At 61.5% G+C, this 115,343-nt stretch carries 94 protein-coding genes and 1 pseudogene (2 of these 95 running past the window's edge); 69 read left to right on the top strand and 26 right to left on the bottom strand.

Annotation, left to right across the window (positions count from 1 at the left end; all coding sequences use genetic code 11):
- The 9 genes from YUO_RS40590 to YUO_RS44730 all read left to right on the top strand — a co-directional run.
- Nucleotides 1-2,783, top strand: partial view of an efflux RND transporter permease subunit gene (locus YUO_RS40590; protein WP_035726618.1) — the 3' portion only. The gene continues 343 nt to the left of window position 1, outside the view; the window shows 2,783 of its 3,126 coding nt (coding positions 344-3,126); its start codon lies beyond the left edge, outside the window; the stop codon is at nucleotides 2,781-2,783.
- Nucleotides 2,780-3,265: a hypothetical protein gene (locus YUO_RS40585; RefSeq protein WP_051379400.1), complete on the top strand. Its 486-nt coding sequence runs from the start codon at nucleotides 2,780-2,782 to the stop codon at nucleotides 3,263-3,265. Before YUO_RS40590 ends, YUO_RS40585 begins: the two co-directional genes overlap by 4 nt.
- A gap of 57 nt (nucleotides 3,266-3,322) precedes the next feature.
- Nucleotides 3,323-6,472, top strand: coding sequence for an efflux RND transporter permease subunit (locus tag YUO_RS0112570; RefSeq protein WP_028347577.1), 3,150 nt, complete (start codon nucleotides 3,323-3,325; stop codon nucleotides 6,470-6,472).
- Nucleotide 6,473: 1 nt separating this feature from the next.
- A complete protein-coding gene (locus YUO_RS0112565) occupies nucleotides 6,474-7,172 on the top strand; it encodes a hypothetical protein (RefSeq protein WP_028347576.1) in 699 nt (232 codons plus the stop codon).
- Nucleotides 7,173-7,288: 116 nt separating this feature from the next.
- Entirely contained in the window at nucleotides 7,289-8,371 is a 1,083-nt protein-coding gene (locus YUO_RS40580) for a PepSY domain-containing protein (protein ID WP_083754575.1), read from the top strand.
- 87 nt (nucleotides 8,372-8,458) lie between these two features.
- Nucleotides 8,459-9,601: a PepSY domain-containing protein gene (locus YUO_RS0112555; protein ID WP_235782696.1), complete on the top strand. Its 1,143-nt coding sequence runs from the start codon at nucleotides 8,459-8,461 to the stop codon at nucleotides 9,599-9,601.
- Between the two features lie 79 nt (nucleotides 9,602-9,680).
- On the top strand, nucleotides 9,681-10,556 hold the full coding sequence (locus tag YUO_RS0112550) for a hypothetical protein (protein WP_028347574.1): 876 nt from the start codon (nucleotides 9,681-9,683) through the stop codon (nucleotides 10,554-10,556).
- Nucleotides 10,557-10,704: 148 nt separating this feature from the next.
- Entirely contained in the window at nucleotides 10,705-12,438 is a 1,734-nt protein-coding gene (locus tag YUO_RS0112545) for a peptidoglycan-binding protein (RefSeq protein WP_235782695.1), read from the top strand.
- Nucleotides 12,435-14,411: an ABC transporter ATP-binding protein/permease gene (locus YUO_RS44730; RefSeq protein WP_083754565.1), complete on the top strand. Its 1,977-nt coding sequence runs from the start codon at nucleotides 12,435-12,437 to the stop codon at nucleotides 14,409-14,411. Before YUO_RS0112545 ends, YUO_RS44730 begins: the two co-directional genes overlap by 4 nt.
- An 883-nt stretch (nucleotides 14,412-15,294) precedes the next feature.
- Here the strand turns inward: YUO_RS44730 and YUO_RS0112535 are convergent.
- Nucleotides 15,295-15,510 (bottom strand): helix-turn-helix transcriptional regulator, encoded by a 216-nt coding sequence (locus YUO_RS0112535; protein ID WP_028347571.1) that lies wholly within the window; start codon nucleotides 15,508-15,510, stop codon nucleotides 15,295-15,297.
- 128 nt (nucleotides 15,511-15,638) lie between these two features.
- Complete coding sequence (gene traA, locus YUO_RS0112530) at nucleotides 15,639-18,590, bottom strand: Ti-type conjugative transfer relaxase TraA (RefSeq protein WP_028347570.1); 2,952 nt, start codon at nucleotides 18,588-18,590, stop codon at nucleotides 15,639-15,641.
- Between the two features lie 170 nt (nucleotides 18,591-18,760).
- On the opposite strand from traA, the gene YUO_RS0112525 reads away from it, so the two are divergent.
- Both YUO_RS0112525 and YUO_RS0112520 read left to right on the top strand, forming a co-directional pair.
- Nucleotides 18,761-19,087, top strand: a complete 327-nt coding sequence (locus tag YUO_RS0112525; protein ID WP_028347569.1) for a conjugal transfer protein TraD — start codon at nucleotides 18,761-18,763, stop codon at nucleotides 19,085-19,087.
- A gap of 1 nt (nucleotide 19,088) precedes the next feature.
- On the top strand, nucleotides 19,089-19,358 hold the full coding sequence (locus tag YUO_RS0112520) for a conjugal transfer protein TraD (protein WP_028347568.1): 270 nt from the start codon (nucleotides 19,089-19,091) through the stop codon (nucleotides 19,356-19,358).
- 110 nt (nucleotides 19,359-19,468) lie between these two features.
- On the opposite strand, the pseudogene YUO_RS44725 reads toward YUO_RS0112520, so the two are convergent.
- Nucleotides 19,469-19,743, bottom strand: a pseudogene (locus YUO_RS44725) (phage integrase N-terminal SAM-like domain-containing protein); the annotation flags it as partial.
- Nucleotides 19,744-20,582: 839 nt separating this feature from the next.
- On the opposite strand from YUO_RS44725, the gene YUO_RS40575 reads away from it, so the two are divergent.
- Together YUO_RS40575 and cax are read left to right on the top strand one after the other, a co-directional pair.
- Nucleotides 20,583-21,047, top strand: a complete 465-nt coding sequence (locus tag YUO_RS40575; RefSeq protein ID WP_035726676.1) for a DUF1269 domain-containing protein — start codon at nucleotides 20,583-20,585, stop codon at nucleotides 21,045-21,047.
- 381 nt (nucleotides 21,048-21,428) lie between these two features.
- Nucleotides 21,429-22,535 (top strand): calcium/proton exchanger, encoded by a 1,107-nt coding sequence (gene cax, locus YUO_RS0112510; protein ID WP_028347567.1) that lies wholly within the window; start codon nucleotides 21,429-21,431, stop codon nucleotides 22,533-22,535.
- A gap of 75 nt (nucleotides 22,536-22,610) precedes the next feature.
- Here the strand turns inward: cax and YUO_RS44720 are convergent, their stop codons facing one another.
- Together YUO_RS44720 and YUO_RS0112505 are read right to left on the bottom strand one after the other, a co-directional pair.
- On the bottom strand, nucleotides 22,611-22,793 hold the full coding sequence (locus YUO_RS44720; RefSeq protein WP_083754563.1) for a hypothetical protein: 183 nt from the start codon (nucleotides 22,791-22,793) through the stop codon (nucleotides 22,611-22,613).
- Nucleotides 22,794-22,894: 101 nt separating this feature from the next.
- A complete protein-coding gene (locus YUO_RS0112505; protein WP_028347566.1) occupies nucleotides 22,895-23,413 on the bottom strand; it encodes a GNAT family N-acetyltransferase in 519 nt (172 codons plus the stop codon).
- 115 nt (nucleotides 23,414-23,528) lie between these two features.
- On the opposite strand from YUO_RS0112505, the gene YUO_RS0112500 reads away from it, so the two are divergent.
- The 4 genes from YUO_RS0112500 to fabI are packed head-to-tail and all read left to right on the top strand — an operon-like array spanning nucleotide 23,529 to nucleotide 28,733.
- Entirely contained in the window at nucleotides 23,529-25,733 is a 2,205-nt protein-coding gene (locus tag YUO_RS0112500; protein WP_028347565.1) for a DUF3141 domain-containing protein, read from the top strand.
- A 17-nt stretch (nucleotides 25,734-25,750) separates the two neighbouring features.
- Nucleotides 25,751-26,725: a phosphate acetyltransferase gene (locus YUO_RS0112495; protein WP_028347564.1), complete on the top strand. Its 975-nt coding sequence runs from the start codon at nucleotides 25,751-25,753 to the stop codon at nucleotides 26,723-26,725.
- A 5-nt stretch (nucleotides 26,726-26,730) separates the two neighbouring features.
- Nucleotides 26,731-27,945: an acetate/propionate family kinase gene (locus tag YUO_RS0112490; RefSeq protein WP_028347563.1), complete on the top strand. Its 1,215-nt coding sequence runs from the start codon at nucleotides 26,731-26,733 to the stop codon at nucleotides 27,943-27,945.
- Entirely contained in the window at nucleotides 27,942-28,733 is a 792-nt protein-coding gene (fabI, locus tag YUO_RS0112485; protein ID WP_028347562.1) for an enoyl-ACP reductase FabI, read from the top strand. The genes YUO_RS0112490 and fabI overlap by 4 nt, the downstream gene beginning before the upstream one ends.
- 9 nt (nucleotides 28,734-28,742) lie before the next feature.
- On the opposite strand, the gene YUO_RS0112480 is transcribed toward fabI, so the two are convergent.
- Genes YUO_RS0112480 through YUO_RS0112470 form a run of 3 tightly spaced genes read right to left on the bottom strand, consistent with a single transcriptional unit; the run spans nucleotide 28,743 to nucleotide 30,525 of the window.
- The gene (locus tag YUO_RS0112480; protein WP_028347561.1) at nucleotides 28,743-29,201 is read right to left on the bottom strand and encodes a MaoC family dehydratase; all 459 of its coding nucleotides are present in this window, start codon (nucleotides 29,199-29,201) and stop codon (nucleotides 28,743-28,745) included.
- Nucleotides 29,202-29,223: 22 nt separating this feature from the next.
- Complete coding sequence (locus YUO_RS0112475) at nucleotides 29,224-29,874, bottom strand: 3-oxoacid CoA-transferase subunit B (RefSeq protein WP_028347560.1); 651 nt, start codon at nucleotides 29,872-29,874, stop codon at nucleotides 29,224-29,226.
- A 3-nt stretch (nucleotides 29,875-29,877) separates the two neighbouring features.
- Entirely contained in the window at nucleotides 29,878-30,525 is a 648-nt protein-coding gene (locus tag YUO_RS0112470; RefSeq protein ID WP_028347559.1) for a CoA transferase subunit A, read from the bottom strand.
- A gap of 366 nt (nucleotides 30,526-30,891) precedes the next feature.
- Here YUO_RS0112470 and YUO_RS40570 point away from each other — a divergent pair, with 366 nt between their 5' ends.
- Nucleotides 30,892-32,016, top strand: coding sequence for an AI-2E family transporter (locus tag YUO_RS40570; RefSeq protein ID WP_156908602.1), 1,125 nt, complete (start codon nucleotides 30,892-30,894; stop codon nucleotides 32,014-32,016).
- Complete coding sequence (locus YUO_RS40565; protein WP_051379398.1) at nucleotides 32,016-32,480, top strand: potassium channel family protein; 465 nt, start codon at nucleotides 32,016-32,018, stop codon at nucleotides 32,478-32,480. Before YUO_RS40570 ends, YUO_RS40565 begins: the two co-directional genes overlap by 1 nt.
- On the opposite strand, the gene YUO_RS0112450 is transcribed toward YUO_RS40565, so the two are convergent.
- On the bottom strand, nucleotides 32,458-33,141 hold the full coding sequence (locus YUO_RS0112450; protein WP_028347558.1) for a helix-turn-helix domain-containing protein: 684 nt from the start codon (nucleotides 33,139-33,141) through the stop codon (nucleotides 32,458-32,460). The two genes, YUO_RS40565 and YUO_RS0112450, sit on opposite strands and share 23 nt — an antisense overlap.
- Nucleotides 33,142-33,421: 280 nt before the next feature.
- On the opposite strand from YUO_RS0112450, the gene YUO_RS0112445 reads away from it, so the two are divergent.
- From YUO_RS0112445 to YUO_RS0112435, 3 genes are all read left to right on the top strand, one after another.
- Nucleotides 33,422-35,260: a sensor histidine kinase gene (locus YUO_RS0112445; protein ID WP_028347557.1), complete on the top strand. Its 1,839-nt coding sequence runs from the start codon at nucleotides 33,422-33,424 to the stop codon at nucleotides 35,258-35,260.
- Between the two features lie 9 nt (nucleotides 35,261-35,269).
- Nucleotides 35,270-35,881 (top strand): response regulator transcription factor, encoded by a 612-nt coding sequence (locus tag YUO_RS47145; RefSeq protein WP_028347556.1) that lies wholly within the window; start codon nucleotides 35,270-35,272, stop codon nucleotides 35,879-35,881.
- A 223-nt stretch (nucleotides 35,882-36,104) separates the two neighbouring features.
- Entirely contained in the window at nucleotides 36,105-36,479 is a 375-nt protein-coding gene (locus YUO_RS0112435; protein WP_028347555.1) for a response regulator transcription factor, read from the top strand.
- Nucleotides 36,480-36,499: 20 nt separating this feature from the next.
- On the opposite strand, the gene YUO_RS0112430 is transcribed toward YUO_RS0112435, so the two are convergent.
- Nucleotides 36,500-37,078 (bottom strand): invasion associated locus B family protein, encoded by a 579-nt coding sequence (locus YUO_RS0112430; protein WP_028347554.1) that lies wholly within the window; start codon nucleotides 37,076-37,078, stop codon nucleotides 36,500-36,502.
- Between the two features lie 8 nt (nucleotides 37,079-37,086).
- Nucleotides 37,087-37,962 (bottom strand): alpha/beta hydrolase family protein, encoded by an 876-nt coding sequence (locus YUO_RS0112425; protein WP_035726614.1) that lies wholly within the window; start codon nucleotides 37,960-37,962, stop codon nucleotides 37,087-37,089.
- Nucleotides 37,963-38,137: 175 nt separating this feature from the next.
- On the opposite strand from YUO_RS0112425, the gene YUO_RS0112420 reads away from it, so the two are divergent.
- Nucleotides 38,138-39,811, top strand: a complete 1,674-nt coding sequence (locus YUO_RS0112420) for a SulP family inorganic anion transporter (RefSeq protein ID WP_028347552.1) — start codon at nucleotides 38,138-38,140, stop codon at nucleotides 39,809-39,811.
- A 227-nt stretch (nucleotides 39,812-40,038) separates the two neighbouring features.
- The gene (locus tag YUO_RS0112415; RefSeq protein WP_028347551.1) at nucleotides 40,039-40,476 is read left to right on the top strand and encodes a hypothetical protein; all 438 of its coding nucleotides are present in this window, start codon (nucleotides 40,039-40,041) and stop codon (nucleotides 40,474-40,476) included.
- A gap of 43 nt (nucleotides 40,477-40,519) precedes the next feature.
- Here YUO_RS0112415 and ppk2 read toward each other — a convergent pair whose 3' ends face one another.
- Nucleotides 40,520-41,320: a polyphosphate kinase 2 gene (gene ppk2 / locus YUO_RS0112410; protein WP_028347550.1), complete on the bottom strand. Its 801-nt coding sequence runs from the start codon at nucleotides 41,318-41,320 to the stop codon at nucleotides 40,520-40,522.
- Between the two features lie 40 nt (nucleotides 41,321-41,360).
- The gene (locus YUO_RS0112405; RefSeq protein ID WP_028347549.1) at nucleotides 41,361-41,813 is read right to left on the bottom strand and encodes a hypothetical protein; all 453 of its coding nucleotides are present in this window, start codon (nucleotides 41,811-41,813) and stop codon (nucleotides 41,361-41,363) included.
- Nucleotides 41,814-41,976: 163 nt separating this feature from the next.
- On the opposite strand from YUO_RS0112405, the gene YUO_RS40560 reads away from it, so the two are divergent.
- The 9 genes from YUO_RS40560 to YUO_RS0112360 all read left to right on the top strand — a co-directional run bounded on the left by YUO_RS40560 (nucleotide 41,977) and on the right by YUO_RS0112360 (nucleotide 50,449).
- Nucleotides 41,977-42,426, top strand: a complete 450-nt coding sequence (locus YUO_RS40560; RefSeq protein ID WP_028347548.1) for a hypothetical protein — start codon at nucleotides 41,977-41,979, stop codon at nucleotides 42,424-42,426.
- Nucleotides 42,419-43,651, top strand: a complete 1,233-nt coding sequence (locus tag YUO_RS0112395) for an HlyD family secretion protein (protein ID WP_028347547.1) — start codon at nucleotides 42,419-42,421, stop codon at nucleotides 43,649-43,651. The genes YUO_RS40560 and YUO_RS0112395 overlap by 8 nt, the downstream gene beginning before the upstream one ends.
- A 10-nt stretch (nucleotides 43,652-43,661) precedes the next feature.
- Complete coding sequence (locus YUO_RS0112390; RefSeq protein WP_028347546.1) at nucleotides 43,662-44,078, top strand: hypothetical protein; 417 nt, start codon at nucleotides 43,662-43,664, stop codon at nucleotides 44,076-44,078.
- Between the two features lie 81 nt (nucleotides 44,079-44,159).
- Nucleotides 44,160-44,957, top strand: a complete 798-nt coding sequence (locus YUO_RS0112385) for a DUF2092 domain-containing protein (RefSeq protein ID WP_083754572.1) — start codon at nucleotides 44,160-44,162, stop codon at nucleotides 44,955-44,957.
- Nucleotides 44,954-45,238 (top strand): hypothetical protein, encoded by a 285-nt coding sequence (locus YUO_RS0112380; RefSeq protein WP_035726612.1) that lies wholly within the window; start codon nucleotides 44,954-44,956, stop codon nucleotides 45,236-45,238. Before YUO_RS0112385 ends, YUO_RS0112380 begins: the two co-directional genes overlap by 4 nt.
- Before the next feature lie 101 nt (nucleotides 45,239-45,339).
- Nucleotides 45,340-47,241, top strand: coding sequence for a sensor histidine kinase (locus tag YUO_RS0112375; protein ID WP_028347543.1), 1,902 nt, complete (start codon nucleotides 45,340-45,342; stop codon nucleotides 47,239-47,241).
- Between the two features lie 170 nt (nucleotides 47,242-47,411).
- Nucleotides 47,412-49,064 (top strand): DUF3300 domain-containing protein, encoded by a 1,653-nt coding sequence (locus tag YUO_RS0112370; protein ID WP_028347542.1) that lies wholly within the window; start codon nucleotides 47,412-47,414, stop codon nucleotides 49,062-49,064.
- Entirely contained in the window at nucleotides 49,061-49,996 is a 936-nt protein-coding gene (locus YUO_RS0112365) for a DUF2950 domain-containing protein (RefSeq protein WP_035726610.1), read from the top strand. Before YUO_RS0112370 ends, YUO_RS0112365 begins: the two co-directional genes overlap by 4 nt.
- 15 nt (nucleotides 49,997-50,011) lie before the next feature.
- Nucleotides 50,012-50,449, top strand: a complete 438-nt coding sequence (locus YUO_RS0112360) for a hypothetical protein (protein WP_028347540.1) — start codon at nucleotides 50,012-50,014, stop codon at nucleotides 50,447-50,449.
- A 2,081-nt stretch (nucleotides 50,450-52,530) separates the two neighbouring features.
- Here the strand turns inward: YUO_RS0112360 and YUO_RS0112355 are convergent.
- From YUO_RS0112355 to aztC, 3 genes are all read right to left on the bottom strand, one after another.
- Nucleotides 52,531-53,481 (bottom strand): hypothetical protein, encoded by a 951-nt coding sequence (locus tag YUO_RS0112355; RefSeq protein ID WP_156908609.1) that lies wholly within the window; start codon nucleotides 53,479-53,481, stop codon nucleotides 52,531-52,533.
- A gap of 130 nt (nucleotides 53,482-53,611) precedes the next feature.
- Nucleotides 53,612-54,817, bottom strand: a complete 1,206-nt coding sequence (locus YUO_RS0112350) for a metallochaperone AztD (RefSeq protein WP_028347538.1) — start codon at nucleotides 54,815-54,817, stop codon at nucleotides 53,612-53,614.
- Nucleotides 54,818-54,869: 52 nt separating this feature from the next.
- Nucleotides 54,870-55,808, bottom strand: coding sequence for a zinc ABC transporter substrate-binding protein AztC (gene aztC, locus YUO_RS0112345; protein ID WP_028347537.1), 939 nt, complete (start codon nucleotides 55,806-55,808; stop codon nucleotides 54,870-54,872).
- Between the two features lie 562 nt (nucleotides 55,809-56,370).
- Here aztC and YUO_RS0112335 point away from each other — a divergent pair.
- Nucleotides 56,371-56,949 carry a Fur family transcriptional regulator gene (locus YUO_RS0112335; RefSeq protein ID WP_235782694.1) on the top strand — a complete coding sequence of 193 codons (579 nt, stop codon included), beginning with the start codon at nucleotides 56,371-56,373 and terminating at the stop codon, nucleotides 56,947-56,949.
- Between the two features lie 146 nt (nucleotides 56,950-57,095).
- On the opposite strand, the gene YUO_RS0112330 is transcribed toward YUO_RS0112335, so the two are convergent.
- From YUO_RS0112330 to YUO_RS0112320, 3 genes are read right to left on the bottom strand one after another with little or no spacing between them, the layout of a single operon-like run.
- A complete protein-coding gene (locus YUO_RS0112330) occupies nucleotides 57,096-58,571 on the bottom strand; it encodes a DUF3526 domain-containing protein (protein ID WP_051379396.1) in 1,476 nt (491 codons plus the stop codon).
- A gap of 8 nt (nucleotides 58,572-58,579) precedes the next feature.
- On the bottom strand, nucleotides 58,580-59,977 hold the full coding sequence (locus YUO_RS0112325; RefSeq protein WP_028347533.1) for an ABC transporter permease subunit: 1,398 nt from the start codon (nucleotides 59,975-59,977) through the stop codon (nucleotides 58,580-58,582).
- A 1-nt stretch (nucleotide 59,978) separates the two neighbouring features.
- The gene (locus YUO_RS0112320) at nucleotides 59,979-60,683 is read right to left on the bottom strand and encodes an ABC transporter ATP-binding protein (RefSeq protein ID WP_028347532.1); all 705 of its coding nucleotides are present in this window, start codon (nucleotides 60,681-60,683) and stop codon (nucleotides 59,979-59,981) included.
- A gap of 215 nt (nucleotides 60,684-60,898) precedes the next feature.
- Between YUO_RS0112320 and YUO_RS0112315 the strand changes: the two genes are divergently transcribed.
- From YUO_RS0112315 to YUO_RS0112300, 4 genes are all read left to right on the top strand, one after another.
- A complete protein-coding gene (locus tag YUO_RS0112315; protein ID WP_235782693.1) occupies nucleotides 60,899-63,289 on the top strand; it encodes a TonB-dependent receptor domain-containing protein in 2,391 nt (796 codons plus the stop codon).
- 186 nt (nucleotides 63,290-63,475) lie between these two features.
- Nucleotides 63,476-64,699 carry a CobW family GTP-binding protein gene (locus tag YUO_RS40555; RefSeq protein WP_051379395.1) on the top strand — a complete coding sequence of 408 codons (1,224 nt, stop codon included), beginning with the start codon at nucleotides 63,476-63,478 and terminating at the stop codon, nucleotides 64,697-64,699.
- A gap of 11 nt (nucleotides 64,700-64,710) precedes the next feature.
- Nucleotides 64,711-65,691 carry a CobW family GTP-binding protein gene (locus YUO_RS0112305; protein ID WP_028347530.1) on the top strand — a complete coding sequence of 327 codons (981 nt, stop codon included), beginning with the start codon at nucleotides 64,711-64,713 and terminating at the stop codon, nucleotides 65,689-65,691.
- Nucleotides 65,692-65,795: 104 nt separating this feature from the next.
- Nucleotides 65,796-66,083, top strand: a complete 288-nt coding sequence (locus YUO_RS0112300; RefSeq protein WP_156908600.1) for a nitrate reductase — start codon at nucleotides 65,796-65,798, stop codon at nucleotides 66,081-66,083.
- Between the two features lie 395 nt (nucleotides 66,084-66,478).
- Here YUO_RS0112300 and YUO_RS40550 read toward each other — a convergent pair whose 3' ends face one another.
- From YUO_RS40550 to YUO_RS0112285, 3 genes are all read right to left on the bottom strand, one after another.
- A complete protein-coding gene (locus YUO_RS40550) occupies nucleotides 66,479-67,459 on the bottom strand; it encodes a Bug family tripartite tricarboxylate transporter substrate binding protein (RefSeq protein WP_035726608.1) in 981 nt (326 codons plus the stop codon).
- A gap of 205 nt (nucleotides 67,460-67,664) precedes the next feature.
- Complete coding sequence (locus tag YUO_RS40545; RefSeq protein ID WP_051379393.1) at nucleotides 67,665-68,939, bottom strand: alpha-hydroxy acid oxidase; 1,275 nt, start codon at nucleotides 68,937-68,939, stop codon at nucleotides 67,665-67,667.
- Between the two features lie 99 nt (nucleotides 68,940-69,038).
- Complete coding sequence (locus YUO_RS0112285; RefSeq protein WP_028347528.1) at nucleotides 69,039-70,022, bottom strand: LysR family transcriptional regulator; 984 nt, start codon at nucleotides 70,020-70,022, stop codon at nucleotides 69,039-69,041.
- Between the two features lie 251 nt (nucleotides 70,023-70,273).
- On the opposite strand from YUO_RS0112285, the gene YUO_RS0112280 reads away from it, so the two are divergent.
- From YUO_RS0112280 to YUO_RS0112185, 20 genes are all read left to right on the top strand, one after another.
- The gene (locus YUO_RS0112280; protein ID WP_028347527.1) at nucleotides 70,274-70,888 is read left to right on the top strand and encodes a UbiX family flavin prenyltransferase; all 615 of its coding nucleotides are present in this window, start codon (nucleotides 70,274-70,276) and stop codon (nucleotides 70,886-70,888) included.
- A 33-nt stretch (nucleotides 70,889-70,921) separates the two neighbouring features.
- A complete protein-coding gene (locus YUO_RS0112275; RefSeq protein ID WP_028347526.1) occupies nucleotides 70,922-72,343 on the top strand; it encodes a UbiD family decarboxylase in 1,422 nt (473 codons plus the stop codon).
- A gap of 61 nt (nucleotides 72,344-72,404) precedes the next feature.
- Nucleotides 72,405-74,132, top strand: a complete 1,728-nt coding sequence (locus YUO_RS0112270; RefSeq protein ID WP_028347525.1) for a thiamine pyrophosphate-binding protein — start codon at nucleotides 72,405-72,407, stop codon at nucleotides 74,130-74,132.
- A 50-nt stretch (nucleotides 74,133-74,182) separates the two neighbouring features.
- Nucleotides 74,183-75,025, top strand: coding sequence for an AraC family transcriptional regulator (locus tag YUO_RS0112265; RefSeq protein WP_028347524.1), 843 nt, complete (start codon nucleotides 74,183-74,185; stop codon nucleotides 75,023-75,025).
- Nucleotides 75,026-75,154: 129 nt separating this feature from the next.
- Nucleotides 75,155-78,154, top strand: a complete 3,000-nt coding sequence (locus YUO_RS0112260) for a xanthine dehydrogenase family protein molybdopterin-binding subunit (RefSeq protein ID WP_028347523.1) — start codon at nucleotides 75,155-75,157, stop codon at nucleotides 78,152-78,154.
- Nucleotides 78,151-78,966 carry an FAD binding domain-containing protein gene (locus tag YUO_RS0112255; RefSeq protein ID WP_028347522.1) on the top strand — a complete coding sequence of 272 codons (816 nt, stop codon included), beginning with the start codon at nucleotides 78,151-78,153 and terminating at the stop codon, nucleotides 78,964-78,966. The genes YUO_RS0112260 and YUO_RS0112255 overlap by 4 nt, the downstream gene beginning before the upstream one ends.
- Nucleotides 78,963-79,481, top strand: a complete 519-nt coding sequence (locus tag YUO_RS0112250; protein WP_028347521.1) for a (2Fe-2S)-binding protein — start codon at nucleotides 78,963-78,965, stop codon at nucleotides 79,479-79,481. The genes YUO_RS0112255 and YUO_RS0112250 overlap by 4 nt, the downstream gene beginning before the upstream one ends.
- Nucleotides 79,474-81,018: an AMP-binding protein gene (locus YUO_RS0112245; RefSeq protein ID WP_028347520.1), complete on the top strand. Its 1,545-nt coding sequence runs from the start codon at nucleotides 79,474-79,476 to the stop codon at nucleotides 81,016-81,018. The genes YUO_RS0112250 and YUO_RS0112245 overlap by 8 nt, the downstream gene beginning before the upstream one ends.
- A gap of 29 nt (nucleotides 81,019-81,047) precedes the next feature.
- The gene (locus YUO_RS0112240) at nucleotides 81,048-81,854 is read left to right on the top strand and encodes an enoyl-CoA hydratase/isomerase family protein (protein ID WP_028347519.1); all 807 of its coding nucleotides are present in this window, start codon (nucleotides 81,048-81,050) and stop codon (nucleotides 81,852-81,854) included.
- Between the two features lie 453 nt (nucleotides 81,855-82,307).
- A complete protein-coding gene (locus YUO_RS0112235; RefSeq protein WP_028347518.1) occupies nucleotides 82,308-83,351 on the top strand; it encodes a LacI family DNA-binding transcriptional regulator in 1,044 nt (347 codons plus the stop codon).
- Between the two features lie 82 nt (nucleotides 83,352-83,433).
- Nucleotides 83,434-84,891 carry a xylulokinase gene (gene xylB, locus YUO_RS0112230; protein ID WP_028347517.1) on the top strand — a complete coding sequence of 486 codons (1,458 nt, stop codon included), beginning with the start codon at nucleotides 83,434-83,436 and terminating at the stop codon, nucleotides 84,889-84,891.
- Nucleotides 84,888-86,210, top strand: a complete 1,323-nt coding sequence (gene xylA / locus YUO_RS0112225) for a xylose isomerase (protein WP_028347516.1) — start codon at nucleotides 84,888-84,890, stop codon at nucleotides 86,208-86,210. The genes xylB and xylA overlap by 4 nt, the downstream gene beginning before the upstream one ends.
- Before the next feature lie 13 nt (nucleotides 86,211-86,223).
- Complete coding sequence (locus YUO_RS0112220; protein ID WP_035726606.1) at nucleotides 86,224-86,988, top strand: ATP-binding cassette domain-containing protein; 765 nt, start codon at nucleotides 86,224-86,226, stop codon at nucleotides 86,986-86,988.
- Nucleotides 86,988-88,070, top strand: a complete 1,083-nt coding sequence (locus YUO_RS0112215) for an ABC transporter permease (RefSeq protein WP_028347514.1) — start codon at nucleotides 86,988-86,990, stop codon at nucleotides 88,068-88,070. The genes YUO_RS0112220 and YUO_RS0112215 overlap by 1 nt, the downstream gene beginning before the upstream one ends.
- 91 nt (nucleotides 88,071-88,161) lie before the next feature.
- The gene (locus tag YUO_RS0112210; protein ID WP_028347513.1) at nucleotides 88,162-89,094 is read left to right on the top strand and encodes a sugar-binding protein; all 933 of its coding nucleotides are present in this window, start codon (nucleotides 88,162-88,164) and stop codon (nucleotides 89,092-89,094) included.
- An 85-nt stretch (nucleotides 89,095-89,179) separates the two neighbouring features.
- Nucleotides 89,180-90,157 carry an aldo/keto reductase gene (locus YUO_RS0112205; RefSeq protein ID WP_028347512.1) on the top strand — a complete coding sequence of 326 codons (978 nt, stop codon included), beginning with the start codon at nucleotides 89,180-89,182 and terminating at the stop codon, nucleotides 90,155-90,157.
- 3 nt (nucleotides 90,158-90,160) lie between these two features.
- Nucleotides 90,161-91,030, top strand: coding sequence for an amidohydrolase family protein (locus YUO_RS0112200; protein ID WP_028347511.1), 870 nt, complete (start codon nucleotides 90,161-90,163; stop codon nucleotides 91,028-91,030).
- Between the two features lie 225 nt (nucleotides 91,031-91,255).
- A complete protein-coding gene (dinB, locus tag YUO_RS0112195) occupies nucleotides 91,256-92,503 on the top strand; it encodes a DNA polymerase IV (RefSeq protein ID WP_028347510.1) in 1,248 nt (415 codons plus the stop codon).
- Nucleotides 92,504-93,086: 583 nt separating this feature from the next.
- Entirely contained in the window at nucleotides 93,087-94,286 is a 1,200-nt protein-coding gene (locus tag YUO_RS0112190; protein WP_028347509.1) for an ABC transporter substrate-binding protein, read from the top strand.
- A 191-nt stretch (nucleotides 94,287-94,477) separates the two neighbouring features.
- A complete protein-coding gene (locus YUO_RS0112185) occupies nucleotides 94,478-96,280 on the top strand; it encodes an AMP-binding protein (protein WP_028347508.1) in 1,803 nt (600 codons plus the stop codon).
- Nucleotides 96,281-96,300: 20 nt separating this feature from the next.
- Here the strand turns inward: YUO_RS0112185 and YUO_RS0112180 are convergent, their stop codons facing one another.
- Nucleotides 96,301-96,831, bottom strand: coding sequence for a winged helix-turn-helix transcriptional regulator (locus YUO_RS0112180; protein WP_028347507.1), 531 nt, complete (start codon nucleotides 96,829-96,831; stop codon nucleotides 96,301-96,303).
- 238 nt (nucleotides 96,832-97,069) lie between these two features.
- Here YUO_RS0112180 and YUO_RS0112175 point away from each other — a divergent pair, with 238 nt between their 5' ends.
- Together YUO_RS0112175 and YUO_RS0112170 are read left to right on the top strand one after the other, a co-directional pair.
- A complete protein-coding gene (locus YUO_RS0112175; RefSeq protein ID WP_028347506.1) occupies nucleotides 97,070-97,702 on the top strand; it encodes a 2-hydroxychromene-2-carboxylate isomerase in 633 nt (210 codons plus the stop codon).
- A gap of 78 nt (nucleotides 97,703-97,780) precedes the next feature.
- The gene (locus YUO_RS0112170; RefSeq protein ID WP_028347505.1) at nucleotides 97,781-98,980 is read left to right on the top strand and encodes a CaiB/BaiF CoA transferase family protein; all 1,200 of its coding nucleotides are present in this window, start codon (nucleotides 97,781-97,783) and stop codon (nucleotides 98,978-98,980) included.
- Between the two features lie 30 nt (nucleotides 98,981-99,010).
- On the opposite strand, the gene YUO_RS0112165 is transcribed toward YUO_RS0112170, so the two are convergent.
- Both YUO_RS0112165 and YUO_RS0112160 read right to left on the bottom strand, forming a co-directional pair.
- Complete coding sequence (locus YUO_RS0112165; protein WP_028347504.1) at nucleotides 99,011-99,688, bottom strand: glutathione S-transferase family protein; 678 nt, start codon at nucleotides 99,686-99,688, stop codon at nucleotides 99,011-99,013.
- Nucleotides 99,688-100,431: an SDR family NAD(P)-dependent oxidoreductase gene (locus YUO_RS0112160; RefSeq protein ID WP_028347503.1), complete on the bottom strand. Its 744-nt coding sequence runs from the start codon at nucleotides 100,429-100,431 to the stop codon at nucleotides 99,688-99,690. The genes YUO_RS0112165 and YUO_RS0112160 overlap by 1 nt, the downstream gene beginning before the upstream one ends.
- A 222-nt stretch (nucleotides 100,432-100,653) precedes the next feature.
- Between YUO_RS0112160 and YUO_RS0112155 the strand changes: the two genes are divergently transcribed.
- The 9 genes from YUO_RS0112155 to YUO_RS0112115 all read left to right on the top strand — a co-directional run bounded on the left by YUO_RS0112155 (nucleotide 100,654) and on the right by YUO_RS0112115 (nucleotide 112,524).
- Nucleotides 100,654-102,243 carry a class I adenylate-forming enzyme family protein gene (locus tag YUO_RS0112155; protein ID WP_051379392.1) on the top strand — a complete coding sequence of 530 codons (1,590 nt, stop codon included), beginning with the start codon at nucleotides 100,654-100,656 and terminating at the stop codon, nucleotides 102,241-102,243.
- Nucleotides 102,244-102,257: 14 nt separating this feature from the next.
- Nucleotides 102,258-102,995, top strand: a complete 738-nt coding sequence (locus YUO_RS0112150; protein ID WP_028347501.1) for an SDR family oxidoreductase — start codon at nucleotides 102,258-102,260, stop codon at nucleotides 102,993-102,995.
- A 14-nt stretch (nucleotides 102,996-103,009) separates the two neighbouring features.
- Nucleotides 103,010-104,191, top strand: coding sequence for an acyl-CoA dehydrogenase family protein (locus YUO_RS0112145; protein ID WP_028347500.1), 1,182 nt, complete (start codon nucleotides 103,010-103,012; stop codon nucleotides 104,189-104,191).
- A gap of 21 nt (nucleotides 104,192-104,212) precedes the next feature.
- A complete protein-coding gene (locus YUO_RS0112140) occupies nucleotides 104,213-105,343 on the top strand; it encodes an acyl-CoA dehydrogenase family protein (RefSeq protein ID WP_028347499.1) in 1,131 nt (376 codons plus the stop codon).
- 53 nt (nucleotides 105,344-105,396) lie between these two features.
- Complete coding sequence (locus YUO_RS0112135) at nucleotides 105,397-106,584, top strand: acetyl-CoA C-acyltransferase (protein ID WP_028347498.1); 1,188 nt, start codon at nucleotides 105,397-105,399, stop codon at nucleotides 106,582-106,584.
- A 49-nt stretch (nucleotides 106,585-106,633) separates the two neighbouring features.
- Entirely contained in the window at nucleotides 106,634-107,638 is a 1,005-nt protein-coding gene (locus tag YUO_RS0112130) for an NAD(P)H-dependent flavin oxidoreductase (RefSeq protein WP_028347497.1), read from the top strand.
- A gap of 22 nt (nucleotides 107,639-107,660) precedes the next feature.
- Nucleotides 107,661-108,488: an enoyl-CoA hydratase-related protein gene (locus YUO_RS0112125; protein ID WP_028347496.1), complete on the top strand. Its 828-nt coding sequence runs from the start codon at nucleotides 107,661-107,663 to the stop codon at nucleotides 108,486-108,488.
- Nucleotides 108,489-108,660: 172 nt separating this feature from the next.
- Nucleotides 108,661-109,860: an adenylate/guanylate cyclase domain-containing protein gene (locus YUO_RS0112120; RefSeq protein WP_028347495.1), complete on the top strand. Its 1,200-nt coding sequence runs from the start codon at nucleotides 108,661-108,663 to the stop codon at nucleotides 109,858-109,860.
- 363 nt (nucleotides 109,861-110,223) lie between these two features.
- The gene (locus tag YUO_RS0112115; RefSeq protein WP_028347494.1) at nucleotides 110,224-112,524 is read left to right on the top strand and encodes an MHYT domain-containing protein; all 2,301 of its coding nucleotides are present in this window, start codon (nucleotides 110,224-110,226) and stop codon (nucleotides 112,522-112,524) included.
- A 47-nt stretch (nucleotides 112,525-112,571) separates the two neighbouring features.
- Here the strand turns inward: YUO_RS0112115 and YUO_RS0112110 are convergent, their stop codons facing one another.
- On the bottom strand, nucleotides 112,572-115,343 hold the 3' portion of the coding sequence (locus tag YUO_RS0112110) for an efflux RND transporter permease subunit (protein ID WP_028347493.1). It continues 339 nt past the right edge of the window; only the last 2,772 of its 3,111 coding nucleotides appear in the window; its start codon lies beyond the right edge, outside the window — the gene reads right to left on this strand; the stop codon is at nucleotides 112,572-112,574.

Here is a 115,343-nt window from a genome sequence, read left to right as displayed (position 1 = left end):
TGACGCAGTCGCACGCGCTGCCGAACGTCTCAAGCCCTCCGACCATGCTTCAGCCCGTCTCCTCGGCCAGTCGAGTGATGAACATCGGCCTGAGTTCGAAATCCGTTTCGCTGATCGACATGTCCGTTCAGGCGCGCTGGAACATCGCGCCGCGCCTCGCCGGAGTTCCGGGTGTGGCGAATGTGTCGATATGGGGTCAGCGCGAGCGGCAGGTGCAGGTGCTCATCGATGCCAGGAACCTGAATAAGAAGGGCGTCAAGCTTGAGCAGGTGATCAAAACGACTGGCGAGGCGGTGTGGTCTTCGCCGCTCACCTATCTGAACTCGTCCACGCCAGGCACCGGCGGCTTCATCGAAACGCCAAATCAGCGGCTGAATATCCGTCATCAGTTGCCAATCGCTACCGTAGGCACCTTCGCCAAGGTGCCGCTAGCCGGCACGACCGTTAGTGTCGGCGATGTCGCATATCTGGTGGATGGCCATCAGGCACTGATCGGAGACGCCATCATCGGCGAAGGGTCCGGCTTGATGGTCGCGATCGAGAAGTTCCCCGGCTTCAACACAGTGGACGTGACGCGCGGCGTTGAGCGTGTGCTCAACGAACTGAAACCCGGGCTGCCCGGCATCGAGATCAATACGACCATCTACCGTCCCGCGAGTTTCATTGAACGCGCGACCAGCAATCTAGGCAAGGCCATGCTCATTTCGATCATCCTGGCCGCCGTCGTGCTTGGCGTTCTCATGAGTAGCTGGAGGACCGCGGTTATCGCCCTGGCCGCGATCTCATTGTCGTTCGTCTGCGCTGAACTGCTGTTAACGGCCGCCGGAATCCCGCTCAGCATGATAGTCGTCGGCGGCCTGCTGATGGCGTCCGGCGTTATCGTGCATGACAGTGTTATCGACGTCGAAAATGTGCTGCACCGCTTGCGTGCGCCGCAACGCGACGGTCGGTCAGGCTTCATGGTCGTCGTCCGTGCGATGCTGGAAACGCGTCAGCCGATGCTGTACGCGTCGCTGATCGTCGTACTCGCGGTACTGCCAGTTCTGTTCATGCAGAGCCGGTCCGCCGCGTTCTTCGCGCCGATGGCCTGGGCCTATATCGCCGCCGTGTCCATCTCGATGCTGGTGGCGTTGATCGTGACCCCCGCGCTGGCCGCGGTGCTGCTCGCCAACGCGCCACTGACCCCGACGGGCGGATGGGTCATCAATAGGTTGGTCAGGCCGTTCGATCGGGTCGTCGGCCGTGTTATCCACGCGCCGCTCGCCTGCATCGCCACCGGCGTCGTGGCGGCAATCGCGTGCTTCGCGCTCTGGAGCCCGCTCGAACGCGATTTGGTGCCCAGCTTCAGGGAGACCGATCTGGTCATCGAATGGCAGGGGCCGCCGGGCACCTCGCTGCAGGCAATGACCCGATCGACTGAGAACTTGATCCGAGACCTGCGGGAAATTCCCGGAGTGCAGAACGCCTTCGCCAATCTCGGACGGGCGGTGCTTTGTAACTGCGAACGCGCAACGGACGTGAACGCGGGGCACGTTTGGGTCAACATCGATCCGAAGGCCGACTACGAAACAACGGTCGATGCCGTGGAAGCTGCCATTACTGCCTATCCAGGAATGCAGGGCAAGGTTGGGACATACCTGTCCACGAAGTTGCGCGAGGCGCTCACCGGTGATCCGGATTCCCTCACCGTGCGTGTCTATGGCAACAGCCTCGACGTCATTCGCGCCAAGGCAGAGGAGATCCGCGCTTCGATGGCGAAGATCTCTGGCATCGAAAATCCTCAGATTGAGTTACAGGTCGAAGAGCCTGCGATCGAGGTCAAGGTGGATGTCGATCGCGCGGCTGACTACGGCCTGAAGCCGGGCGACGTCCGCAGGGCTACCTCTGCGATCGTCGGCGGCATCACCGTCGGTGCACTTTTCGAGGACCAGAAGGTTTTCGACGTGGTGGTCTGGGGGCGGCCGGAGTTGCGCGACAACATCGACGACGTGCGCAATCTGATGATCAATAGCGAGAGCGGGACTCAGGCTCGCCTCGATCAGGTTGCAGACGTCCGCATCGCGCCGGCCACCAGTATCATCCGGCGCCAGGGATCATCGCGCCGTATCGATGTTTCGGCGAAAGTGGACGAGCGGGCGCTTGGCCACGTGGCGGATGATGTTGCCAGGAGCGTCGGGCGGATAGCATTTCCGTTCGAGCACCATGCTGAGGTACTCGGCGAATACAAGGAGCAGCGTGCTGCCCTGCGGTCAATCTACAGCTACATGGCGGCGGCGGCAGTGCTGATGTTCCTGCTGACACAGGCGGTGCTCCGAAGTTGGAAACTCACCGCTCTGTCGCTGCTCGGTGTCCTGATTGCTATGCTGGGCGGTCTGGCAGCGATCGCGATCACCGACGGTACTTTTTCGCTCGGTTCTCTGTTGGGTCTGGCAGCGGTGCTCGCACTGATGGTGCGGCAGGGTATCGGTCTGGTCGCCCATTTCCAGCATCTGCAATTGAACGAGGGTGAGCTGTTCGGCGAAGAACTGGTGCGTCGCGGCGTGCTGGAACAGTTCCCGAGCATCATCGCGTCATCTGTCACGACGCTCGCTCTGGCACTTCCGTTCGCGGTGATGGGCGACGTCGCCGGGCTTGAAATTGCACACCCCTTTGCGGTCGCGGTCCTGGGCGGCGTCGTTACCATGACGCTCGGAACGTTATTCGTGCTTCCGGCGCTTTACGCGAGGTTCGGCGCTGGCTGGACGGCTGACCGGCTCGATCTAGAAATGGAGGCCGCGTCATGACCGCCGCTTGTGCTGCTTCGAAGGCCGTCAAAAGGGAGGAACGTCTCATGGCCTGCTTCAACGCATTGATGGCCGCGGCGTCTGCCGCGTGCCTCGCAGCGTCCTGTTCCTCAGCACTGGCCGCGGAGTCGACGGTCAAAAAGAGTGCGCCCGCGCGGGTCGAAGCCACGAATGACGCAAAGATCAAAAAGATCACGCTTACGCCAAAAGCGGCTGAACGGCTCGGCATCGTGATCGACGAGGTGCGCGCCGATCCGTCGGGCCGACGGATCGTGCCATACGCATCTGTTCTCTACGACCTGTCCGGAAAAACCTGGGTTTATATCAGCGCCGATCCGTTGACGTTCTTCCGCGGAGCGGTGGAGATCGACACCATCAAGGGCGACAATGTTTACCTGAGTGACGGGCCGCCTGCCGGCACGAAGGTGCTTGCGGTCGGAGTGCCGCAGGTCTTCGGGACAGAGGTGAAGGTAGGTCACTAACTGCGCGTCGAAGTTGTTTTTCCACAGCGGCGTCGGCCTGAGTGGGGGATGCTTCCGATGATGAGGCTGATTATAGGTTCTAGTCTGCGCTTTCGTTATCTCGTCCTCGCCCTTGGGGTGGTGCTGACGTGGTTTGGCCTCGCACGTCTGCGCGACGTCCCGGTGGACGTATTCCCGGAATTCGCGCCGCCACGGGTCGAGATCCAGACAATCTGTCTTGGGCTCTCATCCGCCGAAGTTGAACAACTCGTGACCGTGCCGTTGGAAAACGCGCTCAACGGCGTACCTGGCGTCGACGTGATGCGGTCGAAGTCGGTGCCGCAACTGTCGTCGATCCTGCTGATCTTCAAGCCGGGTGCCGACGAAATCCGCGCGCGGCAGCTGGTCAGCGAGCGGATGGCGCTCGCGACCAAGACCCTACCGACATGGGCCGCGCCGCCGTTCATGATGCCGCCGTTGTCCTCGACCAGCCGGATCATGAAGGTCGGCATTACCTCAAAGGACAAGTCCGTGATGGACCTGTCAATGCTGGCGTATTGGACCATCCGGCAGCGGCTGCTTGGCGTTCCCGGCGTCGCGAACATCGCGATCTGGGGCGAGCAGCTCAAAATGGTTCAGGTCATGGTTGATCCGAAGCGGTTGGCCGCCGAGAACATTACGCTCGATCAGGTGCAGGAGGCGGTTTCCGATGCCCTCGATGTTGGCCTCCTGCGCTATGCCCGCGGCGCGCATATCGGTACCGGCGGCTTCGTCGAAACACCCAATCAGCGCTTTCAACTCCGCTTCGTCGGCGCCGGTGTTACACCCGAAACGCTTGCCAGGGTGCCAGTGACCAAACCGGCCGGCAAGCCGCCGCTATTGCTGAGCGATGTGGCCAATCTTGTCTATGCGCCGCAGGGCATGATCGGCGATGCCGTTATCAACGACGGCCCAGGCCTCATGCTCATCGTCGAAAAATTCCCCTGGGGCAACACGCTCGCCGTCACCCGCGGGGTGGAGGAGGCGCTGGAGAGGATGAAGCCCGGCCTTCCAGGGGTGGAGATCGATACGACAATCTTCCGGCCAGCGACTTTCGTCGAGGACTCGATCGACAATCTATCGTGGGCGTTACTGCTGGGCTGCCTGCTGGTCGTGGGAATCATATTCATCTTCCTTTACGAATTGCGCACCGCGATCGTTTGCATCGTCGCTATTCCGCTTTCGCTGCTCGCGGCGGGCCTCGTCCTGTTCCAGGCCGGCGCCACCGTCAACACAATGATCCTGGCGGGCTTCGTGATCGCGTTGGGGATCGTCGTCGACGACGCGATCATCGACGTCGAGAACATCATGCGACGCCTGCGCCTTGCACGGCGTGCGGGGGATACGCGCAGCACGGCGCGCATCATTCTGGACGCGTCGCTCGAGGTGCGGGCGCCGATTGTCTACGCTACCCTTATCGTGGTCGTCGCTGTGGTCCCCGTGCTGTTCATGGAAGGCCTGACCGGATCCTTCTTCAAGCCGCTGATTGCGGCCTACGTGCTCGCGATCGCGGCTTCGCTCGTCGTGGCGATGACGGTGACGCCGGCGCTCTGTCTGATCCTGCTGCGTGGCGCGCGACTCGAAGGGCGTGAATCACCTGTCATCGTCTGGCTGCAGCGCCATTACGCGCCCTTGCTGGAACGGGTCACCCGGACACCACGCATGGCCTATATCGCTGTCGCAGTCGTGATGGTCTCGGGGATCGGTGTCTGGCCGCTGCTTGGCCACTCGCTGCTGCCGTCGTTCAAGGAGCGCGATTTCCTGATGCACTGGGTCACTACTCCAGACGCGTCCCTGCCCGAGATGCTGCGCATCACGACCCGCGCGAGCAAGGAGCTGCGCGCAATTCCGGGCGTACGCAATTTCGGTGCGCATATTGGCCAGGCCTTCGCCGCGGATGAGGTCGTCGGCGTCAATTTCGGAGAGAACTGGATCAGTATCAGCCGTGACGCCGACTACGACAAGACGCATGCCAAGATCGAGGAAATGGTGGAGGGCTATCCCGGCCTCTACCGCGATGTGCAGACCTATCTGAAGGAGCGCATTCGCGAAGTCCTGACTGGCGCCGGCGAGGCGATCGTCGTCCGCATCTTCGGCCCCGATCTCGACGTTCTCAGGGACAAGGCGGAGGAGGTCCGCGCGGCACTCGCGGACGTTCCGAATCTCGTCAACCTGCACAAGGAGCTGATGGTCGAAGTACCGCATATTCAGGTGACGGTGAAGCTTGAGGAAGCACAACGCTACGGTCTGAAGCCGGGCGATGTCCGGCGTGCCTCCGCGACCTTGATGGCCGGAGAAGAGGTCGGCGATATTTTCATCGACGGCCGCACGTACGATGTGCAGGTGTGGACCGATCCGGCGTCCCGCCACAGCGTGGACTCGGTTCGCGAGATGCTGATCAACACGTCGACCGGGCAGCGCGTTCGGCTCGCTGAAGTAGCCGATGTCAGCATTGGGCCGACGCCAAATGTCGTCAAGCGTGAGGCGAGTTCCCGTCGGATCGACGTGCAGGCGAATGTCAAGGGTCGTGATCTCGGCGCGGTCGCCAGCGACGTGCAGGCGCGTCTGGACAAGTTGGCATTTCCTCTTGGCTACTACGCGGTGCTGCAGGGCGAATATCAGGAACTGAGCGCCGCCCGCAGGCGGCTCGAACTCTACTCCCTCCTGGCGCTCGCCGGCGTGTTCGTACTTCTGCAACAGTCCTTCAACAGCTGGCGTCTGGCAGTGCTCAGTTTCGTGACCCTTCCTTCGGCACTGGTGGGCGGCGTGCTGGCGGCGTGGCTCGCGGGCGGCGTGATTTCCCTTGGCTCGCTGGTTGGTTTCCTGACGGTGCTCGGCATCGCCGCCCGCAACGGGATCATCATGATCAACCACTTCCAGTATCTGGAACGGCATGAGGGAGAGGTGTTCGGCATGAAGCTCGTGCTTCGCGGCGCGAGCGAGCGGTTGCGTCCGATCCTGATGACGACCGGCGCCGCCGGGCTCGCGATCCTGCCGTTGATCATCTTCGGCGACCTGCCGGGCCACGAGATCGAGTATCCGATGGCGGTCGTCATTCTGGGCGGACTCGTGACGTCGACGCTGCTCAACCTGTTTATTTTGCCTGCATTTTATCTCCGCTTCGGCCACGGTGCTGGCCAGTCGACGGATCGCCTGACCGTTCCAGCACCGGTAGCTGGGAGCGCGTGATATGAAAACGGCGCGTCGTCACACCGGTTGGATTGGCGCCGCCGCTGCAACACTCTCCGCTTTTGCATATCCGGTGACGGGAGCGGCGGAGGATGGCCGCTTTCAAAAGCTCTCCGTCTATCTCGAACGCAATATGCAGGATCACGATGCCGAGATCCGGTTCGAGGCAACCGGCGCGGAGGATGGGCTGGCAGCGTTGAAGGTGTTGGCGCCGGGCGCGCGCACGGTGGTCGACCTTAGATCGCCGGACTCGAAGTTGGGAGTTCGCAGTCTCACGCTCGAATCGCCCGAGCCCGACGACGACAAGATCGTCCGCGCCGATTTCCCGGCGGGCGCCTATCGTTTTGAAGGAACGACGACCAAGGGGGAGCACCTGCGCGGCGAGGCGCAGTTGAGCCACGTATTCCCCGAACCGGCCGCGTTCGAATATCCGCGGCCGGACCAGAAGGACGTACCCGCCACCGCGCTGACGCTACGATGGTCCGTGCCGAAGGGGATAGAGGCCTGCGCCCTCGTAGTCGAGCAAAATGGCTCGGCCTTCGAAATCCGGGCACTGCTGCCAGGCTCGGCAAAATCCTTCACGGTGCCCAAGGGATTCTTGCGGGCCGGCCAGGCTTACACGCTTGCGATCGGCACGGTCGCGAAGGACGGCAACCGGTCCTTCATAGAAACCAGCTTCACGACTGTGAGGGAGCGATGAGCGAATTGAATCCGCCGTCGTCAGATCGGCCCCAGACGGACCGGCGCTGTCTTAAGGGTAGTTTCCGCAATCCCGGGCGGCAGCCGGACCTGTCACACGGGATGGAGGACGTCGCGATGTTGAACAGGCAGACGAAGTCGGCGAGCTGGCAGCTTGGCCCGCTCGTCTGCTTGCGTGTCGCCCGCGCTGCAGCGATCGTGCTGTTGGCGACCGGGTTCGCGCTCTGCGGCGGCACGGCGTTCGCAGCCGAGATCAAAGATCCGCCGCGCTGGACGAAGGGCAGCGACTTTTCCTCGATGAGGGACTGGGATCTGAAAGGCGAGCAGATCATCCCGCACGGGGTCAATTCACTCTATTACCCGATCACGCCAGGCCACAAGCACGCGCTGGAGCGGCGCGATCACCCGGACGGCAGGTATCGCAAGGAGACCGTGGTCCTCGATACCACGGAGGATTTCGACATTCGTGGCATCGGCAAATTCAAAACGTCGGTGGTGCAGGAAGAGGAGTATCTCGACGGCGTCTTGACGCAGCGCACACTCAACTGGCTCGCCCTCGATAGGGCCACCAACAATGTATATTCGTTCGGCGAGGTGAGTTGGAATATCGAGAACGGCAAGCCGAGCTTCACGGGCACGTGGCGGGCTGGCGATCCCGACGGCGACGGCGTCGCTGAACCGGGCTTGTTGATGCCGGGCACCTTCAAGGTCGGCGAGCGCTACATCTACGCCGGCGGCCGGAGCACGGCTTATGGTGGCGCCGAGAACATGGAAGACGACGTTCAGGCAACGGTCCCTGCAGGGACGTTTAAGGGCTGCGTCCGGGTTCGCGAGCAGGATTTGATCGACCTGAAGGACATCAGCGACAAGATCTGGTGTCCGGAGGTTGGCCTCGTGAGCGACACGTCCGACGGAAAACTCGTCGTTTCCAACGCGCTCCCAACCAGCAATCCGGCCTCCAACGTTTCAAGCATCGGGAAACTGCGCGACAAACCCGCGAAGCAAAAGTCAGCGGCGGCGAAGGTTTCAATTGCGGACGCCAAGAGGATTGCGCTTCAGCGAATGCCCGGAAAAGTCACTGACGTAACAATCGAGAAGAAGCGGGGCAAGAATGTCTACGTGGTCGAGATCCAGACGGGTAGCGGCGAGGTCGACGTCTTCGTCGACACCCAGACGGGAGAGGTCGTTGGGACGGACTAACAACGTCCAGCCACGTGAAGCTGAAGAGTTCCGCAACCTTGGGCGACGTTCCGGCCGGGGCGTCTCCAGCATCCGGAGGGCATGGAGATGATTGAGATGTTCGATAAGCAGAATTCGGAGCAACAGATGAAGCCGACGAACTGGCGATCTGGCCCGCTCGCCCGCTGGCGTGCCGCCTTCATGACGGCCACGGTTCTGACCGCGGCCGGGTTCACACTCGCCGGCGGCACTTGGCTCGGTTTGCATGGCGACAGCGTTATGGCGCGGGAATACAAGGATCAGCCAGGGCGCACCCAGAGCGGCGCCCGAGTCAATTTTTCTTCACTCAAAGACTGGAACCTGAAGGCGGAAAACCTGGTCCCAAGTGGACACAACCCGCTCTATTTTCCACTCAAGCCAGGCTTTCGATACATCATGGAGCATCCAAACCATCCACATGGACTCTTGCGAGTAGAAGCCCAGGTTCTCGACAAGACCGAGCCATTTGATGTTCCGGGTATTGGCAAGTTCGAATGTGGCGTCGTCCAGGAAGAGGAATTCTACGACGGCGTATTGGACCAGCGGGCGGAAAACTGGTTCTGCATGGATAAGGCGACAAACGCTATGTACACGTTCGGCGAAGTGAGCTGGGAGATAGACCAAGTAGGACGCAAGGTCTTTGCCGGGACCTGGCGTGTCGGTGACCCCGATGGCAACGGTATCGCCGAGCCCGGCTTGTTGATGCCTGGGACTTTTACTGTCGGCGACAAATACATCTTCGACGGGCACGAGGCCGAGGCGTATGGCTATACAGAAAATATGGAAAGCGGGATCACAATAACCGTTCCAGCCGGGACCTTTAAGGATTGTGTGAGAACACGCGAGTATAGCCTCACCAATCCATCCGATATTACGGACAAGTGGTGGTGTCCGGAAGTGGGACTCGTCAAGGACACCTCGGATGGCGAACTGGTTGCGTCCGACGCTTTGCCCGGCACAGACATTGCGAGCTTTGGAAAACATCATCGTGAGCCTCGGAAGCAGACTGTGCCACCGGTTGCAAAAGTAAGCTCGTCGGAGGCGACGGAAACCGCACTCAAGGAAGTCCCAGGCAAGGTCACGTCGATGAAGATCGAGAGATACGGCAAATACAATGTCTACGCCGTGGAGATCATTGCCGCAAAGGACGGAGTGGAAACCGATGTCTTCGTTGACATCGAATCGGGGAAGGTGGTGGGCACGGATAAGTAACCGTTGTTCGCGATTGAGCGGAAATGCCGTCCCTGGAGGAGGCTGTAGTTGGAAAGGATAGTGATGAAAGGATAGCGTCATGAAGAAGGCGGTTTGCGCGGGCCTGTTCGCCGTCCTGCTCGCGCCAGCGACAGCGGCGGCGCAGGCACAGGCACCGAAGGGACTTGGCACCGAGGAATTTGGCATGTCGCCACGCGAGCTGGTTCAGGCGATTGAGAAGACCGAGGAACTGATCGCGCGCTGCATGCGCGAACAAGGCTTCCAGTACATCGCGGCCGACCACAATACGGTGCGGGCGGGCATGTCGGCGGACAAACAGCTTCCAGGCCTCAGCGAGGAGGAGTTCGTCAGTCGTCATGGCTTTGGCGTATCTACCTTCTACACCGGTTTGCCGCCTCAACTCGCCACTGGCTACAGCCCCGCGCGCGTCGGTCTCGGGGAACGCAATGTGCAAATATTCCGCAAACTATCTCCCGCAGATCAAGTCGCTTACAATCGCGCCTTGCTCGGAGATGACATGAGCAGCACCCTCGCGGTCGCTCTGGAGATCGAGGATCTATCGCGGACCGGCGGTTGCACGCGCAAGGCCCTCGCTGAGACGTTCAAACCCGATCAGATGAAAGCCACCCACTACAATCCTCAGGATGCGCTGATCAACAAGGACCCACGCATGAAGGCCGCGCTTGGGTATTGGCAGCGGGAGATGAAGAAGGCCGGCTTCGAATACGGACACCCGGACGAAATCGAGCCCGACCTGCGGAACCGGCTCAGCACGCTGACGGAGGGCGGCAAGCTGTTGGTTTCCAAGATGTCGCAGGACCAGAAGGCCGCGCTGCGGAAACTGCAGGATTACGAGCGCCTGGTCGCGGCCAAGGGCCATAAACTGCAGGAGGAGGTGTTGGCCCCGGTCGAGGAGCGCATTCAGGAGGAACTATTTTCCCGGAAAGTGAAATGAGACCGATCATGACGTTCACTCCGTACTTCCCGGAATCGGTGACGATGGATAATCTCTCACCTCGGTCGGGCATCGCATGGCGCAGACCGACGCAACGCTTCTCACAAACACGGCACTCGCGCCGTCGATGATTGGGAAGGATTACGCTTTGGCGAAGCGCGTAAATGTTCTTTGGGTCATTCTGGGCGTGGTCGGCGGCATGGCGGCTGGCGCCTGGTACATGGGCTCCAGGATCCAGTCGCCGGCAGAGGTGGCGGCGCGCACCGCGGCGCCCGAGCCATCCGCGATCCTCGTACCTGTGGAGTCACGTGTGTTGAGCTCCGATATCGTCACCCGCGGCACGGTCCGCTTCGGGCTGCCGCAGCAGGTTTCGATCGCCCCTTCCACGGTCAAGGGCGGTGCCGGGCTGATCTCTTCGCTGCCGCGGCCAAATGCGAATTTTGTGGAGGGCGAAGTGATTCTGTCCGCGTCCGGCCGGCCGGTCTTTGTCCTCCAGGGCGCGGCACCTGCCTTTCGCGACATGGCGCCGGGAACGAGCGGCGGCGACGTCCGCCAGCTTGAAGAAGCTCTGGCTCGTCTTGGCTTCGATCCGGGAACGGTCGATGACAACTACGATCAAAAGACATCCGCTGCGATCGAGCGTATGTATAAAAAGGCCGGGTGGGATCCGTTCGCACCGACGCGCGAACAACGTGCTGCCGTTGCCGCGCTCGAGCGAGAGTGGTCGGATGCCGCGCGGGCCCAACTTGCGGCCGAGGCCATGCGCGAAACCGCGGTGAAAGCGGTCGCCGCCGCGCGGGCCATTGCGGAGCAGAACACGCGACAGGCCGCCCTCGACAGTTCCGCGCGTGTTGGCGATAGCCGCCAGCTGGCAGACGCGCGTGCCGGCAAATCGCTCGCGCTTGAAGCCGAACGCGCACGGGCCGAGCATTCCGCGACCGCGGCCAGCGCCGATGTCGCCACGCAAGTCGCCGATCGGGCCCTGATCGTGCTCGATCCGCGCCAGACCGAAACGGCGCGCGCCGCGGCCGAGGCCAAGCTCAAAGTGGCGCGTGCCGCGCAGCGCAAGGCGAAGCTGGAAGCCGATCTGGCGATTCAGACCGCGGCGCGCGAAGCCGCGCTGGCCGAGGAACGGATCAAGGTCGCCGAGGGAGCGGTGAAGGCGGCTCGCCTGGAAGGTGACCGCAGCATACGCGCGGCGCAGGAACAGCAGTCGCTCGCCGAATTTGACGTCAAGGTCGCAACCGAGCGTGCAGAGCGGCTCGCCAGCGAACTTGCGGCGGCACGCGCCAAGCTCGGCGTGCAGGTGCCGGCGGACGAGGTCGTGTTCATCCCGTCGCTACCAATCCGCGTCCACGAGGTCACGGCTGCGGTCGCCGCCAATGCTTCCGGGCCAGTCATGAGCGTGACCGATAACCAGCTCAGCATCGACTCGCAACTGCCACTTGAAGCCGCGCCGTTGGTGAAGCCCGGGATGAAAGTTGCGATCGACGAGCAGGCGCTTGGGATCAAGGCAACCGGGATCGTTGAGACGGTGGCGAACACGCCGGGTACGCGCGGCGTGGACGGCTATCATTTCTATCTCGGGGCCAAGGTGGAGACCACGCCGGTGCCGTTGGCAGGGTTTTCCGTCCGTCTGACTATTCCGATCGAGACGTCGAAGGGGGCGGTCACCGCGGTGCCGACCAGCGCCGTCTCGCTTGCCGCCGACGGAACATCGCGCGTACTGGTCGATCGCGGCGGCAAGCAGGAATACGTCACCGTGCAGCCGGGGCTTTCGACGGGTGGATATGTCGAGGTTAACACGTCCGATGGGCGGCTCGCCCCCGGGCAACTAGTGGTGGTGGGCTACAAAACAGCCGAGCCATCGGCTGTGAAATGAGGCTCGCCGAACATATACGGCCGGCATTGCCGCTCAAGACGGCTGCTACCGCTGCCGACCATGTGCTCGATCTGCGCAAGGTGTGCAAGCAATTCGGGACCGATCCTGCAGTCGACGCATTGGTCGATGTCGACCTCGGGTTGCGGCGCGGCGAATGGCTGTCGATAACTGGTCCATCCGGCTCGGGGAAATCGACGCTGCTAAACATCCTGGGTTGCCTCGACCGGCCAACCAGCGGAAAGTATTTCTTTGATGGGATTGAAACGACGACGCTAGGCGAGAATGAGCGGGCGGGATTGCGCAGCCGGCGCATTGGATTCATCTTTCAGTCTTTTCACCTCCTGCCGTATCGCACCGTCCTTGAGAACGTCATGCTGGCGGAAGTTTACCGTCGGCACACCGGACGCGGGCGGCGCGAACGGGCGATGGAGGAAATTCGCCGCGTCGGCCTCGAGCATCGCGCGAATTTCCTGCCTTCCAAATTGTCCGGCGGCGAACGTCAGCGGGTGGCGATCGCCCGCGCCCTGATGGGATCACCGAGTCTGCTCCTGTGTGACGAGCCGACCGGCAATCTTGATTCCAAGAACACCGAGTCGATCCTGGACTTCTTTGCCGAGCTCAACAAGGAGGGCATGACGATCGTCGTCGTCACACACGACGAAAACGTGGCGCGCCGGGCCTCGCGCCGGGTCAACATGAAGGATGGCCGGCTCTTTGGTGGGAGCGAAACCGTATTGCCGCCTCAAGCGAGGGTGCGCATTGCGCCTTCGGGGATCACGGCGCGCGACCTTCTCGCTGAGGCGATCGCCGGGGCGATCGCGCGGCCGGCCCGCATGGCGCTAACGGTGCTTGGCATCGTGATTGGCATGTCGGCGCTGGTGGCTACCATTGGTCTGACGCGAACTGCCGGCAACCGCATCATCAGTCAGTTCGATCAACTAGCCGCCACGGAATTGTTCATCACGGCGCGGCCGGGAATGACGACCGGCACGGTTGATCCGCGCGCTATTCCATGGGACGCGCCGGAACGTCTCGTTCGCTTGAACGGCGTAGTCGCCGCAGGCCTGCTCAGCGATGTCAATGTCAACGACACGCTCGTCAGCGCCTCACCCGTGGTGGATCCCGCCAATCAAACGGCATTCAAGTTGGCGGTGCGCGCCGCCTCCCCGGAATTGTTCCGCGCGGTGCGCGCTGACCTTGCCTCGGGACGGTTTATCGACGGCGGGCATTCTGCCCGCGCCGAGCGAGTTGCGATCCTCGGCCCAGATGCCGCGCGGCGCCTGGGCATCACTGGAGTCGAGCGGCTGCCCGCGATCTATGTCGGCGACGAGCTTTATCTCGTGATCGGTATCCTCCGCGATGTGGTGCGAAAGCCGGAACTGCTTGGTTCGGTCATTATTCCCGAAGGCACGGCGCGACGACATTTCAGGCTGTTCGGGCCTGGCATGGTGGTCGTGGAGACGAAGATCGGCGCCGCTTCCCTGATCGCGCTTCAGGCGCGGGCGGCGCTGCGGCCGGATGATCCCCGCGCGCTTCGCGTGCAACTGCCGCAAGAGCCGCGGCGCGTACGCGATGATGTGCAAACCGACCTCAACATGATGTTCCTGCTGCTTGGCGGCCTGTCGCTTGTGGTCGGCGCGCTTGGGATCGCAAATATCACCTTGGTGGGCGTTATGGAGCGGACGGCTGAGATCGGACTGCGCCGTGCCATTGGCGGGACGCGCCGCCACATTGCAGCGCAGTTTCTTATTGAGAGTGCGTCCATGGGCGTCGTGGGGGGACTGCTTGGATCCAGCATCGGTGTGCTGATCGTGGTGGGTGTCTCGGCGTATCAGGTCTGGACTCCGGTGCTCGACCCGCTCGCTCCCTTGCTTGCGCCAGCTGTTGGCGGCGTCATTGGCCTGCTGTCCGGACTCTACCCCGCCTCGCGCGCCGCCGCGCTCGAACCGGCCGAAGCGTTCCGACACGAATGACCTGATCGTATTCTGCATCGTGTTTGATCGCATGCGGAGCATTCAGAGCCGCAGTCTTTCAGCCGCCCACGGCCGTCGTGACTGCTTTTTCCCGCGGGTCGGACACTCAAGAAACAGGTGGAGAGTTAATTGGCCGTTCGACGGCAGAAGCCCAAAGCGCGGTTTGGCCTGTTCGCGCGAAAACGCCGCCGAATCTACGATTGTGAAGAAGAGATCATAGCGGGATTGGATGTGGAACAGTAGTTTGAGAACCGTTGAAGTGGAGCAATGAGCTACAATACGCGGCGTTTCTGGTGCGGTGCCTCGACGGCACGCGAAACGAACACCTGATAAGTGTTTGATTTACTGGTGGGCCCGGCAGGACTCGAACCTACAACCAGACCGTTATGAGCGGCGGAACATCGATCGGCTCTGTTGATTTTTGCTGTGGTTTCGTCTGCGTTCGATCGCGTTCGTTGCCCTTTGATGGGATCCTTTCTGGTGCGAAACTGGTTGCTGCCATGTTCGCGTTCCGAAGATGAGCCCATCGCTTCGGGCCCTTCAACACGAATCTGAGGGTCGGACTTCGAATCGTTCCGAGAGCGCCATCCATCTTCTTCACAATTCATCGATTTTCAGAATGGCCTAAGATGTCCCAGACTGAAATTTTGCGTTTAGTCTGCGTTTTAATCAGGGGAAGTTCTTCGCCGCACGCTCCGCTGCCACTGTTCCGGATTGGAAGCGCGACCGCTCCCAATCTACCTTTGCCCCAAACGGGGAGCCCAAACCGGGGCGGCGTGAGGCCGTCAAGGTCGAAGCCGCGAAGCGGGGGCGCGACAGCGCCAGCCTTTACGGCCTGACGCCGGTCCGGTTCACTGCCGTCAGCAGCAAGCGACCACCTGCCTTATCGAACCGCATCGAACTCGCGCTTCGGGCGCCATGCGACGGGATCGGCAATCCAGCGGTTGATGTCGGACTCATGCCAGCCGCTGCCGTTGATGCTGATCCTGATCTGCGGCGGGAACGTGCCCTCGGCGATTTTGCGGTAGATGGTGGACCGGGACAGCCCGGTCCGGGAAAGGACGGTTTTGAGACGGATGATACGGTCTGGTTCGCGCATGGCCGCGCTGCCTCCTGCTGGCTGTTTCTGACGGCTTCTGCGCCCAGACAGGACAAGCAGGTGCAGGCGGGCAAGAGGGTTGTTCGACCCGTCGTAGCGTGGCGTAGAGACGGCAGCAGATGGATGGATCAAATTCCGAGGCCCCGGCCTCTGCCGATGTCGAGGCCGTGGGTGAAGGCCAATTCCTGGCCGAGCCGGCGGCCTGATTCGAACGCGATACCGAGATCTTTCTTGCGGTTGGCGAGGATGGATTCCAGTTGCGGATCGCGTTCCAGGCTTTTCGCCATGTCGCCCATCGCCGAGCGCGTCGCCTTGTAGCCGGGCATGTCGCCAGCCTGATACTGGCGTTGGCTGGTGTGGTCGAGCGTCTGCCAGCGTTCCACGAAGCGGCCGGCGCGGCGGCTCGGATCGGTACGCAGTTCGGTTTCGAGCTGGAGAGCACGGACGGCGCGGGCGGAGTTGCCCGAAGCGGCTTCAAGGGCGAGTTCCGGGTTCTTCTTGTAGGCAGCTTCGGCGTCGTGCGAGCCATGGGGCCGCACCTCCACGAAGACCTTGCGGGCCTGCTGCAATTCCTTCACCTGATCCGGGCTGGTCTTGCCACCCCGCTCCTGCGTATCGAAGATCGCATTTACGGCTCGGGCATGACGGATCAGAGCCTTCGTGCGGGCCTTACGCAGCGCCGCTTCCGGGTCTTCCGACGCCTTCCTTTCCGGCGCTTCCCGTTGCGGCCTCCGCGCGCTTTCCGTGCCAGGCACAGCTTCGGCAGACGGGCGCAGGCCATCGAACATGTTGCGTACCTCCTCGGGTACGACCTTGCGCACGATCTCGGCGACGCGCTCGCGGAAGGTGATGCCACGCCGCTCGGCGTAGCTCTGTACCGGATCGGCGCGTTCGTAATCCGAGGCCATGTCCTTGGCACGGTCGCGCGACAGGGCGCGGACCAGCCGGTCCTGACTGGCAAAATCGTCTCGGCCATAATGCAGGTCCACGCCGTCGCGGTGCCGCGACAGGGCGACATAGCTGCCATGGGCGTCCATGCCCGGTGTCGCCAGCACATGGGTGCGGTCTACCGTCATGCCCTGCGCCTTGTGGATGGTCGCGGCGTAGCCATGGTCGATCCGGTTATAATCCTTGAGGTCGAAGCGAACGGAGCGACCATCGTCGGTCTGCACGGTCATGGATTGCGCGCTGACCTGTTCGATGGCTCCCAGGGTGCCGTTCTTCACGCCAAGGCCGCGTTCGTTTTGCAGGAACATGACGCGGTCCCCTCTGGCGAAGTGGCGCGCGCCGCGTTCGACCGTCAGGCGCACGTCATCCCCCAGATCACCCGCAGCCCGCATCCGCTCCCGCGCAGCCTCGTTGAGTGCGCGGACTTCGTCGTTGGTGTGGGTGAGGATGATCCGGCTCTTGTCGGGTGACGCCTGCCGGTCGCGGTCCCAGCGCTCGATCAGATCGCCGCGCGCCTGCTCGCGGGTCTGGGCCTCATGCACCATGCCGTGGGAACGGTAAGCTCCAAGCGCACTGCCAGCTTTGCTATTGGCGAGATCGCGCGTGGCGTCGCGCTGCCAGTCCTCCCGCTGACGGCGCACTTCGCCGATTTCCGCCCGGCCGTGACGCTCGAGAATCGAGCGGAAGGCCGCGCCCGCCTCGATGGATTGCAGCTGCTTGATATCGCCGACCAGCACCACCTTGGCGCTGGCCTCTGCCGCATGGGACAGCACCCGCTCCAACTGGCGCGTGCCGACCATGCCCGCCTCGTCGATGACAAGAACATCGCGGGTCGTGAGCAGGTCGCGGCCCTGTTGCCAGCCATGCTCCATGCTGGCAATGGTGCGCGACGCAATGCCCGATCCGCTTTCGAGGTTTTCCGCCGCGATGCCGGAAAGCGCCACGCCTCGAACCTCATAGCCTGCCGCTTCCCAGGCCTCCCGCGCTACGCCCAGCATCACGCTCTTGCCGGTTCCGGCATGGCCGACCACGACGCCCAAATCGCGCCCGTCCGTGACATGCGCGAGCGCGTCGGCCTGCTCGCCCGACAGGACAAGGCCGCGCGCTTCCGCACGCGCCAAAGCGGCTTCGCGGTCGGCGTCACGCAGCTCATGGCGTTCCCGTTCCGCCATCAGTTCGGCGGCGCGATGCAGGCGCTGTTCCGCCTCGATCATGGCGCGGGTCGTGAAGCGATCTTCGCCGCGAGGGTCCGCGCCGAGTGCGACCAGATCAGGCGCTCCGCGCATCGCGCCCATCACCTCGTTGAACTGGTCGAGCCCATCACTGTGACGATGCGCGAACTTCGCCATGTCGCGGCGCGTGAAGGTCGACCGCTGATGCGTGATCGCATCCAATGCCAGATCGGGATCCGCGATGATCCGCGCGCCATTACCGCGGGCGATCTCGCGGTGTATCTCGGCGCGGTCGGCGGCCTCGATCCCTTCGCCTTCGATACGCAGCGCCCGCGCGCCGATCTGGCTTTGCGGCTCCAGCGCAATGCCTTGTGCTTCAAGGCTGCGGTGGTCGATGCGAGCATCGATGTCGAGTTCGGCCAGACGCTCATTGGCAACCTCGGCCCAACGTTCGCGCCAGCGCTCGACCATCTCCGTGCGGTTCCAGTCTCGCACCTTCCGGCCAAAACCGTTCTCGTCCACGGCGCGCATGGTCAGCATGACATGGGCGTGGGGTTTGAGCATGCCGTCCTCGGCCATGTGCCAATGCACATTGAGATCAGCGATCATGCCCCGATCCACAAATTCGCCCCGAACGAAGTCGCGGGCCAGTTCGATCCCCTGCGCCTCAGTCATCTCGCGCGGGATGGCGAATTCGACCTCGCGGGCAAGCTGTGCGTCCTTCCTGGCTTCGAAGGCTTCGACATCGTTCCAGAGCCGTTCCCGGTCGCTCCATGCCTCCGGCGCGTTCTCCGGCAGCAGTACCTCGGAATGAACGACGCCGCGCTTGGACGAAAAATCGTAGCTGCGTTCGAGCCGCTCGTCGCGCAGCCGCGAGGCCGAGCGGTAGGCGGCCGACGCTACCGCGCTGCTCCCGGCCTTGCGGCCAATGACCTTGACGTGAAGATGATAGATCGCCATCGCGATCAGATCAGTGGCACAGCGACGCGAACGTCGGAACGACGTATAAGCGCGCCCTCCCTCGAAAAATTCTCGGGCGGGACTACCGCGTCCCAAGCCGTCCCGGCAGCCTTACAGCATTCTGCGGGCTCCTCAACTATCATCGCGCATAGACAGCTTTGGAGGATAGGATGCGCAAGCCACGGGACTTTGACGCGGAACTGAAGGCGCTCGAAGACAAGGCGCGCGGGCTGAAAACCCGCAAGGTGCGGCAGCTCGGCGAGCTGGTCGTTGCCACGGGGGCTGACACCCTCACCGCCAATGAACTGGCGGGTGCGCTGATCGTGCTGGCCGAGACAAAAGAGGCCGGAAAGAGGGAGGCATGGGCCAGGCGCGGGGTCGCGTTCTTTCAGGGACGGTCGCGGCGATCTGCACCGGCAACTGACCGCGACACGGACGGCGCTCCGGCGCAATCGGGCAGCGCGCAACCGGCATCAGGCCGCAAGGGCGCGACATGACATGCGCACATGGCAGGTCGAGCGCCGCAAGCGCACGCGGCACCTTATCGAACTCGGCGGCCTTGTCGTGAAAGCAGGTGTCGTGGACCTGACGGGCAACGACCGTGCCATGATCTACGGCGCGCTGCTCTGGATGGCCGACAAGCTCCAAAGCGGTCAGGGCGAACAGGCGCGAGCGCTGTGGTCAGCAAAGGGGAAGCAAGCGTTCGAGGCGGACCCGGCGACACACAAGGAGACAGATCGAACTGTTCCAGAAGCTCGTCGTCGATAGACGACAATGGCATGTCAGCCGAGCGACTTCGTGCGCGGAGCGTCGTTTGAGCAAGCGATGAAAGCTGGAATCGGAGCGACAGAGCGCGCAATCCGCCAAATGTGAATCGGCGCCCAGGCGATGCGCTCTGGAACGGTGTCACGACCAAGCGTCACACCCTAGACGAACGCAGACGATCTGGTTCAGCGCCGGCCAGGACATCCCCGTTGCAGCCAGATGAACCTGGAAGGCACGGATATCCTCCAGGTCGAGGCGGTCAGGAGAACGACCGAAATATCGGCTCAACTTCGCTAAGGCGTTGAGGTAGGATTGTTGCGTCGCCGGTGACAGATTGCGGACCGTCATCCTCGATCATGCGGCGGCGAAGTGGGCTGATCTCAGCCATCGGAAAACCTCCTGTCTAAAGGGTTGGGCTTCGAAAACCCGCAATCCTCTCAGACAGGAGGCAATCCTTGCTATGCCTCCCTACATGCCGCGCCAGCGGCTTCGTTCAATCCCGGAAACAAAATTGCAGCCGTGCCCAAAGCACCAAAACCCTGCGATCTCAAAACAGCCTGCAAAGAAGAATTACGACTCCAACTCAGTCGCTTAGCCGTTCTTCACGGACGACTAGCTGATAGGTCGTCATCCGGGAGAGCGTCACATGCCCATTTAACCGGGACAATTGTCCCCCGCTCAGTCGCGCCTTCCGGAACCGCGCGCAAGGGACGCTATAGGGATACCAATTTCTGTTTCATGCGCCTTTTCGTGCGCAAACACGCTGCTCGCACGCGATGTCCTCCAACGCTTGCGATAGGCTCTTTGAGACGTGCCGCGTTGGCGAGTTTTAACAATGCGACTGACGTTCCTTACCGTTTGCATGCTCGTGCTCTACAACGGGTTTCCGGCAGCTGCGCACGCACAGGATTATCCGTGCGTCGGCGCCGCACGCCTTCTCGACGGAAAGTCTGATTGTTTTCGGCCATGGCAAACCTCGAGCGGAAGGCGTGCTCGGCGCTTAGGCAACCTCGGCGCTGACAACGAGCAGAATTGACATACCGGCCTGAAAGTAGCTCAGGCGACCGCAAAACTGATTTTTCAATGCGCCAAATCTAGCGCCGGCTTCTGTTGATCTAGATCAACAGAAACGTGTGGCAACGAATTGACTTTCACTCAGTGCCCGCGAGTGGTCGCTAGACGAGGTGATTGGGGCGGCAGGCGCCCGGTATCAAGGGAGGGATGCAGATGAGTGATCTTGTGGTGATCGCATTTCCCACTGAATCGAAAGCGGAAGAAGTCCGTCAGAAACTGCTAGCCATGCAGAAGGAGTATCTGATCGAGCTGGGCGATGCGGTGATTGCGGTAAAGGACACCGAAGGACGCATCAAGCTGAATCAACTGATCAACACCGCTGCCGCCGGGGCCGTTTCGGGCACTTTTTGGGGAACTCTCATTGGCCTTATTTTTCTAGCGCCATTGCTTGGCGCGGCCCTTGGCGCAGCGTCCGGCACGCTGGGCGGATATCTGACCGATGTAGGTATCGACGACAAGTGGATGAAGGAAACCGCCGCTGCCATACAGCCCGGAACTGCTGCACTGTTCGTGCTAGTACGTAAAGTCACCGCGGACAAAGTGCTCGAGGGGCTCAAGGGTGAGGGTGGTACGGTGCTGAAGACGTCACTCGATCACACTACCGGCGCTCGCCATTAGGTCTACGGTAGGCCTGCAGCCGCAAGCCGGACCTGCAGTTGATAATCTTCTGGGGGTTCCCCGCGCGCGCGAGGCGCTCCGCGCAGTCTTGCCGCCAGCGATATTGGGTCGGCGATGCAGTTCAGTTAGCGGGGTAAAGGCGGACGTGACGCCATCATTTCATCGCTCCGGTCATGGCCAGAACTTGCCGCTAGGACAGCGGAGACGTCATCTGCATGCTCAGTTTTCGCGGGCGAGCATCGTGGCCTCCATGCAAAGAACGCATAACAGAATAGCGACGCAGATGACGGCACAACCAACTATACAAGCTTGACTTAGATCAAGGTCCAGAACCGCGCTCACGTGTGCGTTTCGTCGGCAGACCCCTAAGCGTCAGGCCACATGAACCCGCTGTTCAAGGAAATTTGCCACAGCCCGCTCCTTTGGATGCTGGCCTTCGTTCCGACTGTGCTTGTTGTCGAGACAATTGCGCCTTCAGCCCATACCTCATTGTTTGTCCTCGCCGTGCTGGCGATTGTGCCTCTTGCTGCCTTGCTCAGCCACGCAACCGAGAGTGTGGCCGAGAAAACGGGAGATGCGATAGGCGGGTTGCTCAATGCGACCTTGGGAAATTTGACGGAGCTGATCATCGCCTTGGCTGCTCTCCGCGCCGGAGAGTATATGCTTGTGAAGGCCTCGATTGCCGGCGCAATCGTCACTAACTCCCTCTTTATGTTGGGGGCGTCCTTCCTGTTGGGTGGGTTGCGTCATCGGGTGCAGGATTACAATCGCGCCGGCGGGAGGCTTCATGCGGCCTTGCTATTGATGGCGACAATCGCGCTTCTTGCCCCCGCGGCGGTCGCTGATCTCAATTTGGCGCAAGGAGAGGCTGTATCGCAGAAGCTCAGTATCGGTTTGGCAATCTTGCTCATAGCCGCATACGCGTTGAGTCTGTTGTTTTCGCTACGAACGCACAAGGACTTGTTTGGCAGCGCGGATCACAACGGCAAGGATACGCATGAGGCCTGGCCTATCGGCTTGGCCGTCGGAACCTTGATCATCGTCACCATTCTCGTAGCGCTCGTTAGTGAGATTTTCGTCGGGTCTGTCCAGAAAGCGGGAGAGACGTTGGGCATGAGCCCGGCTTTCGTCGGGTTTATCGTGGTGGCGCTTGTGGGTGGTGCGGCTGAAATGGCCGTTGCATTCTCTGCGGCGCGCAAGAACCGCCTTGATATGAGCGTCAGCATTGCGCTGGGCAGCGCGTCCCAGATCGCTCTTTTTGTCGCGCCGGTTCTCGTCATCCTAAGTTACTTTATTGGTCCCAAGCCAATGGATCTGCTGTTTTGGCCGGGCGCAGTGACGATGGTGATGATCGCAACCGTGACGTCTTGCTTCATAACCAACAGCGGACGCTCTGCATGGTTTATCGGTGCGCTGCTGATATTCATCTATGCGATCTTTGCCATGACCCTTTACATCGTTCCTCCGGGCGTACACGCCCCTTCATGAGCGCGCGGGAAGGGAGGGCCTCCACAACTTTGCCACCGCATACGTCGTGGCCAATTCAATGCCCGGACACATTGCTCACGATGAGGGTGGCTTCTGGCGCCGCTCCAGCCGTAGTCTCTGCGCCCTCATGCGTCTGGTCTCTTCATCAAGCGCTTCCATCTCCTCATCGCGACGCGTTGACTTTGATTTGGGCGCGGCATCAGCCTTACGCACTTGGTTAAGTGCTTTTTCAACAGAGATCTTCGTGGTTTCAGCCATAGTTCTCCTCCTTGGGAACGACAGCGCTATTCTTCCATCGGGCAAGCCTGAAGCGGCCTTGATCCAAGTCAATGGCCCGCAACTCGCATCATCCTGTTTCGTCAGAGTTTCAGTACAAGGTGCAGTACCTGCGGATCACTTCCGCGTTGAGCTCGGAAGCCGAATTTCTCGAAGACTTTCCGCATGGCAATGTTCTCGGGGAGGACCTCGGCAATCAGTTCCTTCAGTCCAGCCCTTTGCGCAATGATCGACAGATGGCGCGTTAAGAGCGTACCCAGGCCTTGACCCTGATAGTTATCGATCACGACAAGGGCGATCTCGGCCTGGCCGGGTTGAGTAACGACGTAGCGTCCGCCGCCAATGATGACGCTGCGTCCATCTTCCTCGGCGAGGGCGACGAGGGCGACGTGATTGACGTAATCGATATTCATGAAGAAGGCGATCTCCGTTTCCGAGAAGCCTCGCTTCACCACGAAGAATCGACGTTGTAGCGAGTGTGTCCCGGTGCGGCCGATAGCCGCCAGCATGTCGTCCTTGTCGTCGGGCCGTAGCGCGCGGATCTTGATCTCGCGGCCGTCGCGCAGGCGTTCGGTAGCAGAGTAGTTTGCCAGGTCCTGCATCCATTTCCTCCCGCTTCAAGCAGGGCCGACGAGTGCTCGAGCGGTATTGACTTAGATCAACGTCTGCCAGGTCTGAGCCGCTTTGTATCCGTTTTCCAGTAGAAGGATCGAACGAATGGCTCTCGAGAAACTGGAACTGCCCGGCGGCGCAATGTCGGGGCTCGTTGCCTCCGCGGTGGAATATATGGTCGATGCCGGACAGCGCACGGCGCTGTTCCTCGACATCATGCGCCAGCGCGGCGACCAATATCGCGAGCATGTGGCGCAGACGGCGCCGCACGTCTTGAGCTATGCCGCGGAACTCATCATCGATGGCCGCAAGCTCGAGCATCCAGTCAACTACGCGCTGGTCAGGATCATCCCGCCCAAAGGCGTGGAGATCGATCTGAAACGCCGGCCATTCGTCGTGGTCGATCCCCGTGCCGGGCATGGGCCGGGCATCGGCGGTTTCAAGGCCGACAGCGAGATCGGGGTCGCAATGAAGGCGGGCCATCCCTGCTACTTCATCGGCTTTTTGCCCGAGCCTATGCCGGGCCAGACCATCGAGCGTATCGCACGCGCCGAGGCGATTTTCATCGAGAAAGTGATCGAGCGGCATCCGCAGGCCGACGGCAAGCCGTGCGTGATCGGCAACTGCCAGGCGGGTTGGGCCGTCATGATCCTCGCTTCACTACGGCCCCAACTGTTTGGTCCGTTGATCATCGCGGGTGCGCCACTCGCGTACTGGGCCGGCGTGCACGGCAAATATCCGATGCGCTATTCGGGCGGCCTGCTCGGCGGGAGCTGGCTGACCGCATTGTCCAGCGATCTAGGAGGCGGCAAGTTCGATGGCGCCTGGCTGGTACAAAATTTCGAGAGCCAAAATCCGTCCAACACGCTGTGGACCAAGCAGTACAACGTGTACTCCAAGGTCGATACTGAGGCGGACCGCTATCTCGATTTCGAGCGCTGGTGGGGCGGGCACGTCAATCTGAACGCCGAGGAGATTCAATTCATCGTCGATGAACTCTTCATCGGCAACAATCTCGCTGCCGGTCGGGTTAAGATGTCTGATGGTACGGCCGTCGACCTGCGCAACGTCCGTTCGCCGATCGTTGTATTCTGCTCAAAGGGTGACAACATCACCCCGCCGCAGCAGGCGCTGCACTGGATCCTCGATCTCTATGCCAACGTCGACGAGATCAGGGCGTACGGGCAAACTATCGTCTATACGGTGCATGAGACGATCGGCCACCTCGGCATTTTCGTCTCCGGCGGCGTGGCCAAGAAAGAGCACGCGGAGTTCTCCAGCAACATCGACCTGATCGATGTGCTGCCGCCTGGCCTCTATGAGGCGACCTTTGAGGCGAGGGGCCCTGAAACTCTCAATGATGAGTTCACGGTAGGGCAGTGGGTCATGCGCTGCGAGGCTCGGACGTTGGACGATATCCGCGCCATGGGTGGCAATTCGCCGGATGATGAGCGCCGCTTCGAGACCGCCAAGCGCATCTCGGAAATGAATCTTGCGGCGTACCGGAAGTACCTCCAGCCCTGGATCAAGTCGATGGTGACGCCGCAGATGGCAGAGCTGATGCGCAATTGGCATCCGCTGCGGGTGCAATATGAGATGTTCAGCAGCTGGAATCCCTGGATGAAGGTGGTGGAGGACGCAGCAGAAAAGGCGCGCGAGGACCGCAAACCGGTCGCCAAGGAAAATCCATTCCTGGCCTTCCAGGAGAAAGTATCGAACCAGATCGTCCGCTCGCTCGACCAATGGCGCGACGCGCAGGAAGCGCTCAGCGAGGCGATGTTCCTTACCATCTATGGCTCGCCGGTCTTGCAGGCCGCGATGGGAGTCGATCCGCAGTCAACGCCTTCGTCCCGACGCGAGATGGACCCGAAGCACCGTTCGTTTCTGGAGGCACGCATCAAGGAATTGAAGTCGAAGATTGGAGCCGGTGGCTTGAGGGAGGCCGCTATCCGGGCGCTGCTCTATGCCGGGTCGGCCCGCGGCATGGTGGACGAACGCAGCCTTGAGGCATTGCGGCGTCTGCGCCAGCAGGACGAGTCGGCGCGGATGACGCTGGCCGAGTTCAAGATGCTGGTTCGGGAGCAGTTCTTCATGCTGCTGCTCGACCGGGAGGCCGCGCTCGCCGCCATCCCGAAACTTCTGCCGGAGAACAAGGGTGAACGCCGCAAGGCCTTCGCGGCTATTCAGGAAGTGCTCTCGGCGAGCGCGGAAATATCCGGCGAGGTAGCAAAGCGGCTGAAGCAGGTGGCCGAGCTGTTCGGGCTCGAAGAGAATGTGGCGCTTTTCGATACGAAGGCCAAAGCCTCATAGAGATTCGGAGCGATGCCATGAGCGTAAAGCGATCCGAAGCCAGCGAGATCCAATCCGGATCAAAGTACGACCGCCTGATTGCGGCGGCCAAGGGCGTTCCCTCGGTTACAACCATTGTCGTGCATCCCTGCGACGAAAGCTCGTTGCGTGGTGCGATCGAGTCGGTGGAAGCAGGGATCATCAAGGCGATCCTCGTTGGCCCTGCCGCCAGGATCCGGGATACCGCCGCCAGGCACAAGCTGAACATTGCTGGCTACGAGATCATCGACACCCCGCCCACGGAAGCCGCGGCGGCGGCGAAGGGCGTGGAGCTGATTCACGAGGGCAAGGGTGAAGTCCTGATGAAAGGCAGCCTGCACACCGACGAGATCATGCGGGCCGTTACGGCAAAGGAGGGTGGACTGCGCACAAATCGGCGGATCAGCCATGTCTTCATCATGGATGTGCCGGCCTATACCGAGACGGTGTTTGTGACCGATGCCGCCATCAACATCGCGCCCGACCTCGATGTCAAGCGCGACATCATCCAGAACGCCGTCGATCTCTACAACGAGGTCGGCTTCGGCACGACGCCGCGGGTCGCAATCCTGTCGGCGGTCGAGACTGTCACCTCAAAAATTCCTTCGACCATCGAAGCTGCGGCGCTCTGCAAGATGGCAGACCGCAAGCAGATTACGGGGGCGTTGCTCGACGGGCCGCTCGCCTTTGACAACGCCATCGACATGGAGGCGGCGCGGATCAAGGGCATCAAGTCGGAAGTGGCCGGACGGGCGCAGATACTGGTCGTGCCCGACCTCGAATCCGGCAACATGCTGGCGAAGAATCTTTCCTATTTCGCCAAGGCTGACGGCGCCGGCATCGTGCTGGGTGCGCGCGTGCCGGTTGTGCTGACATCACGGGCGGATTCCGCGCGGTCGCGGATGGCTTCCGCTGCCGTGGCGGCCCTACAAGCCGATGCCCGACGGCGCAAAGCGCCAATTGCTGCAGCGTGACCGCCATGGATACGATCCTCGTCGTCAATGCCGGCTCCTCGAGCGTGAAGTTCCAGATATTCGCGGTAGAAGGCGAGGGCGCCTTGCGGCGGCAGGTCAAGGGGCAGATGGATGGGATCGGCAGCCGGCCGCGACTGCGCGCCAGCGGCGGCGCCGGCGATCCGCTGGCCGACCGCGCCTATCCGATCGAAGCGGTTGCCGACGTCTCAGCCGCAATGGCGGTCGCAGGTGCCTGGCTGCGCGATGAACTCAACATCAACCCCATCGCGGTTGGCCATCGCGTCGTCCATGGCGGGCCAGATCATGCCCACCCGGTGCTCATCGATCATGCCGTGGTGTCGCGGCTCGAGCGTTACGTATCGCTCGCGCCGCTGCACCAACCGCATAACCTTGCGCCGATCAGGACACTGCTGAACAACTTTCCGGCGCTGCCGCAGGTCGCTTGTTTCGATACCGCGTTCCACCGCGACCATGATGCGCTCGCGGATCATTACGCGATCCCGCATCAGCTTCATGCCGAAGGCATCAGGCGCTATGGCTTCCACGGCCTGTCTTACGAGTACATTGCAAAACGTCTGCCGCAGGTCGCGCCTGAGATCGCCGGCGGACGCGTGATCGTGGCCCATCTCGGCAGTGGCGCCTCGATGTGCGCAATGAAGAGCGGAAAAAGCGTCGAGAGCACGATGGGCTTCACGGCGCTCGATGGGCTTGCGATGGGAACACGGCCGGGCCAGCTCGACCCAGGCGTCGTACTTTATCTGATCGCAGAAAAAGGCATGTCGGCGTCGAATGTGCAAAATTTTCTGTACCGCGACTGCGGCCTGAAGGGCCTGTCCGGCGTCAGCAACGACATGCGGGAGCTCGAGACCAGCGGGGATCCGCGCGCAGCGTTCGCGATCGACTATTTCGTTTACCGGATCGGTCTCAACGCGGGCATGTTGGCGGCCGCGCTGCAGGGGATTGACGGCTTCGTATTTACAGCCGGGATTGGCGAGAACTCGGTTTCCATCCGTGCGCGCATTGCAGAGAAACTGGGCTGGCTCGGCGTCGCGCTCGATGCGGCCGAGAATGCCCGCCACGCCACCAGGATATCGCGGTCTGACAGCCGCGTTCCCGTTTATGTCGTACCCACCGACGAAGAGCTGATGATTGCGCAGCACACGCTGGCGCTGCTCATGAACCGGCAATCGCCAAACCAGAAACGCGAGAGAGTGTCATGAACATCCCGGTTTTTCCCGAGACCAACGTCGCGCTGAAAGGCAAAAAGGGGCTGGTGGTCGGCATCGCCAATGACCAGTCCATCGCCTGGGGCTGCGCCAAGGCGTTTCGTGCGCTGGGCGCCGACTTGGCGGTCACCTACCTGAATGAAAAAGCCAAGAAGCACGTCGAGCCACTCGCCAAGGCGTTGGAATCGCCGATCTTCATGCCGCTCGACGTCATGGTCGAAGGCGAGACCGAGAAAGTATTCGAGAAAATCGAGAAGGAGTGGGGGCAGCTCGACTTTCTGCTTCATTCCATTGCCTTCTCGCCCAAGGGCGCACTGCATGGCAGGGTGGTGGATGTCGACCGCGAAGGATTCCAGAAGACCATGGACGTCTCGTGCTGGTCCTTCATGCGCATGGCGCATTTGGCGGAACCGCTGATGAAGAACGGCGGCACGATGTTCACCATGACCTATTACGGCAGTCAGATGGTGGTGAAGAACTACAACGTGATGGGGGTCGCCAAGGCCGCGCTTGAAGCTGCGGTGCGCTACATCGCGGCCGAGCTCGGCCCCAGGGGCATTCGCGTCCACGCCATTTCACCGGGACCGCTCGCGACCCGCGCGGCATCGGGTATCCCGGAGTTTGACGAACTGATGGACAAGGCGCAGTCGCAGGCGCCAACGCGCCGCCTGGTCAGTATCGACGACGTCGGCAAGGCGACCGCCTTTCTCGCACTCGATGGCGCCAAGCTGATTACGGGCAGCGTGCTCTACATCGACGGCGGCTACCACATCATCGATTGAAGGCGTTGCCTAGCGGTAGTGCAAGCCGATCACCTCGGCAACGCAGGCGGGGCGCTGGCCGCCCTCGATCTCGATCACCACGCGATAATGCACCCGCAAGCCATTCGGCGGTACTTCCTCAGCCTCGGCTACGCTGACGCGGCCGCGCAGTTTCGATCCCGCCGGGACCGGCGAGAGATAGCGAATGCGGTCGGCACCATAGTTCAAGGTGTTCTTCAGTCCCTTGAGGCCCATCACGGAGCGGATGAACATCGGGGTCAGGCTGAGCGAGAGCAGGCCATGGGCGATGGTCTTGCCGCCCGGCATCTCCGCCTGGGCGCGCTCCTGGTCAACATGGATCCACTGCTCGTCGCAAGTCGCTTCGGCAAACTTGTTGATACGGTCTTGCGTCACCTCGATCCATTCGCTGGTGCCGACTTCCGTGCCGACGGCGGCTTTCAGTTCTTCAAATCCGTTGAATATCCGCATGGCTTTGATCCGCTTTGGCGCGTCACAGCTTCATTTCAGGCACCACGTCCGGAATGGCGAGTTCGGCTTCCGTCACCGCCAGTACCTCGGCGATCTTGAGGCCAGGCGCTGTTTCCATCAGGGTTGCCTTGCCGTCGGGAAAGGCGATGACAGCCATATCGGTGACGACCATGTCGACGGGACGCGCCGAGGTCAGGGGCAGACTGCATCTGGCAACGATCTTCGACTTGCCCTTAGCGGCATGTTGCATGGCGACGATTACGCGCTTGGCGCCGCTCACGAGATCCATGGCGCCGCCCATCCCCGGCACCATCTTGCCTGGGATCATCCAGTTGGCGAGGTGGCCGGCCGCATCGACCTGCAAGCCGCCCAGCACCGTAATGTCGACGTGACCGCCACGGATCAGGCCGAACGACATCGCGCTGTCGAACGTCGCGGCGCCGGGCAGGGCGCTTATTGGCTTGCCACCGGCGTCCGTCAGGAGCGGATGTGCCATGCCTTGCTCGGGTATCGGCCCGGTGCCGATCAGCCCATTCTCGGACTGAAAGAAGACCTTCAGCCCTTCGGGCACGTAGTTGGCAACGAGTGTCGGAATGCCGATGCCGAGGTTGACGAGGTTACCGGGGCGAAGCTCCTTCGCTACGCGCCGAGCAATGATGGTTTGTGCATCCATGGGTCACCCGTTCACAACGAGATAGTCGACCAAGGGGCCCGGCGTGACGACGTGGTCAGGCGCGATGACGCCGACCGGTACGATGTGCTCGGCGGTGACGATGACGGTATCGGCTGCCATCGCCATGACGGGATTGAAGTTGCGCGCGGTCAGCGCATAGGAGAGATTGCCGACATAGTCGGACAGAAAGGCGTGTACCAGCGCGAAATCGGCACGCAGCGCGGTCTCGAGCAGGAATGTCTTGCCGTTGACCTCGACCCTCTGCTTGCCTTGCTCGACGAGGGTACCCACGCCCGTCGGAGTCAATACGCCGCCGAGGCCGCAACCGCCGGCGCGGATGCGCTCGACGAAGGTACCCTGTGGAATCAGGTCCACCGTGATCTCGTTTGCCAGCATTTGCTGCTGCGCTTTCGGATTCAGCCCGATGTGGGTGCCGATCATCCTAGACACCTGTCCGCCCTCGAACAGCTTGCCGACACCCTTGCCGGGAACGGCCGCGTCATTGCTGATCAGGGCAATGTCGGCTTTCTTCTGCCGCACCAGCTCATCGAGCAGGCGTTCGGGCGTGCCGACGCCCATGAAGCCGCCAACCATGATGCTCGCGCCATTGGGGATCATCGCTACGGCTTCTTCGGCGGAAACAGACTTCATGTTTGGTCTCCGGCAAGCGATCGGAGGTGCAGTGATTGCCGGTAAATGTCACCGCGCCTCCAGCCGGGACCTTGATCTGCGTCAACGCTTCAGTTCCTCGGAACCTGCGCCGTGGTGCCCTCGAGTACTCTTCCCACAATTTGCGGACCTGCCGATACCATGCCTCGACAGCCGCAGCCCGGCATCGCGCATCGCCTTGAGCTCTTCGCTCTTGAGAAAGCGAATCTGTGCCTGGATGAGCCGGCTGCTCAGGTGGCGTTGGCGTCTACGCTGGCTGGTGCCTCGCAGTCGCAGGGCTTGATTTGAATCAAGCTGATCCGGAGTAAGCCGCATAATTCTTGTATTCGGCAGACATGGGGGTGCCGCTTGCGACCCATTCGACAGCTCCTCGCGGGAGAGGACGAAATCCAGCTTGCGGTCCGGCTCGCGCTTCTGGCGCTCCTGATCTACTGGTCGTTTGTCGTGATCCGGCCGTTCATTCCGATCCTCGCCTGGAGCGTCGTTCTGGCCGTGGCGCTTTATCCGGTCTTCAACTGGCTTTCGGGTCTGCTCGGCAATCGTCCGAAGCTCGCGGCGACCGTCCTGACGCTTATCAATCTCGGAATCGTCATCGGCCCCGCGACGTGGCTTGGCCTCGGTGCCGTGGAGGGGCTCCGCAGCTTCGCGGCGCAGCTCGGCGCCGGCACGCTGGCCATTCCGTCACCGCCCGCTGGCGTCAAGGATTGGCCAATCATCGGCATGCAGCTCTTTGCCCTCTGGGATCAGGCCTCGACCAACCTGCGCGCGGCGCTGCGTGAATTTGCCCCGCATCTGAAGCCGATGGCCGGCACGATGCTGGGCTTGGCCGGTGGCGCTGGCGTCGGAACGTTGAAGTTTCTCGTCGCGGTCGCACTGACCGGCTTCCTGCTACCGGCAGGGCCGCGGCTCGTGGCAGCCAGCCAGCGTTTCCTGTCCCGTGTTGTGGCCGAACGGAGCGAGAATTTTCTGGTGCTGGCGGGCGCGACCATCCGTTCCGTGGCACAGGGTGTAATCGGTATTGCGGTGGCGCAGGGACTGGTGATCGGGATGATCCTGAAGTTTGCGGACGTCCCGCGCGCGGGACTGCTGGCTTTTGCGGTGATGATGCTCGGCATCCTTCAGATCGGATCGGCCATCATTGTGATTCCCGTCCTTATCTGGATCTGGGTGACCAAGTCCTTTGCCGTGGCGCTACTGATCACCGCGTGCCTGCTACCGGCCTCGCTAGCCGATAATGTATTGAAGCCTATCGTGATGGGGCGCGGTCTGACCACGCCCTCACTTGTCATTTTCCTCGGCGTGATCGGCGGTACGCTGGCGCATGGCATTGTCGGCCTCTTCATCGGGCCGATCATCCTGGCGGTGGCCTGGGAATTGCTGACGGCATGGGTGCGCGACGATGAAGTGAGGGTAGCATCTGAAACCGAGCCTGTCGCAAAGACACGCACGACACACAACATTGGGACCGCGTGATGGGAGGTCAGCTTCTAGTCGGCTTCCTCGTCAGCATGATCAACATCATGATTCACGCATTGGCGACGATTGCCGCCATCAGTGTTGCGCGCGCCGTCGGCCTTAAACATACCTCAACGCCACGATTGCATCTGATGGCCGTCATGATTGCCACCGTGGTGGTGCTGAAGCTCGCGCACGGGATCGAAGTAGCCGTCTGGGCGCTATCCTATGCGCTGGTCGGTGCGGCCCCAGAGGGCAGTGACCTGCTCTATTTCGCCTTCGTCAACTACACGACGCTCGGCTATGGCGACGTCACGCCGGTCAAGGCATGGCAACTGCTCGGCCCAATGGCTGCGATGACCGGAATCCTGATGTTTGGCTGGTCCACGGCGGTTGTGTTCGAGGTGCTGATGAAAACGCTGGCGTATCTTGGTTCTACCGTGACCTTCGGCACGCCGTTCAGTTCTGGAGATCGAACCTAGCGAGCTTTTCGCGATCGAGCAGCACGATCTGGCGCTGCGTGTTGCCGATGAAGCCGAGGATATCAAGATCGTGCAGGCGTGACAGCGCGCGCGACACCGTTTCCAGCGTCAGGCCGAGATAGTCGGCGATATCGCGCCGGCACATCGGCAGGGCGAGGACGCCGGCGGCCGTTGACCGCCGGTCCATCTCAATCAAGAACGCGGCGACGCGCTCGAGCGACGTCTTGCGTCCGAGCAGCAGCATGTGGTCCTCGGCGTGCCGCAAACTGCTCGTGGTCATGCTGAGCAGATTGCGAGCAACCGTGACGTCGCTCTCGGCTACCAGCTCTAGACTGCGCCGCTTCATCAAGCGGACCGTCGTGTCAATGACTGCTTCGGCGGTGAAGCGGTGATCGGATCCGATCTCGAGACCGAAAATGTCGTTGGCGAGGTGGAAGGCGCCGATCTGACGTCGGCCGTCGGAGAGCAGCTTGTAGCTTCGTACCGCCCCGCTCACGACCTGGTAAACGTAATCAGCCGGCTCCTTCTCTCCAAAAATCTCGGTACCCTTCTTGTAGCTAAATTCATTCAAACTGATCCGTCGCGACAAACTATTTTGGGTGAGGCTTTCGCCAAAAATGCCGGGAAATTCACTGGAACTGTCGCTGATGCGGGCAAACATTGGACCATCTCCTTCGAAGGGTGAGGCTTCGGTGGTGGTCTTGATTGGGGCGCTCGAGGAATGCGACGCCGCTGTTGCATTCCCCGGAATCCACTTGCAGTGCAGGCATTTTCCCGATCGGCGCTGGCCAGTCCATTGTCCCAAAGGACAGGTTAGCGGAGGGATGCGTCAACATGGCTGCCCGGGTCATGGCTTGACGGCAACTGCGGGTTTTCGCCGAGATAGAGAGGTGTTAGATTCATTGCCGAGTTTGCCCGAAACTGCCTGCGGGGCCAGGCGCATGAGCGGAATCATTTCTTTCAAGGGCCTTATCGTCGTTTTGTTCGCATTGCTCGCGCCGACGTGCCTTTCGGCACAGCAGCAACGGCCGCACTCGATTCTCGTGCTCGATCAGTCGGATTTGCGCGGGCCATTCTATTATCAGGTGTTCGCAGGGCTACGCGATGTCGTGAGCAAACATTCCGATAGGCGTGTCACGCTCTACAGCGAAAGTCTCGATTTGAGCCGCTTTAACGGTCCGGCCTATGAGGAGGCCTTGAAGCGGTATTTGAAGGAGAAGTATCAGGGCAAGCCGCTCGGGACTGTGGTTGGGATTGGCGCGGCCACAACTGAACTTGTTCTCAAATGGCGCGACGAATTGTGGCCGGGCATGCCGATCGTCTTCGCCATGATCGACGAAGCGGATTTCGCGCGGCTCAAGCAGAAATCGAACGCCACCGGCGTTATCGTGAAGATACCGCTGGCGGACTCGATCCAAGCGGCGCGAGCTGTGGTGCCTGACCTCGATACAGTCGCGCTCGTTGGAGACGACTGGAACAATCTGGTCATTTACCGAAACTGGAACAGTGAAATCGCCGCATCCACTGCCGGTCTGAAGGTGATTGAGATCATCGGACAGAAGATGTCCGAGATTCGCAAGCAGGTCGCTGAATTGCCCGACCGAAGCGCGATCATCTATTCGGCCGTCTACTCGGACGGGGAGGACACGTTCTATCCGCCGGCTACCGCCGTCAAGCTCATTGCCGAGAAGGCGAACCGGCCAATTGTGGTGGCCGCAGAAACTTTTCTTGGCCCCGGAATCGGCGGATACGTGCTTGTTCCCTCAATGATCGGAGCGGAGGCCGCAAAGCTGGCGCTTCGCATCCTGGACGGTACAAGTGTATCGGACATTCAGCCGGTGTATGGAGGCGTGAAGCCGATCTTCGACTGGCCGCAGATGCAGCGCTGGAATGTGGGCGAGGCGAGTCTGCCCGAAGGTAGCGAGATCCGCTTTCGCGACCCCACGTTTATAGAAAAGTACCGCTGGCAGAGCATGGCCATCGCATCCGCTATATTGGCCCAGGCCGGATTGATCATGTTCCTGCTGCATGAGCGTCATCTGCGACGCAATGCCGAATTGGAGTCTCACCAGCGGATGACGGAGCTCGCGCATGTCAACCGGCAGGCAACGACCGGAGAATTGTCGTCGTCGATTGCGCATGAGCTCAATCAGCCGCTGGGATCAATCCTCACCAATGCCGAGACTGCCGAGCTAATCCTCAAATCGGACAAGCCCGACCTCGGAGAGATCAGGGAAATTCTCGCTGATATCAAGCGCGACGACCAGCGCGCCGGCGAGGTGATCCGCCGCTTGCGCGGTTTCCTGAAGCGGACGCCGTTCGAGACGCGGGATATAGATCTCAACGAGGTCATGGGTGAGGCGTTCAAGTTTCTGTCCGTCCAGGCATCGGCACGCAATGTCGCGTTATATCTGCAGACGGTGCCGGGTACGCTGCGTATCAAAGGCGACCCGATCCAGCTGCAGCAGGTCATCCTCAATCTGGTGGTCAATGCCATGGATGCGATGGCGACAATTCCCTATGGCCGCACGGTGATCGGCCGCACCGAACTAAACGATGGATCGTCGGTTGTAATCTCGATTTCTGATTCCGGACCCGGCATTCCGGCCGACAAGCTCGCCCAGGTGTTCGATCCCTTCTTCACCACCAAGGACCAGGGCATGGGAATTGGGCTTTCTATTGCACGCACCATCATTCTCGCCCACAAGGGGCAGATCTGGGCCGAGAACCAGAGCGGCGGCGGGGCGGCGTTTCATTTCACCTTGCCGCTGGCCGCATAGGAGGGAGCGATGTCCGGTCGCGTTCATGTCGTCGACGATGATGCGTCCTTCCGCACCGCGATCGAGCGGCGGCTGACACTTGCGGGTTACCAGGTGGCGACCTATCCGTCGGCGCAACAATTGCTCGACTGTCCGCCCGACGAGAATGAGCCTTGTTGCATCCTGCTCGACGTGCGGATACCCGGCTTGAGCGGGCCGGAGCTACAGGGGCGTCTGAACGCGCTCGGCTCAACCCTGCCGATCGTATTCCTAACGGGGCATGCCGACACGCCGACGACAGTGCGGACCATCAAAGCTGGCGCGGAGGATTTCCTCACCAAGCCGGTCGAGTCGGAAGAGTTGCTCGGCGCAATCGAGCGCGCGATGGCCCGTCATGCCATCACGCGCGGAGAGCAACACAGGCTGGAAGAGATGCGAACGCTGTTGGCCGCGCTGACGGCGCGTGAGCGCCAGGTATTTGAACTTGTGGTGCGCGGCAAGCTCAACAAGCAGATCGCACATGAGCTGGGAACGACGGAGCGCACCATCAAGGCGCACCGGCATCAGGTCATGGAGAAGATGAAGGTGCAATCTCTGGCGGAACTGGTCAGGATGGCGGAGCGGCTCGGGGTACTAAGCTAGTGCTGTCAATACAATCAATGGTTGCAGGCCCCGAAATGATTCAGCAATAGTGCTGATGTCCGAAAGGACAATATGAAAGCCCTTGGTGAAGCGTAGCTTCCAAGCAGGGCTGACATGCGCTGGCTTTCTTGGAACCTCAGCCGATTTTGAAGGTTAGCGAGCCGGCTCCGATGACTAATACCGGCTGCCTTTGTAGGTAGAATGAACTGTAAGGCCAAGTACCTTGGACCAGCGCAAAGTCGTTTTTGTCGTCGACGACGACCCTTCCATGCTCAAGGGCGTGCGCCGCCTGCTTAAGCAGCACGGCTTTGAAACCGTGCCGTTCGAAACGGCCAAAGCCTTGCAGGATCACGACGATTTCGAGCAGGCCATTTGCCTCGTGGTCGATGTCAATCTAGGCGATGGATCGGGCATCGAACTGCGCCACCGCCTGGCGGAAGCAGGCGTGTCCCTGCCTGTGATCTACATCACAGGGAACGACAGTGACGCGACGCGGATGGCTGCGATGGCTTCTGGCTGTGTCGCCTACCTGACAAAGCCGTTCCCAGCTCAGTCGCTGATCGAGCCGATCAAAAGGGCGGCTGCCGCTTCTGAATAGGACGGCCCAGGCTTACTTACTCACTCGTCGATGTTCTGCGCAAAGATCTTTGTCGGCGCGCCCTTGCGGGTGGCGGCGAACTGGTTGAGTGGCACTGATGTGGTGACGGCAAGCATGTTGGTGTCGACGACCTCAATGATGAGATTAGCTCCGCTCTCCATTTCTCCGAGCAGATCCGGATTAGCGGTGTCGCCGGCAATGCAGGTGTTGGTCAGGCACCAGGTGTAGGGAATGTTGTGCGCCATCCCCTTGTCGACCGTGAGTTTGGCACCGGCCGGCATGTAGAGTCCCACGGGCAGAAAAAGTTGCAATCTTACTATGTTGTCGCCTTCGCGCTCGACAACATAGGCGCGCACTGCAATCTGGCCCGTTTCGAAATGGCCAGCGATCGTCGTCCGGCAGACCATCTTGGCGCCGCCCGGCTTGAAGCAGACTTTTTCCCAATCGCCATATTTGATGGCGCGGGCCTCGCGCTGGCCGCGTACGGCGAATTCGTCCGCGGCAGATTTGGGGGCGGCCTGTTGCGCCATTACCCAGCTCGTCGCCGGCGAGGCGAGAGCAATACCAAGGAGCATGCCAGGCAACGGTGAATGGTGCATTGGCTCCTTCACTTGTGCTTGTCCAGGAAGGCACTGACGAGCGGCGACCAGATCGGAACGGCCTCCGCTGCGCCGATGAAGAAATGACCGTCGCTGCCATGTGACGGGAAGAGGTGATACTCGGCATTGCCTCCCGCGTCGGTAAACGCCGCGTGCATCCGCTTCGACAGTTCGGGTCCGAAGAAGGTGTCGTTCTCGATATAGATCCAAAGCATCGGTACGCGGGAGGTGCGGCCGAACGCGGCGGTTGCCTCGACCAGTTTTTCGGGGCCGCAATTGTTATTCGGCTTGCCGTCGACGCGGCCGCCGCGCCCGGCCGCAAAAACGACGATCGCCTTGACAGGCGGCGGATTGACGCTCGAGAGCGCGATCGAACCCCAGCCGCCGGCGGATTGGCCGATCACGATGACATTATCGGGCACGATCCGCTTCAGCGTGCTCATGTATTCGATGATCCAGAGGTTGAGCTGGGCAGCTGCAAGTCCGGCATCGCGAAAATTCGGATTGCTGCATTTTCCGATCTTCGAAAAGAACGCGGCGAAGAGGCCTGCTTCCGGCACGTCGATAGCGGCCGCGCCATAACCGGGACCTGAGGGCGCTACCACCATATAGCCGCGGCGCGTGAACCACATCGCGGCGTCGCGGAATTCGACCAGCGGAAAGAAACCGCGCTGCACTGGATCAAGCGAGACACCGTGATTCATGATGGCGAGCGGGAAGGGGCCGTCGCCGACCGGGCGTACCACATAGGCGATGGTCGGCGCGGGAAGGGGGAGTGCCCACACCTCCTCCTGTAACCGCGGCGGATCAGCGGCCGCCGCCGCGAGCGAGGCTCTCGCCATAGCCGCCGCGATGATGAGGAACCTCCACACACGGCGGTGCATGCGTAGCGCTCCGGCCAGAGATCTGCACATGAGTCTTTGCTGCAAGCGGGACGAAGCCTTGATCTGGATCAACGGGGGATCAGGCAGCAAGGGTGCAGGTACTGTTACTGGTCCTATTGCTCTGCGGAAGATTGCGCACCGTGGAAGTCATGCAAGGTTGAACCAGGGGCTGGCCATGAAATCGATACGGCCAAGAGTCTTTCCGCCCGCGGAGTGGCTCGCTGGCTATCGCGCCTCCTGGCTGCGTCCCGACATCATTGCAGGCGTCACCCTCGCAGCCTATGCAATCCCGGTCTCGCTGGCTTATGCCGCGCTCGCCGGCCTGCCGCCACAGGTCGGGGTCTACGGCTATATGCTCGGCGGCATCGGCTATGCTCTGCTTGGGTCCTCCAGACAATTGGCGGTCGGTCCGACTTCAGCAATCTCGCTGATGATCGCGGCAACGGTCGGGCCACTGGCCGCCGGTGATGGTGTCCGCTACGCGCAGATCGCGAGTCTTGCCGCCATTGCAGTCGCGTCGCTCTGCCTGATTGCATGGCTGTTCAGGCTCAGCATGCTGGTGCGCCTCGTCAGCGACAGCATTCTCGTCGGCTTCAAGGCCGGGGCAGGCCTCACCATCATCATGACCCAGTTGCCGAGCCTGTTCGGGGTTGCCGGCGGCGGGCGCAATTTCTTCGACCGCGCCGCCAAGCTAGTCGGTCAGCTCGGCGATGTGCACCTGATCGTGCTGGCAATCGGTGTTGCAGCGATCGTGCTGCTGCTGGTTGGCGCTCGGTTGTTGCCGGGAAGACCGGTCGGGCTCGCTGTCGTGATCCTGTCCATCCTCATGGCGACAATCCTTGGGCTGCCTGCGCTGGGCGTCGCGGTTACCGGAGAAATACCGAAGGGACTGCCAAGTCTAGCCATGCCGACTTTCGGGCTGCTGGAACCTGACGAGTTGTTTCCGCTTGCTGCCGGCATTTTGCTGCTGGCGTATGTGGAGGGCGTCTCAGCCGCGCGAAGCTTTGCGGCCAAGCATGGTTACGCCCTCGATGTGCGGCAGGAGTTTCTGGGATTGGGCGCCGCAAACCTCGCGGTGTCGCTGGGGCATGGTTATCCCGTCGCGGGCGGATTATCGCAGTCCGCGGTCAACGATCAGGCCGGAGCTCGCACGCCGCTTGCGCTGGTCGTCTGTTCGGCCACGCTGGCGATCTGCCTGCTCTTTCTTACCGGACTGCTGACGAACCTTCCCAAGGCGGTGCTGGCAGCGATCGTTTTCACCGCGGTCTACAAGCTCGTCGATGTTGCAGCACTCGTCCGCATGTGGCGGATCAGCCGCATCGATTTCTATGCTGCGGCGATCGCGCTGATTTCGGTGCTGGTGCTCGGCATCCTGCAAGGCATATTGCTGGCTGCGATCGCTTCCATCTTCCTGCTCCTGGCACGCGCCTCGCAGCCTAACGTGGCATTCCTCGGCCGCCTGCCTGGGACTGGGCGTTACGCCGACAGCGCGCGAAACCCGGATGTTGAGCCGCTCGTCGGCATCATCGCGTTTCGTCCCGAAGCGTCACTGCTTTACATCAACGCCGAAACTGTCCTGGAAACGGTACTGGCGAGAGTCCAGGCCGCGCCAGATACGAAGTTGGTCGTCTGCGGCCTCTCGTCTTCACCCTTCATTGATCTCGCGGGCGCCAAAATGCTGCACGACGTTCATGGCGAGCTTTCCGCTCGCGGCATCGCATTCCAGATCGTCGGCGCCCGCGGGCAGGTCCGCGATGTCTTGCAAGCAGACGGGCTGGCGGAAAAAACCGACAGCGCCAATTGGACCCGACGGATGGACAGTGTGCTCGGCGATCTGAAGGTCGGCTGACTCTTGCTGCATTGCGACGCGCGCGACCGTGCGGAACGTGCGGCTTCGCTCTCAAGGGTCAGCATTCGTTGACTTGGATCAAAGTCCGCCATCAGGGCCAGCACGAGCATCGACGAAGCGCCCCCGCGTAGATCTGGAGAGCAAAATGATCCTCGCGCGATAGGCCGGCCTGCATTTCCGAGCCCGGGTCATGGGGACTTGGGCTCAAACCTAAAAAAGGAAGCCTGATGACGAAATCTCGAAGAATGATGCTGGGAGCGGCGCTGGGATTTCTGGGTTCAGCCGCTTTGGCGACACCGAGCCTGGCCGAGGTCGGCCAGGTAGCCGTCGTCTTCACCAAGGGCGGATTTATCGTCGGCGTTGGCGGCGGGCAGGGTGTGCTGACCTTCCGCGGCAAGAAATATCCCTTCACGGTGTCAGGCATGAGCGTGGGCTTCACCATCGGAGCATCGACCACCAAGTTCGTTGGCCGGGCGTTGAATCTGCGAAGTCCTGGCGATCTGGCCGGTAGCTATGCCGTGGGCGGGGCCGGCGGCGCGCTCGCCGCAGGGGCCGGCGGTGTGCAGTTGCAGAATGCCAAGGGTGTGATCCTGCAGCTCAGTGGACCAAGGGTCGGCGTGGAAGCTTCTGCCGCCGTGGGTGGCGTTACCATCGCGATGCAATGAGTAGCGTGGCGGGAGCCGTCTTGCGCGGCTCCCTGCCTGCCGCCTAGTAGCGTTCCTCGACGAACTTCATCCCGCGTAGGCTCGACTGGTCGTCGTAGCGTCCTTTATTGGACCGTTTCGGCAACTCGACCTTATCGCGCCTTATGTTTTTGTACGGAATTGTCTTGAGGATGTGCGAGATGACGTTGAGGCGCGCGCGCCGCTTATCGTTGGAGCGGATCAGCCGCCAGGGCGCATGCTTGGTGTCGGTTGCCTTGAACATCATGTCGCGCGCCCGCGAGTAGTCGTACCATCGCCCGAACGACTCGGTGTCCATGGGGCTGAGCTTCCACTGCCGCAACGGGTCCTCGATGCGGGCCTGGAAGCGTAGTTCCTGCTCCTCCATGCCGACCTCGAGCCACAGCTTGATCAGGATGATACCGCCATCGACAGCAAACTTCTCGACCTGCGGACACAGGTCCAGAAAACGCTTGTGCTCCTCCGGACTGCAAAATCCCATCACATATTCGACGCCGGCGCGGTTGTACCAGCTGCGGTCGAAGATCACGATCTCGCCACCGGCGGGGAACTGCTCGACATAGCGCTGCAGGAAAAGTTGGCTCTTCTGCCGGTCGGACGGCGTGGGCAGGGCGCAGACACGGAACACCCGCGGGCTCACCTTTTCCGTGATCGCCTTGATCGTGCCGCCCTTGCCGGCGGCGTCGCGACCCTCGAACAGGATGATCACCTTCAGTTTTTGCGTTTTCACCCATTCCTGCAAATGGCAGAGCTCCACCTGCAGTTTGCGCAGCTCCTTTTCATATGCCTTCCGCTTCATCTTCGACGGAGCGCCGTCCCTGGCCATGCTATGATCCTCCGTTCGACTGCGATCGGACGCGGAACGGCTAGCCGTCCCAGCTTATCGTGATAGCGATGTCGCCCGGCATGCCGCCCGGAAAATCGATGATCTGGTAGCTGATGCGGTAGCCGCGGGGCTGAAGATAATCGCTCCAGAGCTGGTAGATTTCCTTTGGGATTCCGGTGAGCGTCTTTTCCCACCCTGCTTCCATCTGATTGATGGCGCGGCCACGGTCGGTGCACAGCGAGTTCGGGAAGCGGTAGACCTGCACTTCGGTCAGGCCGTGGCGCACCGCGCGCTGGATCACGGTAGAGGCGAGCTGGACCTTCTCATCTTCGGAGAGGCCTGACGGCTTGCTGAGCCTGTCGATCAGCGCCTTCTTCTCGGCCTCGGCCGCCGCCAAGCGCTTGGCGTGCTCCTCTGCTTTCTGGGCCTCCTTCAGGGCCGCTTGTTTCTGGATGTCCTTTGCGCTGGGGATCAGGTCGTCGATTTTGGGCATGGCAAGCCTCTCCTGAATGACTGTGTGCCGCCTCTTGCCCTCCAACGTTAGGGCCGCGGTGGCGGGGCACCCCTTGATCCAGATCAAGCATCGTCAGGGCAGGGGGCCGCACTGTGGCGGGNGNGACTGCGGCNCACCCGCCTGTACGAGTGGGAGGACAGCCTTGAGCGACCAGATGCATCCGGCAGCTCCCCATCATCTGCCGTTCTTCATTCCCGGCGCCGACGGGTCGGACACCCTGATGGTGGTGATGGGAGTTTTTCTTGTGGCGACCGTATTGTGGGTAGGCAATCTGTATTTGAGACTGCACAGCCTGCCGGAGCGCATGGCGCACCGGACGCACAAGCTGCAGTTCGAGATCGTCGCCGTCCTCGGCCTGATCTCCCTTTTCACGCACATGCACATCTTCTGGATCGCGGGCCTACTGCTCGCGATGATCGACCTGCCGGACTTCGGCACGCCGATCCGCAGCATCGCCGGGTCAGTCGAACGGATTGCGGGCGCGGGCCCAGACGCGCCGGATGCAGTAGCCGCAGCCGAACCCAAATCAAAAATATCCGATCAGTTCGGCGTCAAGACTGCCGAAAGGGAAAAGGTGCGCGGCCATGCTTGAGCTGATGATCTGCTCGCTCGTGACGATCCTGCCCGATTACCTCTATCGCCGCTACGTGCAGGGCAAGCGGTTTGGCAAGGAGATTACTTTCTTCTCCGTCTGGTATGAGCTGCGCTGGGGAATAACGGGTTGCCTGATGCTCACGATCGGGCTGATCACGATGATCTTCTACTACCATCCCTCGACCACATCAGCGGCGATCTATTTCCGCACGGTGCCGATCCTGCCTGAAGGTTCAGGCCGCGTCGCCGAGGTTAATGCGGGCTTCAGCCAGGCCGTGAAGAAAGGCGATGTGCTTTTCCGGCTCGACAGCTCGAAGCAGCAGGCCGCGCTGGAGACCGCCACGCGCAAGGCCGCCGAGGTCGATGCAGCGCTGATCTCGGCGCGCTCCGACGTCGTCAAGGCTGAGGCCCAGATCGCAGAGGCGAAGGCTTCCCTTCAACAGGCCAGGGACGAGTTGGACGTGAAGAGCGAGCTACAGCGTCGTAATCCCGGCATCGTGCCACAACGCGACATCGAGAAGCTGCAGGTGGTGGTCGATCAGCGGCAAGCCGGCGTCGACGCGGCGAATGCCGTCAAGGAATCCGCCGCGCTACGGGTCTCCACGTTGCTGCCGGCGGAGAAGGCAAGCGCTGAGGCTGCCATGGCCCAGGCGCAGGTCGATCTGGATAAGACCTATGTTCGAGCTGGCGTCGATGGCCGCGTGGAGCAATTTCTCGTGCGTACCGGCGACGTCGTCAATCAACTGATGCGGCCTGCGGGCCTATTGATACCGGAGGGTGCCGGTCGGATCAGCCTCCAAGCCGGCTTCGGCCAGATCGAGGCCCAGGTCATGAAGCCGGGCATGATCGCGGAGGCGACCTGCATCTCAAAGCCGTGGGTCATCATTCCGCTCGTGGTCACCAGCGTGCAGGACTATATCGCCGCCGGTCAATTTCGATCCGGTGAACAACTGATCGACCCGCAGAGTCTGCGGCAGCCCGGCACGATTTTGGCCTTCCTCGAGCCGCTCTACAAGGGCGGCCTCGAGGGCGTGACCCCGGGCTCAAGCTGCATCGTCAATGCCTATACCAGCAATCATGACGTGATCGCTGACCCCAAGACCGGCCGGCTGAAGGGCCTTGCCCTGCATGCCGTCGATGCGACCGGACTCGTGCATGCGTTGCTGTTGCGCATCCAGGCGCTGTTGCTGCCGGTCAAGACGCTGGTGCTGAGCGGGCATTGAGGAGAAAGCGATGAAATCGACGTACAAAAATTCAGCGCTTTCTGCATTGCTCGCGGGCGCGTGCTTCTTCATGCCTGGCCCTGCCATAGCTTTCGACCTCAACGGAGCCTGGGTGAGCGATGCCGAGAACTGCGCCAAGGTCTTCGTTCGAAAGGGCACGCAGGTGACCTTTACCGACATGTCCGACGTTTATGGCGGCGGTTTCATCATCGAAGGCGACCAGATCACCGGCAAGTACGCACGCTGCCGAATCAAGGCGAAGACGAATGAAGGCTCGAACATTAATTTGCTCGCGGCCTGTGCTTCCGACATCATGCTGCAGAATGTGCAATTCAGTCTCAGGGAAGGTGATGCCAACACCGTGATCCGGATGTTCCCGGGCATATCAGGCATGGAAATCAAGTATGCGCGCTGTCCCGCATCTTAGCCGATAAGAGCAGCTTGATTCATGTCAAGGTTGGCTCCCATGGATGCGCGCTCAATGGCGCGCATCCAGGGAGGAGCACAAATGACCCAGGGCTCACATCTTCGGACCATGATCCGAGTTTCGGCGGCAACCGCCGCAATCGCCATTCTATCGGCCGCAGCAAACGAGAAAGCACGCGCCGACGATCCTGCCAAGGTGTTGAAAGCGATGTCGGACTATCTGGCGGGCCAGAAGTCGCTCTCGGCGAAGTTCGAGAGCGATGTCGAGGTCGTCACGCCAGAACTGCAGAAGATCCAGTTCACCAGCTCCGGCGAGATGAAGATGAACCGGCCCGACAAGCTGCGTGTCCGCCGTACCGGCGGCTATGCGGATGTCGAACTGGTCTACGATGGCAAGACAGTTTCACTCTACGGCAACAACGCGAAGGCCTATGTGCAGGCCGATATTGCCGGCGGCACCGACAAGATGATTGACACGCTGCATGGCCATTCGAGCGCTGGCTTGCCCGGCGCGGACCTTCTGCTGTCCAATTCATACGACGAACTGATGGCCAATGTGATCCAGGGCAGCCATATCGGCCAGGGCGTGGTGGATGGTGTCGAGTGCGAGCACCTGGCCTTTCGCGGACCTGATACGGATTGGCAGATCTGGATCGAGACCGGCGCAAAGCCCGTGCCGCGCAAATACGTGATTACCAGCAAGACCGTCACCGGCGCTCCGCAATACACGTTGAGGATCAGGGACTGGAAGACGGACGCCATTGCCGAGGCGGACTTCACGTTCAAGCCGCCGGCCGACGCGATCAAGGTCGCGCTCGATTCCACAGCCATGATCGAATTCGACGAGATTCCCCCCGGCACACCAGGAGCAAAGAAATGACCGTCTTGCCACGCAAGCTGATCGTACCCGCTGCCGCCGCTGTCGCGCTTGCCGGCGGCTTGTTCTGGAACGGAGAGATGACCATCGATACTGGTTTGATCTCCTCTGCCGAGGCGCGCATCGGGCGTCCGTTGACCCCGATGAGCTACGCCGGCGTGGCACGCCGCACGACACGCCGTGCGGTCGCTGTTGGCGCGGGCGCAGCGGCCGCCGGAGCCTATTACGGGTCAGGCTGCGTCCAGGCCGTAGACGCCTACGGCCGCGTCGTCACACGCTGCTAGAAGCGGTAATTGGCTGCCGTCGAGCCCGCGGTTCGCTGCAGTTTCCTCGCGCGCTGAATCATGCTGCTATGGCCGCTTGTGGTCTAGCAGGATGCGGGCAAATGAAGCGCCGCAGCACGATCGAAGCGAGGAAGAGGTATCGGATCGCGCTGGTTTGGTGCCTCTTCGCGTTGCTCGCCTTGATCTGCTCTTTGCAGACAGTCGCCCGTGCAGCAACGCCCGAGCCGAAGCGGGTCATGATTCTGCACTCGTTTGGGCAGGATTTCAGACCATGGGCCGAATACGCCAGAACCATTCGCGCCGAATTGATCCGGCAATCGCCGTGGCCACTGGATATCCACGACCATTCCCTGGTCACGGCGAGGTCGAGCGACGAGGACCCGGAAGTCCCATTCGTGAATTACCTGATGGCGCTTGGTGCCAAGCGTCCTCCCGACCTGATCGTTTGCGTGGGCGCCCCAGCCGCCAATTTCGTGCAACGGCAGAGAGATCGGCTGTTTCCAGCGACTCCTTTGGTAATCACAGCCATCGAACAGCGCCGCGTCAACTTCGCGCGTCTCGGTGAAAATGACACCGTCGTCTCGGTGTCACACGATTTCTCTGCGTCCTTTGCCAACATACTCAGGGTTTTGCCCGGGACGAAGAAGATCATCATCGTCATCGGTACTTCCCCCAATGAACGTTTCTGGCTCGAGGAAGTACGCAAGGAAATGCCGCCGTTCGAGAACCGCGTCGAATTTTCCTGGACTGACAAGATCCCCTTCGAGGAATTTCTCCGCTCCGCATCTGCGCTGCCGCAACACACCGTGCTTTTTTGGGGCCTTATGAACGTGGATGCTGCAGGTGTCGTCCATGAGGGCGATAGTGCGCTGAAGAGGCTCCATGCGGTCGCCAACGCACCGATTTTCTCCTATGACGATGGCTTCTTCGGAGATGAACTCGTCGGCGGGCCCATGCACTCGGTAGCCGGAGGCAGCCGACGTACGGCGGATGTCGCCGTCCGCATCCTTGGCGGCGAGAAGGCCGGCGACATCAGATTGCCCCCAACGCGGTATGCTGCGGCGAAGTTTGACTGGCGGCAAATGCAGCGATGGGGCATCAGCGAGAGCTCGCTGCCTCCCGACAGCCAGGTCTACTTTCGCGAGCCTTCCGTCTGGGAAACCTACCGTTGGCAGGTTGCCATGGTCTGCCTGGTCGTCTTGCTGCAGGCCGTGCTGATCTCGGTTCTGCTCTACGAGCGCCGCCGCCGCCGCTTCGCCGAAGTCGAGGCACGCCGGCGCATGTCGGAGCTGGCTCATGTCAACCGCTATAGCATGGCAGGAGAACTCACAGCCTCGATCGCGCACGAGCTCAACCAGCCGCTCGGCTCGATCCTCGTCAATACCGAGACGGCGGCGCTGATGCTCGAGAGGACATCGCTCGACAAGGAAGAATTGAAGGAAATCCTTTCCGATATCCGACGCGACGACCAGCGGGCCGGCGAAGTAATCAAACGGCTGCGCAGCCTCCTGATGCGGGGGCCTTTCGAGGCAAAGGAAATCGATGTCAACGAAGTCGTCGCGGAAGCGCTCGATCTCGTTTCGGGGCTGACGCATGCGAGGGACGTGACGGTGGAAAGCATTCTGCCCGCGGAACCGCTCCGCGTCCTAGGCGATCGCATTCAGCTCCAGCAGGTGCTGCTCAACCTGATCATCAATGCGGCAGACGCGATGGAGCATCTCGACAAATTGCGCCGCCGAATGGTGGTGCGTACAGCGCAGGATCGCAGCTTTGCCGAGATCGAGATAGTAGACAACGGCCCCGGTATTCTCGCTGCCAACCTTTCGGAGGTGTTCGAGCCGCTGTTTACGACCAAGCCGAACGGCATGGGGATGGGGCTTTCTATCGCGCGGACCATCGTCGAGGCGCATGACGGGCAGATTTCCGCGGAGAACCGGGCCGGGCAGGGCGCGGCGTTTCGTATCAGGTTGCCGCTCGCGCCTAGCGCGGGTGCGGCAGCTTGATAGCGAGGGCGCGTAAAACCTGATCCACGACCGCCGGAGTACTCTTGCAGCGCAAAGTGAATGCCGCGCGAAGGCGACGACCTAAGCAGGCGGATTCCTTTGATCTTTGTCAAACCTCGGGCCTGCCTGCGGCCTGAAGCTTCCATCCAAGAACAGGAATGGAGGCGACGATGTTTCGTTGCGACAAGATGCTGCTGGTGCTGTCACTGCTGTTGACGGTTCCCGCCACCGCGCCGGCACAGGCACCCGCCACCCCGCCTGCACCGAGCCAGGCGTCTGTACAGCCGCAAGCTGAACAAACCTTGTTGAAGCCCGAGCAGCTCGAGGCTCTGGTCGCCCCGATCGCGCTTTATCCGGACGCGCTCGTGGCCAACGTGCTGGCGGCATCGACCTACCCGCTGGAGGTCGTGCAGGCGGATCGCTGGGTTAAGGCGAACAAGGCGCTGAAGGGTGATGCGCTGAAGAAGGAGGTCGACAAGCAGGCCTGGGACGACAGCGTCAAGGCGCTTGCGAGCACCGCAGACGTGCTTGCGATGATGAGCGACAAAATCGATTGGACCAAGAGCTTGGGCGATGCGGTGCTTGCGCAACAGCCTGATGTGATGGACGCGATCCAGCGGCTGCGCACGAAGGCCTACGACAATAAAAAGCTTGTCACCACCAAGCAGCAGAAAGTCAGCGTCCAGACGCAGGAAAACAAGCAGGTCGTCGTCATCGAGTCGGCCGATCCGGAAACACTCTATGTGCCGTACTACGATCCGGCGACCGTCTATGGAGCCTGGCCCTATGCGGAGTATCCGCCGTATTACTTCGGATATCCACCTTACATCGGGGCGGGCGTGATCGCGACAGGCCTCGCCTTTGGCGCCGGCTGGGCGATCGGACGCTGGGGAAATTACTGGGGCGGCAGCTTCAACTGGGGCAACCGCAACCTCTACGTCAATCATTTCAACAGGACCACCAACATCGGGAACAGTTGGCAGCATAACCCGGCGCATCGGCAGGGCGTGAGGTACAACAACGCCAACGTTGCGCAGCGCTTCGGCAACAACAATCTGAAGGCCGGTGCCTCGAACCGGATGGACTTCCGCGGTCGTGACGGGCAGCAGGTGCTTCGTCCCGGACAGGATCGACCCGGTGGAGATCGTGCAGGTGCTGCCGATCGTGCAGGTGATCGCGTGGGCGATCGAGCCGGTGATCGCGTCGGAGATCGTGGCGGCAACCGGCCGGGCACGGCGGATCGTGCCAAGGGTGGTGGCGATCGCGCCAAAGCCGGAGGCGGAGATCGCGCAAAGGCCGCCAATCGCGGCGGCGGCAGCGCCGCGCGCGCAGATCGCGGAGGTGGCCGCGGCGGGGCAATGAATGTGTCGTCGGGCAGGGCTGCCGCTGCGCAATCCGCTCGTGGTAGGGCAAGCATGGCGAGCTTGGGCCCACGTGGCGGCGGTGGTCCGAGCTTTGCGGGACGAGGCGGCGGTGGCTTTGGCGGCGGAGCCGCCATGAGAGGTGGCGGCGGTTTTGGCGGCGGCGGAGGTTTTCGCGGCGGCGGGCGACGCTCCGACATCGCCCTGAAGCACAGCATCGTTCAACTCGGTTATCTCGCCAATGGCCTCGGCTACTACCGTTTCAGCTACCTCGGCAGCACTAGGGCCTATGTCGGCGTGATGGCCCAGGAAGTCGAGCGCGTGATGCCGGAGGCAGTGATGCGCGGCAGCGACGGCTATCTGCGCGTCTACTACGACAAGCTCGGATTGAAGCTGCGCACTTACAGTGGCTGGCTCGCTTCAGGCGCAAACATTCCTGCACAATCTGAGGTATTGCGATGATCACGATTGGGCCGTTCCGGTTGGACCGCGCTGCTGCAGCTTGTGTCGCCGCCGCAATCGCGCTGGCGCTGCTGATACCGCCGGCGCATGCACAGCAGGCCTTTCCGACTCCAGAAGAAGCCGCCGGAGCGCTGGTCGCTGCAGTCAAGACAGGTTCCAAGCGGGCCATGCTCAGGGTTCTTGGCAAGGACGCAGAGGAGATCATCGCATCCGGAGACGATGTCGCAGATGCGGAGACACGTGCGAGCTTTTTGAAGGCGTATGAAGCCAAACATTCCATCAAATCGGAAGAAAACAAGAGAGCGACCCTGATCCTGGGTGCGGACGACTTTCCCTTTCCGATTCCGCTGGTCAACAGCAGGGATGGCTGGGAGTTCGATGCAGCCGCGGGCCGCCTCGAGATCCTCTATCGCCGCATCGGGCGCAATGAAGCCGATGCGATTCAAACCTGTCTCGCTTTCGTCGACGCGCAGAACGAGTACGCGGACAAGGACCGCGGCGAAGGCGCAGGCGTCTACGCCCAGCGTATCGCCAGCAGTCCGGGCAAGAAGGACGGTCTGTTCTGGCGTGACGATCGCGATCCAAGCCCGCTCGGCGAACTTGCGGCGCAAGCGTCGGCGGAGGGCTACAAGGCCGGGACCGAGGGCGGAGCGCCCTATCACGGTTATTACTATCGGATATTGAAGGGACAGGGTCCCAACGCGCCCGGCGGCGCGCTGAATTACGTAGTCAAGAACAAGATGATCGGCGGATTTGCGCTCATCGCATATCCTGCGGAATACGGCAATTCGGGCGTCATGACCTTCCTGGTCAACCACGCGGGCACCGTTTATCAGAAGGATCTCGGCCAACGCACCCCGATCATCGCAAAGCGCACGTTCCTGTTCGACCCCGACCAGACCTGGAAGAAGGTCGACGTGGGCAATCCCTGAAAGTGGAGCGAGTGGATGTGGACGCCCACGCTTCGTTGTGTCGCGATCGCGCTGTTTGCGTTTGTTCTGCTTCTGCCACCGCCGGCGGTTGCGCAGGCACCAGGCTACGTGCGCGTCAATTTCGTGAAGGCTGGATTGGTCGCTGGCGTGGGCGGTGGACGCGGCGTGCTCTCCTATCGCGGCCGCAACTATCACTTCACGGCAACCGGCCAGAGTCTCGGCATCACCGTGGGCGCAACGGCCAGCCGTCTGGAAGGGTGGGCCTCCGGCATACGCGACGTCAGGGACTTCGCCGGCACCTACAGTGCGGTCGGAGCGGGCGGAGCGTTAGTGGGCGGCGCAGGCGGCGTCAGTCTGAGAAATGAAAAAGGAGTTGCGCTCGATTTGAAAGGCCCGAAAGCAGGCCTGGAGTTTGCTGCGAACCTAAGCCGGATCACGGTTTCACTCAGGTAGATGCCATGCGCGTCATTCTGACAAACGCCTCTCCATCAGCAGATCTTAGATCCACGCCAGCGCGCTTTGGCACGAGTGGGGCCGCGGCGAGAAGCGCCGCTGCTGGCAGCTAGATCTGTGGAAGGTGTTTGGCCGATCAGCCGCCGCGACGCTCAGGAAATTTGTCTCCGAGCCGTGAAATCCGCGGCTCCCCCTGGTCTTGCAAGCGGGAGTAACGAAATATTTGAGCGATCAAAACGCAAAAGAGCCTGTAAACCAGCAACTTACACTTTTGGACCGCACCAACGGTCACGCAGAATTTCGGGTTTTGTAACGACAAATTCGAGGTTTGTAACGCGTGCACCCCGAAAGAGTGACGCTTTATCCGAATTGTGTGGCGACTTAACGCGGAAATGTAACGAAGAATTTTCGACCCCATCGCAGTGTACCCGAGGTGCACGGGAGGCGTACGGGAGGGCCAACACAGTGCGTCTTCTCGCATCCTCGAGGGTAGCTGCACATCGTGAGCGATGCTCGCCGGCCATCGAGCCCGACGTGTTTCCAGCAATTGGTTGGCGTTTTTTGCCAAAAAGCCAACCTCGAATTCTGCGTTACTTTTCCAGGTTTTTGCGTCACAAAAGGGGGGAAGTAACGGGGGCGTTCGCCAGAACACCGCCTACTGACCTCGCGCCGATGTGCGTCGTTTGAGCCGGCCTGGTGCACGCTTTCGGTGGAGATGCGCAGGCGCGGGCTACGTAGGCATGTGAAAGACAGGAGCTATGCCTAGGGGGTAAGGAGCTATCGAGAGCCACCTGGCTGAAGCCTTCCATGGTCTCGCCCAGCCGACCCGCCTCTGCATTGTGATGATGGTCAATGGCCGTTCATTGGTTCGGCAAAGCGCCCCAGTTGGCCTGGACCTGATCCGTTCCGTGCGGCGCGGAGTTCGCCGCTGGATGGCCTCGACGATGCGGTGGACGCTGCGCACCGAGCCAGAGCACCAGTGTCGGGCGAGTGCGACCTTCAGGGCGAGCGGCGCACCCAGGGTCGCATCGCGGCTGCGCTCTTTGGCTGCCGTGGTCGTGGCCGCCAAGAGCGCATCGAGATCGCCGCGGCCGGTTTGGTAGTCTCGGGTCGAGGAAGAGCAGGCAGTCCCAGCGCTGCGTGTGACGAGCTGCCTTTGATGTCCGGGCCTTTGGAAGGCCATAGACGTCGATGAAAGGCCGCCCCTGTTCGCATGTCTCGGAAGTATTTCGCCCGTGACGCGCGAAGCGCAAAATGGGGCTTGCAAACAGCAGCACCGAACCGCTACACACGATCTCGATCGCACCGTTTTGTCCCGTGTTTTCAAGCGGTTGAAACAGGCACGGTTCTGGCTGAGTACCCTCCCGCCCCAGCCAGTTGATATTCCTCGTCTAAATCGTCTTTTCGTTGCTTCATTCTGAATGGCACATTCCGCTGCCCGTTGATGGATAGAACGAAGGTACAGCTCAACGACTAATGTGAGCTGTCCTTCAGAAATGGGATGGGCCGCTGAAGTCGAGTGGTGTGCACCACAAATGACCGAGGGCAGGAGAGACACACTTGCGGCCGAAGAGCAGACCTCATTTTGCTGAGGTAGCAAACCTCTCGCCGCGCGCCGCTGGCTGAGCTTGAGAACAAAGAATCCTTCAGCGAGGGTTGGTAGCGCTCTCCTGACTCCAACCCCAATGTTTGTACTCCCTGAAAAGTACCCGACGTATTCGAGGCGACTTCACCGGGGCCACTACTCCCAGCCCTAGCAAATTGAGCAATCTGAACGCGTTGTTCTCAGACCCAGAGCAAGGCATCGCGCAAGGTGCGGCTTGGTGATTCTGGGAAAGCTTGGCATGTACTGCTATCGAGAACGATGGCGTGCATTTGCCAGAGTGCGGAAAAGCAAAGCGAGTTCATGAGCTTCCGACCTCTCGCTTTGGATGCTAATCCTCCGCGGCGCGCGCATCTTCTCGACCCGACCTCCGATGGGGGCTTGCCGCACCATCCCGTTCCATTGCGGGCGCGCCTACCGTGGACGCCGCGCCAATGCTGAAAACTCTGCAACGCTCATTCGTCACGAGCGATAAAGTTCACGGCTCCTTGCAAATCGGCGGGGGCCGCGACGGCGGCGCCGGATGATCCTTCTTGTACTGAGCAAGGATTGGCTCGAGACCTCCTTTTGACCAAAATTTCGGAGAGCTGATCTCTTTCAAGCAGGATGCATTCCAATATAATCCCCGGCGCGATGGCAATTTCCCAGCCACAACGGCTTTGCCGATGGCGTCGATGTCGTGTGATTCAGGATAAATATAGATCGTGGTCGGATTGTCTTTCAACATCGGGATGATTTGCCGGGCGTCCGACGGTGACCAACTTGTGCAGCCATTGCTACGGCCTGCAGAGTAATCAACCAACATTCCAAACGGAACGTAACCGTCGTGGTTTGCGTATGGGCTGTGTGGATCCTTTCGAAGACATACGCCCTTTAGCGATACGGCTGCATGTCCGCCGATCGCGCGCTCTCTGGCGTTCGCGGTCTCACCTTCACCGTCAAACTGAACGAATGAGCGTATGAGGATCGCGTCTTGCTTTGCTGAAACGCGGTAATAGCCTTTGACGGAAGTCTTCGTCTCGGCCGTCACATAGGCGCCACCGGCTGTCAGGTTGGAATCGATCGCATTGCCGAAGTTCTTCGCACACCGCCTCCCATTTGCAATATCCGCGATACCTTTCAGATCGCGACCGCTGCCATGACCCGCTGAAACTGCGCGAAACGACCGGTCGGCCTCGCAGATAATGTAGAACCGGCGCCCCAGGTTGCCTTCACCTGCATAGTTGGGCCGCGTAGCGTCCATGGCGAAGTAGCAGGGATTTCTGACTGCGCCTGCACGCACCTTTTTCAGGTAGAGCGCGCGAGCTCTCTCCAAGACCACTGGTGCGATTTGACCTTCGCTGTCGCCGACATGGGGCTGCAACCAGGCCGGCACGGCCGATGACTGGCCTACCGCAAAAGCTGGGTCCGAACTGGACAAGACAGTCATGCTGACGAGGCCGACAACATTCAGAAGGTGCACTCTTGACTGCAACGCAACAGCTCTCTTGTCCACGTATCTTGCACTCGGCTCGGATGTCGCCACGCTCTGCAAAGGCCGCGTTGGTTCAGATCAGCTGCTAGTCGTCGTGAGTCTGACCTGATCCGCCGACCGCAACAATATTGAAGGGCCTGCCGCCGACGGTAATTTCGCCGGCTTTCGTGAGGCTCATTGTGTCGACGAGCGCAACGACGCCTCTTGCTGGATCAGTGACTACGACCATGTCACCAGCGACTGCCAGCCGCGGGCGCGGATCGTTCCAATGACCGTCCATGGAATAGGGCTCGGTCACTCGCAGCGATCCGTCAAGCTTTCCGGTGATAACGTCCAATCGGTGCAATCGTCCATCTTCCGTGAAGACGTACGCGAATTTTGCGCGGACTGGATCGACGGTAAAATCCACCCGCCGCATTGGCAATGTCACGAGGCGGAAAGGTTCCACATCAGTCGGCTCCATCAGAACGACCTTGTTCGACCCGTAATTGCCAAGGAAGTATTGCAAGCCTCGTCCGCCAAGCATGGTGGTCGTCTTGCCGCTTGGCAGCGCGGCGGCGTAGGGAAGGTGCTTAACCTGCGGCGCGGACCCATCCATGCTGGCAACGAGAAGTCCGGTAGCGCAGCTGAAAACAAGGATGTTTCCTGATGTTGCTTCGCCGTGCAGGTCCGGGCACGAATGAACGCCGCCGATTTGCGTACCGGACTTGTCGACGATCTTGATGCCAATGGGCAATTCATCTGAGTTCCTGACGTTAGGCTCGGAAATGAGCGTGTAGCGATCATTCGCAACCGCGACCCCATGGTGAGGCACCCCCGCTGCGGTTTCGCGCAGAACAGACTTCGATTCCAGGATCATCCTTTCGGATGCGATTCGCGCGCGGCCCTCGCCGTCGAAGAAGATCGCGATCTCTACACCATACTCGACCACGTGCGATGGCTGCTTGCCCGCGATCTCAACGCCAAGCAATCGCGGCGGCTTGACTTTGATGTCGCCGTGATCGCCATGATCTTCAAATGATATGCCACTATCAATCGCTGTGACCAAGTCCGCACCTCTCTGCACGGCAAGGACCGTCCGTCCGGTCTTGCTGCGGTAGAGACGAGCTGGCGCTTTGGTCGCAAAGGTTTCGATCTTCTCTTGCTTGAGGAGATCGATGACATTCACAATTGGCTCGGAATGGTCGGAGACGAACAGGCGCCACGCCGTCTTCTCGCCAGCCAAAGCAGCACAGTTGAGAGCGAGTGTCGTCAGAAGGACACCGATAGTGCCGGTTTGAACTCTGGTCATCGGATACTTCCTCTCAAAACAGCATTCGCGCTCCGAAACAAGACGCGTTCGATCAGGGGACATCAGGCACGATGGCTTTCCGAATTGTCGAGGCGTTGTGCTTCATCATGTCAACGTAGGTGGCCGCCGGCCCGTCGGGTCGGGACAGAGCATCGGAGTAGAGCTCTCCGCCGACCTTCGACCCTGTTTCCGCGGCAATTCGCTGCACGAGACGGGGATCGGTGATGTTCTCCACGAAGACCGCGGCGACCTTGTCCCGCTTGATTTGCCGGATGAGACTGGCGATGTCGGATGCTGCGGCCTCGGCGTCTGTCGAGAGGCCTTCTGGCGCGAGGAATGTCAAACCGTATTCGTGAGCGAAGTAGCCGAATGCCTCATGCGCGGTGATGACAACGCGCTTGTGGGGCGGGATGGGTGCGATCGTCGCTCTGATCTCGTCATCGAGTGCACTGAGAGTTGAATCATAGGCTTTGGCATTTGCCTCATACGTCTTGCAGCCGGGTGGATCGATCGAGCAGAACGCATCTGCGATATTTTTGACGTAGGTCCGGGCATTCGGAACCGCTTGCCACGCATGGGGATCATAGTCGCCGTGGTGGTGATGAGGGCCAGACTGTCCGTGATGGTGCGCTTGCTCAGTGCTCTTGAGCGGCTGGACTCCTTTCGTAAGCTCGGCAACCGGCGCCTTTGTTCCACTCGCTTCGATAAGGCGTCTCAAAAAGCCTTCGAACTGAAGGCCGTTGACGAGTACGATATCGGCGGCGGCAATCGTTCTGACGTCCGCGGGCTTGGGCTCGTAAACGTGGGGATCGCCGTTTGCTCCGACGAGTGAGCGAAGATCGATACGGTCTCCGCCGACATGACGCGCAAAGTCAGCAATAATCGAGAAGCTGGCGACCACATTGAGCTTCTTGGCCGACGCGGCGCCAGCATCAAGTGGTGACAGCGAGACGAGTCCCGCAAGCACGACCGTTTTTAACGTCTTGAGCATGAGCCGTCGTATTCTCGTTGTTTCAGGTGCTTGATGCCGGTGGCGCTGGACAGTTCTTGGCGAGGAATCGATCGCTGCGGTTGCCGACCGCACCCGGAGGCTTTCCGATGATCGCTGGATTGGAGCCGCACTCGTACGACCCCCGGGACAGAGGTGAACGCATTGACCGCGCAGTCCAGATTGCAAAGGGCGAAACGAGGTATCCTCGCCAAAAGGCGCGCGGATTGACCGAACGCGGTGCCTAGACTCCCTAATGATCGCGTCCATGCGATGCTCGCCTCAGCCTGAACTGTTACACCGACTATGTCATGTTATAACATAACAATGGCGCGCGAAGCAGAGCGGGGATCAGTTCCGCGCGCAATCGCCCTAGATCTCTGTGTAGTCCAGGATCGTATGTTCTCCGGACCAGACCTTGTCTGCGTCGTAAATTCGCTCTCGGCGCTTGGACCTGAAGTCAATCCCAAGAATGATCTGGCTCATGGCCCTCTTTCCGCCGCCGAAGAATCGGGACCGAATAGAGACGGGGAGCAGGGCGTCCTCCCCCGTTTGGGACTTGGTCATGAACGATCCTGGGTGTAATGTTGTAACAACACAATACCTGTTATACTGTTACACCGTCAAGGTGAACGGAATGCATCGCAATCCAGATCCGCGCGGAACTCGCGCGCACGAAGAGACGCATGGTCACCCCGTCGATGGCGATGCAGTTGAATCTCGCGCCCGCTCGTACGCGGTATCGAAAGGGGTGCCGTTCACGCCGATGCGCCAAAGCGTGCTTGCCTTGCTTGCGGCGTCCGGAAAGCCGATGAGCGCCTACGAGATCGCAGAGAAAGTGAGTGATGCGCGAAAGCTCAAAGCCGTGCAGGTCTACCGTGCGCTCGAGTTCCTGCAGGAGGCGGGGTGCGTCCATCGGCTGGCGTCCCGCTCGGCCTATTTCGCCTGCGATCATCTGCACGGAGAAGGCGAAACGGTTGTCTTCATGGTTTGCGCGCAATGTGGCGCGGTTCAGGAGGCGGCCTCCGAACTGGTGGCGCGCGGCTTGCGGGGCGCAGCGAAAACAACCGGCTTCAGGCCTCGCCATCCGATGATCGAGGTGGAGGGCGAGTGTGCGGAATGCGCGGGTACGCCTGAACGCTAGCCCTCATGGCTTGTGGCAGGATCGGTCAATCTCGCTTGCCGGCGAGCAGCGGCAAGGTCATACCCCGTCTCGGCTTCATTGCAGTTGTCGATAGCTTTGGCGACTCTCCGTACCAGAGGTGTCTTGATCGGAAACGCTTTGGACAGTTACTCGATCGATCGGCGGGACGAGCGCGCAAGCGCGAGGCCGCCAAGCACGGACGCGAGCGCCAGCATCAATATGGCCCGCCACCAGATGCTCCATCTGATTTCGCTTCCCGGCATCTCAATCCAATGCCACCGGGGCAATGATGACAGGTCACGCATGGTCATGGCGCGGCTCTCCAGGATTCTAGGAGAGAAATACTGCCGCCATTCTTTGTGAAAAGCCTCTGTCTGATCCTTGAAGGCGAGGAAACGGCGTGAATCGGTGCCGGCAATAGAGGTCAGCGCTTCATTGACGAGCATCGCAGGCGATAGCAAGCTCAGCCTGTCGACAAGTTTTTGTTGTTGCAGCAATTGCTGATCAAAATGTTTCAAAAGCGGCTCGATTCGTTCGTCGACTTTTTGCTTGGCCAGAAAAAATGCACGCATGCGCGAAGGCACTTCAATGCGTTCATTTTTTACCAGCAGCGCTTCCGGATCGGAGGCATAGCGATAATCCGCGCTATAGAGGTCCTCGTATTCGCGCAAAGATTCGGCGGTTGCGACACGCGTGCGGTTGGCCAATTCGGTGCGGGAGGGGGCCGGGCTAACCAATCCCACGGCAAGGTTCATTGTCACCGGCAAGATGAGCACAAGAATCGTCCAGAGTGCCACCATGATCAACGCATTGGTCGAAGATGAGAGGCCAACGGTGTTGACCAAGGCCGCGACCGCGAACCAGGACAAGGTATACGCCGCCACCAGCGCCGACCATGACAGCATCAAGACCAGTTGCTCCGCGCCCCGGGCTTCGGGACGGATCAAAAGCAGGACCACGAGCGGCACGGGAATAGCGATCGCCAGCAGCGCAAGCATGCGCACGATGACTTTCCCGGTCATCAACGTTGCGATGGAAAGCGGTTGCGAACACAGCATGCGCAAGGTGCCATGTTCGCGCTCGGCCGACAGCAGGTTATACCCGAGCGTCGTAACCAGCAGAGGCAGTACGAATACGATAACGAAAGCGAGATCGAAGTGCCCGCTGAGCAGATTCCAGGGATTTTCGATTTCCGTGTCGTACATGAACTGAACTTTGCTCAAATAGGTGATGCGGTAATAATTGGGCATCATGTCCGACTGACCGATCGCCAGCGCCGCGAGTGGTGCGTTGGGCATTGTGGCGTAACGCCCGGACAAGGTGCCGGCCATGGCAGCAGGGTTCGCGGGATTGGAGAAGGGTATCAGCGCGGTTTGGCCAGCGAGAACGGATTGGAGCATCCCGCTATTTGCCGTTTGGGTCTCTTGTTGGTGTTTGAGGACTTGAGCGACCATGCGGTCGCGGAGCGTTGCTTGCGCCAGTCCCACAAATAGTCCGTAACCCACCATGAGAGCCAGAACACAACACACCAACAGTAACGTGCGATCGCGGACAAGGATGCGGGCCTCGTGCAGTACGATCAGCGACAAGGTGGAGAGCGGGCGAGGCTGCATTGTCTTCATTCGACTGCCTAGCGCATAAGCGGACGGGAGAGCGCAAACTGCGCGAGCGCGACGGAGAGGCAGAACATGACGGCGAGCAGCGCAAGGCTCGCCCAATGGTGCGCCAAGGCAAACGACACAGACGGAAGTTCATACTTGAATTGCGGCACGGTTGCCCACAGCTCGGGGCCAGCCTTGTAGGTGAAATGCGCATTACCCAAGCGATCGGCGTGTTCGATCAAGTCCTCACTGACAATGTTCTGAATCTTCCGCCGTTGGGCTTCGGCCGCGGTTGAGAAGTCGCGATGCTGGGAAAAGTCCGTTCCCGCCAGGCCCATGGAGAAGCCGCGGAGTGCAACGACCGGGGCAACAAGGCCGACCCACTCTTGCGCGCGCTGTTGACGCTCGAATGTGTCCCAAAGCCTGCCGAAGTTTTCATCAAGTGCGCCGTAACCCGCCTCGTCGTCGACTTTCAGCGCCGCGCCCCACTTGCTGAGCGGAACCGATGGATCCCACGGTGTTCGCGCACCGAAATGGGTCGACCAGGCCTTGCGGCCAGCGTCTGCCACGTCGTGCGCGAGTTGATTGTCAAAGTCGAGCCGGGACGGCGTGGGATGGAGCAAATTCGTCGCTTCGGAGGCGGTGCGCGGAGCTATCAGCGTTGCGGCGACCCAGAAGCCCAGGAGCAAGACCAGGGAGGTCCGCGATGACCGCGCGAGGGCTGATACCGCCAGGGTCAGAAACACGAAAAAGCCGAGATAGAGGCCGTATCCCGCCGCGAGCCACGCAATCCGATAGACCACGTCCACGCGCTCTCCAGCGGGTAGGCGAGCAACGATGAGTACTGCAAACGCCAGGCCGACTGGAGCAATCAGAATGCCAACGCAGCTCGCAAGCGCCGCCGCTTTGCCGTAAAGAAGGCTCCGCGCGGGCGCGCCCAGGCTGAGCAGCTGGCGCAACGTTCCGCGTTCGCGCTCGTCGCTCACAGAGTTGAAACCAATGACGATAATGAGCAGGGGAAGCAAAACCTGAAGAAGCCATGCTGGCGATAACTCGCCGAACCGTTGCAAACCGGTTGCATCCTGGGCCGGCCGGAACTTGACTTCGCTCTGGCGATGCGCCTGCAGCCAGACGGTCGAGCCAACAAATGGCCCAATGCCGGGATCGAAGACGGCAAGCGATGGTTCAGGCTTGAACACGTGCATGCCCTGTTCCGCCGCATCGTGCGGATGCCGATAGCCTTGGTGAAGCCAGGCGTCATAGTCGAGGGCTTGGCCTGCCGACCGTTCGCTATTCAGCTGAACCTGCCGATTCCATCCGGCCGCCAGAGCCACCAGCATGAGGATGACGACCAGCCCTCCGGCCCAGAGCAGACGCCCGTCGCGGGTCAGCACGCGAAGATCTTTGGCGGCGATGATTGCGAACACGTCAACTCTTCATGTGCTTGAGGTACAGCGCTTCAAGATCGGCATGGCTGACCTCCTCGCTCCTGAGTTCTTCCACCAGCCGCCCTTGCTTCATGATGCCGATGCGGGTCCCGGTCTGCTTCGCGTGGAAGAGATCGTGTGTTGTCGTCAAGACGGTCACGCCGTCGTTGCTGGTCCTGACGAGAAGCTCCGAGAACTCGTTGGCCGCGGACGGGTCAAGTCCTGAGGTAGGCTCGTCGAGCAAGAGGGCTTTGGCATTCTTGGCCAGTGCGATGGCAATTCCCACCTTCTGACGCATGCCTTTCGAGTAGGTCGCGACCCTGTCATCGGCTGCTTGGCGAGGGAGACCTGCCGCCTCGAGCAGTTCAAGCAGCCGCTGCCGCGGCAAATGCTCTCCGATTGCGAGTGAGGAGAAGAATGCCAGGTTTTCCAGACCTGAGAGCACGCCATAGAGCGTGACTTGTTCGGGGATATATGCAAGGAGCCGCTTCGTCTCCAATGGGTGACGCACGACGTCGAGCTTGCCGATTTGCAGGCTGCCAGATGTCGGCTGTAGAAAATTCAGGAACAGATTGACCAGCGTCGTCTTGCCCGCGCCGTTTGCTCCCAAGAGGCAATAGATCTCGCCAGGCAGGACGCTGAGCGAGATATTATCCAGGGCACTCTTGGCGCCAAACTGCTTCGTCACTTCAATCGCATCGAGCATGGATTCCTCGTACACCTCCACTGGCCACGTCGGCCGCTCATCGAAGGTGCCGCGTTCGGCACGCCAGCAACAGAGAGTAGTGAACTCGGTTTTTTACGCTCTGCGGTCGCATGACGAGGCCTCTTGGCTGCCTTGACGTATGTAACGTTATAACATTACATAGCCCTTGTGAAGCCTCGACGTAGTCGAGGCGGTTCGCGGGGGTGGGGGCAAGCGTGCGTTACCTGCTGTGTTCGGTTTCTCTATCAACTCTTTTGATAGCGGCAGGCGTTCTGCCTTTTGGCTTGGCTGAAGCGCAAGCTCCGACACCTTCGTCATCACCCGACCAGCCGGCGAGTTCGTTGCCGCCTATAACCGTTGACGCGCCGCAGCGGCAACCAACGGCGAGAGTGGCGACGCGGTCGAATTCGCAAAGAGGCCGTATCTCCCGGGTAAACAGAAATCCGCGACCCTCAACCATCGCCGAGGAGTCACCGCAGTCGCAAGGGCAACAGCAGGTGCCGGCGACGCCGCTGAACACAAATGTAGTTACGCCCAGCGCGAGCCGGCTGGGGCTGACCCCGCGGGAGATTCCCGCAACCGTCGAGGTCGTCGGGGCGGAAACGATCCGGGAGCAGGGCTACCACACGACGATCGACACGGTGAAAGGCGCAACTGGCGTGACCGCCAGCGACGCGCCGAACGACGTGTCGTTCTCCATGCGCGGTTTCCAGGGCGAACAGGTCAACGTGACCTACAATGGCGTCAATATCGGCCCGACGGGCTTCACGGCGCTGACCATGGAGACGTTCAACCTCGATCGGGTCGAATTTCTCAAGGGCCCATCGTCCTTGATGTCGGGGCAGGGCGCGGTCGGCGGTGCCATCAACTATGTCACCAAGGCGCCTCATACCGGTCCGATCACCAACGAAGCCTTCATCGGTTTCGACTCGTTCAGCAGTGTTCGCACCGGCGTTGGCTCGGGAGGCAGCACCAACATCCAGGGCCTCGACTACCGGTTCGACATCAGCCGATCGGTGCAGAACGGCTTCATTGATGACACCGACACAAAGAATCTGCACGTATCTGGGCAACTGGATTATCGCCTCACGAGCGCGTTCAAGGTTTTCGTCGCGACCGAATACAAGGACTACAAGGCGCGGGTCTATGAAGGCACGCCGCTGGTCCCGGTCGCTTTTAGCGGTCCTTTCGCGACCACGGGCATCGTGTCCGGGACGAAAGTGTCCGACTATAACGGCACCAATCTCGGGCCTGTCACCATCGACAGCCGTACGCTGAAAACGAACTACAACGTGCTCGACAACCACAAGACCATCAAGGAGTCATGGGTGCGCGGAGGATTCGAGTGGGATCTCACGAGCAACGTTACTCTGAGAGGTCAGGTCTATAACTACAATGCCAGCCGCGACTGGTACAACAACGAGGTAAGCGCCTTCAACGCCGCCACCAACCTGGTTGATCGTGAACGGTTCTATGTCCATCACAACCAGAACCTGGTCGGCAACAATACGGACCTCACGTGGAATTCGCATCTATTCGGCATGGAAAACCGCCTGGTCACGGCGCTCGAATTCTATCACCTGGATTTTTCAAGGCCCGGCGCGGCAAACTTTCCTTCTGATCAAGTGACACTGGTCGATCCCTTTCGTGGCTATTATGGTTTGCTAACGACGCAGCGACAGACCGCGACGATCGACAGCTTTGCGATCAATCTCGAAGATCGGCTGAAAATTACGCACAATTTCGCGCTGATCGGCGGTCTCCGCTACAATCCCTTCAAGCTCGATCGAACGTCCACCGACGTCAACGGCGTGAGCAGTGCTGGTTTCCCATACACCACAAGCTGGCAGCCCGTGACCGGCCGTATCGGATACACGTGGGAAGCGATTCCGGGGATGACGTTCTACAGCCAGTATGCGACGGCGAGCGACTTGTCGGCAGGCAGCATTTTCCTGCTGAGCCCGACACAGCAACTGACCTTGACGTCTGCCCGCAGCTACGAGACCGGTGTCAAGAATCTGCTGTGGAACGGCCGCGCCGAATGGACCTTCTCGGCTTTCGACATCGAGCGCAGCAATGTGTATTCCGCACAAGCCGGTCAACGCCTCAACATCGCCGGAAAAGTCAAATCGCAGGGTGTGGAGTTCGCCGCGGCAGTGCGTCCGACCCCTGAGCTCAAGTTCTGGGGCAACGTCGCGTATGTCCACGCACGCTATGCCGACTACGAGTTCACGGGCGGATCGTTCTCGGGAAATACCCCGCCGAATATTCCTGCCGTTGTCGTGAACGGCGGGGCCTCGTATCGTTTCCTTAATCCGGGTTGGCTGCCGGTCGAGCTCGGGGTTTCGGTTCGTCATGTCGGCGACCGGTATAGCACCGATGCCAATACGGTTAAGCTTCTCGCCTATACGACGGCGGATGCCTTCGCCTTTATCGATATTCCGAAGTCACCGACATTCCCGACCTTCGACAGCACGCGCGTCACCTTCCGGGTACGTAACTTCACTGATGCGAAGTACGCGGCATGGAGCTCTCCATTCTATCCAGATCAGATCCTCCTGGGGGCACCGCGGACCTACGAAGTCGAGGCGTCCTTCAAATTCTGATGGTGTGGTTCGCCCGTTGCGGCAACTGAGACTTGAATTTCGCTGACCGCATTTCGAATTGGGCCCTCCTGCCCATGCGCTGCAAAGGCAGCGACCACAATCAATCGTGATGGGCTCCCGAGGGCTGTTGCGTGACTGAATGTAATGTTATAACATTACGTATCGGGAAGATTTGATTGCGTGGCGATGAAGATAGACCAACCGATTCTGGTGACGATCCTCACGGGCTTCCTGGGCTCGGGGAAATCCACGCTGCTCAATGAGCTCTTGGCGCGCGAGGCCTTTGCGGACACTGCCGTCATCATCAACGAGTTTGGCGACATATCCATCGATCATGACCTTGTTCGCGTGAACAAGCGCGAGCTGATGGTGACAACGACAGGCTGCCTCTGCTGCACAGCTGCCAGCGACATCAGGTCTTCCCTATTCGAACTTTACGACGCTGTGGAGAGCAAGGCTGTCCCGCCGTTCAAGCGCGTGATCGTCGAGACGACCGGGCTTGCCGATCCCGCTCCGATCATCAATCAGATCACACCGGGCGGTCTTCCGGCGGTCGGGTATCGGGACCATGTCGTGGCAAGATGCTTTCGACTGTCCGGCGTCGTCTGCGCAATCGACGTGACCATGATCGAAACGACGATGGAGCGGCACTTCGAATGCATGAAGCAGGTGGCGTTTGCGGATAGTGTCGTGCTGACCAAGACCGATCTTGGCGCAGAAGCCGCGGCTCCCGGTCTCTCCGGCCTGCTGCCGAAGATCCGGCAGATCAACGCTTCCGCGGCCATCGTGGACCGTCACGGGAACGACTTCGATCTCGCAGCGGTCTTTGCTCCGCGTCGCTACGTTCCCTCCGAACAGGGGGCCGACGTCGAGGGGTGGTTGGCCTTGGAGGTGGCGTTGGCCCAGCAAGGGCAAACTCACAACGATGCCACAGGCGCGAGCCGCCATGCGGCCGCTGGCATCCAGAGTCTGGCATTGCTCGAAAGCCAGCCCGTATCGCCGCGAAACCTCGCCACATTCATTGAACTGCTCAAGGCCGTAGGCGGTCCGCAATTGCTTCGTCTGAAGGGGCTTGTTGGGATGGAGGACGATCCGGAGCGGCCTCTTGTCGTGCACGGCGTTCAGCATGCGATTCAACAGTACCGGCTTCCGGCCTGGCCCTCGGACGATCGTCGCACGCGAATGGTCGTCATCGCTCATGGCCTTGATGAAGCGGTCGTCAAGAATCTGTTCACGGCGATAACAGGCATTTCAGCGCGCGCAAAGGCGCAATTGGTGCTGACGGTCGCGGGTCTGAGCGTTCTCGGCTTTGCGCTTGTCGCAGGGCTATTGCTGCTGCTTCACGAGCGCGCCACTGCCCAGTTTGAACCCCCGCCTGTGATTCAGAACGCAACGAGACCTCAACGCTGAAAGGGCCAAGCATGAACAATGTGATTTCACAAACACCGGTCACCGTCCTCACCGGGTACCTCGGCGCAGGGAAGACGACTTTGCTGAACCGTATCCTGACCGAGACCCACGGTAAGCGTTATGCGGTGATTGTGAACGAGTTTGGCGAGGTCGGAATTGACAATGATCTGATCGTCAATGCGGACGAAGAAATATTCGAAATGAACAACGGGTGCATCTGCTGCACGGTGAGAGGTGATCTAATCCGGATTCTCGATGGACTCATGAAGCGGCGCGGCAAGTTTGACGGGATCATCGTGGAGACCACCGGGCTTGCCGATCCGGCGCCCGTGGCGCAAACCTTTCTTGTAGATGACGACGTTCGTCGCAACACGAAACTTGATGCCATCGTCACGGTCATCGACGCAAAGCACCTCCTCGGAGAAATCGACCAGGCGCACGAAGCGCAAGAGCAGATCGCATTCGCCGACGTTGTCTTGCTCAACAAGACCGATCTGGTCTCGGAGGCGGACCTTAAGCTCGTCGAGGCAAGGATTCGTTCAATTAATCCCTATGCGATGATCCATCGCACCGAACGTTGCGCGCTTGACCTCGCAAAAGTCTTGGATCGGAATGCGTTCGATCTCAACAGGGTTCTTGAATTCGAGCCTGGCTTTCTCAGTGAAGTTCACGATCATGAGCACGACAGTCACGTAAAGAGCCTGTCATTGACGACGCAGACACCTCTCATTCCTGAGAAATTTTTCCCCTGGATGCAGGAGACCGTTCGTCAGTTTGGGACCGATATTCTGCGGCTGAAGGGCATCATCCAGTTCCAGGATGATCCCGATCGCTTTGTTATTCAGGGAGTGCACATGTTGCTCGAAGGAGACCATCAACGCCCCTGGAAACCCGATGAGCCGAGAACAAGCCGCCTGGTCTTCATCGGGCGCGATTTGCCGGAGGACGTCTTGAAGGCAGGCTTTGAGCAGTGTCGGGGCTCAAATCACTGATTGAAGGCACGGGTGATGCACCAAGCTTGCAGCATGGCAGCGGAGTTTGTCCGTTGCCATGCTGAGGCTGACAGCCCTCGCAAATCCATTCGGACGCCAAAAGCATGCCAAAGATTGCCTTACCTATGGGGCGGCGGGTCCAAAGAATCGGCTATCCTCAGGCAGTTCAGGAATTAAAGCTTCAGACGCAGAAGCTGTTGGGCTTGTCGAATGACGTGACTATTTCGGTTAGCGAGTTGACCTGTCGAGAGCCAGGATGTCCCGATGTGGAAACCGTCGTCGCGATCTTGAGAGACGGGGAAAAGCCAATAATTGCAAGAATCCACAAATCGATTCCCGAAGTCACTGTCGATGAACTGAAAGAAGCGCTTGATCTGAGACTTCGTACCTAAAGCGCGCTTTCACAGACGTTTCACCGGGATCTTGTTGGCGAAAATTTCCCCGAGCTGCTCAATGCATCGAGCGGAGCGTTGTCGAGTTGGCCGAGCCGCAACCGGGTCTAAAAACTCCAGTTTCTTGCCGTCTACATAGGCAAAAATCGTACTCCTTCAGGGCTCTACATTCAGTTGGGCGAGCCACCAATGCCAAACGCTCACGCCACCACAAACAGCGGTTCGTCGTGTCGGTGATTGCGTGTGACTCCCTCCCTCGTCGCACCTGCGCTTCCACGCATCGAAGGCGTGGTCCGGAGCTTTTTGTCAGCGGCGAGCCGGCGGCGTGATCGCCGCAAGTTCTCTTCGTTCAGCTGTGCGAAGCGCTGCAATCGCGGCCATCCTAACGAATCCGGTCAGTTGCTGGAAATGCCGGCTTCCTTGATGAGGTTTCGCCACTTGATCACTTCCGACGAGATCAAGGCCTTGAACTCAGCTTGGCTCGTGTGGACCGGATCGGCTCCGATATCGATCATCCGCTTCTGCACCGCCGGATCGGACATGATCTTGACCACTTCGCTGTGGAGCCGATCTACAATAGGTTTTGGCGTTCCTTTCGGAGCGAGCAGACCGAACCATGCAAAGGATTCCATATCCGAAATTCCCGCTTCCGTCATGGTAGGGACGTTCGGAAGTACCTTGCTGCGCTGCTTGCTGGTTACGGCAAGCGGCTTGATCTGACCGGCCTGCAGCTGGCTCGCGACGTTGGGTATAAGCTGAAAGCTGGCCGGCACGTCGCCCGAAACGAGGTCGACGGTTAGTTGGCCGGCGCCGCGGTAGGGGACATGGAGCAAACGCGTTCCGGTCCGGCGCTCGAACAGCACACCGGCAAGATGTTGCGAGCTTCCATTGCCGATCGACGAATATGAGATCTGCTCTCGGCTGGCTTTCGCAATGTCGATGAACTCTTGCACATTGGATGCCGGAATCTTGTTCGGATTGACAACCAGAACATTAGGCATCGTCGAAACCAAGGAGATGGGCTCGAAAGCGATCTCAGGGTCATAGGGAAGATCTGCCGTGAGTGTCTTATTGACCGCGAGTGGACCTGAAGAGCTCAGCAGCAGCGTGTAACCGTCCGGAGCGGCCCTCGCCACGCTGTGCGTGCCGACGTTGCCACCGGCGCCTCCCTTGTTTTCAACCACAATCGTGCCGCGGAGAGCCTCTCCCAGTTTCTCCGCGAGGATACGGGTGACGGCGTCACTTGCGCCGCCAGCCGGAAAAGGCACCACCAACGTGATCGGGCGGGAGGGATAATCGTTTGCAACTGCCGAGAGGCCCTGCATGACGAGAGCAGACAATGTGCAGAGAGCAAAGGCGGTGGAGCGGAATAGCATTGGCGTCCTCAAAGGGGTGGGGTCATCTGGCAGGCCGCAACCACTCGGACATCCGTCAATGCGGCTCGCTCGATCTGTACCCGAACGTTTCCTCTTGGCGCACTTGGGCGCCCTTAGGCCCAATTCTGGGCAAGGAACTGACGCTTCTCGATTCCGTCGAGTCTCGCGACTTACCAAAGCGTCTCAAAAAGAGCGCGCGGGCCGCTCAACGACCGTCGCCGGCGGCGTCTCGCACCGTCAGGCAAAAATCGAAAGCGCGCTGATGGCGACATGTCAGCTGGGTCAGCGCGTCGAGAGAATGCGCGCCAAGTTGCCCCATGGCGGTTTCCAGCTCTTCCTTCAGAAGTTCGGCCACATAGGCTGCGCCTCGCTCGCCGAGCGCACCGAGGCCGAGAAGGAGGGCGCGGCCGGCAAATGTGCCGCGGGCGCCGAGTGCAACGGCGCGCGCTATATCGAGGCCCGAGCGGATGCCGCTATCGAACAGGATCGTGGCCCGGCTGCCGACGCGTGCAACGATGGCGGGCAGGACATCGATCGCGGCGGGCGCCGCATCGAACTGCCGACCGCCATGGTTGGAAACGAGGATGCCGTCCACTCCCAGTGAGATGGCCTGCTCGGCGTCGTCAGGATGCATGACGCCTTTCACGACCAGCGCGCCCGGCCAGGCGTCCCGCATCCGCCTTACGGTCTCCCACGAAAACGTGCCCTTGATCTGGCTCTGTACAAAGCCGGCTGTATTCGCCAGCGTCGCCGGCTTTTCGACATAGCGTTCCACGTTGCGAAAGGCCGGAGTCCCCGCTGTGGCGAGCGCCAGCAGCCACGCCGGCGACAGGGCTACATCCAGGATGGTCTTTGGCGTGGGACGGAACGGGACCACCAGGCCGTTGCGCAGGTCGCGGGGCCGCTTGGAGCGTACCGGCGCATCCAGTGTCGCGGCCAGCACGCGCACGCCCGACCCGCCGGCCCGCTTGATCAGATCGAAGGTGACGGCGTGATCGTCGGCCGGCAATCCGTAGAGCTGAAACCAGGCATAGGGACCGGCAAGCTCGGCGACCTCTTCGATCTCGGCGGTGGCCAGCGTGCCGGCAATATAGGGAATTCGTGCCTTGCCGGCGGCGCTTGCGAGCATGCGTGTGGCGCCGGGCCAGACGATGCCATCGACCCCGACAGGAGAAATGCCGATCGGCGCGGCGCAACGGACGCCGAACAGCTCAATCTCCGTTTGCACGGGAGCCGGACTGCTGTAGCGCGGCACCAGCTCTACAGCGTCCAGCGCTTCTCGATTGCGCCGCGTGTTCAGATCGCCTCCCGTGCCGCCTTCGAGAAAGTCGAAGGCGAAGCGCGGAATGCGGCGGCGCGCCTGGTGCTCGACGTCGTCAAGCGTTGGCAGGCGTTGGCGCAGACGAGCTTCCGGACTCGATCCGCTGCCGGGGCCCCAGCCGTGCGCGCGCTGTGAGGAGAAGCGAAGATCGCCTGTCATGAGAACTGCCCCTATCTGCGCAGGGCTCTCTCATATGGCGCGATGTGTCATCTCCGCAAATAACTACTGATGATGAATGCGATAGCTTTCAATGATGCATCAGGAATGCGCCGATCGCGATCCTGTGCGCCGCGATTTTCGGCGCGGCGCGACCGTTCCCAAAACCGGCTGCACGTAGTTGCTCGCCGATGTCGCGGCCTCGACCAGATCGTGGCGAATGATATCGAGTACGGCCCGCGCAGCGGCGGATACCGTCCGGCGCGGATGGTGGACCCACGCGATCGATCGGACAATCCGCGGCTCGGCAAAGCGATGCGCCTTCACCCTGCCATCTGCCAGCGACTGCTGCAGCGCGATCGTCGGCAATACCGTCACAAGGTCAGTAGTCGCAATCACATCGCAGAGAGCGGGAAGGGTGTCGAGCTCGAGTCGGGGCTTCAGTTCGATGCCTACTGCGGCGGCGTGCTCCTCCAGAATCATGCGCAAGCCGTGCCGCTTGGACGGCATGACCAGGTCGAACTCGGCCAAGTGCCCGAACCGCAGGTTCGCCGGCGGTTTGATCGGCGCATCCTTTCGGCAAGCGAATACCATTTCCTCGTCCATGACATGATGCGCCGACAGTGAAACGCGCCGGCGCGGCACGTTGATCAGCGCAAAGTCGAGCTGTCCGGAATTCACCCAGTCGGTCAGTGTTTCGGTGTACCCTTCGCAGACCGAGAGCGTGATCTCCGGATAGAGATGCGCCACGGTTGCGGACGAACTCGCCATGGTGCTTTGTGCCACCGAGGTGATCAGTCCGGCCGACACCCGGCCCGAGATGCGGCCGTTCAGCCGCGCCATTTCCTGCTTGGCATATTCGACATCGCGCGCGATTGGAGAGACGAGGCGGGAGAATGCCTCGCCGGCGACCGTCAGCGTCATGCCGTGAACGCTGCGCTCGAACAGCCTTTGACCCAGCTCGGCCTCGAGCTTGGCGATCTGCATGCTGAGCGCCGGCTGCACGATATTGAGCTGCCGGGCGGCGCGCGTGACGCTCTTTTCTTCCGCTAGGCAAAGGAAATACTGGATCTGCCTGAATTCCATCGGCGTTCCTCTCCTGTAGTGGCGACGCGCCGGACCTGTGCGAGAAGTTGCTGGGCGGCATCACTTCAGATGATCGAACGTATCATCAATCATTATTTGTTCTGATACAAGCCTGCCTTTACTCTTCCTTCAAACAACTGGCACGCGGGCGGCTCGGGACCGGGCGCCGTGCAGACCAAGCAACAATCTTTTCGCGTCGCTGACGCCCGGCGTCACCGGTATCGCGAAACAGGGAGCGAAGGCGAGACGTCATGCAGGATCGAGCGCCGACGCGGCTGATCATCGGTATCTCCGGCGCCTCGGGGGTCGCCTACGGTGTGCGGCTGCTGCAGTTGCTTCGCAATGCCGGCATCGAGACCCACCTCGTGATGTCCAAGACGGCCGAGCAGACCTTTGCCTATGAGACGGACCTCAAGATCTCGGAAGTGAGAGCGCTCGCCAATTTCAACCATGCCATCGACGACATGGCCGCCTCGATCTCCAGCGGCTCCTTTCGCACGGCGGGCATGATCGTCGCGCCCTGTTCAATGCGGTCAATGTCGGAAATTGCATCCGGCGTCACGACCACCCTGCTGACACGGGCTGCCGATGTCGTCCTCAAGGAGAGACGCCGGCTGGTGCTGATGGTGCGCGAGACACCGCTGCACACCGGGCACCTGCGCACCATGACTGCGCTCTCGGAGATCGGCGCGATCATCGCGCCTCCCGTGCCGGCGTTCTACGCCAAGCCCGATAGCCTGGAGGACATGGTCGAGCACACCGTCGGACGCGTGCTCGATCTGTTCGATATCGACATCGGCGTCGTGCGTCGCTGGGGCGAGGACGAGGCGCTAAAGCGCCGTTCGCTGCGAAAAATCGCTCCCTGAATGCCTGCAGAAGACCACGGAAAGGATCGCACCATGCGGACCGAAAACCTGGCCAGAGCCGCCGCAGCGGACGCGCCAAAGGATTTGCGCTCCTGGCTCGCGCACCTTGCCGAGCGTGGCAAGCTCGCCGTCGCCCGCGAGGGCGTGGAGCTCGCCGATGAGCTTGCCGCCGTTTCGAAGCGCCTTGAGTGCGACCGCGCAGTGCTGTTTCCAAAGCCCGGCGGGCACGACATCCCGGTGGTCGCCAATCTGTTCACGGCGCGGGACTGGGTCGCCGAATCCATCGGTGTCGGCGCAGAGCAATTGCTGGCGCGGTTCTTCGCTGCGGCGCGCGAGGCGCTGCCAAGCCGCGAGGTGAGCAGCGGTCCGGTTCAGGAAATCGTTCACAACGAGGTCGATCTTCTCAGGCAGTTGCCGATCCCGAAGCACAACGAGCGCGACAGCGGGCCCTATATCACGGCAGGCCTGCTGATCGCCCGCAATCCGCGCAACGGCATTCAGAACGTATCGATCCATCGCTGCCAGATCAGCGGTCCGAACCGGATCGGCGTCTTGTTGTTGCCCAGGCACACGCTGTCTTACTTCCGCATGGCCGAGGAGGATGGCGAGGCGCTCGAGATCGCAATCGTCATTGGGGTCCATCCGGCCCTGCTTCTGGCGTCGCAGGCGATTGCCGCGCTCGATGAGGACGAGATGGGAATTGCCGGCGCGCTGCTCGGTCACCCCATCGACGTGGTGAAGTGCAAGACCAATTCCGTCCGTGTCCCCGCCCAGGCGGAGATCGTGATCGAAGGGCGAATTCTCCCCCGCGTGCGCGAGCCGGAAGGGCCGTTCGGTGAATTTCCCCAGTACTACGGGCCGCGGGCAAACCGCGAGGTGATCGAGGTCGACGCGATCACCCACCGCGCGCGGCCGATCTACCACACTATTGTCGGCGGCGGCTATGAGCACCTCATCCTCGGCGCCGTGCCGCGCGAGGCGACGCTGCTGCAGCATTTGCGACGCAGCTTTCCGAACGTGCTCGATGTGCGTCTGCCGCGCGGCGGCACCTGCCGTTACCATCTCGCCGTCAAGATCGACAAGACATCCGATGGCGAGCCGAAGAACATCATCATGTGCGCGTTCGGCGCCCATTACGACATCAAGCAGGTTGTCGTCGTCGACAAGGACGTCGACATCGGCAATTCCGAGGAAATCGAATGGGCAATAGCGACGCGTTTCCAGGCTGATCGCGATCTATTGGTCGTTTCCGGCGCGCTCGGCTCCAAGCTCGATCCGACCACCAGGGACGGCATCAGCGCCAAGATGGGGCTCGATGCGACCGTGCCGGTCGACGCGCCGGAGCTCGATTTCAAGCGCATCCATGTCAAAGGGGAGGAGCAGGTCGATCTCGCATCGGCGCTGCAGGAGAATCCCCAAGCCGCGCTCTCACGTGCGCTTCAAGGAGCGCTCTAGCCACCGGGATCGAATCCGTTCGACCAGCCATGCATCTTGAGCCGAAGAGCTGCCGATGTTGATGACTTCAAGCCAGCGCAGTGGCGGCGAGATCCTCGTGGATACGCTGAAGGTTCACGGCGTGGACACGGTGTTCTGCCTTCCCGGGGAAAGCTTTTTGGCCGTGATCGATGCGCTCGCCGGCGCGGCGGGCGCGATCCGGACCATCGTCACCCGGCACGAAGCGGGCGCGGCGCACATGGCGGAAGCCTATGGAAAGCTGACCGGGCATCCCGGAATCTGCCTTGTCACGCGAGGGCCGGGCGCAAGCCATGCCGCAATCGGCGTTCACACCGCATCGCAGGATTCCACGCCAATGATCCTGTTCATCGGCCAGGTCGCTCGCGGCATGCTGGGGCGCGAAGCGTGGCAGGAGATCGACTTCCAACGAATGTTCGGCGGCATGGCCAAATGGGTTGTCGAGATCGATCGCGCCGAGCGCATCCCTGAATTGGTCAGCCGCGCCTTCCATGTTGCGGCCTCGGGGCGCCCCGGGCCGGTCGTGGTCTCGCTGCCGGAGGACATGCTGACCGAGCGAGCCACGGTCGCGAATGCCGGCCCCTACGTGCGGGTAGCAGCGCATCCTGGCCCCGCTCAGCTGTCCAGTCTGGTCGAGATGATCGACGGCGCCGAGCGACCGATGGTGATCGTCGGTGGCGGCGGCTGGAATGCGTGTGCCTGTGCAGACCTCAAGCGCTTCGTGGAAACTTTCAGCCTGCCGGTCGCCGCGGGCTTCCGCCGGCAGGACATTCTCGACAACCGGCATTCGCATTATGTCGGCCACGCCGGCCTTGGCCCAAGCGCAAAGCTGATCGAATGCGTTCGCGGTGCCGACCTGATCATCGCCCTGGGCGGACGCCTCGGTGAGACCACGACGTCGGGCTACACCTTGTTTGAAATTCCTCGGCCGGCTCAGCGCTTTGTGCATGTGCATGCCGATCCGAACGAGCTTGGCCGCATCTATCAGGCCGATCTTTCGATCAACGCGGGCATGCCCGAGATGGCTGCGGCGCTGGCCGGGTTACGGCCTTCGGAACGATACAAAGTCGAGACGGAAGCACGGCGTAGGGCGTGGCTCGCAACGGCGCGCGAGGAATTCGTCGCCGACCAGATCCCAGGGTCCATGCCGGGCCCGGTCGATCTCGGCGCGGTGATGCTTCACTTGCGCGAAACCCTTCCGGAAGATGCCATCATCTCGAACGGGGCAGGCAATTACGCGATCTGGGTCCACAAGTTCCACCGCTTTGGCGGTTTCCGAACGCAGCTTGCGCCGACGTCAGGAGCGATGGGCTATGGCCTGCCCGCGGCGATCGCGGCCAAACTGGTTCACCCTGACCGCACCGCGGTCTGCTTTGCCGGCGATGGCTGTTTCCTGATGAGCTGCAACGAGCTTGCGACTGCAGCCCAATATGGACTCGGCGTGATCGTCATTGTCGTCAACAACGGCATGTACGGGTCGATCCGCATGCACCAGGAGAAGGAATATCCGGGGCACGTTCATGCGACGGCGCTCGAGAATCCGGATTTTGTCGCGTTGGCCCGTTCCTTCGGCGGCTATGGCGAGCAGGTCCTGGAAACCGAGAGATTTGCTGCGGCCTTTGCCCGGGCAAGGGCTTTTGCGAAGGAGCGGCGCAAGCCGGCCCTCCTCGAACTGAAGATCGACGCGGAGGCCATCACACCTTCCGCCACACTGACGCAATTGCGTGAGCGTGCGCTGGCATCGCGGCACGCGATACCATCCTCGGAGTGAGGCGCGCGTCTTGCACTGAAACGAAGCAGCTTGTGAAGGGGAGGACCAATATGTCGACAGCTCTGCGCATCGCCCACGGCGCCTTCGGCAGGGTTGCGCTCCTGGACATGGATCGCTCGCTGGTGCGGCATGCCCACCCGCAGTGCCACGTCCTCTTAAAGGTCGAAGGCGCCGACACGCAATTCATGGTCGGGGACAGAACATATCCGCTCACGGATACCAACGCTGTGCTGGTCGATGCCTGGACGCCGCACGCCTATGTTCACGATCCGGCACGGCCGCGGACGCTCATTCTCGCGCTTTACGTCGAGCCGCATTGGCTGAAGGAGTTTCGTCCCGGCTGGGCCGCCAGCGGTGCACCCGGCTTTTTCGAGCAGCCTTCGGGTGAAGTCTCGCCGCGGATCCGTCAGCTCACCCTCCGGCTGGCCGCCGAGCTGGTGGAATATCCGGATTGTACCCGTGTCCATGAACAAGCGCTCTCGGAGCTGATGATCGCGGTGATCGAGCGTTTCACGCCATGGCGCTGCTTTCCGAATTCGATCCGCGGCATGAATGCGAAGAGCTGCGACTGGCGGATCAGGCGCATTACCGAAGCGATGCGAACCCGGGAGGGACCATGCGCTACTGTCGACCAGTTCGCAAAGGACGCTGGTCTATCACGAGCACAGTTCTTCCGTCTGTTCGAGTCGTCGCTCGGTGTGTCGCCCAAGATCTACCTGAACGTGATGCGCATGGAGCGGGCGCTGGATGCGGTGATGCACCAGGATGTGCCCTTTGGCGAACTCAGTGAACGCTTCGGCTTTCCGGAGCCGGCGCATTTCACCCGCTTCTTTCGCGATCACGCTGGCGTGAGCCCTCGCGAGTTCCGCAACGTCTCGCGCCTTGCCAGCTGATCAGTCGGACGCAGCTCCAAATGAGACGATCTGGTAAGTCGTGAGAGCGGACGGTATGGCCCGGCTTGCCAGCATTACTACATCTGCTCCACGTGGCGTCGCAGAGCGCGATCGGGAGGAATGTCGTAAATGGCGCAGCCTGCGGCTCGATCCGCATCTGTCGACGTGGAACGCCGGCCCTGGGTCGGCCGCTCGATCGAGCGCGTCGAGGATGCGGCACTCCTGACTGGCCGCGGGCGCTTCATCGACGATCTCGGTACGCCGCCGGGCACGCTGCACGCTGCGATCCTCCGATCTCCCCATGCTCACGCCGATATCGTTTCGATCGACGCGGAGGCGGCACGTCGAGCACCGGACGTCGCAGCCGTTCTCACGGGGGAGCAGGTCAAGGCGATGACCTCAAGCCTCGTGGTCGGCGTAAAGGCGCCGGTGGAGTGCTGGCCGATCGCGACTGAGCGCGTTCGCTATGTCGGCGAGCCCGTCGCCGTCGTCGTCGCGACCGATCGTGCCCGGGCGGAAGATGCCGCCGACCTGATCGACGTCAATTATCAGCCGCGCGCCGCCGTGATTGATCCGCTTGCTGCGCTCGCGGCCGATGCACCGGTTCTGCACGACGGCTTTCCCGGCAATCTCGCGAGCGACCGCAGCTTTTCCTACGGCAATCCGGAGCAGGCGTTTGCCGAAGCCGCGCATCGCTTCTCGATCGATATCCGCTATCCCCGCAATTCCTGCACGCCAATCGAAACCTACGGCGTGATCGCCTCCTACGAGGCCGCGGAGGATGCCTTCGACGTTCTCGCCAATTTCCAGGGTCCGTTCAGCATCCACACGGTCATCTCGCGTGCACTGAAGGTGCCGGGCAACCGGCTGCGGCTGCGCACCCCGCCGGATTCCGGCGGCAGCTTCGGCGTGAAGCAGGGCGTGTTTCCCTACATCGTGTTGATCGGCGCGGCTTCGCGCGCGGCCGGACGTCCGGTGAAATGGATCGAGGACCGACTCGAGCATCTGACCGCCTCGGTCTCGGCCACCAACCGCGCCACGAAATTGTCGGCCGCCGTCGCTGCCGACGGCAGGGTCCTCGCGCTCGATTGGGACCAGGTCGAGGATTGCGGCGCTCATTTGCGCGCGCCTGAACCGGCAACGCTTTATCGTATGCACGGCAATTTGACCGGCGCTTACGACATCCGTCACGTCAGGGTGCGCAACCGCGTCGTCGTCACCAACAAGACACCGACCGGACTCAATCGCGGCTTCGGCGGACCGCAAGTCTATTTCGCGCTCGAGCGCCTGATGCAGCGCATCGCGATTGGCCTGGACCTTGATCCGCTCGAGGTTATCAGGCGCAATCTCGTTCCGGCGGGCGCCTTTCCCTATCGCACGGCGACCGGTGCGCTGCTGGATTCCGGCAACTACCAGGAAGCGATCGCCAAGGCCGTCGAGCAGGGGAAGCTCGCGGAGCTCATGGCGCGGCGCGAAGAGGCGCGCGCGCAAGGCAGTCTCTACGGCATCGGCTTCACCGCGGTGGTCGAGCCCAGCGTCTCCAACATGGGCTACATCACGACGGTGCTTACCGCAGCGGAGCGCCGCAAGGCGGGGCCGAAGAACGGCGCGCAGGCGACAGCCACCGTCGCGCTCGATCCGGTTGGCGGCGTCACCGTTCATGTCGCATCGGTGCCGCAAGGGCAGGGCCATCGCACTGTCCTGTCGCAGGTGGTTGCAGACGTGTTCGGCCTCAAGCCGCAGGATGTCCGGGTCAACACCGAGATCGATACCGCCAAGGATGCCTGGTCGATCGCTTCCGGAAATTACGCGAGCCGATTTGCGGCCGCCGTGGCCGGCAGCGCTAAGCTGGCGGCTGAACGCATCGCGCATCGCCTTGCGCGCGTCGCGGCGAGCCAGCTGAATGTCGAGCCGGTGGATATCGTGTTCGCCGGCGGCTTCGTCGTCTCAAAGCGCAATCCGGAGAACCGCGTCGCCTTCTCGCGCGTTGCGGCGTTGGGCCACTGGTCGCCGGGCTCATTGCCCGACGATGCCGGCCAGACCATCCGCGAGACTGTGTTCTGGACGCCGCCGGAGCTGACCGCCCCCGATGATGAAGACCGCATCAACTCATCGCTTTGTCACGGCTTCATCTTCGATTTCTGCGGCGTCGAGGTCGACCGGACTACGTTCGAAACCCGCATCGATCGCTACGTCACTATGCATGATTGCGGCACCATCCTGCATCCGGCCATGGTGAACGGGCAAATCCGCGGCGGCTTCGCCCAGGCGCTCGGGGCGGCGCTTTATGAGGAATACGCCTATGCCGCCGACGGCAGCTTCCTGACCGGCACGTTTGCCGACTACCTGTTGCCGACGACGACCGAAGTCCCCGAGCCGCAGATCATTCACATGGAGACGCCGTCGCCTTTCACCCCGCTGGGAGCAAAAGGCGTCGGCGAAGGCAATTGTATGTCGACGCCGGTGTGCATTGCCAATGCCGTGGCCGATGCGCTGGGCCTTGAGGATGTCACGCTGCCGCTGGTGCCGGCCAAGCTCGCCGGTCTGACACGCGGACCGGAGCCAGAGCCGCCCGCGGGCCGATCGAGCGCCAAGCCCGCGCGCGAAGGAGACCGCCGCCTGCACGGCGAGGGCAGCGCATCGGTCAATGCTGCGCCGGATCAGGTATGGGCGATGCTGCTCGATGTCACGACATTGCAGGCGGTGATCCCCGGATGCCAGCGCGTCGACAAGGTCTCCGACACGCATTTCCGCGCCGACGTGACGCTCGGCATCGGTCCGGTGACCGGACGCTATCGCGCCGATGCCCAGCTGTTCGACCTCGACCCGCCTAATGCCGTCACGCTGCGCGGCAAAGCGGAGGGTGCCCTCGGTTTCGGTGACGCCGAGGGACGGATCACGCTCGCGCCCGATGGCAAAGGCGGCACAAAGCTGCACTACAGCTATGACGCGGCTATCGGAGGCAAGGTTGCCAGCATCGGCGGCCGTCTGCTCGACGGCGCCACGCGCGTGATCATCGGACAGTTCTTTGCGGCCCTTGCGCACCAGGCCGGCGGCGCGCCTGCTGGCGGCTTCTCTCTGTTTGCGCTGCTCCGCAGGCTCGCGAACTTGTTCGGAGGGCGACAATGAAGCCCGCCGCCTTCGACTATATCCGGGCCGAGGCCGTCGATGAAGTGCTTGAGGGACTCTCGAAAGAGGGCGGCAACGCCCGTGTGCTGGCCGGCGGCCAGTCGCTGATGGCGATGCTCAACATGCGCCTTGCCCGGCCAAAGGTCCTGATCGACATCATGCGGCTGACGGAGCTCAGCCGTATCGAGGACCGGGCGGGCGCTGTGACGATCGGCGCCGGCGTACGGCAGGCCACGTTGCTCGCCTGGCCCGAACTGACACGGACGCTGCCGCTGCTTGCGCTGGCTCTGCCCTGGGTCGGCCACGTCCAGACGCGCAGCCGCGGCACCATCTGCGGCTCGCTGGCGCACGCCGACCCCAGCGCCGAGCTGCCGCTTCTGCTGGTCGCGCTCGGCGGCGAGGTGCATCTGCGCAGCACGAGACGGCGTCGCCGCGTTTCCGCAAGCGAGTTCTTTGTCGGGATGATGGCCACCGCGCGCGCCGAGGATGAACTGATCGAAGCCGTATCGTTTCCGGCTCATAACGGTGGCCGGTGTGCATTCCGCGAGGTCGCCCGCCGTCACGGCGATTTCGCCATCGTGGCCTGCGCGGCTGTGGCAACGCCGACCGGCGTCCGTCTTACCGTCGGCGGCGTCGCCGATGTGCCAATGGCGCGGGACTGGCCATGCCTGGACGGCAGCGCGCTCGACGATGCGCTGAACGGTTTTGCCCACGAGCTTGACGCGCGCGACGACGTGCACGCGACCGCGCGCTATCGGCGCGATCTGGTGCGGATCATCGGACGCGATCTGATCGGCGAGGTGCTGCAATGACGCGTCTTGCCGCCCACAGCCGTTATCCGGTTCGCCTCAGCCTCAACGACACGCCCGTTGAAGCCGAAGCCGAGCCGCGCATGCTGCTGTCCGATTTCCTGCGCCACCGGATCGGTGCGACCGGAACCCATGTCGGCTGTGAGCACGGCGTTTGCGGCGCTTGCACGGTCATCGTCGACGGCATGCTCACGCGTTCCTGCCTGACGCTGGCCGCGCAGGTCGATGGCTGCGAAGTGCAAACCGTCGAGGGTCTCGCTCCGTCACCCGACCGGCTTGGCATCCTGCAGCAGGCATTCCGCCGCAACCACGCCCTGCAATGCGGGTTCTGCACGGCCGGCATTCTGATGTCGCTCGATCACTATCTGCGCAGGAATCCCTCGCCACGCGAAGCCGATATCCGCGATCTCCTCAGTGGCCATCTTTGCCGCTGCACAGGATACACCCCGATCATCAAGGCTGCCCTGGAAGCGGCCGCCGAGCTTGCCGCTACTACCGAAGAGAAGTCCGATGCTTGATCTTGGCAGCAGTTTTGTCGCAAGCGTTGCGCGCGATCCGGATGCGCTTGCACTGGTCGATGGCGATGTCCGCCTCACGTACCGCCAGTGGTACGGCAAGATTTCGTCGCTTGTGGCGTCGTTCGATCGAATCGGGCTGAGGCCCGGCGACCATGTCGTCACCGTGCTGCAAAACCGCTGGGAAGCCGCGACGCTGCATTGGGCTTGCCAGCTCGCAGGGCTCGTCATCACCCCCATCAACTGGCGCGCCAAGGCCGACGAGCTCGATTTCTGCATCGACAATGCCGGAGCCCATGCCGTGTTCTATCAGGATGTCTCCACCAATGCCGTGAGAAATTCCGCGCGCGCCGCCAGCCTGCTGCGCATTGCGGTTGGCATGAACGTCGACGGCGATCTGGCCTTCGCGGAGATGGTGGAAGGCAGCACGCCCGACGCCTTGCCCCAGGCCGGCGCCGATGCGTGGTCGATCATGCTCTACACCTCGGGCACGACATCGCGGCCAAAGGGTGTACCGCGCCGCCATCGCGCCGAGCGGGCAGCGGCCGTCGCGCATGTTACGCAAAACCTCTACGGTCGTGGCGAGCGAACGCTCGGCGCGATGCCTCTCTATCACACCATGGGCGTCCGCTCTCTGCTCGCCATGTCCCTGATCGGCGGCGCCTTCATCTGCCTGCCGCGCTACGACACCCGCGAAGCGCTGGCCCTGATCGAGCGTGAGAAGATCAGCAATCTGTATCTGGTGCCGACGCTCTACCACGATCTCGTTCATCACGAGGCGTTTGCTGCCACCGACATATCGAGTGTCCGAAAGCTGGGCTTTGCCGGCGCCTCGATGACGGATGGATTGCTCAAGAAGCTGGTCGACGTGTTCAACCCGGAGCTGTTCGTCAATCATTACGGCAGCTCCGAGATCTATACCTTCACGATCGACCAGAATGCGTCGGCCAAACCCGGCTCGGCCGGCAAGGCCGGCATCAACCAGCACATCAAGGTGGTTCGCATCAACGCCCGCTCGGCGGATGAACTGGCTGCGCCGGGAGAGGAGGGCGAGATCATCGCCTCGCTCGCCGGCGACGAGGCGTTCGAAGGCTATTGGCGACGACCCGAAGCGGATGCCAAGGCGTTGCGCGAGGGCTGGTACTTTACGGGCGACACCGGGTTCATCGATTCCGACGGCGATCTCTTCGTCACCGGCCGCGTCGACGACATGATCATCACCGGCGGCGAGAACGTCTCGCCGGTGGAGATCGAAAGCTGCCTCTCCCTGCATCCCGCGGTTTCGGAAGTCGCGGTGGTCGGTCTCGCCGACGAGAAATGGGGCAAGATCGTCGCTGCCTTTGTCAAGCGCAACCGGACGGTATCGGAGGCGGAGCTTGAACAGTTCTGCCGCGCCTCCGGCCTTGCCAACTTCAAGCGTCCGCGCCGCTACGTGTTCGTAGACGCCATTCCCAAATCGCCGGTCGGGAAGCTGCTGCGGCGTCTGCTCGTCGCCGGCGAATATGAAGCCGAGCGCCTGCCGCCCTCGGACGCGGCCTGATCACACGACGTAACAGAAGGAAGCAAGATATGTCGTCACCCTACACCTTTGCCGATCCTCGTCTCGCCAAGCTCGACGGATTCAAGGTCGAGATCGACGAGGCGCGTGAACGCGCCGACATCGTTCTTGGCCGGCCGCCCTATAACGTCGTCTCGATGCCGCAACGCGACCAGCTCCGACTGACATTTGAGGCGCTCGACGAGGATCCGCGCGTCCGCATCATTGTGCTGCGGGCGGAAGGCGAGCATTTCTCCAGTGGCGGCAATATCGGCGGTTTTATGGAAGCGAGCCCCGAGCATGTGTCAAAACTCGCCTGGAACATCGCAGCGCCCGCGCGTTGCGCCAAGCCGGTGATCGTGGCCAATCGCGGCTATTGCTTCGGCGTCGGCTTCGAGCTGTCGCTCGCCTGCGACTTCCGCGTCGCCTCGGAGACCACGCAGTATGCCTTGCCGGAACAGAAGCTCGGACAGATCCCGGGTTCTGGCGGCTCGGCCCGCTTGCAGAAGATGGTCGGCATCACTCGCACCAAGGACATTGTGATGCGCTCCCGGCGCATTTCGGCGAAGCAGGCGCTGGAGTGGGGGATTGCGACCGAATGTGTGCCGGACGGCGAGCTGGAGAGGGCGACAGACAAGCTCGTTGACGAGCTCCGCACCTTCTCGCCGCTGGCGCAGCGCACGGCGAAGAAGCTCCTGAACGATACGGAAGATTCGACGCTCGCGATTGCCATCGAGCTCGAGGGCCATTGCTACAGCCGGCTGCGTCAATCGGAGGACTTCAAGGAAGGCGTCGAAGCCTTCAACGCCAAGCGTCCGCCGAAATTTGCAGGGCGATGATGACGGGGGAACGACAACTGACGACACCCGCGGATGGCACCGCATGCAGCCTCGGGGCGACCGTAACCCGCGAACTCAAACCCGGCGTCAACAGGAGCAGGGCAGCGCGCGTGAGTAGATCGCGTATGAACGGCGGCTTTTGGCGGACTACCAAGAGGTGAAGTCCGGAGTTACGCTGCCCTCCGGTACGAAAACAGGGCTCCCAAAATAGTGGGTTTCGCGCAGAACCTACACGGGCAGGTTTGTTACGCCCTTATCGTAGAATAGAGCATAACGGCGAACAAATCGGACAATCAGTCGAAATGATGCGCGTGCGCGCAATTCGCGCCGTGCTGCAATTCGCCCAGCGGCTTGCCTCGGGAGTTCGAGTAGCTCCCCGCTGCCAGGTCTGCGTGGGTCGTGCCCCTCAAAATGAGTTGCGTACCTCAAATAACCTCTGTTAGCCTTCAGCCCATGAAGGAGCCGGACGCCACCAGCCCTCTCACGCTCAGGGACATCGCCCGCCAGGCTGGCGTCAGCCTCGCGACGGTCGATCGCGTCCTGCACAATCGCCCCGGCGTGCGGCCGGACACGATCCGCCGCGTCAAGGAGACAATCGCGCGCAACTCCTTCCAGCCGCATGTGGCCGGCGCCGAGCTCGCCCGTGGCCGTGCCCGGCGCTTCGCCTTCGTGATGCCGTCGGGGCCGAACCTGTTCATGCAGCAGATCCAGTCCTATCTCGGCGAGATGTCGGGCTGGCTGTCGGCCCGCCGCCTCGCGGTCGAGATGGTCGCGACTGACGTGTTCGACGCCTCCGTTCTCGCTAGCTCGCTGGAGGCTCTTGCCGGCGAGTATGACGGCGTCGCGGTCGTCGCGCTGGATCATCCGAGCGTGCGGGCCGCCATCAACGATCTCGTCGATGGTGGCGCCAAGGTGGTGACGCTGGTTTCCGATGTGCCGTCGTCGCGCCGTCATTACTATGTTGGCATCGACAATATCGCCGCCGGGCGCACCGCGGGCGCGCTGGTCGGCCGCCTCGTTGGTCCGCGATCCGGCAAGGTCGCGATCGTCGCCGGCTCGCAAGGCCTGCGCGACCATGCCGAGCGCATCTTCGGCTTCAATCAGGTGATGGCGTCGGAGTTTCCTGGGCTCAACGTGCTGCCTGTGCTCGAAGGGCGCGACGAGGACGAGCGCTCGGAACAGCTCATGTCGCGGCTGCTCGGCAGACATCCTGACATCGTCGGTCTCTACAATGTCGGCGCCGGCACGCAGGGCGTTGCCAAGGCTTTGATCGATTCCGGCCGCGAGAAGCAGGTAGTGTTCGTCGGACACGACGTCACCGTGCTGACGCGCAAGCTCTTGTTGCAAGGCGCGATGGATGCAGCGATCTCGCAAAACCCGGGACATGAGGCCCGCGCCGCCGTGCGCGTGCTGCTCGCGCTCGCCCGCGGCGAGCCGATCCTGAGTGAACAGGAGAAGATCCGGATCGACATCGTGATGCGGGACAATCTGCCGTAGCCTGCAGAACTGATTTACAAGACGGCCCGATGTTGGGAAGGCGACAAAGATCGCCGAGCGGGCCGGAAGGGAGGACAACGACGTGTATCTCGGGATCGACATCGGCACGTCCGGTGTGAAGGCGGTGCTCTTGAACGAGGCTGGCGCAATCGTCGCGACAGCCGCGCGCGAGCTTGCGCTCTCACATCCCGCACCGCTGTGGTCCGAGCAGGATCCGGACGCCTGGGTTGATGCGGCGATCGGCGCCGTCGACGATCTCGCGTCCGCTCATCCGCGCGACGTCGCGCAGGTGCGTGGCATCGGTCTCTCCGGCCAGATGCACGGCGCTACCTTGCTCGGCGAGGACGGGCGTCCGCTGCGTCCGGCCATCCTGTGGAATGACGGCCGGTCCCTTGCCGAATGCGAGACGCTCGAGGGGCGCTGTCCTTCGCTCCACACCATCGCCGGCAATCTCGCGATGCCAGGCTTCACCGCGCCAAAGCTGCTCTGGGTGACCCGCCACGAGCCTGAGATTTTCGAGCGGGTGGCAAAAGTGCTGCTGCCAAAGGCCTACGTGCGCTACCGCTTGACCGGCGAGATGGTCGAGGACATGTCGGACGCCGCCGGAACGCTCTGGCTCGATGTCGGTCAGCGCCGCTGGTCCGCGTTGCTGCTGCATGCCACCGGGCTCGATCTTCACCACATGCCGCGCCTGGTCGAAGGCAGCGAGATCAGCGCGGTACTCGCTCCCGAATTTTCGAAGCGCTGGGGCATGGCGAAAGATGTCGTGGTTGCCGGCGGTGCGGGAGACTGTGCCGCAAGCGCGATCGGGCTCGGCGCCATCACGCCCGGCGATGCGTTCCTGTCGCTGGGAACTTCAGGCGTCGCGTTTCGTGTCACCGACAGTTTTGCGCCAGCGCCCGCGTCGGCTCTGCACGCCTTCTGTCATGCGCTTCCGGGTCTCTGGCACCAGATGGGCGTGATGCTGGCGGCGGCCGCTTCGCTCGCCTGGCTTTCGGGCGTCATGGCGACGCCTGCCGCCGCGTTGCTGGCGCCGCTCGGCGAGACCGTCCGCGGACCGAGCCCGGTCAAGTTCCTTCCCTATCTCGATGGCGAGCGCACGCCACACAACGACGCTGCTGCCAGCGGCGCGTTCGTCGGCTTGCGTGGTGCGACAGGGCGCGATCAAATCGTTCAGGCCGTGCTCGAAGGCGTGGCCTTCGCCGCGCGCGACAATCTTGCGGCGCTCGGCGATGCCAGTCCGGCGATCACTGAAGTCGATCTCGTCGGTGGCGGATCGCGCTCGGCGCTGTGGGCCCAGATCTGCGCCGATGTGCTCGGCATTTCCGTCCACCGCGTCGAGGAGGGTGAGGTCGGTGCAGCGCTTGGCGCGGCACGACTCGGCCGGCTTGCCGCAACAGGCGAAAACCCTGCCCAGGTCTGCACGCGTCCGCGGCGGCTTGCGAGCTTCACGCCGCGTGCGTCTGCCGAAGCGGCTTACGATGAAGCCTATCACCAGTGGCGAAAACTATATCCTGCGTTGAAGGAGTCCTCCCTGTGAACGTGTCACCCAAATTCTTCGGGGCGAGTGCGCCGATCGCCTATGGCGGCAAGGACGCCAAAAGCCCGCTCGCCTTCCGCTGGTACAATAAGAATCGCATCGTTCACGGGCAGCGGCTCGAGGACCACCTGCGTTTCGCCGTCTGCTACTGGCACTCGTTCTGCTGGCCCGGCGGCGATCCTTTCGGGGGCGAGACGTTCATGAGGCCCTGGCATCATGGCGCGGATGCGATGGCAATGGCGCGCGCCAAGGCCGACGTCGCCTTCGAGCTGTTCCGCCTGCTCGATGTGCCTTTCTTCACCTTCCACGATGTCGACGCCGCGCCGGAAGGCGCCTCGCTGGCAGAGTCCGTTGCCAACCTCAACGCCATCGCCGATCTCTTCGAACAAAAGATGGCATCGAGCAAAGTGCGGCTGCTCTGGGGCACGGCGAATCTGTTCACACATCGTCGCTACATGGCGGGCGCGGCGACCAATCCGGATCCGGACATCTTCACCTATGCCGCCGGCCAGGTCCGCGCCGCGCTTGAGGTGACGCATCGGCTCGGCGGTCAGAACTATGTGCTCTGGGGTGGACGGGAAGGCTATGAGACGCTGCTCAACACCGACATTCAGCGCGAACTCGATCAGCTCGGCCGCTTCGTCTCGCTCGTCGTCGAGCACAAGCACAGAATAGGGTTCAAGGGACCGATCCTGATCGAGCCCAAGCCGAAGGAGCCGACCAAGCATCAATATGATTTCGACGTCGCCACCTGCTACGGCTTCCTTCAGCGCTACGACTTGCTGAAGGACGTCAAGCTCAACATCGAGCAGAACCACGCCATCCTTGCCGGCCACTCGTTCCAGCACGAGGTCGCACTTGCCGGGGCACTCGGCGTGTTCGGCTCGCTCGACATCAACCGAGGCGACGACCTGCTCGGCTGGGACACCGACCAGTTCGCGATGAACGTGCCGGAGCTGGCGCTGGTGTTTCATGAAATCCTGCGCCGTGGCGGTTTCACGACCGGCGGTCTCAATTTCGACGCCAAGATCAGGCGTCAATCCATAGACCCGGACGACCTGATGCATGCCCATGTCGGCTCCATGGATGCCTGCGCGCGGGCGTTCCTCGCAGCGGCCGACATGCTCGATGCTGAGGCGCTGACGAAGCCGGTCGCGGAGCGTTACGCCGGATGGGCTGAGGCGGAGGGTCGCGCAATTCTCGCCGGTCAGCGTTCGCTCGCCGATCTCGCCGATCGGGCGCTGGTAGCCGGCTTCGATCCACAGCCGCGCTCGGGTCGTCAGGAATATCTGGAATCATTGGTCAACCGGTATGTCTGAAGCGAGGCTGAGCATGACAATCCCATGCGCAAACGGGCAACCGGTCCTGGAGCTGACAGGGATCGGCAAGGAATTCGGCGCGATCCGCGCGCTGCACGATGTCGACATGCAGGTCTTCCCCGGCGAGGTCGTCGGCCTGATGGGAGACAATGGCGCCGGCAAGTCGACACTCGTGAAGATCATCGCCGGCAATTTCCGCCCCACTCATGGCGAGATCCGCTTCGACGGCAGTGCAGTCCATTTCTACCGCCCCATCGATGCCCGCGCGGTTGGGATCGAGGTCGTCTATCAGGACCTGGCGCTCGCCGACAATCTGACGGCGGCGGCCAACGTCTTCCTCGGCCGCGAGCTCAAGCGCCAATTCGGTCCGTTCGCCTTCCTCGATCACAGGGCGATGGCGGCGCGCGCGCTGCAGTTGTTCGGCGAGCTGCGCTCCGAAACGAGGCCGGATGACCTCGTCAAGCAGATGTCGGGTGGTCAGCGCCAGGCGGTTGCGATTGCGCGGACGCGGCTTTCCAACGCCAAGCTCGTAATGATGGACGAGCCGACGGCCGCGATCTCGGTGCGCCAGGTCGAACAGGTCCTGAGCCTCATTCATCGCCTGAAAGAGCAAGGTGTCGCCGTCATGTTGATCTCCCACCGCATGCCCGACGTCTTCGCAGTCTGTGACCGCGTCGTGGTCATGCGCCGCGGCGAGAAACGGGCGGACAAGCCGATCGGCGACACCAGTCCTGAGGAAGTCACCGCCCTGATCACGGGCGCAAAGGAGGCAGCGTGATGGCTATGCCCCTGGAATCCCCGATCTCGTTTACCAATGTCGGTCGTATCAGATGGTGGCAGCGTGGCATCTTCGCTTCGCAAACCGGCTACGTTCTGCTCGCGCTGCTGGTGCTGCTCGTCGTGATGCATTTTGCCAGTCCATATTTCTTCACCGAAGGCAACATGCAGAACGTGGCGAAGAACTTCTCTTTCATCGCCATCGCCACGCTTGGCGTCACCTTCGTGATCATCACAGGCGGCATCGATCTCTCGGTGGGATCGATGATGTGCTTCTCCGCGATGATCACGTCCATGGTCATGTCGAGCCTGTCGACGCCGGGTATGCCCGGCGCGACGCTGTTCGTGCATCTTGCCGCGGACGGCAAGACCGTGGTCGCCAATGTGCCGGGGCTGATCCTGCTGGTCTCCGTTCTTGCCGGACTGGGCACCGCGCTGATCGCAGGTCTCATCAACGGTTTCTGCATCGCGGTGCTCGGGCTGTCGCCCTTCGTCACCACGCTCGGCATGCTGTCGATCGTGCGCGGCCTCGGCTATGTCGTCTCCAACGGCCGCGGTAGTTTTCCAGGCGGCCCGGACGCCGATTATTTCTACGCGCTCACCTCGGGCGATCTGTTCGGCGTACCCGCGCCCTTCATCTATCTCGTGATCCTCGCCGTGGTAATGGCGGTCGTGCTGCACCATACGACCTTCGGCCGCCACGTCTTCGCCCTGGGTGGTAACGAGAAGGCAGCCGAGCTGACCGGCATTCCGGTCGTGCGGGTGAAGATCCAAGTCTATGTGATCTGCGCGCTCGCCGCAGGCCTGCAAGGCATTGTGGTCTCCGGCTGGCTCGGGTCAGCGCCTGCGAACATGGCAACGTCCTACGAGCTCACAATCATCGCTGCGGCCGTCATCGGCGGCGCCAACCTTGCAGGCGGCATCGGCGGCCCGCTCGGAGCCATCGTCGGTTGCGTGCTGCTGGAAGTGATCCGCAACGGCCTCGTGCTCGCGCAGGTCAGCTCTTATTGGCAGCAGACGCTGGTGGGGGTGATCATCATCCTGGCCGTGCTGGTCGACCGCATCCGCTCACGCATGACTTAGGAGTTACTCCGGGAGGACAACGAACGCATCGTCTATCCACTTTCCGGGGCATCAATTCAAATGGATAGGCACAAAAGTGTGGAGGGAAGCAATGAGGAAGTTTCTTTTTGCCGGCATGGCCATCGCGATGATGGCCACCCCGGCGTTGGCGCAGACCTACAAGTTCGTGATCGTGCCCAAGGCGATGAACAATCCGTTCTTCGACGTCGCGCGCGACGGCTGCCTGAAGCGCGCCAAGGAGCTCGGCAACGTCCAATGCATCTACAAGGGGCCGGTCGAGCATGAGCCGGCGACGCAGGCGCAGATCATCCAGGATTTCATCACGCAGAAGGTGGACGGCCTTGCGATCTCGGTCGCGGACGTCGCGGCGATGACGAAATCGATCGAGGCGGCGACCGCGGCCGGCATTCCCGTCATCACCTTCGATGCGGATGCGCCCGGCTCGAAGCGGATCGCCTATATCGGCACCAACAACAAGGACTTTGGACTCGCGCTTGGCAAGCAATTGCTCCAGCTCAAGCCCGAAGGCGGCAAGTATGCCGTCGTCTCCGGCGGCCCCGGCGCCAAGAACCTTGCGGAGCGCGTCGACGGCGTACGCGAGGCGTTGAAGGGTTCGAAATGGGTCGAGGTCGCGGGTTCGCCGACCTTCTGCAACGACGATCCTGCGCTCGCGGTCCAGCAGATGGCGGATCTGCGCACCGCCACACCGGATCTCGGCGCGATCGTGCCGGTCGGTGGCTGGCCGATGTTCGCGCCGGAAGGCTACAAGGCCTTCGTCAACAAGAACAGGAAGGACATCGACGCCGGCAAGCTGACGCTCGTCGTCGCCGATACGCTGAAGATGCAGCTTGAACTCTTGCGTGACGGCTATTCCAACGCACTCACCGGGCAGCGCCCCTTCGAAATGGGCGAGAAGGCAATGGATACGCTGCTGGCGATCAAGAAGGGCCAGAAGGTTCCCGAGATCATCCATACCGGCCTTGACCTCGTGACCAAGGACAACGTCGCTCAACTCTTGAAGTAGGAACGTTCGCAGCCCGACGTTCCTGCGCTACGCTCCCTCTCCCGTTGCGGGAGAGGGAGTGCATGTTTCGACCATGGATCCTGGAATGAAGCGTACGCGGCTTGCGGATGGACTCGACGTCACAGCGATTGGTCTCGGAACCGCTCCTCTCGGCGGACTGTTTGCGCCGGTCAGCGACGCGGACGCGGAAGCCACGATCGAACGCGCCTGGTCGCTCGGCGTCCGCTTCTTCGATACCGCGCCGCTCTACGGCTTTGGATTGGCCGAACGTCGCCTGGGCAGTTTTCTGCGCCGGCAGCATCGGGAATCCTTTGCGATCTCCACCAAGGTCGGCCGTTTGCTGCGCCCGGCCAGTGCGGCTGCCGAAGACGATCACTACAAGGGCACGCCGGCCGAGCGGCCAGAATTCGATTTCAGCTACGACGGCGTGATGCGTTCAGTGGAGCACAGCCTCGCCCGCCTCGGGCTTGACCGCGTCGATGTACTGCTCGTCCATGATCCGGATGACCACTATGAGGATGCAGTCGCCGGTGCCTTCCGCGCGCTCCGGCGCTTGCGCGACGATGGCACGGTCAAGGCGATCGGCGCCGGTATGAATCAATCCGAGATGCTCGTCCGCTTCGCCGAAAGGGCGCCGGTCGATTGCTTCCTGCTGGCGGGCCGCTACACGCTGCTCGACCAAGGCGCGCTGACGACGTTGTTTCCGATCTGCCGTGCGAAGAGCATCGGCATCATTCTCGGCGGCATCTACAACAGCGGTATCCTAGCGAACCCGCGCGACGGCGCGAAGTTCAATTACGAAGACGCCGACGCGGCGCTCGTCGCCCGCGCGCTGGCGCTGGAGGCGCTGTGCCGCAAGCATGGCACGGAGCTCAAGGCCGCCGCAGTCCAGTTCTGTATGGCCCATCCGGCGGTAACGGTCGCGCTGCTGGGCGCGCGCAGCGCTGCGGAGGTTTCGAATAACATCGCGATGGCCGAGCGGTTGGTGCCGTCCTCCTTCTGGCAGGAGCTGCGCGAGCGCAAATTGGTCGATGCGTCCGCACCACTGCCGGGTGGAGTCTGACCTATGATGATCGACGGTCATCAGCATTTCTGGGATCCCGCGCGTGCCGATTATCCTTGGATGGAGGCGCCTGAACTCGCGCGGATCCGTCGCGCCTTCGGCCCATCCGATCTCGCGCCGCTGCTTCGCGCCAACGGGGTCGATGCGAGCATTTTGGTGCAGTGCCGCTCCTCGATCTACGAGACCGAGGAATTCTTGCGCGTCGCCGCTGCGACGCCCTTCGTCATCGGCGTGGTCGGCTGGGTCGACCTGACTGGCGGCAAGGTCGATGAGACGCTCGAACGGCTGCGCGGCTCGCCCGGAGGCGAAAGGCTGGTCGGCATTCGTCACCAGGTGCACGATGAGCCCGATCCTGATTGGCTGCTGCGCGAGGACGTGCAGCGCGGCTTGAGCGCAGTGGTTGCGCACGATCTCACCTACGATCTCCTGGTACGCACGCGAGAAATGCCGGCCGCGATCGCAACCGCGCAGGCGTTTCCGCAAGGGCGCTTTGTCCTCGATCACGCCGCCAAGCCGCCGATCGCCGACGGTTTCAGCCGTGAATGGGCCGATCGTCTCGCAGCGCTCGCCGAGTGCGGCAACGTCTGGTGCAAAATTTCAGGCCTTGCCACCGAGGCGAAGTGGGACGATTGGGACTCGGCTCGTCTGTTCCCCTTGGTCGAGCATGCCGCCAGGTGTTTTGGCGAGGATCGCTTGATCTTCGGCTCCGACTGGCCGGTGTGTCTGCTCGCCGGCAGCTATGGCGAGATCAAGAGCGCGCTTGAGGCGTGCCTGATGAAGCTTGGCCCGCACGTGCGCCACAAGGCGTTTGGGGCGAACGCTCAGGGGGCTTATCTTATTCCTCCTCCCCTTGTGGGAGAAGGTGGCGCGTAGGCTCTGTCCGCGGACTCGCCCGGGCGAGGGTCATTCGCGGGAGAGAGACCTCTCACCCATGGCGCTGCGTGGTTGGCAAACAGGATCGCAGGGGAGCCTGGGCTGGAAGGCAACTTTCATTGCAGCTTCCAGGGAAAGGTCTATCCCGGCTTGACATGCGTCCGTGCATGTTCTCATTATGTTCTCATGAAGATTTCCGTCGGATCTCGCGGGTGAACGGTCGGGATGGCTATGACGGCCACGATCCTTCATGCAGACCTGGACGCCTTTTATGCCTCGGTTGAGCAGCTGCTCGACGCTTCGCTACGCGGTAGACCCATCGCGGTCGGTGGCGGGGTTGTGCTTGCCGCTTCTTACGAAGCCAAGGCCTTCGGGGTTCGTAGCGGCATGCCGGGACGGCAGGCGCGTGAGCTATGTCCACAACTCATCTTTGTCAGCGGCCATTTCAAGGACTACCAACGGCTGGGCGACGCCGCCATCAAGGTGATCGGCGATTTCACACCGCTCGTCGAGCGGATTTCCATCGACGAGGCCTTTGCCGACGTTGCGGGCTGCACTCATCTTTTCGGTGCACCTGCTGAAATCGCGGCGGCAATCCGCCAGCGCGTACGCACTGAGCTTGGCCTGCCAATCTCAGTGGGTGTCGCGCGCACCAAACATCTGGCGAAAATCGCTTCGCAGGTCGCCAAGCCGGACGGGCTTGTGGTTGTCGATCCCGACACCGAACTGGAATTCCTTCACGAACTTGCCGTCGAGCTGATGTGGGGAGTGGGTCCGGTCACGAAGGCGCGGCTGGCCGAGATCGGCGTGTTGACCATCGGGCAGTTGGCCAGGACACCAGGATGGTCGCTCGAACGCTTGCTTGGTCCCGCGGCAGGCGAGAAACTCGCGGCGCTGGCGTGGAATCGTGATCCGCGGCAACTCAAGCCTCATCGCCGGGCCCGATCGGCCGGGGCGCAGTCAGCGATTGGCAGGAAGCCGGCCGAACAGCAGGTTATTCGACCCACCCTGCTGCATCTTGCCGACCGCATCGCCGCGCGGCTCCGGGCGAAGTCCAGACCCGGCCGAACCGTGACGGTCCGCGTTCGCTTCGCCGACCTGAACTCGGTCACGCGCTCGGTGACGCTCGGTGCGCCGATCTCCGCGACCGTGATGCTCGCTGAACTTGCCGAGGAATTGGTGCGTGCAGTCCTCGCAGATCACCCGGACGAGAAGATCATCTCGCTGTTGGCGATCTCCGTGTCGCATCTCGAGGAGAACTGGGATTTGGAGCTGGAGCTCCCGCTCGGACTTGAAGATGAAGCGCGCCGTCCCGGCAGCAGGCTAGGCATGGCCCGTTGGACGGCAGACTGTGCTGTCGACAAGATCCGCGACCGCTTCGGATGGGATGCGATCGGATACGGTTCGGCAACGCTGGGTATTTCTCGCTCGGTGCCTGACGAGTTTCGTAAACTCGCCGAGAAGAATTTGTAGCCTCCGCCGGCACCTGGATCACGCGCTGGATCGGCGAAGAGTTTCCTGCGCGGCAACGCGCCGATAGGCGAGGCCTCCTGTTTCGGTCTTGCGTTCGGACTCGCGGCTGTTTCGCTGGTGCCGCAGCTTTACCGCTCCGCGCTTCGCCGTATCGCTCGCGTCAGTCATCAGCGCGCGGCACCGTCGGCCCTTGCACAGACGTGGACTTGAAGCGCAAAAATACGTCCGCGTCACTGACAGTTCTATAGTAGAATTTATAGCGCATTACACTCGAAAGAAGTATTCCCGTCGCATTTCTGATGGGCCGCGTGCGCTTCACCTACGCCGGTAGTTGCGCAAGCTGTACTCGTGCGATTGACACGCCAGTTACAGATGAATCAGATTATGTCTGAGCCGGAGACGCCTCGCCACCCAAATTGGATCGAAGCCAAGTTCCGACAAGCATAGAACTGGTTTCGGTGGACTTGACTAGTTCTAAAAAAGAACTGTAGGTTAAACTAAGACGGTCGGACAACGGCCGCGGTTTGCAGGATCGCGGTCCCGCTTGGGACCCGCGCACTCATCGCGTTTGGGAGGACGAGCAATGTTGACGAAATTGAAAATCGTGGCGGCCCTGGTTTCACTTTTGAGCGGCCCGGCATTCGCAGCCGAAGAACCAGGAATCTCAGCGACCGAGATCAAGATTGGCGGCGTTTTCCCCTTCAGCGGACCGGCGTCATCGATCGGTCTCGTGGGCAGGGGCGTTATGGCCTATGTTCAGTCGGTCAACGACCGCGGGGGCATCAACGGCCGCAAGATCAACTACATCGCATATGATGACGCATACAGCCCTCCGAAAGCGGTGGAGCACGTCCGCAAACTCGTTGAGAGCGACGAAGTGTCGTTCATGTTCGGCCAGCTCGGCACCCCCGGCATCTCGGCTACGGCCAAATACCTGAGGTCGAAAGGGGTGCCCAGCATCGCGATCATCAGCGGATCATCCAAGTTCACCGACGTTGTCAACTATCCGCTGACTACGACAGGCCTCGTCAGCTACGACACCGAAGGAAAGATCTACGCCAAATATCTGATGAGGGCACTGCCGAACGCAAAGTATGCCATCCTCTATCAGAACGACGACCTCGGCAAAGATTATGTAAACGCCTTCAAGGCGTTTCTCGGCAAGGATTTCGACCGAAAGGTCGTAAGCGCTTCCTATGAGGTCACCGAGCCGACGGTTGATTCACAGGTCGTCAACTTGAAGAGCTCCGGCGCGGACGCGCTGGTCATCGCCGGCACGCCGAAGTTCGCGGCGCAGGCCATCCGGCAAGCCGCGGTGATCGGCTGGAAGGCGACCGTGATCATTAATTTTCCTTCGGGCTCGGTCGGAGGCACGCTCGCGCCTGCCGGTCTCGACAAATCGGTCGGCGTGATCGTCGGTACGACCAACAAGGATGTTCTGGATTCGGCATGGAAAGACGACCCGGGCATGCAGGCCTTTCGGGTGTTCTTCGACAAGTATTTGCCGGGCGCCGACATCACCAACGGCAGCTATCTGACCGGCTATCAGCAAGGCATCCTGCTCGAGCAGATTCTAAAGCAATGCGGCAATGATCTGTCCCGCAAGAATATTCTTGCGCAGGCCAAGAACCTGAAGGACTTCGTCGTTCCGACTGCGCTGCCCGGCATCAAGGTCAACACCACCGACACCGAGAATATGATCTGGACACAGATGCGATTGCAGCGGTGGAGCGGCACGAGTTGGCAAGCCTTCGGCGATGTGCTGGACGCCAGGTCCGAGTGACCCGGCGCGCGCGAACGGCGGTTCCGGCAAGTTCGCGACTTGGATGCGAACTGCCGACCGGCCGCGCCCGTCAGACCGATTGATAACGCGCGTTATCCAGGCCGGCGGACCAACGAGCACCAGGCATCGGTAGTGAACCGGGTTGCTGCCTTCGAGCGCTCCTTTCCCGGTAATTCAGGAGATCATTTTCCATGTCGACGAAGGCACTGACGTTTGCGCCAAGAGAGCTTTGCATAGAGCGTCGAACCGACGGCACGCTCATCTTGAGCTCGCCTGTTGAGTTGGGGGAATGCATTTGGCGCATCACGGATTTCCTACCCAACTGGGCAAACTCTGCTCCGGATAGAATTTTTCTTGCGCAACGAAATGCAAAGGGGGGATGGGACGAGATCACCTACAGCGAAGCATGGTTGCAGGTTCAGGCGGTCGGCCAAAGCCTGATCGATATGGGCGCAAAGCCGGCTGACAAGCTGGCGGTACTTTCAGGAAACTCGATCGAGAACGCGGTGATCTCGTTTGCCGCGATGTCGATAGGGGTGATTCTGGCGCCGGTATCGCCAAACTACACGCTGATGCCCGGCGGCCTGGCTCGTCTCAAGGATATTGCGGAAACGTTGCGCCCGAATTTCGTTTTCGTTCAGAGCGGACGTGACTTTTCCGCTGGCCGCTCCATTCCGGAACTGGCAGCCGCAACCTGGATCAGCGTCGATGGCGCGCCGGATACGGTGCCCTTCCAGACTCTGATCGCCCGAAGCAGGAGCGACGGATTCGAGCGCGCATCAAGTGCGGTGTCTTGCGATGCCGTCGCAAAGATTCTCTTCACGTCCGGCTCGACCGGTTTCCCGAAAGGCGTGCTCAATACCCACCGCATGATGGCGAGCTCCCTGCAAATGGGGAGTCTGCTTGTGTCTGCTCCGGATGCGCCGGTGCAGGTTGAGTGGCTGCCATGGCACCATACGATGGGCAGCAACGTAATCCTTCACGGCATTCTCAAGAATGGCGGCACCCTTTACATCGACGATGGCCGGCCGCTGCCTCAGCTCTTCCACAAGACGGTCGCGAATCTCAGGGAGATTTCACCCACTGCCATGTTCAACGTGCCTGCCGGCTATAATCTCTTATGCGACGCGATCGAGAACGACCTCGATCTTGGCGCCAGCGTGTTCAAGCGAATGGATCGATTGAGCTATGCCGGAGCTGCAATTTCGCAAGCGACGCTTGAAAAGCTCTATCGGCTGACATCGTCGATCACCGGTCGGCGAATTCCGGTCATGTCGGGCTACGGCACCACCGAAACGGCCCCGACCATCAGTACGACCCATTGGGCCACCGACCAGCCGGGAGAGATTGGTCTTCCCGCGCCGGGCCTGCGGCTAAAACTGATTCCGGTTTCCGATACTTACGAGGCGAGGGTGAAGGGGCCCAACGTTACCCCGGGTTATCTCGGAAGGCCGGATTTGACGGAGAAGGCTTTCGATGAGGAGGGATTCTATCGCATCGGCGATACCGTCTCATTTCTGGATCCTCAGAAGCCGGAGCTTGGGCTGCGCTTTACGGGCAGAATTTCCGAGAACTTCAAACTCGCGAACGGCACGTGGGTCTCGATCGGCAACATGCGCGCGGTAATCCTGGCTATTACGCGCGGCGTATTGCTGGACATTGTCGTTGCCGGAGAAAATCGTCAATCGTGCGCGCTACTCTGCTGGTTGAATCCGACCGAGGCAGCGCGGATTTCCAAGACTCCGGCCGCAGATTTAACCTGCGACGCTCTCGTGGTTCAATTTCTCAGAGATCGCTTTCAGGAATATAATGAGTCCGTCGGAAGCAGCGAACGAATCTGTTCGTTCTCCCTGCTGACGGATCCGTCGTCATTGGCCGCAGGAGAAATCACCGACAAGGCCTACGTCAATCAACGTGCTGTGCTGAAACATCGCTCTGAACAGGTAGAGCGCCTCTACGGCAACGAAGCAAGTCGAGATGTGATCCGGGTCTGAGGTCCGGGCGAGCGGCCACTTCAAGCGGCGCTGCGGCGCGCCTTTGCCTTCGGTTTCTCTGGCGCCTTCGGCTTCTCTGGCGCGTTTATTGCCGGGGTGCTTCGGGCACCAGGGCCGGGGTGGGTATGAACCTCCTTGGCCGAAAGCGGCTCGCCGCATTCGGAGCATATCATGACCGGATCGAAGTTCTTGCCGCATTTGCGGTGCTGGTGCAGCAACGGCCGCCCGCGTTCGTCGACCATGTGCGTGTCGCCCCAATGCACAATCGCCATCATGATCGGATAAAGATCGAGGCCCTTTTGGGTAAGAATGTATTCATGCCGTTTGGGCGACTCCTGATAGGGAATGCGACGCAGTACGCCCTGGCGGACCAGTTTCTTCAGTCGTTCGGCGAGCAGATGGCGTGTGATTCCGAGCGCGGACTGAAATCCCTCGAAGCGGCGCGTGCGCAGGAAGCACTCGCGCAGGATCAGAAGGGTCCAGCGGTCGCCGATCACGCCGATGGTCCGGGCCATCGAACATGGCTCTTCCTCCAGCTCATCCCATCTCATTCCTGCTCTCCGGTCTTCCCACGCTAATTCCGCTCGAATCGTCCAGCGAATTTTTGGTTCCACTACCATTCTAGTTAGGTACTAAACTCCAAACAATCCCCTAGGGTTCGCGTCAAACTAGGAAAATTCCTCATAATTTGACAGTTCGTTTTTAGAACTGTAGGGTAAACGGCAAGCTTGGGTTCAGCCTGCTGATTATCGAACCTGACCAACAACGCGCTCTCCGGGAGGAGTCGACATGCCCCTGAAGGTAGAATTCCTGTTCGATTTCGGCAGCCCTAACGCCTATCTGGCGGAAATAGCCATTCCGGGGATCGAGCAGCGTACCGGCGTGAAATTCGCGTATGTCCCTATTCTGCTCGGCGGCATCTTCAAGGCGACGGGCAACATGTCCCCGTTCGACTCGCTTCGCGGCATCAAGAACAAGCCGGAATACCAGGCGCTGGAGACCCAGCGCTTCATTCGTCGCCATAATGCGACTAAGTTCAAACAGAATCCCTTCTTTCCGGTCAATACGCTGATGCTGATGCGTGGCGCCGTCGCCGCCCAATTCGAAGGCGTGTTCGAGCCCTATTTCCGCGCCGCCTACCATCATATGTGGGAGGAGCCGAAGAAGATGGACGACCTCGAAATCTTTCGGAGCGCATTCATCTCCTCAGGCGTCGATATCGACCGGCTGATCGCGCGCGCGCAGCAGGATGACGTCAAGAAGAGGCTGATCGATCTGACCAACGACGCCGTCAGCCGAGGAGCATTCGGCTCGCCGACCTTCTTCGTTGGAAAAGAAATGTTCTTCGGCAAGGACCAGCTCCGCGACGTCGAGGAATCGATCGTCGAGCAGACCAGACAGCCTGTTTCCAAGACGGCCTAACGGCTACGAGGGCCCGGGTTGAGTGGCGAAGGCCAAACTCCCGGACCCAAAGCAAAAGTGAACTTAGGGAGAATGTCCATGCCTGGCCCGCTTAGCGGTGTTCGTGTCCTCGACCTGACCGGCGTAGTGTCGGGCCCGTTCGCGACCATGTTTCTGGCGGACCAGGGCGCCGACGTGCTGAAGATCGAGCCGATCGGCGGCGATATTACGCGCCGCAGCCGGGCCACCATCGACAAGGACGGCGAGTTCTCCGCGCTGTTCATCTCTTCTAACCGCGGCAAGCGTTCGCTGTCGATCGACGTCAAGAGCACGGGTGGCCGTGAGGTGCTCACCAGGCTGGTCGCACAGGCCGACGTGCTGGTGCAGAACTTCCGGCCCGGCACCATGGAGCGCCTCGGTCTAGGCGTGGAAGAATTGCGGCAGCGCCATCCGCGCCTGATTTACGTTTCGATCAGCGGCGTCGGCGATACCGGCCCGTATGTAAAGAAGCGCGTCTATGACCCGATCATTCAGGGCCTGTCGGGCTTCGCCGATATCCAGTCGCAGCCGGTAACGAACCGTCCGCAAATGATCCGCACGATCGTATGCGACAAGACCACTGCAGTGTTCACTGCACAGGCGGTGGCGGCAGCTCTCTATGCCCGCGAGAAAACCGGGCAGGGCGATCATATCCAGGTCGCGATGCTGGATGCGATGATTTCCTATCTCTGGCCCGAAGGCATGATGCAGTATACGGTCGTGGGGGCCGAGGCCGCCGCAGCCGATCCCAACGATCGGCCGGATCTCGTGTTCAAGACCAGTGACGGCTACATCACCGCCGGCACCATTTCGGATTCCGAATGGCAGGGTTTCTGCCAGGCATCCGGCGATCCCGAGCTTGCCAACGATCCCCGGTTCGCGACGCCATCGGCGCGTTCGGTCAACGCCACCGCGCGCATCAACAAGATGGCTGAGTATATCAGCCAGCATACCACCGCAGAATGGCTGGAGCGGCTGGACGCCGCCGACGTGCCTTGCGCGCCGATCCTGCGGCGGAGCGAAATCATCCACAATGAGCAGGTGGTGGCGCGCGGTATCATCGCGGAATTCGATCAGCCGAAGGTCGGCCGGGTGCGGCAGCCGAAGCCCGCGGCTCGCTTCGAAATCAATGAGGCTGCAATTGGCGGACCGGCGCCGAGGGTCGGTGAGCATTCACGCGATGTATTGCGCGAATTGGGCTATGACGACAGCGCCATCGACAAGATGGTCGCCGAACGTGCCGTGCGCGTGGCCGTGTAGGCCAAGGCCTTCCCGCGCGGCAGTCGCTTTTCAGACTTTCGTCGGTGCTGGCGTGATCGGTGTCACCGGGACATTCGCCGCGACAGCTCGCTGATAGGCCTCTCGGCCTTGGATGCGCTTAAGGTAGGGTTGCGCGTTGTCGCAGATGCCGACGCCGTAGGCGATGGCCCAATCGAGGCACGTCGTAAGCAGGATGTCGGCGCTGGTAAATTGGTCACCCATCAGGAATGTCCGCCCGTCTGCCAGCGCGACCTCCACGTGTCGTAACTGTTGACGGAAATACTCACCCGCCTGCGCGACGACTTCGGGCGCAATTCCATAGATATGTCCCAGTGCGTCCGCGCGATGGCGGCGCATGACGTAAAGGCTGGTGGAATCGAGTTCGGCGACGATAAAGAAGCACCATTCGAGCCACGCGGCGAACTCGCGCTGGGCTTCGGGGATCAGCGAGCGTTCCGGCGTCGAATAGGTTCGCGACAGATAGGCGACGATCGCGGCGCTTTCTCCAATGCAGAAGTCGCCGTCCTGCAGCAAGGGGATCTTCTGGCGGGGATTGAGCCTGGTGTATTCGGCCGTCTTGGTCTCGCCGGTCCGCGGCCCGATCGGTTTGACCTTGTAGGACAAGCCAAGCTCGTGCATGGCCCAGTGCGGACGAATGGTGCGGCTTGTCCCAACGCCCCATAGGGTGAGATCGGGTGTTGCGCTCATCACCATTTCTCCACGGATGGACGAAGATCGAGTTCATGGGTCCAGCCGTCTCGGCTTTGCTGATGGGCGAACCAATAGGCCTCGGCGATGGAAGACGTCTTCGTCAGACTGTCTTGGGGAATCTCGCTTGCCTCGATTCCCTTCGCCGCTTTCATGCGCTGATGAATGGCTTCGCTATCCACGCCGGCGTCAATGATGAGATGGACCACGTGGATGTTCTTCGGCCCCAGCTCGCGCGCCATGGCTTGGGCGACCGCGCGAAGGCCAAACTTCGCCGATGAAAACGCCGCAAATCCCTGGCCGCCACGGACACTGGCGGTCGCGCCAGTAAAGAAGATGGTGCCGCGTCCACGCGGCAGCATGACGCGAGCGGCCTCGCGCCCGACCAGGAATCCGGCATAGCAGGCCAGTTCCCAGGCCTTGAAGAACAGCTTTTCCGTGGTCTCCACAAGGGGCTTGTTGACATTCGATCCGGCATTGAAAAGGCAGACCTCGATCGGCCCGATATTGCTCTCGACGTCGGAAAAAAGCTTCTGAACTTCGGCTTCCTGACGAGCATCGACGCTGAAAGCGTGGATACGATGGCCCGCAGCGGTGAGTTCATCCACGAGTCCCTGGGATTTGGCTGCGTCACGCCGGCAGATACAAACGGTGTAGCCGCCTTTGGCAAAACGCCGCGCGACAGCCGCACCGATGGCGTCGCCCGCGCCCACGAGTATTGCAACGCCGCGACCTTCCGCCATTCCCGTCTCCCTATAAGTTCCTATTTGATACTTATTGGTAGCTCTTATCGATCTCGTTGTAAATGAGCTTTGCGAGAACTCCAAAAGCGACAGGTTTACTGCCTCTTTAGAGCCATGGACGCCAGAAGATGAATTAGCAATTGACGAGTTCTAAAAAAGAACGTTAACTCGATATCGCACGTGCCGCAGCATGGGCGACGTTGGCTGTTCGGGAGGTTGACGGTGGCGGGTCTTTCAGGAGCGATCGATATCGATGAGATTGCTGCGGGGCTGCCACACCGCATCCATGAAGTAACGACTGGCCACCTCGTCAATGTCCCGGACCGGATCGCCCTGATCGAAGATGACGCCGCCTGGAGCTATCGTGACCTGGATCAGCGGGTCGCCGAGATCGCGGCTGTTCTCACCTCGCTGGGGGTGAGAGCGGGTGATCGGATGGTCATTATTAGCGAAAACTGCATCGCGCTGGCGGCCTTGCTGCTTGCGGCGAGCCGGCTCGACGCCTGGACAATCGTCGCCAACCCGCGATTGTCGGCGCGCGAGCTGGACCAGATTCGCGATCATAGCGGCGCCCGCCGGATGTTCTTCACGTCAGGTGTTTCGAAAGAGGCTGCGGCGCACGCATCACGCTATGGTGCGGAGAACCGGCAACTTGGCGCGCTGCGGGAGATTGGCATCGGACCGCTGAACGAAAGCGCCACTGTCGAGCCTGTGGAGGTCGATCCGGCGAAACAAGTCGCGGTGCTGATCTACACCTCGGGAACGACGGGCACGCCGAAGGGGGTGATGCTCTCCCATGAAAACCTGCTGATCAGCGCCAAGACCACGGCGCATTTCCGCAAGATGGATCACGACGACAAGATCTATCTGGTATTGCCGATCTCGCATATCGTCGGCATCTCGCTCCTGATCATGACGCTGATGGTCGGCGGCACGGTGCGTATGGCCGGCAAATACGATCCGGCGGCTACTGCCAAGGCGATCGCGGAGGAGGGTGTAACCATCCTCAATGGCGTGCCCGCCACCTATCAACGCCTGCTGGAGTACAAGAGCGTATCGGGTCTGAAGCGGCACGATCGGGGCTCATTGCGCTTGATTGCCGTTGCCGGCGCGCCGCTCGACCTGAATTTGAAGTTGCGTGTGGAGAAGGAGTGCGGCCTTCCACTCCTCAACGATTATGCAATCACTGAATGTTCGTCCGGAATATCAGGCGTGCGCTTCGATGTGCCGCGTTCCGATCACGCTGTCGGCACGTTGCTGCCGGGAGTAGAGGGGCGCCTCAGAACAATCGACGGCATACCACTATCAAAGGAAGAGGTCGGAGAACTCCACGTGCGCGGGCGCAACGTGATGCGCGGCTATTACCGCGCTCCCGAACTGACAGCCAAAGTGATCGATAGCGAAGGCTGGTTCAATACCGGCGACCTTGCCCGCTTTGACGGCGATTGGCTGTACATTGTCGGCCGTACCCAGGACATGGTTAGCGCCGTCCCGGCCAATATCGAGGCAATTCTCAATTCACACAAGGATGTGCAATCCGCCGTCATTGGCCGAGCCCTCAACGGTGATGGGGAGCTTGTCGCATTCGTGCAGCCGTTCCCGGGATCGCGCGTCAAGCCGACCGATCTGATGGATTCCATCAAACCTCGGCTCGCCTCCTATATTCGGCCGCCGAAAATCGTTGTCGTCGATGTCTTACCGGGAAGCTCGACTGGCAAGACACGCGAGCATGAGCTCGCGTCCTGTTTGCATCGCGACCGAGCTGCTGCCAAGCAGGCGGCGAGATTCCAGCGACGAACTCACTTAACCTGACCGGGAGAACGCCTTTGCAAAAGAGAAACGCAACCGTGGCCGTGATCGGCGCCGGTGACTATATCGGCGGCGAGATCGCCAAAAAGTTTGCCTCAGAGGGCTTCACGGTGTTTGCCGGGCGCCGTAACGGGGCAAAACTCGAACCGCTCGTCAAGGAGATTGAGAAGGCCGGCGGCGAAATTCACGCGCGCTCGCTCGACGCACGCAAAGAGGAGGAAATCATCTCGTTCCTCGGCGACGCCGATAAGCACGCGCCGCTCGAGGTCTGCATCTTCAACATCGGTGCCAACGTCAATTTTCCAATTCTGGAGACCACCGAGCGCGTGTTCCGGAAGGTCTGGGAAATGGCCTGCTATTCCGGCTTCCTCGCCGGGCGCGAAGCGGCGCGGCTCATGCTGCCGCGGGGCAAGGGCAACATCTTCTTCACTGGAGCGACGGCGAGCCTTCGTGGCGGATCCGGCTATGCCGCCTTCGCCAGCGCCAAGTTCGGCCTGCGAGCTGTAGCGCAGGCGGCGGCGCGTGAGTTGGGGCCCAAGAACATTCACGTGGCGCATCTTATCATTGATTCCGGCGTCGACACCGAGTGGGTGCGCCAGCGGCGGATCGAGGCGCTCGGTCCGAACGCGCTGGATAACCCCGATGCTTTGATGCCGCCATCATCGGTCGCGGAATCCTATTGGCTGCTCTATCAGCAGCCGCGCAGCGCCTGGACTTTCGAGCTGGAGATCCGTCCCTTCGGCGAGAAGTGGTAAGGGAGCCGTGCACGATGGAGCTCGAGCTTTCCAGCGAGGACGCTGCGTTTCGTGACGAGGTGCGTGCTTTTATTGCAGAGAACTATCCGCAGGAAATGCGCGTTCCAAATCCCGAGACGGATTTGACCAAGGAGCAGTCGCTGCTCTGGCACCGCATCCTCCACAAGAAGGGTTGGATCGCGCCGCTCTGGCCCAAGGAGTATGGCGGCCCAGGCTGGTCGGTCACGCAGCGCTTCATCTTTGAACAAGAGACGTCACGGGCCGGGACGCTGCCGCCGCTCGCATTCAGCGTCACCATGGTCGGCCCGGTCATCTACACCTTCGGCAACGACGCGCAGAAAAAGAAGTTTCTGCCCCGGATTCTCTCCGGCGAGGACTGGTGGTGCCAGGGTTATTCGGAGCCGGGCTCCGGCTCCGACCTCGCCTCGGTCCGCACCAAGGCGGTACGCGAGGGCGACCACTACATCGTCAACGGCCACAAGACCTGGACGACGCTGGCTCAGCATGCCGACTGGATTTTTTGCCTGGTACGAACCGACCCTGCGGCAAAGCCTCAGGCCGGCATCTCCTTTCTGTTGATCGATATGAGATCGCCGGGCGTCACCGTGCGGCCCATCATCACCATCGACGGATCGCATGAAGTCAACGACGTGTTCCTCGAGGACGTGCGCGTCCCCGTGGAGAACTTGATCGGTGAGGAGAACAAGGGATGGACCTACGCCAAATTCCTGTTGGGCAACGAGCGTACCAGCATGGCCGGGATCGGCCGCTCGACGCGTTATCTGGAGCGTCTCAAGCATATCGTGAAGACCGAAATCGGCGAAGACGATCCGACTTTCGGGGAGTTCATCAAGGAGATCGCTCGCGTTGAGCTTGATGTGCTCGCCTTGGCGGCGACCGAACTGCGGATCGTCGCGCAGATGTCGCGCGGCATCAACCCGGGGCCGGCCGCGTCGCTGTTCAAGATCAGGGGCACCGAGATATTCCAGCGCATTATCGATCTGACGCACCAGGCGATCGGCAATTACGGTCTGGCCATCCGTGAGCACCCGGTAAGCGCCAATCGCTTCATGCCGGGGCCGGACTCCGGGCACACCGCGACCGAGAAGTACCTGAACTCCCGCAAGCTCAGCATTTATGGGGGATCGAACGAGATCCAGCGCAACATCATCGCGAAAGCGGTGCTGGGTCTCTAACCACAGCGCACGAGGCATCTGATGGACATTCAGTTGACGGAAGAACAGGAATTGCTCCGGTCCAGCATTCAACGCTTCCTGCGCGAGCAGTACGATTTCGACGAACGCCGCAAGATCGTTGCGACCGATGAAGGCTGGAGCCGCAGGCACTGGAAATCCTTCGCCGAGCTTGGGCTCTGCGCCGCGCCGTTCCAGGAAAGCTCCGGCGGCCTTGGTGGCGGCTCGCTTGCCACGATGATCGTGATGCAGGAGTTCGGCCGCAACCTCGTCGTCGAGCCGTTTTTTGAGACGGTTGTCCTCGCCGGTGGCCTGATCGAGGACGTCGGCTCGCCCGAGCAGCGCCAGGCGTTCCTGCCGAAGGTCATGGAGGGCGATGCGATATGGGCGCTGGCGTGGGCGGAGGGACGGTCACGTTATGATTTCAACAACGTCACCACTACTGCACGCCGCCAAGGGGACAAATTTGTTCTGAGCGGAACCAAAGCAGCGGTGGTGGGTGCGCCATGGGCCGACAAGCTGATCGTTTCGGCGCGCACCTCGGGCCAGCAACGCGATCGCGACGGCGTAAGTCTGTTTGTCGTAGATCGCCATGCGACCAATCTTCACCTGCAGAGCTTCAAGACGATCGACGGTCGGCGCGCCGCTGAACTCACGCTGATGAAAGTCGAGGTGCCGGCCAGCCAGATGCTGGGGAGCGAAGGCGAGGGCGTCGCGGCCCTGGAGGCGGCTCGCGATCGCGCCATCGCGGCCCTTTGCGCGGAAGCCGTCGGTGCCATGACGGAGCTGAACTCGGCAACGCTCGAATACAGCAAGACGCGCAAGCAGTTCGGGGTTGCGCTGGGAACGTTTCAGGTGCTGCAGCACCGCATGGTCGACATGTTCATCGCGCTTGAGGAATCGATTTCGCTCACTCAGCATTTGAATCTAACCCTGGCGTCGAAGGAACCGAACGCATCGAAACTGGCGTCCGGCGCCAAGACCAAGGTCGGCTACGCCGCACGCTTTGTTGCAGAGCAGGCCGTGCAACTGCACGGCGGCATGGGCATGAGCGACGAGCTGAACGTCGGCCACTACTTCAAGCGCATAAGCTCCATCAACATCCAGTTCGGCGATCCTGCCTATCATCTGATGCGGTACGCGCAGCAGAGCTGAATCTCCTTCCCAACGCAGCAAATCGACTGCCGCACCCCGACTAGAGGTAAACAATGACCGAAGCCGTAATCGTCTCGACCGCTCGCACGCCGATTGGCAAGGCTTACAAGGGCGCTCTCAATCACACCGAAGGCGCGACCCTGCTCGGGCATGCCATCTCTTCGGCGCTGTCGCGGGCGAAGCTCGAGGGCGGCGAGGTCGAAGATGTCGTGATGGGTTGCGCCATGCAACAGGGCGCCACGGGTATGAACATTGCGCGCAAGGCGCTGCTGCGGGCCGGACTTCCGGTCAGCGTGGCCGGAACCACCATCGATCGGCAATGCGCGTCTGGCCTGCAGGCGATTGCCTTGGCTGCGCGTTCGGTCATCTTCGATGGCGTGGAGGTTGCCATCGGCGGCGGTGGTGAATCCATCAGCCTGGTCCAGAACGCCCAGTTCAACAGCTTTCATGCCGTCGATCCGGAACTGCTGGCGATGAAGGGAGACGCCTACATCGCGATGCTGGATACCGCCGAGATCGTGGCGAAGCGCTACGACATCTCGCGCGAACGCCAGGACGAATACAGCCTGGAGAGCCAGCGCCGGACAGCGGCTGCCCAACAGGGCGGCCGCTTCGGCGACGAACTCGCGCCGATCAAAACGACGATGGCGGTGACTGACAAGGCGAGCGGCGCCGTATCCTATCAGCAGGTGACACTATCGGCGGACGAGGGGCCGCGTCCCGATACGACGGCCGAGGGTCTCGCAGGCGTCAAGCCGGCAAAGGGGCCGGGCTTCACTATTACCGGCGGCAACGCGAGCCAGCTCTCGGACGGCGCCAGTGCCGCCGTCATCATGAGCGATAAGCTGGCCGCGCAGAAGGGATTAAAGCCTCTCGGCATCTTCCGCGGCTTTGTCGCCGCAGGATGCGAACCGGACGAGATGGGTGTCGGTCCGGTCTACGCCGTGCCCCGGCTTCTCAAGCGCCACGGACTCAGGATTGATGATATCGATTTGTGGGAATTGAACGAGGCATTCGCAGTGCAGGTGATCTATTGCCGCGACAAGCTCGGGATCGACCCGGAGAAACTCAATGTCAACGGTGGCTCGATCGCAGTCGGCCATCCCTATGGCATGACTGGCGCGCGGCTGACCGGCCACGCCTTGATCGAGGGCCGGCGGCGCAAGGCGAAATTCGCCGTTGTCACCATGTGCGTCGGCGGCGGCATGGGCGCAGCAGGGCTGCTCGAAATCGTTCACTAAACAATCAAGTCGGCAGGACCAGACGTTCATCAACAAACCGGAGGCACGCGTGAAGACAGCAATTACCGAGATGTTCGACATTGAACATCCGATCATCCAGGGCGGAATGCACTATGTGGGGTTCGCCGAACTCGCGGCCGCGGTGTCGAACGCTGGCGGGCTCGGAATCATCACCGGCCTGACGCAGAGGACGCCGGAACTATTGGCGAAGGAGATCGCGCGTTGCCGCGATATGACGGATAAGCCCTTTGGCGTGAACCTTACTTTCCTGCCGAGCTTCACCGCGCCGCCATATCCGGAATATATCGCGGCTATCAAGGAAGGCGGCGTCAAGGCGGTGGAGACCGCCGGCCGCAGCCCCGAGCAGTATATGCCGGCGCTGAAAGCCGCTGGCATCAAGGTGATCCACAAATGCACCTCGGTGCGGCACTCGCTCAAGGCCGAGAAGATCGGCTGCGACGCAGTCAGTGTTGATGGCTTTGAATGCGGCGGCCATCCCGGCGAGGACGACATCCCGAACATGATCCTGCTGCCCCGCGCGGCGGACGAGTTGAAGATTCCGTTCGTGGCGTCGGGCGGCATGGCCGACGCGCGGAGCCTCGTCGCGGCGCTGTCGATGGGGGCCGCCGGCATGAACATGGGCACGCGCTTTATCGCCACGAAGGAAGCGCCAGTCCACGACAATGTAAAGCAGGCCTTGGTCAAGGCGACCGAACTCGACACCGTGCTGGTCATGCGCGCGCTGCGCAATACTGAGCGCGTCTTGAAGAACAAGGGCGTCGACCAGTTGCTGGAGGTTGAGCGCGAGAAGGGCGCAAGTCTGAAGATTGGTGACATCCATGAGCAGGTCGCTGGAGTCTATCCGAAGGTGATGATCGAGGGCGATATGGACGCGGGCGCGTGGAGCTGCGGCATGGTCGCAGGCCTCATTCACGACATTCCGACCGTGAGGGAACTGATCGACCGCATCATGGCGGATGCCGAGCGACTGATCAGGGACCGGCTGACGGGATTCCTGGACGCCGACAGCGAGGCAGCCCTGAAGGTCGCGTGAAGACACGACGGGAGCAGCGCGAATGACAGAAGCTCGGATCGAGGTCGATACCGGCACAGGTGAGCTGCTGTGTGAAATCCGGGATCGCGTGGCGCTGATCACGCTGAACCGGGCCGAGGCCCGCAACGCCTTGTCCGATCAACTGACCCCCGCGCTGCGGCGCATGATCAGGCAGTGCGGCGACGATTCCCGCGTCGGCGCATTGCTCATCACGGGTGCCGGGGCCGCCTTTTGTGCCGGCGGTGACGTCAAGGGCATGGGGAGCAATGCTGCCAAGGCCGAAGCGCCGCTCGATGAGCGGGTCGCCGATTTGCGCATCAAGCAGCGCACTCTTACGGGTGCGTTGGTTGGATTGCGAAAGCCGACGATGGCAGCGCTTCCCGGACCTGCGGCAGGCGCAGGGCTTGCGCTCGCGCTCGCCTGCGACATTCGAATCGCTGCTGAATCGGCTGTGATGACCACGGGATATGCCCGCATCGCCCTGACCGGAGACTACGGCATCGCCTGGCTGTTGACGCGGCTGGTGGGGACGTCCCGGGCACGCGAGTTGATGTTTCTGTCGGAGCGGATCGACGCACGCCGCTGCGAAACCTTGGGGCTCGTCAATCGGGTGGTAGCCGACGCCGAGCTTCGCGACGTTGCATTTGCGCTTGCAAGGTCGCTGGCCGATGGTCCCTCGCAAGCTTACGCTGGCATGAAGGACAACCTCGACCATGCCCTGACCACAGGCCTTCTGGATTCGATGGACCAGGAAGCGGAATACATGGTCCGCTCCGCGCGAACGACGGATCACAAGGAGGCAGTGCGCGCCTTCATCGACAAGCGCAAGCCCGTTTTCGTCGGGCATTAGCGTGCGTTCAACCTCTGGACGTCCTGGACGCGGGAAATTCACCAACGCTATCAATGGGTGAACGGAAGAGGAAAATTCAGAAGGCGCATTGCGGCGGGCTCCGTTGACGACGTCGCGCGGGGATACGACATATCCTGTACCGTCGATCCAGGTCACCGCTCAGGAGCAAGATATGAACGCGCCGCCAAAAATCGATCCCGTTGCCGCGCGTTCTGACCGGGACGTCCTGCACTGGCTGACAAACGACACGCGCGATGAGCGCTTCATTGACAATATTTTCGCAGAGCTGTGTATCCGGCTCCAGCGAGCAGGCGTTCCCGTCAAGCGGGCGTCGCTTCATATCCTGATCCACCATCCGCAATGGCTCGGCGCACGGATCATGTGGGCCGACGGGATGCGCGAGGCGGAGATTGCGAGGGTCGACTACGACGTCAGGGAGCGATCCGAATACATCGGCAGTCCCGCCAATGAACTCCATGACGGTGCCTCCGAGGTGCGCGAAAATCTCGAACGGGACCCGTCACTGGGCCGCAAGCATGCCGTCTTTGACGAGATGCGGGCGAAAGGCCTGACCGACTATGTGGCGTGGCCGCTATACCATACGCTCGGCAAGCGGCATATCGTGACCTTTGCAACCGACCGGCCAGGAGGTTTCGACGACGCGCATATCGCCAGCCTGTTGGAACTGTTGCCGGTTCTGGCGCTGGTCAGCGAAATCCGTGTCAAGAACCGGTTGGCGCGAACGCTGCTCGAAACCTATGTCGGGTCGCATGCCAGCGAGCTCATTTTAGCCGGCGCCACCAGGCGCGGCAGCGGCACGACGGTACGCGCCGCCATCATGATCTGCGATCTGCGTGATTTCACCAGGATCTCCGACAACTGGCCGCGCGATGACGTCATTGATCTCCTGAACGGCTATTTCGATGCGATGTCGGAGCCGATTGCCCGACACGGCGGGGAAATACTGAAATTCATCGGCGACGGTCTGCTTGCCATTTTTCCGCTGAGCCAGCCGTCGGCCTGCGCAAATCTGCTGCATGCCGTGGCTGAAGCCCGTCAGGCGATGCTTGCCCTCAACGAAAAAAACGGCGAAACCGGTCGTGAGCCGTTGAATTACGGCATCGGCGTCCACGTCGGAGACGTCATGTACGGCAATATCGGGTCGCGCAGCCGGCTCGACTTCACGGTCATCGGTCCTGCGGTCAACATGGCTTCGCGTCTCGAAGCCCTCACCAAACAGTTGGGAAAAACGGTGCTGCTGTCCCGCGCGTTCGCTGATTTCGTCGAAAACGATTTCGATCTCGAACGCGTCGGCGAATATCCGGTGCGCGGCTTCAACGACCCAATCGAGCTGTTTGCGTATCACGGCTGAACGACGATCTATCGCCGGGTGCCGGGCCGCCCAACGGGCCGCCAACATTGATTCGTGCGCAGGCCATTCAGCGCAGTCGCTCCCAGATGCTGCCGGAACCGATCCTCTGTCGAGGCTGCTTCTATTTGGAAGCGGCTGCCAAGCTATCGATGGGCTATGGGCCGTCTTGAGCTTTTCCAAAGGTGCCTTGAAATCATTGGATAATTTGGCTGATTTCGATTCCGCCATTCGGAAGTTCGATCCCTCCCGCCCCGGGCAGGCGCTCCGCCGAGTTCGGCCCCCTCAATGCCTTTCGGCGCGGGAACAATGCACGGCCGCAAGAACGGTGCTATTGAGATGCTTCCCTCTGCGTCATCGAACGGAATGCATCACCATCCAGGCACCCATGACCCCGTTCTTGTCGCGCTGTCAGTCCTGATCGCCGCGCTTTCTTCCTACACGGCACTGGATCTCGCGACCCGCATGCGAGCTGCTTCCGGTTCCGCCAGCCTGGGCTGGCTTGGGGCTGCGGCCGTCGCCATGGGTGGCGGCATCTGGTCCATGCATTTCGTCGCCATGCTGGCGTTCAGCCTGCCCGGCGTCGAAATTTCCTACGATCCACTCCTGACGCTGCTCTCGCTTGCGCTTCCCATTTTGGTCGCTGCAGCCGCGTTCGTCGTCGTTAGTCAGCGGTCGAACGCGCTCATCATTTCCGGCATCGGAATGGGGCTCGCGATCTCCGGCATGCATTACACCGGCATGGGCGCCATGCGGATGGCGGCTTCGATCCACTACGATCCCCTCTGGGTTGTGCTTTCCATCGCTATTGCGATCGGCGCGTCCATCATTGCGCTGTGGCTCGCCTTTCGCACGACGAGCGTGCTCGAGCGCATATCGGCCGGCGCCGTCATGGGCCTGGCGATCTCCGGGATGCACTACGCGGCCATGCGGGGCTCCTCCTTCGTTGCCACGGATGCCATTCTTGGCCGCGCAGTCCACGGCGCGGTTGGGCAAGCGCCGCTCGCGTTCCTGGTCGCCGGCACCACGATCATCGTCCTCGTCATCGGGCTCGCCGCGGCCGTGTACGACCGCGCCTCGGCAGAACGTGCCGATCGCGAAGCCGAGGCACTCAGGCGAAGCGAGGAGAAATTCCGCCTGCTGGTGGAGGGGGTGGCCGACCACGCCATCTTCATGCTCGATCCCGAAGGGCGGGTGGCGAACTGGAATCTCGGCGCACGCCGGCTGATCGGCTACGGCGACGAGATCATAGGTACCGACTACGCCATCCTTCACACCGAGGAAGACCGCGCGTCCGGAGTTCCTGATGCCGTGCTTCACGACGCAAAGCGGGAAGGCAAGTCGGCAGGCGAGGGCTGGCGCGTTCGCAAGGACGGTAGCCGCTTCTGGGCCGAGGCGACGATACGCGTGGTGCAAAACGAGCATGGCGAGGCAATCGGTTTCGCCAAGATCGTGCGCGACGTGACGGAACGGCGCCGAGCCCAGGAAGCGCTGGAGCGCACACGCGATGCGCTCGTGATATCGCAGAAGATGGAGACTGTCGGACAGCTTACCGGCGGCGTTGCCCACGACTTCAACAACATACTTGCCGTGATCCTGGGCAGCCTCGAACTGGCGAAGAAGCGCCTCCAGCCGGAAGATCCCAGGATTCACCGCCTGCTCGACAACGCGATTCAAGGTGCGCTGCGCGGCGCCTCGCTGACCCAGCGCATGCTGGCGTTCGCGCGCAAGCAGGACCTCAAGCCCGTCGTCGTGGATGTCCCGGAGCTGGTGCGCGGAATGGCGGCTCTCCTGAAGTTTGATCCAGCCATCCGGGTCGAGACCCGTTTTCCGATCGAGCTTTCGAAGGTGAAGGTCGATGCCAACCAGCTCGAGCTCGCGATCCTCAACCTCGCCGTCAACGCGCGCGATGCGATCGCGGCCAGTGGCGGGGTTATCAGCATCGCTGCACGCGAAGAGCATGCCATCGATGGCCTTGCCGAGGGACGATACGTTGCGCTCTCGGTGAGCGACACCGGATGCGGCATGGACGAGGAGACGCTCAGGCATGCGCAGGAGCCGTTCTTTACGACCAAGGGCGTCGGCAAGGGGACCGGTCTCGGCCTCTCGATGGTGAAAGGATTGGCCGAACAGTCCGGAGGCGTGTTGCTGCTGAAGAGCCGCATCGGCGAAGGGACCACGGCCGAGATCTGGCTGCCCGCCTCTCAGGAGGAAAAGCTGCCGGCGCCCCATGCGGCGGAGCCGTCGCGTTCCGCGTCCCGCGGCAGCCGCCCCCTTTCCGTGCTGGTCGTAGACGATGATCTTCTCGTCCTCGACAGTGTCGCTGCGATGCTCGACGATCTCGGCCACGCCGTGATCGAGGCGCGCTCCGGCGAGGAGGCAGTCCAGCTTCTGCACCGAATGCCGAAGATTGACATCGTGGTGACCGACTACGCCATGCCGGGGATGAACGGGTTGCTGCTTGCCGAGGCAGTGGCCGCCGAGCGTCCCGGCACGCCCGTGGTGCTCTGCACAGGGTATGCCGAACTGCTCGGCTCGACGCAGCCTCACTTGCCTCGCATCTCCAAGCCGTTCGACCAGGCGGCGCTGCTGGCCGCCATTGAGGAGGTGATGAGCGCGCAGGCAGCTTCGCGCTCGGTTGTGACCTTACACCCGAAGAGAGCCTGACAGTCGAATGGATCTCATCGCGTCTCAGTGAGCCGCCGGAACTCTCGTCACTCCGCCGGCATCACGTTGGAGCCCTCGTCAATCGCCGGCTCCTTCTTGCCGAACAGCCAGGTCTGCAGCCGGTCGAGATAGATGTAGACCACCGGCGTCGTGTACAGCGTGAGAAGCTGCGACACGGCCAGTCCTCCGACGATGGCGTAGCCCAGCGGTTGGCGTATCTCGGAGCCCGCGCCGGTGCCGAGCATCATGGGAACGCCGGCAAGCATGGCTGCCATCGTGGTCATGAGGATCGGCCGGAATCGCATGACGCAGGCGCGATAGATGGCGTCTTCCGCCGACAATCGCTCCTGTTGGCCGACATGCAGGGCGAAATCGACCAGCATGATGCCGTTCTTCTTGACGATGCCGATCAGCAGGATGATGCCGACGATCGCGATCACGCTGAGATCGAGGTGAACCGCCATCAGCAACAACAGTGCTCCGAGCCCCGCCGACGGCAGCGTCGAGATGATGGTGATGGGGTGGATCAGGCTCTCATACAAGATGCCGAGGATGAGATAGATCACGAACAGCGCCGCCACGATCAGGATCGGCGTTGTCGATAGGGAATCGCCGAACGCCTGTGCGTTGCCCTGGAAGCTGGTCTGCAGCGAAAGCGGTTTGCCGAGCTGCTTCTCGATATTCTGGATGGCGCTGGTCGCCTGGCCGATCGCCGTGCCGGGGAGCAGGTTGAAGGAGATCGTCACCGACGGAAACTGTCCCTGGTGATTGACCACGAGCGGGGCGACCTTGACCACGCTGTCGACCAGCGTCGATAGCGGCACCTCCTGGCCGGTTGAGGATTTGACATAGATTCCGGTCAACGCCTCGGGCGAGTACTGGAATTTCGGATTGACCTCCATGATGACGTGGTACTGATTCAGGGTCGTGTACATCGTCGAGACGATGCGCTGGCCAAAGGCGTCATCGAGCGTGTTGTCGATGGTGAAGGGCAGGATGCCGTAGCTCGAAGCCACCTCGCGCTTGATGGAGATGTCGAGCAGGGGACCGGAATTGAGCTGGTCGGTCGCGACGTCGGTGATGCCGGGGATCTTCTTGATCCTGTCGAGGAACAGCGCAGCCCAGTGATTCAGCTCACCGGGATCGGCATCGCCCAGCGTGTACTGGTACTGGGTTTTCGAGACGCGTCCGCCGATGGTGATGTCCTGCGCGGCCTGCATATAGAGCGTTATGCCCTGGATCTTGGCCAGGTTGGTGCGCAGGCGGGCGAGCACCGTTTCCATGCTATCGCGCTGCTTGTAGGGCTTGAGCGCAATATAGATGCGGCCATTGTTGACCGTGGTGTTGCCGCCGCCGGCGCCGATCGCCGAGCCGACGGATGCGACGGCCGGATCCCGCGTGATGGCATTGAGCAGCGCCTGCTGGCGCTCGGTCATCGCAGAATAGGAAATATCCTGGGCGGCTTCGGACAGGCCGATGATCAATCCGGTGTCCTGCTGCGGAAAGAAGCCTTTGGGGATGACGACGTAGAGATAGCCGGTCAGCCCGATGGTCGCAAACATCGTCAACAGGGTGATGAAACGGTGACGAAGCACGATCTTGAGACCGGCCTCGTAGACTCCGAGTAGTGAATTGAAGCCAGCTTCGAGGATGCGGAACAACCGTCCGTGCGTCCTATTTTCCGGCTTGAGCAGCCGCGCGCACATCATCGGCGTCAAGGTCAGCGAGATCAGGAGCGACAGCACCAGGGCTACACTGACGGTGACGGCAAATTCGCGGAACAGCAGCCCGACATATCCGCCCATCAGGAACAGCGGAATGAAGACCGCGATCAGCGACAGCGTGATCGACATGATGGTGAAGCCGATCTCGCCGGCGCCCTTCAGCGCCGCCTCGAATGGTGTGGCGCCGCCTTCCATGTGCCGCACGATGTTCTCGATCACGACCACGGCGTCGTCGACCACGAAGCCGACGGCGATCGACAACGCCATCAGCGACAGGTTGTCGAGGCTGTAGCCGAGCTCGTAGAGGACAGCGAACGTGCCGATTAGCGACAGTGGAACGGTGACCGCCGGGATGACCGTTGCCCAGAAGTTTCTCAGGAAGATGAAGATCACCATCACCACCAGCGCAACCGTCAGCATCAGCGTGAACTGAACGTCGTGGATGGATGCGCGGACCGTATCGGTGCGGTCGGAGATGACGTTGACCTTGATCGCGGGCGGGATCGAGGCCTGCAGCACCGGCATCTCGGCCTTGATCCGCTCGACAGTGTCGATGACGTTGGCGCCGGGCTGGCGCTGGATCGCCAGGATGACGGCGCGCCGGTTGTTGTACCAGCCGGCGATCAGGTCGTTTTCCGGCGCGCTGACGGCGCGGCCGACATCGCGGATGCGAACCGGCGAGCCGTTCCGGTAGGCGATCACGAGATTGGCGTAGTCCTCCGCCTTCAAGAGCTGATCGTTGGTGTTCAGCGTATAGGTCTGGCGCGGGCTGTTGAGCGTGCCTTTCGGCAAATCGACATTGGCCTGGCCGAGCGCCGTGCGGACGTCCTCGAGATTGATGCCGCGTGCGGCAAGCGCCTGCGGATCGAGCTGCACGCGCACGGCGGGCTTCTGCTGGCCGCCGATGCCGACGAGGCCGACGCCCGGAATTTGCGATATCTTCTGCAGCAGAATGTTTTCCGCGTACGCATCCACCGTGGTCAGCGGCAGGCTGTCCGATGTGAGACCGAGCACCAGGATCGGCGTGTCCGCCGGATTGACCTTGCGGATGGTGGGCGGATAGGGAATGCCGGGCGGCAAGAAGGGACTCGCGGC

It is taken from the genome of Bradyrhizobium murdochi (genome assembly GCF_000472965.1).
Classification (GTDB): Bacteria; Pseudomonadota; Alphaproteobacteria; order Rhizobiales; family Xanthobacteraceae; genus Bradyrhizobium; species Bradyrhizobium murdochi.
This window is presented reverse-complemented; position numbering and strand designations above follow the sequence as displayed.

Coding starts and splice junctions, on each gene's coding strand:
- YUO_RS40585 (WP_051379400.1), top strand. CDS start 2,780: ATGACCGCCGCTTGTGCTGCTTCGAAGGCCGTCAAAAGGGAGGAACGT.
- YUO_RS0112570 (WP_028347577.1), top strand. CDS start 3,323: ATGATGAGGCTGATTATAGGTTCTAGTCTGCGCTTTCGTTATCTCGTC.
- YUO_RS0112565 (WP_028347576.1), top strand. CDS start 6,474: ATGAAAACGGCGCGTCGTCACACCGGTTGGATTGGCGCCGCCGCTGCA.
- YUO_RS40580 (WP_083754575.1), top strand. CDS start 7,289: ATGTTGAACAGGCAGACGAAGTCGGCGAGCTGGCAGCTTGGCCCGCTC.
- YUO_RS0112555 (WP_235782696.1), top strand. CDS start 8,459: ATGATTGAGATGTTCGATAAGCAGAATTCGGAGCAACAGATGAAGCCG.
- YUO_RS0112550 (WP_028347574.1), top strand. CDS start 9,681: ATGAAGAAGGCGGTTTGCGCGGGCCTGTTCGCCGTCCTGCTCGCGCCA.
- YUO_RS44730 (WP_083754565.1), top strand. CDS start 12,435: ATGAGGCTCGCCGAACATATACGGCCGGCATTGCCGCTCAAGACGGCT.
- YUO_RS0112535 (WP_028347571.1), bottom strand. CDS start 15,510: ATGCGCGAACCAGACCGTATCATCCGTCTCAAAACCGTCCTTTCCCGG.
- traA (WP_028347570.1), bottom strand. CDS start 18,590: ATGGCGATCTATCATCTTCACGTCAAGGTCATTGGCCGCAAGGCCGGG.
- YUO_RS0112525 (WP_028347569.1), top strand. CDS start 18,761: ATGCGCAAGCCACGGGACTTTGACGCGGAACTGAAGGCGCTCGAAGAC.
- YUO_RS0112520 (WP_028347568.1), top strand. CDS start 19,089: ATGCGCACATGGCAGGTCGAGCGCCGCAAGCGCACGCGGCACCTTATC.
- YUO_RS40575 (WP_035726676.1), top strand. CDS start 20,583: ATGAGTGATCTTGTGGTGATCGCATTTCCCACTGAATCGAAAGCGGAA.
- cax (WP_028347567.1), top strand. CDS start 21,429: ATGAACCCGCTGTTCAAGGAAATTTGCCACAGCCCGCTCCTTTGGATG.
- YUO_RS44720 (WP_083754563.1), bottom strand. CDS start 22,793: ATGGCTGAAACCACGAAGATCTCTGTTGAAAAAGCACTTAACCAAGTG.
- YUO_RS0112505 (WP_028347566.1), bottom strand. CDS start 23,413: ATGCAGGACCTGGCAAACTACTCTGCTACCGAACGCCTGCGCGACGGC.
- YUO_RS0112500 (WP_028347565.1), top strand. CDS start 23,529: ATGGCTCTCGAGAAACTGGAACTGCCCGGCGGCGCAATGTCGGGGCTC.
- YUO_RS0112495 (WP_028347564.1), top strand. CDS start 25,751: ATGAGCGTAAAGCGATCCGAAGCCAGCGAGATCCAATCCGGATCAAAG.
- YUO_RS0112490 (WP_028347563.1), top strand. CDS start 26,731: ATGGATACGATCCTCGTCGTCAATGCCGGCTCCTCGAGCGTGAAGTTC.
- fabI (WP_028347562.1), top strand. CDS start 27,942: ATGAACATCCCGGTTTTTCCCGAGACCAACGTCGCGCTGAAAGGCAAA.
- YUO_RS0112480 (WP_028347561.1), bottom strand. CDS start 29,201: ATGCGGATATTCAACGGATTTGAAGAACTGAAAGCCGCCGTCGGCACG.
- YUO_RS0112475 (WP_028347560.1), bottom strand. CDS start 29,874: ATGGATGCACAAACCATCATTGCTCGGCGCGTAGCGAAGGAGCTTCGC.
- YUO_RS0112470 (WP_028347559.1), bottom strand. CDS start 30,525: ATGAAGTCTGTTTCCGCCGAAGAAGCCGTAGCGATGATCCCCAATGGC.
- YUO_RS40565 (WP_051379398.1), top strand. CDS start 32,016: ATGGGAGGTCAGCTTCTAGTCGGCTTCCTCGTCAGCATGATCAACATC.
- YUO_RS0112450 (WP_028347558.1), bottom strand. CDS start 33,141: ATGTTTGCCCGCATCAGCGACAGTTCCAGTGAATTTCCCGGCATTTTT.
- YUO_RS0112445 (WP_028347557.1), top strand. CDS start 33,422: ATGAGCGGAATCATTTCTTTCAAGGGCCTTATCGTCGTTTTGTTCGCA.
- YUO_RS47145 (WP_028347556.1), top strand. CDS start 35,270: ATGTCCGGTCGCGTTCATGTCGTCGACGATGATGCGTCCTTCCGCACC.
- YUO_RS0112430 (WP_028347554.1), bottom strand. CDS start 37,078: ATGCACCATTCACCGTTGCCTGGCATGCTCCTTGGTATTGCTCTCGCC.
- YUO_RS0112425 (WP_035726614.1), bottom strand. CDS start 37,962: ATGCACCGCCGTGTGTGGAGGTTCCTCATCATCGCGGCGGCTATGGCG.
- YUO_RS0112420 (WP_028347552.1), top strand. CDS start 38,138: ATGAAATCGATACGGCCAAGAGTCTTTCCGCCCGCGGAGTGGCTCGCT.
- YUO_RS0112415 (WP_028347551.1), top strand. CDS start 40,039: ATGACGAAATCTCGAAGAATGATGCTGGGAGCGGCGCTGGGATTTCTG.
- ppk2 (WP_028347550.1), bottom strand. CDS start 41,320: ATGGCCAGGGACGGCGCTCCGTCGAAGATGAAGCGGAAGGCATATGAA.
- YUO_RS0112405 (WP_028347549.1), bottom strand. CDS start 41,813: ATGCCCAAAATCGACGACCTGATCCCCAGCGCAAAGGACATCCAGAAA.
- YUO_RS0112395 (WP_028347547.1), top strand. CDS start 42,419: ATGCTTGAGCTGATGATCTGCTCGCTCGTGACGATCCTGCCCGATTAC.
- YUO_RS0112390 (WP_028347546.1), top strand. CDS start 43,662: ATGAAATCGACGTACAAAAATTCAGCGCTTTCTGCATTGCTCGCGGGC.
- YUO_RS0112385 (WP_083754572.1), top strand. CDS start 44,160: ATGACCCAGGGCTCACATCTTCGGACCATGATCCGAGTTTCGGCGGCA.
- YUO_RS0112380 (WP_035726612.1), top strand. CDS start 44,954: ATGACCGTCTTGCCACGCAAGCTGATCGTACCCGCTGCCGCCGCTGTC.
- YUO_RS0112375 (WP_028347543.1), top strand. CDS start 45,340: ATGAAGCGCCGCAGCACGATCGAAGCGAGGAAGAGGTATCGGATCGCG.
- YUO_RS0112370 (WP_028347542.1), top strand. CDS start 47,412: ATGTTTCGTTGCGACAAGATGCTGCTGGTGCTGTCACTGCTGTTGACG.
- YUO_RS0112365 (WP_035726610.1), top strand. CDS start 49,061: ATGATCACGATTGGGCCGTTCCGGTTGGACCGCGCTGCTGCAGCTTGT.
- YUO_RS0112360 (WP_028347540.1), top strand. CDS start 50,012: ATGTGGACGCCCACGCTTCGTTGTGTCGCGATCGCGCTGTTTGCGTTT.
- YUO_RS0112355 (WP_156908609.1), bottom strand. CDS start 53,481: ATGACTGTCTTGTCCAGTTCGGACCCAGCTTTTGCGGTAGGCCAGTCA.
- YUO_RS0112350 (WP_028347538.1), bottom strand. CDS start 54,817: ATGACCAGAGTTCAAACCGGCACTATCGGTGTCCTTCTGACGACACTC.
- aztC (WP_028347537.1), bottom strand. CDS start 55,808: ATGCTCAAGACGTTAAAAACGGTCGTGCTTGCGGGACTCGTCTCGCTG.
- YUO_RS0112335 (WP_235782694.1), top strand. CDS start 56,371: ATGAACGATCCTGGGTGTAATGTTGTAACAACACAATACCTGTTATAC.
- YUO_RS0112330 (WP_051379396.1), bottom strand. CDS start 58,571: ATGAAGACAATGCAGCCTCGCCCGCTCTCCACCTTGTCGCTGATCGTA.
- YUO_RS0112320 (WP_028347532.1), bottom strand. CDS start 60,683: ATGCTCGATGCGATTGAAGTGACGAAGCAGTTTGGCGCCAAGAGTGCC.
- YUO_RS40555 (WP_051379395.1), top strand. CDS start 63,476: ATGAAGATAGACCAACCGATTCTGGTGACGATCCTCACGGGCTTCCTG.
- YUO_RS0112305 (WP_028347530.1), top strand. CDS start 64,711: ATGAACAATGTGATTTCACAAACACCGGTCACCGTCCTCACCGGGTAC.
- YUO_RS0112300 (WP_156908600.1), top strand. CDS start 65,796: ATGCCAAAGATTGCCTTACCTATGGGGCGGCGGGTCCAAAGAATCGGC.
- YUO_RS40550 (WP_035726608.1), bottom strand. CDS start 67,459: ATGCTATTCCGCTCCACCGCCTTTGCTCTCTGCACATTGTCTGCTCTC.
- YUO_RS40545 (WP_051379393.1), bottom strand. CDS start 68,939: ATGACAGGCGATCTTCGCTTCTCCTCACAGCGCGCGCACGGCTGGGGC.
- YUO_RS0112285 (WP_028347528.1), bottom strand. CDS start 70,022: ATGGAATTCAGGCAGATCCAGTATTTCCTTTGCCTAGCGGAAGAAAAG.
- YUO_RS0112280 (WP_028347527.1), top strand. CDS start 70,274: ATGCAGGATCGAGCGCCGACGCGGCTGATCATCGGTATCTCCGGCGCC.
- YUO_RS0112275 (WP_028347526.1), top strand. CDS start 70,922: ATGCGGACCGAAAACCTGGCCAGAGCCGCCGCAGCGGACGCGCCAAAG.
- YUO_RS0112270 (WP_028347525.1), top strand. CDS start 72,405: ATGACTTCAAGCCAGCGCAGTGGCGGCGAGATCCTCGTGGATACGCTG.
- YUO_RS0112265 (WP_028347524.1), top strand. CDS start 74,183: ATGTCGACAGCTCTGCGCATCGCCCACGGCGCCTTCGGCAGGGTTGCG.
- YUO_RS0112260 (WP_028347523.1), top strand. CDS start 75,155: ATGGCGCAGCCTGCGGCTCGATCCGCATCTGTCGACGTGGAACGCCGG.
- YUO_RS0112255 (WP_028347522.1), top strand. CDS start 78,151: ATGAAGCCCGCCGCCTTCGACTATATCCGGGCCGAGGCCGTCGATGAA.
- YUO_RS0112250 (WP_028347521.1), top strand. CDS start 78,963: ATGACGCGTCTTGCCGCCCACAGCCGTTATCCGGTTCGCCTCAGCCTC.
- YUO_RS0112245 (WP_028347520.1), top strand. CDS start 79,474: ATGCTTGATCTTGGCAGCAGTTTTGTCGCAAGCGTTGCGCGCGATCCG.
- YUO_RS0112240 (WP_028347519.1), top strand. CDS start 81,048: ATGTCGTCACCCTACACCTTTGCCGATCCTCGTCTCGCCAAGCTCGAC.
- YUO_RS0112235 (WP_028347518.1), top strand. CDS start 82,308: ATGAAGGAGCCGGACGCCACCAGCCCTCTCACGCTCAGGGACATCGCC.
- YUO_RS0112220 (WP_035726606.1), top strand. CDS start 86,224: ATGACAATCCCATGCGCAAACGGGCAACCGGTCCTGGAGCTGACAGGG.
- YUO_RS0112215 (WP_028347514.1), top strand. CDS start 86,988: ATGGCTATGCCCCTGGAATCCCCGATCTCGTTTACCAATGTCGGTCGT.
- YUO_RS0112210 (WP_028347513.1), top strand. CDS start 88,162: ATGAGGAAGTTTCTTTTTGCCGGCATGGCCATCGCGATGATGGCCACC.
- YUO_RS0112205 (WP_028347512.1), top strand. CDS start 89,180: ATGAAGCGTACGCGGCTTGCGGATGGACTCGACGTCACAGCGATTGGT.
- YUO_RS0112200 (WP_028347511.1), top strand. CDS start 90,161: ATGATGATCGACGGTCATCAGCATTTCTGGGATCCCGCGCGTGCCGAT.
- dinB (WP_028347510.1), top strand. CDS start 91,256: ATGGCTATGACGGCCACGATCCTTCATGCAGACCTGGACGCCTTTTAT.
- YUO_RS0112190 (WP_028347509.1), top strand. CDS start 93,087: ATGTTGACGAAATTGAAAATCGTGGCGGCCCTGGTTTCACTTTTGAGC.
- YUO_RS0112185 (WP_028347508.1), top strand. CDS start 94,478: ATGTCGACGAAGGCACTGACGTTTGCGCCAAGAGAGCTTTGCATAGAG.
- YUO_RS0112180 (WP_028347507.1), bottom strand. CDS start 96,831: ATGAGATGGGATGAGCTGGAGGAAGAGCCATGTTCGATGGCCCGGACC.
- YUO_RS0112175 (WP_028347506.1), top strand. CDS start 97,070: ATGCCCCTGAAGGTAGAATTCCTGTTCGATTTCGGCAGCCCTAACGCC.
- YUO_RS0112170 (WP_028347505.1), top strand. CDS start 97,781: ATGCCTGGCCCGCTTAGCGGTGTTCGTGTCCTCGACCTGACCGGCGTA.
- YUO_RS0112165 (WP_028347504.1), bottom strand. CDS start 99,688: ATGAGCGCAACACCCGATCTCACCCTATGGGGCGTTGGGACAAGCCGC.
- YUO_RS0112160 (WP_028347503.1), bottom strand. CDS start 100,431: ATGGCGGAAGGTCGCGGCGTTGCAATACTCGTGGGCGCGGGCGACGCC.
- YUO_RS0112145 (WP_028347500.1), top strand. CDS start 103,010: ATGGAGCTCGAGCTTTCCAGCGAGGACGCTGCGTTTCGTGACGAGGTG.
- YUO_RS0112140 (WP_028347499.1), top strand. CDS start 104,213: ATGGACATTCAGTTGACGGAAGAACAGGAATTGCTCCGGTCCAGCATT.
- YUO_RS0112135 (WP_028347498.1), top strand. CDS start 105,397: ATGACCGAAGCCGTAATCGTCTCGACCGCTCGCACGCCGATTGGCAAG.
- YUO_RS0112125 (WP_028347496.1), top strand. CDS start 107,661: ATGACAGAAGCTCGGATCGAGGTCGATACCGGCACAGGTGAGCTGCTG.
- YUO_RS0112120 (WP_028347495.1), top strand. CDS start 108,661: ATGAACGCGCCGCCAAAAATCGATCCCGTTGCCGCGCGTTCTGACCGG.
- YUO_RS0112115 (WP_028347494.1), top strand. CDS start 110,224: ATGCATCACCATCCAGGCACCCATGACCCCGTTCTTGTCGCGCTGTCA.